This is a genomic window from Streptomyces sp. NPDC007875, from assembly GCF_042868035.1.
GTDB classification, from domain to species: Bacteria; Actinomycetota; Actinomycetes; order Streptomycetales; family Streptomycetaceae; genus Streptomyces; species Streptomyces antimycoticus.
Genome location: NZ_JBIADZ010000007.1, coordinates 57,672 through 173,014, shown reverse-complemented (window position 1 = coordinate 173,014; position 115,343 = coordinate 57,672). Strand labels below are relative to the sequence as shown.

Sequence of the window (115,343 nt, the reverse complement as noted above, 5' to 3'; positions counted from 1 at the left end):
CGAACTGCTTGCCCAGGGGCTGGGGCTCGATGGAGCCGTCCGAGGAGATCTTCGGCAGGTTGGCCTGCGGCTGGGGCAGCAGCGCCTTCTTCTTGTCGATGCCGCCCTTGGCGTCGACCCCGTACAGCGCGTTGTAGATCTTGCGCACCGCCGGGCCCGAGGCCCCGGAGCCGGTACCGCCCTGGGAGATCGTCATGACGATCGAGTAGTCCTTGGTGTACGTCGCGAACCACGAGGTGGTCTGCTTGCCGTAGACCTCCGCGGTACCGGTCTTGGCGTGCATCGGGATCTTGTCCTGCGGCCAGCCCTGGAACCGCCAGGCGGCGGTGCCCCGGGTGGCGACGCCCGCGAGCGCGCTGTCGATCTTGTCGCGGGTCTGGCCCTTCATCGGCAGCTTGCCGTGCGACTCCGGCTTGATCTCCTGGACGTCCTTGCCGTCGGGGCTGACGATCGCCTTGCCGACGGTCGGGTTGTAGAGCGTTCCGCCGTTGCTGATGGCCGAGTAGATGGTGGCCATCTGGATCGGGGTGACAAGGGTGTCGCCCTGGCCGATGGAGTAGTTCACGGAGTCACCGGCGCGCATCTTCATGCCCTCGAGGCAGTTCTCGTAGGCGATCCGCTGGCCGTAGTTCCCGTCCTTCTTACCGGTCTTGCACCAGGCGTCCTTGTTGGCCTTCCAGTAGTCCTTCTTCCACTGGCGGTCCGGGACCCGGCCGGTGACCTCGTTGGGGAGGTCGATGCCGGTCTCCTTGCCGAGGCCGAACTGGTGGGCGGTCCGGTAGAACCAGTCCCCCGGCTTCTTCTTGGGCTTGTTGCCGCCGTCCTTCTTCCACTGCTCGTAGGCCAGGTGGTAGAAGACGGTGTCGCAGGAGACCTCCAGCGCGCGGCCGAGGCTGATCCCGCCGTAGTTCTCGGACTCGAAGTTCTTGAAGACCTGGCTGCCGATGTTGAACGAGCTGGTGCAGGGATACGGCCCGTTGAAGGAGTACCCGGCGTTGATCGCGGCGGTCGTCGGGACGACCTTGAAGATCGAGCCCGGGGCCGCCTGGCCCTGGATCGCCCGGTTGAGCAGCGGGTAGTTGGACTTCTTGCCGGTGAGCTGCTTGTAGTCCTTGCCGGAGATGCCGCCGACCCAGGCGTTGGGGTCGTACGTCGGGTTGGACGCCATGGCCACCACCCGGCCGGTCTTGGCCTCCATGACCACGACCGCACCGGAGTCCGCCTTGTAGTTGGTGCCGGTGTTCCGGTCGTGCTGCTTGCGGGCGTCCCGCATCGCCTGCTCCAGCTCCTTCTCCGCGACCGATTGGACGCGCGAGTCGATGCTGGTGACGACGTTGTCGCCGGGGCGGGCCTGCTGGCTCTCCCGCTGACCGATGACACGGCCGAGGTTGTCGACCTCATAGCGGGTCACCCCGGCCTTGCCGCGCAGCTCGCTGTCGTACTGGCGCTCGAGGCCGTTGCTGCCGACCTGGTCCGAGCGGAGCAGCGGCGACTTGGTGTGCTCGGCCTCCTTCACCTGCTCATCGGTGACCGGGGAGAGATAGCCGAGCACCTGGGCGGCGTTGGAGCCGGCCGGAGCGGCGTAGCGGCGCACGGCGGTGGGCTCGGCGCTGATGCCGGGGAAGTCCTCTTCGCGCTCGCGGATCTGCAGCGCCTGCTTGGCGCTGGCCTCGTCCGTGATCGGGATGGGCTGGTAGGGGGAACCGTTCCAGCAGGGCTGCGGGGTCTTGGCGTCGCACAGCCGGACCTTGTCCATGACGTCCTTGGGCTTCATGCCCAGGACGTCGGCCAGGCGGGTGAGGGCGGCCTTGCCGTCGTCCGGCATCTTCATCAGCTCGGTGCGGCTGGCGGAGACGACCAGACGGGTCTCGTTGTCGGCGAGCGGCACACCGCGGGCGTCCAGTATGGAGCCGCGCACGGCGGGGTGGACGACCTGCTGGACGTGGTTGTTGGCGGCTTCGGCGGTGTACTCGTCGCCGTTGCGGATCTGCAGGTACCACAGGCGCCCGCCGAGGGTCAGCAGCAGCGAGAAGACCAGGATCTGGAGGCCGACGAGCCGGATGGTGACCCGGGGGGTCCGTCCGGTCTCGGGGAGATTACTCATGGCATCCCCTGAGGGCGGTGGTGGGCGACGAAGGGGCGACAGGGGGGAGGGCGACGGGCGACGGGAGGGCGGTGCTCACAGGCGCTTGACCCCCTTGATGCGTGCCGTCCTGTTCTTCCCGGTGCGGGCCAGCAGCCCGCCGCGCTGGCTGCCGATCCGGGCCGCCCGGCCCGGACGCCTGAGCCGGCTCATCCGGCCGACCCGGCCGGTGCTGACGCCGCCCGCCGTGCTGATCCAGCGGGACGGGCTCTCACCGCCGCCGCCCGCGCTGTCGGCCATCGGATCGTTCTCACTCCGTCTGGCCAGCCCCATGATCAGCGGCACCGTGAAGGGTGCCAGCAGCAGGTCGTAGAGGGCCGCGGTGAACAGCAGCTTGCCCAGGCCCACCTGACGGGCCGCGTCATCGCCGACGAGGATGCCGACCCCGGCGTACAGCAGCGTGGCGCCGATGGCCGCCGCCACGACCACCAGCATCGGCCCGGTGGCCGACCTGAGCTGGCCGGACTCCGGCTTGGCGAGGCCCGCCAGATAGCCGATGACGCAGAGCACCAGGGCATAGCGGCCGGCGGCGTGGTCGGCGGGCGGGGCGAGGTCGGCGAGCAGGCCCGCGGCGAAGCCGATGAGCGCACCGCCGGTGTGGCCGTAGACGAGCGCGAGGCCGAGCACGACGAGCAGCAGCAGGTCCGGGACGGCGCCGGGCAGTTGGAGCCGGGCCAGCACACAGATCTGGACGACGAGGGCGAAGACCACCAGGCAGGTCGACAGGACGATCCGGTTGAGGTGCAGCATCGGTCAGCTCCTGTTGGCGGCCGGGCTCGTGGCGGTGGCGGAGGGGTTGGCCGTGACGGTGACCGTGGGCGTCGGCTTGGGCTTCGCGGGCTTGGGCGGCAGCACGGTGTCCCGCGGGTTGCCGCGCGGCGGCTGGACGACGACCCCGACGATGTCCAGCTTGCTGAACCGCACGTACGGGCGCACTTGAAGCGTGCGGGTGAGATCCCCTCCGGTGGGGTCGACGCGCACGACCTTGCCGACCGGGACTCCGGGGACGAAGGGCTTGTCCGCCTGGGAGCCGAAGGTGACCATCCGGTCGCCCTGCTTGATCCGGGCCTTGCCGTTGAGGAGCTGCACATGGAGCGAGCGGTCGCCGCGCCCGGTGGCGAAGCCGAGCTCGCCCGACCCCTCCATACGGGTGCCGACGGTGAAGTCCGGGTCGATGGCGAGCAGCACGGTCGCCGTCGAGGAGCCGACGGTGGTGACCCGGCCGACCAGGCCGTCGCCGTTGATGACGGTCATGTCGCGGCGGATGCCGTCGTTGCTGCCGATGTCGAGGGTGACGGTCCAGGAGAAGCCCTGGGCGGCGCCGATGCCGATGACCTGGGCGCCCTTGATGCCGTATTGGCCGGCGCCCGCGGTCTTGAGCAGCTTGTCGAGCTCGGCGGAGCGGGCGCGGTTGCGGGAGTCGTTGCCGAGCTTTTGCTTGAGTTTGGTGTTCTCTTCCTCCAGACGGCGGACCCGGTCGTGCCGGTCACCGGATTCCCGTACGGCCGCGACGGCGTTGCCGACCGGGTCAACGGCGGACGCGACGCCGTCCTCCACGGGCCCGAAAACAGAAGCGGCGGCCTGACGGGCGCCATCGAGGGGTGAGTCCTCGCCGCCGCGGATATCCACCGTGATCAGCGCGAACGCGATGGCGACCAGCAGCACCAGGAGCAGCCGGCTCTCTCGTGTGTCCCTCACGTGCGGCGACGTGCCTTCCTCGTCGAAGTCGGACCGGTGCCGGTGCCGGTGATGTGGTGACCGGCCGGTCCTGGGGAGCCTTATGCCTGTATATCAGCGTTCCGCCGCACGGGCGGCCAACCACCCGCACGGCCGGTTCGCCGGATTGTCATCTGCGGGGCTGGGCGTCCAGCACCTGCTGGAGCGCCTCGAACTCCTCCACGCACTTGCCGGACCCGAGCGCGACGGAGTCCAGCGGATCCTCGGCGATATGGATCGGCATCCCGGTCTCCTGGCGCAGCCGCTCATCCAGGCCGCGCAGCAGCGCACCGCCGCCGGTGAGCACGATGCCGCGGTCCATGACGTCGCCGGAGAGCTCCGGGGGGCACTTGTCGAGGGTGGTCTTGACGGCGTCGACGATCGAGTTGACCGGCTCCTCCATGGCCTTGCGGACCTCGGCGGCCGAGATCACGACGGTCTTGGGGAGGCCACTGACCAGGTCACGGCCGCGGATCTCGGTGTGTTCTTCCTCGTCGCTCTCGGCCGCGGAACCGATGGTGATCTTGATGTTCTCGGCGGTGCGCTCACCGAGCAGCAGGCTGTATTCCTTCTTGATGTGCTGGATGATCGCGTTGTCCAGCTCATCCCCCGCCACCCGGATGGACTGCGCGGTGACGATGCCGCCCAGCGAGATGACGGCGACCTCGGTCGTGCCGCCGCCGATGTCCACGACCATGTTGCCGGTGGCCTCGTGGACGGGAAGGCCGGAACCGATGGCCGCGGCCATGGGCTCCTCGATGATGTGCACCTGACGGGCGCCCGCCTGGGTGGACGCCTCGATGACGGCACGGCGCTCGACTCCGGTGATACCGGACGGCACACAGACGACCACACGGGGCCGGGCGAGATAGCGGCGCTTATGAATTTTCAGGATGAAGTACCGCAACATCCGCTCGGTGATCTCGAAGTCGGCGATAACGCCGTCCTTGAGCGGACGCACAGCGACGATGTTGCCAGGGGTGCGGCCGATCATCTTCTTCGCCTCGGCGCCCACGGCGAGAATTCCGCCGGTGTTGGTGTTGATGGCGACGACGGATGGCTCGTTGAGGACGATCCCGCGGCCCCTGACGTACACCAGCGTGTTGGCGGTCCCGAGGTCGACAGCCATGTCACGGCCGATGAACGACATGTTGTTCCCCATGAGGATACGTCAGGCCTTCCCTGCTGGAGCGATTGCTTGCTAGAGGTCGGCAGGATGGGTGTGCGCTGCGAGGCGCGGAAGCTTCATCGTAGTCACGCCCGCTCGAACACGCTGCGGGGGTCCTCCGCCATTGTCAGCAGAACACGACCCCGCCTCCTCTAATGGTGACGTCGTGTCGCGGAGATGCGTTCCCCCGATCGGCTCGCATATGCCGAAGGGCGGCCGGGTGATTCGGCCGCCCCCAGGTCAGCAGGGGTGTGGCAAGCTGATGATCAAACTGATGGCCGATCAGTACCGCTCGGATCGGGATCAGGCGAGCCCGGGAAAGAAAATCTTGATTTCCCGTTCGGCGGACTCCTCCGAGTCCGAGGCATGGATCAGATTTTCCCGAACGATGGTGCCGAAATCGCCACGGATGGACCCGGGCGCCGCGGCAATCGGGTCGGTCGGTCCGGCCAGCGCCCGGACGCCCTCGATGACCCGCTCGCCCTCGACGACCAGCGCCACGGCCGGAGCGGAGGCCATGAACTCCATCAGGGGCTCGTAGAAGGGCTTGCCGACATGCTCGGCGTAGTGCTGCTCCAGGACCTCACGGTCCAGCTGACGCAGCTCGAGGGCGCTGATCGTCCAGCCCGCCTTCTTCTCGATCCGCCCCAGAATCTCGCCCACCAGACCGCGTCGGACGGCGTCGGGCTTGAGAAGGACGAGCGTGCGCTGGCTCACGGTGCGGGCTCCTTTGGGAAATGGCGTGCGGGTGGCGCTGTGAGGCAGAGGCTACATGGGTGAACGAGGCCCACGTCACGCAGTGTCAGGTGAGGCGGCCGAGGCCGCGGCGAACCGCGCCTTCGCCTCGTCGACCTTACGGCCGAAGTGAACCGAGGCCCACCACAGCGCGGCGAAGACCACCCCGAGGACGAACATGGTGGTCACCACGAAGCCGCTCAGCACCAGGCCGACCTGCAGGGCCCAGCCGATCTGCACCGCGCCCGGACGGCTCAGCATCCCGCACAGCAGCACACACAGCGCCATGGCGATCCCGCTGACCGTCCAGACCGTGCCCATCGACAGCCCGGACGTCTTCATCGCGACCAGCCCGGCGAAGCCGATCACAAAGAACTCACCGATGAGGGTGGAAGCGCACAGCGTTCGCATATCAGCCCCTTCCCAGAAGCAGCCGGGCCTCGCCGACCGTGATCACCGACCCGGTCACCAGAACACCCGCTCCGGCGTATTCGCCCTCTTCCTCCGCCAGGGTGATGGCTTCTTCCAGGGCATCGTCCAGCCGCGGCTCGACCTGGACCCGGTCGGAGCCGAAGACCTCGACGGCGATCGCGGCCAGCTCGTCCGGGTCCATCGCGCGATGGCTGGAATTGCGGGTCACCACGACCTCGGCGAAGATCGGCTCGAAGGCTTCCAGCAGACCGCGGACATCCTTGTCGGCGCTCGCCCCGACCACGCCGACCAGCCGGCTGAAGTCGAAGGACTCGGTGACCGCCTCGGCCGCCGCACGGGCGCCCGCGGGGTTGTGCGCGGCGTCCAGCACCACGGTGGGGCTGCGGCGCACGACCTCCATCCGGCCCGGCGAGGTCACGGAGGCGAAGGCGGAGCGGATCGTGTCGATGTCGAGCGTGCGGGCGTGCTGGGAGCCGACGCCGAAGAACGCCTCGACGGCGGCCAGCGCCATCGCCGCGTTGTGCGCCTGGTGGGCGCCGTGCAGCGGGAGGAAGACATCGGGGTACTCCCCGCCGAGGCCGCGCAGGGTCAGCAGCTGACCGCCGACCGCCACCTCCCGGGAGAGCACACCGAACTCCATGCCCTCACGGGCGACCGTGGCGTCCACCTCGACGGCGCGCTTGAGCACCACGGAGGCCGCCTCCACCGGCTGCTGCGCGAGCACCACGGTGGCGTCCTGCTTCACTATGCCGGCCTTCTCCGTGGCGATCTGCTCCGGAGTGGTGCCGAGCCGGTCGGTGTGGTCCAGCGAGATCGGCATGATCACCGCGACGCCCGCGTCGACCACATTGGTGGCGTCCCAGGAGCCGCCCATGCCGACCTCGATCACCGCGATGTCCACGGGCGCGTCCGCGAAGGCCGCGTACGCCATCCCGGTGAGCACCTCGAAGAAGGACAGCCGGTGCTCCTGCTGGGCGTCGACCATCTCGATGTACGGCTGGATGTCCTGGTACGTCTCGATGAACCGCTCGGCGGAGATCGGCGCCCCGTCCAGGCTGATCCGCTCGGTGATCGACTGGACATGGGGGCTGGTGTAGCGGCCGGTGCGCAGCTCGAAGGCGCCCAGCAGCGACTCGACCATACGGGCGGTGCTGGTCTTGCCGTTCGTGCCGGTGATGTGGATCGAGGGATAGGCCCGCTGCGGCGAGCCGAGGATGTCCATCAGCGACTCGATGCGCACCAGCGACGGGTCCAGCTTGGTCTCCGGCCAGCGCTTGGCCAGCTCGCCCTCCACCTCGCGCAGGGCGCGGTCCACCTCGGGGTCGGCCGGGCGGGAGGGAATGCCGTCCCCCTGCGGTGGCCCGGACTGCGCACGCAGCGTCCGGCTACCGGCCTCGATCACCGCCAGATCAGGGTCGCGGTCGGTCTCGGCTTCGACGATCTCTTCGAACTCGTCGGACTCGTTCTGGGGGCGCTCCTCGCTCACGCCGACCAGTCTACGAGGCAGGGGTGACAAGCCGGGCCAGCGCCATCCCCGGGGTCACGACCCGGTATCACCGAGGGGGTCACGACCCGGTATCAGCGAGTGCGGCCTTCATCATGGACTTGGCGATCGGCCCCGCCAGGCCGCCGCCGGAGATGTCGGCGCGGGCCGCGTCGCTGTCCTCGACCACCACCGCGACCGCGACCTTGTGGCCGTTGCCGGCGTCCGCGTAGCTGATGAACCACGCGTAGGGATTGGCGCTGTTGTTCTCACCGTGCTGGGCGGTGCCGGTCTTGCCGCCCACCGTCACCCCGGGGATCTTCGCGTTGGTCCCGGTGCCCTGGTCCACGACCGTCCGCATCGCGGACTGCAGCTCGGACGCGGTGTGCTTGGACATCGCCTCGCCGTAGGTCTTGCCCTGGTTACGGTCCAGGGCGGAGGCGCTGCCGTCCGTGGTGCGGTCGACCTCGTACGGGGTCATCAGCTTGCCGTCGTTCGCGATGGCCGAGGAAACCATCGCCATCTGCAGCGGAGTGGCCGTCACATCGAACTGGCCCATACCCGCTCAGGGCCGTCTGCGAGTCGTTCATCCCACTCGGGTAGAGGCTCTTCGCGGCGCGCACCGGGATGTCCAGCTTGGAGTCGTCGAAGCCCAGCTTCTCGGCCTGCGCCGCCACCTTGGACTGGCCCAGGTCCACGGCCATCTTCGCGAAGACCGTGTTGCACGAGTACTCCAGCGCGGTGCGTATCGTCGCGTTCTTACAGGGCGCCGACCTGTTCTCGTTGTGCATATCGGTGATCGTGCCCGGCAGCCGGTACGGATCCGGGCTCTTGGTCGGCTCGTCCACCGACGAGTACAGCCCGTTCTCCAGTGCCGCGGCGGCGACCAGGACCTTGAAGGTCGAGCCCGGCGGGTACGTCTGGCGCAGCGCGCGGTTCAGCATCGGCTGCTTCTCGTCCTTCTGCAGCGCGAGCCACGCCTTCTGGTCCTTGGTGGAGGAGCCCGCGAAGCTGCCGGGGTCGTACGAGGGCGTGCTGGCCAGGCCCAGGACGGCGCCGGTCGTGGGGTCGAGCGCCACGGCCGCGCCGGTCTTGTTGCCCAGGCCCTCATAGGCGGCCTTCTGCACGGCCGGATTGATCGTGGTGATCACATCGCCGGGCTTGGACCGCTCCCGCGTCACCGCCTCGAGCGGGTTCTTCAGCCGGCTGTCGGAGCCGTCGAGGACCTGCCGGTCCAGGGCCTCCAGCTGAGTGCTGCCGTAGGACTGGGAGGCATAGCCGGTGACCGGGGCCCAGAGCTTGCCGTCGGTGTAGGTGCGCTTGTACTTCAGGTCGCCGTCGGTGGAGGCCGAGCCGGTGATCGGCTTGCCGCCGGCCAGGATGTCGCCCAGCGGGCCGGCGTACTGGGAGATGGCCACACGGCTGTTGTGCGAGTTGTCCCGGAGACTGTCGCCTCTCGCCAGCTGCACATAGGTGGCCCAGGCGAGCAGGGTCAGCACGAGCAGAAGCGAGAAAATGGAGGCCCTTCGCAGCGGCTTGTTCATGGAGTGTGGAGCTCCTTCCGGGACGTACTGCCGGAGAACTCCCGGAAGGCAGTGTTTGGTTCCCGGTGGGGCTTTCCTGTGCGGCGTCTGTGAGGCGTTTGTGAGGCTTCTCCGGGCGTCTGTGGCACATCGCACACACCAAGGCGCCCCCGCCGGATTCCGGCGGGGGCGCCTTGTGCGATCAGTGACGACCGGCTCTCGGTCAGCCCTTGGGGAGGGCCGCCAACTGGGCGGTGATCCGGGCGATATCGGCCTCGGCGGTCGCCTGCCGGGTGCGGATCTTCTCCACGACATGGTCGGGGGCCTTGGCCAGGAAGCCCTCGTTGGACAGCTTCGCGGTCGTCTGCGCCTTGTCCTTCTCGGCCGCGGCGAGGTCCTTGGCCAGCCGCTTGCGCTCGGCCTCGACGTCGATCGCACCGGAGAGGTCCAGCGCCACGGTCGCGCCCGCGACCGGCAGCGAGGCGGTGGCCGTGAAGTCCTCACCGGCCGGCTGGAGGCGCAGCAGGGAGCGCATCGCGTCCTCGTGGGCAGCGAGCGAGGTGCCGGACAACTCCAGCCGTGCCGGGACCCGCTGACCGGGCTGGAGGCCCTGGTCGGCGCGGAACCGGCGGACCTCGGTGACCACCTGCTGGAGGTTCTCGATCTCCCGCTCGGCCGCCTCGTCCCGGAAGCCGCTGTCACCGGGCCAGTCCGCGATGACGACGGACTCCTGGCCGGTCAGCGAGGTCCACAGCTTCTCGGTGACGAACGGGACCACCGGGTGCAGCAGTCGCAGCGTGACGTCCAGGACCTCGCCGAGGACGCGCCGCGCGGCATCGGCCTCCGCACCGCCCTTGGCGAAGGTGGTCTTGGACAGCTCGACGTACCAGTCGAAGACCTCGTCCCACGCGAAGTGGTAGAGGACGTCGGAGAGCTTGGCGAACTGGTAGTCCTCGTAGTACGCGTCGACCTCGGCGACGACCTCATTCAGCCGGGACAGGATCCAGCGGTCGGTGGCGGACAGCCGCTCGGGGGCGGGCAGTTCACCCTCGACCGTCGCGCCGTTCATCAGCGCGAAGCGGGTCGCGTTCCAGATCTTGTTGGCGAAGTTGCGGGACGCCTGGACCCAGTCCTCCCCGATCGGGACGTCGACCCCGGGGTTGGCGCCCCGGGCCAGGGTGAAGCGGACCGCATCCGATCCATAAGTGTCCATCCAGTCCAGCGGGTTGACCGCGTTACCAAAGGACTTGGACATCTTCTTGCCGAACTGGTCGCGGACCATGCCGTGCAACGCGATGGTGTGGAACGGCGGGGTGCCGTCCATCGCGTACAGGCCGAACATCATCATCCGGGCGACCCAGAAGAAGAGGATGTCGTAGCCGGTGACCAGGACCGAGTTCGGATAGAACTTCTTCATGCTCTCGGTCTGCTCGGGCCAGCCGAGCGTGGAGAACGGCCACAGGCCGGACGAGAACCAGGTGTCCAGGACATCGCTGTCCTGGTGCCAGCCCTCGCCGCTCGGCGGCTCCTCGTCCGGTCCGACGCAGACGACCTCGCCGTTCGGCCCGTACCAGACCGGGATCCGGTGGCCCCACCACAGCTGGCGCGAGATGCACCAGTCGTGGAGGTTGTCGACCCAGTCGAAGTAGCGCTTCGACATGTCCTCCGGGTGGATCTTCACCCGGCCGTCGCGGACCGCGTCGCCCGCGGCCTTGGCCAGCGGGCCGACCTTGACCCACCACTGCATGGACAGCCGCGGCTCGATGGTCGTCTTACAGCGCGAGCAGTGGCCCACGGAGTGGGTGTACGGGCGCTTCTCGGCGACGATCCGGCCCTCGGCGCGCAGGGCGCCGACGACGGCGCTGCGCGCCTCCAGCCGGTCCAGGCCCTGGAAGGGGCCATGGGCGGTGATGACCGCGTGCTCGTCCATGACGGTCAGGTTCGGCAGGCCGTGCCGCTGCCCGATCTCGAAGTCGTTCGGGTCGTGGGCCGGGGTGACCTTGACCGCGCCGGTGCCGAACTCGGGGTCGACATGCTCGTCGGCGACGATCGGGATCCGGCGGCCGGTGAGCGGCAGTTCGATCTCGGTGCCGACCAGATGGCGGTAGCGCTCGTCGTCGGGGTGGACGGCGACCGCGGTGTCTCCCAGCATCGTCTCGGCGCGGGTCGTCGCCACGACGATGGAGCTGTCGCCCTCGCCGTACCGGATCGAGACGAGCTCGCCGTCATCGTCGTCGTACTCCACCTCGATGTCCGAGATGGCCGTAAGGCAGCGCGGGCACCAGTTGATGATGCGCTCGGCGCGGTAGATCAGCTCGTCCTCGTAGAGCCGCTTGAAGATCGTCTGGACGGCCTTGGAGAGCCCCTCGTCCATGGTGAAGCGCTCGCGGTTCCAGGCGACGCCATCGCCCAGGCGCCGCATCTGGCCGGAGATCTGCCCGCCGGACTCGCGCTTCCACTGCCAGACGCGCTCGACGAACGCCTCGCGGCCCAGGTCGTGGCGGGAGACGCCCTCCTTGGCCAGCTCGCGCTCGACGACGTTCTGCGTGGCGATACCGGCGTGGTCCATACCGGGCTGCCAGAGCGTCTCAAAGCCCTGCATTCGCTTGCGCCGGGTGAGCGCATCGATGATCGTGTGCTCGAAGGCATGGCCGAGGTGGAGCGAGCCGGTCACATTGGGGGGCGGGATGACGATGGTGTAGGGCTCTTTGTCGCTCTTCGCGTCCGCCTCGAAGTAACCGCGCTCTACCCAGCGCTCGTACAGCGGCCCCTCTACATCGGCCGGCGCGTACTGGGTCGGCAGTTCGGGGTGGCTGTTCGGCCCGCTCGTGGGGCGCTGCGAAGAGTTCTCGGTCACCTCCGCAGTCTAAAGGGCCGCGGCCTTCCGTTACGAACCCGTTGTGGCCCCGGGGCCAAGGCGCCCTGGGGCGTCGGGAAGGATGTTTGGAACTGTCATGCGCATAAGGAGAGGCACATGAGCCATCAGCAGCCGCCGCCGCAGCCCGGCCCCTATGGGGGCCAGCCAGGGGCGTACGGCGCCGGCCAGCCGCCGGTGCCCAATCCGTATGCGCAGACACCGGGCTACGGCCAGCCGTCGCAGGGCGGCTACGGTCAGCCGGGCCCCTACGGCGGGCCCGGCGGCTATGGACACCCTCAGCCCGCGAACCCTTACGGGCAGCCGCCCCAGCCTCCCCAGCCGGGCCCCGTGCCCCAGCAGGGCCCGGGCTACTACGGCGGGCCCCAGGCGCCGCCGCCCCAGGGACCGGCGGCCGGTGGCCGCGGTAAGGGCCGCAAGGTGGGTCTCGCGGTCGGCGCGGTGGTGGTCGTGGGGGCGCTGGGGGCGGGGGCCTTCATGCTGTTCGGCGGCGGCAGCGGCGGCCCGTACAAGCTGACCACGCCCAAGACCGTGGCCGCGGACTACGAGCGCCAGGGTTCGGGCACGGACGACAGCGACCTGTCCGCGGCGGGCAGGAAGGACCTCCAGCAGGTGCCGGTCGTCAAGGACCCGCATCTGGTAGCGGCCGACTATCAGACCTCCGGCAAGGAGATGCTGAAGTTCACCGGCGTCTGGGGCGATGTGACCGACCCGGCGCGGGGGGCGGACCTCGCACTGGCGGTCATCGTCAAGACGCTGCAGGACAACGGCACAGCGCAGGCCAAGGGCAGCCCCCAGACGTTCTCCCCGGACGGCTTCGACGGGGATGTCCTGAAGTGCCAGTCCATGAAGTTCACCTCGGATCAGGGATCCATGGAGGCCCCCGCGTGCGTCTGGGGCGACAAGGACACCCTGGGCGTCACAGTCATGGCGGACCCGGCGGCCGCGGTGCTCGGTGGTGGCATGTCCCTTGAGGACGCCGCCGGCCTCACGGCCAAGGTGCGCAAGGACGCGCGCGTCGAGATCGACGGCTAGCCCGCGACCGGCGAACAGCAACACAACAGCGGTTTCACCAACGAGGGATACAGATGAGCTACAACCAGCCGGGCCCCTATGGCCAGCAGCCCCAACAGCCGGGTCCCTACGGACAGGGTGGTGCGGCCGGCCAGCCCGGCTACGGCTACCCGCAGCAGCCGGGTCCCTACGGACAGCCGCCGCAGCCGCCCCAGCCGGGCTACGGCTACCCCGGACAGCCGCAGGGGCAGCCGGGCCCCTACGGACAGCCCCCGAACCCGTACGGCCAGCAGCAGCCGTACGGCCAGCCGGGCATGCCGGGCCCGTACCAGCCGGACCCGGGACAGGGCGGCGGCAAGAAGAAGGGCCTGGCGCTCGCGATCGGCGCGGTGGTCGTGGTGGCCGCGATCGTCGGCGGCGTCCTGGTGTTCCAGGGCGGGGACGACAACGGCGGCGGTGGCGGCGGCAAGGTCGCCGACGACGGCAAGCGGTACAAGCTCACCACCCCCGAGACGGTGGCAGGCGACTACACCAAGGAGTCCTCCGGCTCCGGCGGCGGGCTCACCTCCTCGGACGCGGACGACTTCGAGAAGTTCGGCGTCAGCAACCCCGAACCCGTGAGCGCGGAGTACAAGTCCGGCGAGGGCATGAGCGTGAAGAAGCTCCAGCTCAACGGGGTCTGGGGCGAAGTGAAGGACCCGGAGGCGGTCGTCGACGGCGCCTTCGCGAAGATCGCTCAGGAGGCCGAGAAGGACTCTTCCACCAGCAGCGGGATGAAGGCCGAGCTCGTGGGCAGCCCGGAGACGGTGACGCCCAGCGGCTTCGAGAACGCCGTGATGAAGTGTCAGAACACCAAGTTCACCCCGGGCGAGGGCTCGAGCTCCAGCGGCATACCCAGCAAGGGGTTCACGATCCCGATCTGCATGTGGGGTGACAACAGCACCGTGGGCTATGTGATCGTCTCCGACGCGGCCGCGGCGCTGTCCGGCAACAGCATGTCGCTCGACGAGGCCGGTGACGTCACCGCGAAGGTCCGCAACGACGCGCGCGTGGAGATCAAGTAGCCGAGCGGGCCACCCAGTTCACAGGCCACAGCCGATCCGGAGGGGGACCCCCACAGCCATGAGCCACAACCAGCCACCGCCACCGGGGCCCTACGGCGGCGGACCCAGCCCGTACGGGGGCGCCCAGCCCAATCCGTACAGCGGAGGGCAGCAGCAGCCCGCGGAGCCCAACCCGTACGCGCAGCCGCAGGGATACGGCTATCCGCAAGCGCAGCCCCCGCAGGGCTACGGCTACCCGCAGCAGGCGGGTCCCTACGGCCAGTCACCCTACCCCGCGCCGCCCGCGGCCGGCCGGGGCGGCAACCGCACCAAGATCATCGCGGTGACGGTGGCCGGGCTCGTGGTGGTGGGCGCGATCGTCACCGGCGCCGTGGTGCTGTCCGGCGGCGACGACGGCCCGAAGTCGATGAAGCTGGTCACCCCCAAGACGCTCGACGACGGCACGTACACGCTGGACAAGGGCACGGACGACCTCGACAACGAGGGCACCAGCGTGCAGGGCAGCATGCCCGAGGGCGCCACGTCGGTCCTGGCCCAGTACAAGCGGTCGGACGACGACAACTCGGGGCTCGCCTTCTCCGGGATGTACGGCGAGATCAGGGACCCGGAAGCGGTCCGGGACGAGATGTTCAAGGGCTTCGCGGGCGGCGACGGCTCCCCCACGGTGGAGGAGAAGCGCAAGCGGTTCCAGCCGGAGGGCGCTGACGGCCCCTCGGTGGAGTGCGAGGTGGTCAAGCTCTACGACCGGATCTACGCCCCGGCCTGCGTCTGGGCGGAGGAGACGGACGCGGCGATGGTGCTCGACGTCAACGCGGAGAACACCTCGGCGTCGGACGCCGACATGGAGTCCTTCGCCAAGGTGACCGCGGGCATCTACCAGGACACCCGCAAGCCGGCCTGAACCGCCCGTAAGACGCCCACAGGGCGCGTACGACACGAAGAGGGCCCCGGGATACCGGGGCCCTCTTCGCATGCTCTCTGCGGGGCGGCTACGCGCGCGGGGCGCCTACGCGCTCTTCTCGTGCCGCTCGCCCGGCTCGGTGCCCCGGGTGCGGGGCACCAGCGTGGGATTCACATTGGAGTGCACGACGTCCTCGGTGATGACGACGCGGGCCACGTCCTTGCGGGACGGCACCTCGTACATCGCCGACATCAGCACTTCCTCGATGATGGCGCGCAGGCCCCGGGCCCCGGTGCCGCGCAGGATCGCCTGGTCGGCGATGGCCTCCAGGGCCGGGCGGTCGAAGTCCAGCTCCACACCGTCGAGTTCGAACAGCCGCTGGTACTGCTTCACCAGAGCGTTCCGCGGCTCGACGAGGATCTGCAGCAGCGCCTCGCGGTCGAGGTTGTGGACGGAGGTGATGACCGGGAGACGGCCGATGAATTCCGGGATCATTCCGAACTTCACCAGGTCCTCGGGCATGACCTCCTGGAACTGGTCGCTCGCCTCGATCTCGCGCTTGGAGCGGATCGTGGCGCCGAACCCGATGCCCTTGGCACCCGCCCGCGACTCGATGATCTTCTCCAGACCGGCGAAGGCACCGCCCACGATGAACAGCACATTCGTGGTGTCGATCTGGATGAACTCCTGGTGCGGATGTTTCCGGCCGCCCTGCGGCGGCACCGACGCCGTGGTCCCTTCCAGGATCTTCAGCAGCGCCTGCTGGACGCCCTCGCCGGACACATCGCGGGTGATCGAGGGGTTCTCGCTCTTACGGGCCACCTTGTCGATCTCGTCGATGTAGATGATGCCCGTCTCGGCCTTCTTGACGTCGTAGTCGGCGGCCTGGATCAGCTTGAGGAGGATGTTCTCCACGTCCTCGCCGACATAGCCCGCCTCGGTGAGCGCGGTGGCGTCGGCGATCGCGAAGGGGACGTTGAGCATCCGGGCGAGGGTCTGCGCGAGCAGGGTCTTGCCGGAGCCGGTGGGGCCGAGCAGCAGAATGTTGGACTTGGCCAACTCGATGCCGTCGTCCCGGCTGTGGCCGCCGTTCTCGCCCGCCTGAACCCGCTTGTAGTGGTTGTAGACGGCGACCGAGAGGGCCTTCTTGGCGGCCTCCTGGCCGACCACATAGCCCTCGAGGAATTCATAGATCTCGCGCGGCTTGGGGAGTTCCTCCCAGCGCACTTCGGAGGTCTCGGCGAGCTCCTCCTCGATGATCTCGTTGCAGAGATCGATGCATTCATCGCAGATGTACACACCCGGGCCCGCGATGAGCTTCTTCACCTGCTTCTGGCTCTTCCCGCAGAACGAGCACTTGAGCAGGTCGCCGCCGTCACCGATGCGTGCCACGAGGTGCTTCCCCTTCGCCTTGGATCCGCTTTGCTGCGCGGAACCGGGTGCTTGCGCTGCGCTTTCTGCTTCTTTTCCCGTGGGCCGGGGCCCCCAGCCCTCTACGACGGTACCTTGCCGGGCCCCCGGTTCGGGCCCCCCTTGGACCTACTCGGTCCAAGGGAGGTGTCGCCACCGAAGATTCAGCCGAGACCGACCGACGTCTTGCGGGTGGAAACGATCTGGTCGACAAGACCGTACGCCAGGGACTCCTCGGCCGTGAGGATCTTGTCCCGCTCGATATCGTCGCGGATCTTCTCGATGGGCGTGGTGGAGTGCTTGGCCAGCATCTCCTCGAGCTGCGAGCGCATCCGCAGGATCTCGTTGGCCGCGATCTCCAGGTCGGAGACCTGACCACGCCCGGTCTCACTGTACGGCTGGTGGATCAGGATGCGGGCATTGGGCAGGGCCATCCGCTTGCCCGGCGTACCGGCGGCGAGCAGCACGGCCGCGGCGGACGCCGCCTGGCCCATGCAGACCGTCTGGATGTCGGGCTTGACGAACTGCATCGTGTCGTAAATGGCGGTCAGCGCGGTGAACGAGCCGCCGGGAGAGTTGATGTAGACCGAAATGTCACGGTCCGGGTCCATCGACTCCAGGCACAGCAGCTGCGCCATGACGTCGTTGGCCGAGGCGTCGTCGATCTGGACGCCCAGGAAGATCACGCGCTCCTCGAAGAGCTTCGCGTACGGGTCGTACTCGCGGATGCCCTGGGAGGTGCGCTCGACGAAACGCGGAACGACATAGCGGGATTCGGCCATCGGGCCGGTGTACAGGCCGCTGCCGGGGAAGTTGCTCATCTGGGTCTTCACCATCCTGTGGCGATCTGGGGGCTGGAGGTCGGCTACGGGACGGCGGGACTCAGGCCCCGGTGCCGCCCCCGCCCGGAACGCTGGAGGCGGACGTCATGACGTCGTCGACCAGGCCGTACTCCTTGGCCTCCTGGGCGGAGAACCAGCGGTCGCGGTCGGAGTCACGGACGATCTGCTCAACCGTCTGGCCGGTGTGGAAGGAGGTCAGCTCGGCCATGCGCTTCTTGGTGTGCAGCAGCCGCTCGGCGTGGATCTTGATGTCCGAGGCGGAACCCGCCAGACCCGCGGAGGGCTGGTGGATCAGGATCTCGGCATTGGGCAGCGCGAAACGCTTGCCCGGGGTGCCCGCGCTCAGCAGGAACTGGCCCATCGAGGCGGCGAGGCCCATGGCGATGGTGACCACGTCGTTCTGGATGTACTGCATGGTGTCGTAGATCGCCATGCCGGCCGAGATCGAGCCGCCCGGAGAGTTGATGTAGAGGTAAATGTCCTTGTCCGGATCGGCGGCGAGCAGGAGCAGCTGAGCCGTGATCTTGTTGGCGATGTCGTCGTCGACCGGCTGGCCGAGGAAGATGATCCGCTCGCCGAGCAGCCGGTTGTAGACCTGGTCGCCGAGGCCACCGACGGTCGGCTCGCCGGCGGCGGAAGGCATCGTATTCGTCACGTATCCACCTGCTCGTCTCTGACGGCTGACTGGCCGTCTCAGCGTCTTCTTCTGGGGTGCGGGGGTGTGGCCGCCGGTGCGGCCCCGGCGGGCTTGCGAGACTCCCCTGCCCTCGTATCTACGGACCCTAACGCGCTGGTCGGCGGGCGCCATCCCGCATCAGGAACTGTTCGCTCTGAGCGCATGTTCCGGCACCGGACCGGCATCGCGGAACACGAACGGGCCCGGACGCGCGCAGACGTTCGGGCCCGTTCGTTACGGGCTGTGGAGCGGACCGGGATCAGCTCTCGGCCTTGTCCTGCTTCTCCTGGGACTCCGCGGGCTCCTCGGCGGCCTCGGTCGCGGCCTCGGCGGGCGCCTCGACGGCCTCGGAGGTGGCCTCGACCGTCTCGCCGGTCTCGTCCTCCTCGTCGTCCAGGTCGACGGTCTCGCCCTTGTCGTCGACGACCTTGGCGGCCTCGACCACCACGGCCAGCGCCTTGCCGCGGGCGACCTCGCCGACGAGCATCGGCACCTGGCCGCCCTCGACGACGGCCTGGGCGAACTGGTCCGGGCTCATGCCGGAGGACTGCGCACGGCGCATGAGGTGCTCGGTGAGCTCCTCCTGGCCGACGGACAGCTGCTCCTTGTTGACCAGCTCGTCGAGGACGAACTGGGTCCGGATGCCCTTCTCGGCCTGCTCCTTGAGCTCGGCGTCGAACTCCTCGGCGGTCTTGTCCTGCATCTGCAGGTACGAGTCGAGGTTCAGGCCCATCTGGGCGAGCTGGTGGTGCTCGAGGTTGTGCTTACGGGTGTTGATCTCTTCCTCGAGGAGCTTCTCGGGGATCGGCACCTCGACCAGCTCCAGCAGGGCGTCCAGCACCTTCTCCTGGGCCTGGGTGGCCTGCTCGAACTTCTTCGACCGCTCCAGGCGCTTACGGCTGTCCGCGCGCAGCTCCTCGAGGGTGTCGAACTCGCTGGCCAGCTGGGCGAAGTCGTCGTCGAGCTCCGGCAGCTCACGGGCCTTGACCTCGGAGACCTTGACCGAGACCTCGGCCTCCTTGCCCTGGGCGGAGCCGCCCTTGAGCTCGGAGGTGAAGGTGGCCTCGCCGCCCGCCTCCAGGCCGGTCACGGCCTCGTCGATGCCGTCCAGCAGCTCACCCGAGCCGATGGTGTAGCTGACGCCGGTGGCGACACCGTCCTCCAGGACCTCGCCCTCGACCTTGGCCTCCAGGTCGATCACGACGATGTCGCCCTCGGCGGCGGCGCGCTCCACCGGGCTGGTGGTGGCGAACCGCTCGCGCAGCTGCTCGACGGACTTGTCGAGGTCCTCGTCCGAGACCTCGACGGCGTCGACGGTGACCTCGATACCGGAGTAGTCCGGGATCTCGATCGTCGGGCGGATGTCGACCTCGGCGGTGAAGGTCAGGAGCTCGTTGTCCTTGAGCTCGGTGATGTCGACCTCGGGCTGGCCGAGCGGGTTCAGCTCACCCTCGTTGACCGCGTCGGTGTAGAACTTCGGGAGCGCCTCGTTGACGGCCTCTTCCAGCACGGCGCCACGACCGAACCGCTGGTCGATGATGCGGGCCGGGATCTTGCCCTTACGGAACCCAGGCACCGTGACCTGCTGGTTGATCTTCTTGTACGCCGCGTCGAGGCTGGGCTTGAGCTCCTCGAAGGGCACCTCGACAGTGAGCCGAACCCGGGTCGGGTTCAGGTTCTCCACGGCGCTCTTCACGGTTCGGTCTCCTTGGGGGCTGACGTGTGGTGTTCAGCTGCGGTGCGCTGTCGCGTCGCAGCGGATTCGCGTCCGGTTAAAAAGACACAGACACGCAGCTTGCATAGTAACCGCAAGCATGACGGGCCCCACAACGCGATCTTGACGCCTGTGGATGGTCGGGGTGGCCGGATTCGAACCGACGACCTTCCGCTCCCAAAGCGGACGCGCTACCAAGCTGCGCCACACCCCGTCGGTGCGACACGTAGGGTACATGCCCGCGGACCCCCCGGCTGCCGGTTATTCGACTGGTGGGCAAGGGTGTGCGGGGAACGGTGGAGAACCGCTACGATGCATCTCGTGCCGCGATCCGGGTGATCATGCCTGGGCGGAGGTGTCCGGGCGACCGGTGCATCCGTGTACGCGACGCGTGCGGGCGTAGCTCAATGGTAGAGCCCCAGTCTTCCAAACTGGCTACGCGGGTTCGATTCCCGTCGCCCGCTCCACCGCTTTCGGCCCGGCCCGGGGATCTCCCCGGAGCCGGGCCGTTTGCTTATGCGCACACGAACGCACGCCCGGGCATCCGCGCCCCCGTGACGCGGGGCGCGGATGCCTCAGGGGTTGAGCCGGGGCGGCGTCAGGGGTTGATGTCGGCAATCGCCTCGGCGGCCGAGTCGAGGAACTTCTGGATGTCCGGCGCGACGTCGGACGAGGCGAGCAGGAACCCGAAGAGGATCGCGACGAGGGCAGGGCCCCACTTGACCCGGCCATTCCGGATCATTATCACCAGGATGATGCCCACCAGCAGCACCAATGACAGGGAAATGGCCACAACATCCCACCCTCAGTCGCACACGTCTCACAGGCCCCGGAAGCACGCGACCCCGCACACCCCCGCAGCCACCATCGTGCCATCAACTCCCGCCGCTCAGCAGTGGGATGGAGCGATATACGGACACCTGTGCACACGCCACCCACCCGTCCGATACCCACCCGCTAACCGCTCATTCAAAGGGCCACGGGTGATACTGCCCACAACTCGGCGCGGCGCCCGGCTTGTTTAATTCCGGCCGCCCCGGATGATCTCGGGCGGGAATTCGGAATTCGTCCGGCGATCACTCGACAGGGTGACAAAACATCAATGAATCAGACATTCCGCCAGAGCCTCCTGCGGGGCATATGCCCCAATTAAGTAGGATGAAAGTGGTCAGAACGGGCAGCCTGGGCCGAGATATCGAATGATCGCATCGCTTTGTCGACTCCCCACCGACTTCTCGGGGTCGGCTATCAGTCGCGACGCGAAGACCATGAACGGAAAGCAAACAGACCGGGGTTTTACGCAATACAGGTTTGAGCGCTATCGTGCCTTAGATGTTTCACGCTGCCATGACTCCCCCACGCGCAGTGAGGTCCCGGGTGGTCTCCCCCAGTTCCTGGTGGGAGGGCCTGTGACCAACTCCCTGCGCCCGCACGGTTATCAGCGGACCCCCCTCCCCCAGGAGGCGGCGCCCACTCCCCCTACGCCGCGGGCCGAAGAACCAGGGCAGCAGGCGTCCACCCCGCCCGCCCCCAGCGCCCCCGCCGGACAGAAGCGCAAACAGCGGGACGCGTTCTTCGACAACGCGAAGTACCTCGCGATCGTGCTGGTCGCGATGGCCCACTCCTGGGAGCCGCTGACCGACTCCAGCCGCACCGCGGAAGCGCTGTACATGGTCGTGTACACCTTCCACATGCCGGCCTTCATCCTGATCTCCGGCTACTTCTCGCGCAGCTTCGACATGCGGCCGGACCGGCTCAAGCGGCTGGTCACCGGCGTAGCGGTGCCCTACGTGATCTTCGAGGTCGCGTACACGCTGTTCAAGCGCTGGGCGGACGACGACCCGACGTACGACTTCAGCCTGCTCGACCCCTGGTACCTCACCTGGTTCCTGATCGCGCTGTTCGTATGGCGGCTGTCCACTCCGCTCTGGAAGCTGGTGCGCTGGCCGATCCCGCTCTCGCTCGCGGTCGCCACCCTCGCGGCGGTCTCGCCCGACATCGGCGACGACCTGGACATGCAGCGGCTGCTCCAGTTCCTGCCGTTCTTCGTCCTCGGCCTGTGCATGAAGCCCGAGCACTTCCAGATGATCCGCCGCCGCTCCGTGCGGATCGCGTCCGTGCCGATCTTCGCGTGCGCCCTCGTGTTCGCCTACTGGGCGGCGCCGCGGATGAGCTCGGCGTGGTTCTACCACCGCGACAGCGTCCAGGAGCTGGGCGCGCCGCCGTGGACCGGCCCGGTGATGACGCTCGCCCTCTTCGGCTGCTCGGTCGTGCTGGTGAGCTGCTTCTTCGCCTGGGTGCCGCGGCGGCACATGTGGTTCACGGTGCTGGGCGCCGGGACGCTGTACGGCTACCTGCTGCACGGCTTCCTCGCCAAGGGCTCCCGCTTCTGGGGCTGGTTCGACAACCACGAGTGGCTGCACAAGCCGCTGGGGGAGATCGCGGTCACGGTCATCGCCGCCACTGTGGTCACCGTGCTGTGCACGCCTCCTGTCCAGCGCGCCTTCCGCTTCGCCATGGAGCCGAAGATGGCCTGGGCCTTCCGTAAGGATCCCGCCGAACAGGCCCGCAGCCGCACCACGACGGCGGCCTAGCGCGCCGAAGGACACGACGTGAAGGGCTGGATCGCGGACTCCACGGGCCAGCCCTTTCACGGCTTCGGCGTGCTGCGGCGCAGCGCCGCACGGGCCGGGAGCGCCGTCGCCGCAAGGCCGAGCGCCACGGCGGCGCCCGCGAAGCCCGCGTAGGTGAGCGGCGGCACGTACGGGTCCTCGCCGGTCAGGCCGCGCATCATCGGCACCAGCGTGGCCAAGGCGATCGCCGTGCCCAGGGCGATGCCCGCCGTGGCCACCAGCAGCGCCTCCCAGCGCACCATCCCGAGCACCTGCCGCCGGGTGGTGCCGATCAGCCGCAGGGTGCCCAGTTCGCGGCGGCGGTCCAGCACCGTCATGACCAGGGTGTTGACGGCGGCGACGGCGGCGAAGCCGCCGAGGACGGCCGCCATGACGGTGTTGGCCCAGGCGTTCAGCTTCCGGTCCTCGTCCTGGGCCGCCGCGTAGCCGTCCCGGTCGGTGACCTGCTCGCCGAGCCGGCCCAGCGCCGCCGCGACGGCCTTACGGTCCGCCCCCTCCGCGTCCCGCACCAGCACATCGCTGTCGAACGAGGACGTCACATGGCCGGCCAGCGCCGTACGGGGCAGGGTGAGCTCGGCGATCCCCAGCCCGCGCCCGTAGATCGCGACCACGGTGGGCGAGATCCTCGTACCGTCCGGGAGGTGGAGGGCGAGCCGGTGCCCGACCCGGGCGTGGGCCGCCTTCGCCAGGAGCGCGTCGACGGCCACCCGGCCCGGCCCCAGGGCGTCCAGGCGGCCCTTACGAACGTCCAGGTCCTGTACGGCCGCCAGGTCGCGGCAGCTCCCCGAGACGCCCTGCGTCGACGCGGTCCGCAGCCAGCGGCCGTCGCCCGAGCCCACCGGGACCAGCACCCCCGTGCGCAGCAGCCCCACCGACGCGGCCACGCCCCGTACGGAACCGGCGCGGGCCGCGGTACCGGAGGGGAGCCCGTCCGGGGCGGAGATCACCTGGTCGGCGACGATGCCCGCCCGCCGCTGGCGGTCGCCCGCGCGGTCTTCGCTGGTGTGCATGAACACGAGCGTCGAGGCGAAGGCCATGGCCAGCACGATCGGGGTGATCGCCGAGGCCAGGCGGCGGGCGTTGGCCCGGCTGTTGGCCGAGGCCAGATGGGCCGACGCCGGTCCCGCGCGCAGCGGCAGACCGATCAGCCAGGCGCACAGCCGGGCGATGACCGGGCCGAGCAGGGCCACGGCGAGCATGAACAGCATCACGACCCCGAGCGCGGCGTTGGCCGCGTCGTCGCCGGAGGCGGAGGCGGCGACGCCGGTCATGACGATGCCGCCGACGAGGGCCGCGACACCGAGGACCGTACGGATCACACCGGGCCTCAGCCGTTCGACGGCCGCCTCGCCGAGCGCCCGCCCCGGCGGGATCCGCGCCGGGCGGCGGGCGGCCATCAGGCCGGCCAGGAGCGAGGTGAGAAGCCCCGCGCCGACGGCGGTGACGAGCGGGATCCAGGAGACGGAGAGCTCCACGGGCCCGGGGATGGCGCCCTTCTCCTTGAGCTGTCCGAACCACCAGTGGGCGAGCGCGTACCCGGGCAGCAGGCCGACCGCGCCCGCGAGCGGTGCCACCAGCACCGCCTCGGCCGCGACGGAGCGGCGGATCTGGCGCGGGGTGGCGCCGATCGCCCGCAGCAGGGCCACCTCGCGGCCGCGCTGCCCGACGGAGAGGGAGACGGTGCCCGCCGTGGTGAAGACGGCGACGGCGGTCGCGATCCCGCCGAAGGAGCCGCCGAGCCCCATGAGCGTCTCCCTGGCGTTCGCGAGCGCGGGCTCTTCGATGGCGCCGCGGCCGCCGCCGGTGTGCACGCGCGGGGAGTGCGCCGCGCCCTTCACGGCCCGCTCCAGATGGGCGGCCAGGCGGTCCGGCGTGATGCCGGGGCGGGGGCGGACGAGGACGGCGTCCACCGTGGTGGGATGGCCGCTCAGCGCCTGGGCCCGGCGGTCGGTGAACCACGCCGTAAGGCCGTCGCCGTCGGCGCCGCCCGCCTTATGGGTCACACCGGCGACCCGGAACGTGTGGCGGCCGTCCGGCGCCGTCACCGTGATCCGGCCGCCGACGCCGGTACCCGCCGCACGGGCGGCCCCGGGGCTGAGGACCGCCTCGCCGTCACGGGGCGCCGCGCCCGAGGCGAGTGCCACCCCCGTGAAGGGGGCCGAGCCCCAGCCATGGCCGCTGAGCGCCCCATGGGCGGTGCGGAGAGGGAAGGTCACATCCGGGGCCGCGGCCGCGGCCCCCTGGGTGCGGGCGGCGGTGGCCACCAGGGAGGCGTCGAGCCGGGCGCGGTCGGGGACCTGCTCGGATTCGTCCGAGCGGCCGTCGCCATGGCCGATGACGTAGTGCACCCGCTGGTCGGCGGCGACCACGACCGGGGCGCTCGCATAGCGCTGCGGCGGTACGGAGGCCCGGATCCCGGTCTCCAGCAGGATGCCGCACGCGGACACGATCGCCGCGGCCACGGTCAGGGCAATGAAGGTGCCCGCGAAGGCGGACGGCTTGAAGCGGACGGCCGCGCGGGCCAGCCCGTTGGTGAGCGGCTTCACCGGGTCCCCTCCGCGGCCCAGGCCGTGGCAGGGGCCGGAGTGCGCGCGGTGAGGCGGGTCATCCGCTCGGCGATCTCGTGCGCCGGGGCGCGGAGGAGCCGGTCGACGATCGCGCCGTCGGCGAGGAAGAGCACGCGGTCGGCGTAGCTCGCGGCGACCGGGTCGTGCGTGACCATCACGACGGTCGCGCCCATCGCGTCCACGGCCTGCCGCAGGAGGGTGAGCACCTCGGCGGCGGTGTTGGTGTCCAGGGCGCCGGTCGGCTCGTCGGCGAAGACCACGTCGGGGCGGGCGACCAGGGCGCGGGCGATGGCCACGCGCTGCTGCTGGCCGCCGGAGAGCTCACCGGGCCGCCGCCTGCTCTGTTCCCCCAGCCCGACCTGGGCGAGCACCTCACGGGCCCGGTGGCGGTCGGGGCGGGTGCCCGCGAGCCGCATCGGGAGCAGCACGTTCTGCTCGACGGTCAGGGAGGGGAGGAGATTGAAGGACTGGAAGACGAACCCGAGGCGGGCGCGGCGCAGCGCGGTGAGCTTGTTCTCACTCATTCCGGTGATTTCGGTGCCGCCGAGCCGCACGGACCCGGCGGTGGGCCGGTCGAGCCCGGCGGCGCACTGCAGGAACGTCGACTTGCCGCAGCCCGAGGGGCCCATGACGGCGGTGAAGCTGCCGCGCGGAAGGGCGAGGTCGATGCCGCGCAGGGCGTGGACGGCGGTGCGGCCACGGCCGTATCGGCGCTGGATGCCGTGGAGTTCGATGGCATGGGCGTCGTGGTGCGGCGCCGGTGCCGCCGTCTCTCGCCGCTTGCGCAGCCGCATGGTGGTGACCCTTCCGAGGAGTTCGCCCGATTCCCCTGAACGTACGGATCGCGGCCCCTTGGCAGCCATGACGGCGACCGGCGTATCCGGGGTGGGGTTAACCCCCGCCGGGACCTCGTGGGCAGGCGCCGTCGGGCAGTCGGGCGGGAAAGGTGCGGCTACTGGCGGCAGATCAGCAGCAGGGCCCGGTCGTCGTTGACGTCCTTCGCGACCGTCTCGATCAGATGCCAGGCCGCGCCGTGGAAGCCGGAGCCCACGTAGCGGTCCGCCTCGCCCGTAAGTCGGTCGATGCCTTCGCTGATGTCCCGGTCGGCGGTCTCGACGAGGCCGTCGGTGAAGAGCATCAGGACGTCGCCGGGGCGGAGAGTGCCCTTGGTGGGGTCGAACTGGGCGCCGTCGTAGACGCCCAGCAGCGGGCCGTCGGCGGACTTCTCCTCCCACTTGCCGGTGCCCGCGCTCAGCTGGAGCGCGGGCAGATGTCCGGCGGAGAAGAGCTCGAAGTCGCCGCTGTCGAGGTCGAGGACGAGATGGATGGAGGTCGCGAAGCCCTCGTCCCAGTCCTGGCGCAGGAGATAGCCGTTGGCCGCCGGGAGGAAGCCGTGCGGGGGCAGGGAGCCGAGGAGGCCGCCGAAGGCGCCGGAGAGCAGCAGGGCGCGCGAGGCGGCGTCCATGCCCTTGCCGGAGACGTCGGTGAGGACGACCTCGAGGGTACGGCCGCCGCCGGTGCGGGCGGCGACGACGAAGTCACCGGAGAAGGACTGTCCGCCGGCCGGGCGCAGCGCCATCTCGCGGTGCCAGCCGCGCGGCAGGCCGGGCAGCTTGCTCTGGACGCGGATGCGCTCGCGCAGGTCGAAGAGCATGGTGCCGCCGCGCCGCCAGGGCACCCCGACGCGGCTGCGGAACTGGGCGATCAGCAGGCCGAAGAAGCCGACGGCGGCGACGACCAGGATGGTGCCGGGGGTGACCCGGGAGGAGGCGTCCTCCTCGGTGTACGGGCCGAGCACGGCGGACTCCACGATCAGGGCCGTGGCGGCCGCCGCGTAGAGGGCGAGCAGGCTGGCGGGGCGCAGCAGCAGCCCGCCCGCGACGATGGGCAGGACGAGGGCGGACGGGGAGCACCAGTCGGGCTGGGCGATGGTGCCTCCGGCGATGGCGGGGATGCCGAGGAGCAGCGCCGTCAGGGCGAGTCGGTCGGAGCCCTCGCCGCGGAAATAGTCCACTCCGGCTTTGCGCACGCCTGTGCGAGCCCGGTGCAGAGCTCTGCGCATCCGGGCCAACGGAGTGTCCACGCCGCCAGTCATTGCATCGGGACCCTACCCACCCGTTCGGACGCGCGTCGATTCGTGGCGCGTTGAACCACCCAGCCAGGGGGGCAATAGTAAGCGAAATTCGTTCGCGTGTACGGGAAACGGCTGCTAGGGATGGGAATATGAGGACTGAGCTACGCGTGCTCGACCCATCGATTTGGGATGATTGGTACGGAAAACTGGTACTCGCATTCGGCGGAGTTCCCGAAGCGCCGGAGGAATCCGCGCTCTGGAGGGAGTTGACCGAATGCGAGCGCTCGATCGGGGCGTGGGACGGCGCCGACATCGTCGGCACGGCGGGGCTGTTCAGCTTCCGGCTGTCGGTTCCCGGCGGGGCGATCGTCCCCGCGGCCGGCGTCACGATGGTGAGCGTGCAGGCCACGCACCGGCGGCGCGGGGTGCTGCGGTCCATGATGCGGCGGCAGTTGGACGACATACGTGCGGCGGGCGATGAGCCGCTGGCCGTTCTGACCGCATCGGAACCGGACATCTACGGACGGTTCGGGTACGGCGCCGCCACGCAGAACGCCTACGCCGAGATCGACACCACCCAGGTGCGGCTGACCGTCCCCGAGGGCACCGACGACGTGCGGCTGCGCGTGGTGCCCCCGGAGTCCGCCGTCGAGGCGTGCGAGGCGGTCTACGCCCGGCGGGTGTCCGCCAGGCCGGGCTTGCTGGAGCGGCGCCCCGGCTGGGAGCGGCTGCCGCTGCTGGACCCGCCCGGCGAGCGCGAGGGGGCGTCCCCGCTGCGCTGTGTGCTGGCCGAGTCGGGCGGCGAGGTCAGCGGCTATGCGCGCTTCGCGGTCAAGCCCGACTGGGATCTGGCCGGACCGAAGGGCACGGTCATCCTGCGTGACCTGGAGGCCCTGGACCCGGGGTCCTACGCGGCGCTGTGGCGCCTTCTCTTCGAAATCGACCTGACCTCAGTGATCCGGACGGGCTCCCGCCCGGTCGACGATCCGTGGCAGCACCTGGTCTCGGACATCCGGCGGTGCGCCGTAAGGCTGCGCGACTCGCTGTACGTCCGCCTGGTGGACGTGGGGGCCGCGCTCGAGAGGCGGACGTACGCGACCCCGCTGGACGCCGTCCTGGAGGTCACGGACCCCTTCTGCCCGTGGAACGAAGGGCGCTGGCGGCTGAGCGGCGACGCCAAGGGCGCCTCCTGCGAGCGGACGCGGGACGCTCCCGACCTCCGGCTGGGCGTACGGGAGCTGGGAGCGGCGTATCTCGGTGGGGTTTCGCTGACCGCGCTGGCGGGTGCGGGACGCGTCCAGGAGATCCGTCAGGGCGCCCTTACGGAGGCCGCGACGGCCTTCGCCTCTCCGGTCGCCCCATGGTTGCCCCACGGCTTCTGACGGCTTCGGGGCGGCGGATGCGGCCCTGGAGGTGAGCGGCCCGGCGGCCGTCTCAAGGGCGCTGCTCTACCGCCGCTGCCTCAAATGCCGCCGCCTTACGGCCGCTGGCAGTCAGGACACCAGAAGAGGTTGCGGGCGGCGAGATCGGCGGTGCGGATCTCGCCTCCGCAGACATGGCAGGGCTGTCCGGCGCGCCGGTAGACATAGACCTCACCGCCGTGGTCGTCCACGCGCGGCGGGCGGCCCATCGCCTCGGGGGTGTGCTCGGGGCGGACCGTGTCGATCCGGTTGTTCCGCACCCCCTCGCGCATCAGCGCCACCAGGTCGGCCCAGATCGCGTCCCATTCGGCGCGGGTCAGCGCACGGCCGGGCCGGTAGGGGTCGATGCCGTGCCGGAAGAGCACCTCGGCGCGGTAGACGTTCCCCACGCCGGAGATCACCTTCTGGTCCATGAGCAGCCCGGCCACGCTGACCCGGCTGCGGGAGATCCGGGCCCAGGCCCGCTCGCCGTCGTCCGCCGGGCGCAGCGGATCGGGGCCCAGCCGGTCGTGGATCGCCTGCTTCTCCCCGTCGGTGATCAGCGCACAGGCGGTCGGGCCGCGCAGATCCGCGTAGCCCTCGGGGTTCGCCAGCCGCAGCCGGACGGTGTCGGTGGCGGGCGGTGCGGGGGCCGGGCCGAAGGCGTACGTACCGAAGAGCCCGAGGTGGACGTGGACCCAGCCGGTGGCCGCGAAGTCCAGGAAGAGGTGCTTGCCGTGGGCCTCGGCGTGGCTCAGCGGCTGGCCGTCGATCAGCCCGGCGCCGTCGGCGAACTTCCCTTGTGGGCTGGTGGCCCGGACGGGCCGGCCGCCGAAGGTCTCGAGGTGGTCGGCGGCCAGCCGGTGGATCGTGTGCCCTTCGGGCATCAGTCGCCTTGCGGGTGGTGGGCCGGGATGGGCGGCAGCTCGCCGGTGGTCTCGTAGGCGCTGAGCATCTCGATACGGCGGGTGTGCCGCTCCTCGCCCGAGTACGGGGTGTTCAGGAAGATCTCGACGAACTTGGTCGCCTCCTCCTGCGTGTGCATCCGGGCGCCGACGCTGATCACATTGGCGTTGTTGTGCTCACGGCCGAGGGCCGCGGTCTGCTCGCTCCAGGCCAGTGCCGCGCGCACCCCCTTGACCTTGTTCGCCGCGATCTGCTCACCATTGCCGGATCCGCCGATGACGATGCCGAGGCTCTCCGGGTCGGCGGCGGTCCGCTCCGCGGCGCGCAGGCAGAACGGCGGGTAGTCGTCCTGCGCGTCATAGACGTGCGGGCCGCAGTCGACGGGCTCGTGGCCGGCGGCGTTGAGCCACTCCACGAGGTGGTTCTTGAATTCGAAACCGGCATGATCCGAGCCGAGGTACACGCGCATATTCCGAGTGTGTCATGGCCGTGTGGCCCCCGCCGCCCCGGGTAGGCGTCGCACAAAACTCTGTAGCGCCAAGGAACCTCATGAAAACCTCAAGTAACAATCTGGAATCAAAGGTTCAACTGGCGGACCTCCTGAGATTCACTGGCGTCGCTCGTAACGCGAGAGCAAAGGAATCCAGCACATGAGCGCACAACCTGCGACCACGCCGGAGCAGCAGGCTCCCGGCGATCCGGGCTCGCCCGACGGCCTCAAGGCGGGGCTCAAGAACCGCCATCTGTCGATGATCGCGATCGGCGGGGTGATCGGCGCCGGTCTGTTCGTCGGCTCCAGCGCGGGCATCGCGAAGGCCGGTCCCGGCATTCTTGTCTCGTATGCGCTGGTCGGCCTCATGGTCGTCTTCGTCATGCGGATGCTCGGTGAAATGTCCGCCGCCAATCCCACCTCCGGCTCCTTCTCCGCCTACGCCGACCGGGCGCTCGGCCGCTGGGCCGGTTTCTCCATCGGCTGGCTGTACTGGTTCTTCTGGGTCGTGGTGCTGGCGGTCGAGGCCACCGCCGGCGCCAAGATCCTGGAGGGCTGGTGGCCGGCCGTCCCGCAGTGGGGCTGGGCGCTGATCGTCATGGTGGTGCTCACCGCGACCAACCTGGTCTCGGTCGGCTCCTACGGTGAGTTCGAGTTCTGGTTCGCCGGGATCAAGGTCGTGGCGATCGCCGCGTTCATCGTGGTCGGCGGGCTCGCGGTCTTCGGGGTGCTGCCGCATTCGGACAACGAGGGCGCGGGCCTGGCCCACCTCACCGATCACGGCGGTTTCCTGCCGAACGGGCCGGGCGCCATCCTCACCGGTGTGCTGTTGGTGGTCTTCTCCTTCATGGGCAGCGAGATCGTCACCCTCGCGGCCGGTGAGTCCGAGGACCCGCAGCGGGCGGTCACCAAGGCCACCAACAGCGTGATCTGGCGTATCGCGGTCTTCTACCTGGGCTCGATCTTCGTCGTGGTCACCCTGCTGCCCTGGGACGCCAAGGCGATCGCCGACGACGGCAGCTATGTCGCGGCGCTGGACTCGATCGGCATCCCGCACGCCGGCGACATCATGAACGTGATCGTGCTGACCGCCGTGCTCTCGTGTCTGAACTCCGGCCTCTACACGGCCTCCCGCATGGCCTTCTCGCTCGGCCAGCGCGGCGACGCCCCGGCCGCCTTCGCCCGCACCAACGCGCGCGGCGTGCCGGCGGCCGCGATCCTCGGCTCGGTCGTCTTCGGCTTCGTCGCGGTCTGGTTCAACTACCAGTGGCCGGACACGGTCTTCACCTTCCTGCTGAACTCCTCGGGTGCGGTCGCGCTCTTCGTCTGGCTGGTGATCTGCTTCAGCCAGCTGCGGATGCGCGGGATCATCCTGCGCGAGAACCCCGAGAAGCTGATCGTCCGGATGTGGCTGTTCCCGTATCTGACCTGGGCGACGATCGCGATGATCTCGTTCGTCCTGGTCTATATGCTCACCGACAAGGACGGGCGCGAGCAGGTGATCCTCTCCGCGCTGGTGGCCGCGCTCGTGGTGGCCTTCGCCCTGGTCCGGGACCGCCTCGGCGCCGGCCGCGCCGTCGACCCGGCCGCCTCGTCCGACGCCTCCGCCAAGGAGACGGCGGCCCCGTAGAGGCGCGCTCTGCTGAATTCCCCTGTGCCCCTGGGCGGCGGCGTACCGGCCGCCGCCCAGGGGCACAGCCGTGTCCGGGGGCTGGATTCACGGGCTGGATCCACGGGCTGGATCCACGGGCTGGATCCACGGGTCGGGTCCGGTTTCAGACGACGCGTGGAAGGACCCGCTCCGCGAAGGCCCGGACCGCGTCCAGCACTCCCATGCCCCGGTGCCCGATGCCGGGCACGATGTCGAGGGTGACGTCGATGCCCAGCGCGGTGTAGTGGTCCCGAAGCGCGGTGATGCGCTCCACGCGGGTGCGGCCGACGGCGTCGGCGCCGTCCATCCAGTTGGAGTCACCGGGGTTGTTGATCTCCCAGGTCTCGGTGTCCTCCGCCCCTACCGCCATGTGCACGGGCACCTTACGGATCTCCTCCAGCCGCAGCGGGACCCCCTGGAGCAGAAAGCGCTCGGTGTCGATGTGGAACCGCTCCCCCGCCTCGGCCACCATCGCCAGCAGCTCCTGGTCGTAGCGGATGCCGCGGTACTCGATGAACTTGAAGTTGTGCAGGTCCTCCGGGTCCCCGATGCCCGCCGGGAACAAGGGGGTGAGCACGACGCAGCCGTGCCGCTCGGAGAACTCGGCCATCGCGTCGCGGTACTGGGCCGCGGTGCGCACGGTGCGTGCTGGATCACCATGAGCGGCAGCGGGGTGTCGGTGGTCTCGTGCACCGACGGGATGTGCAGGCCGAACGAGAACCGCTGGTCGTGCCGTGAGGCGAACCAGGTGGTTGGAGCCGGTGCGGTAGAACGCCTTGGTGGTCTTGACGCGGGGGGGGTCACGTACGAGCGTCCGCGCGGGGCCCCGGTGGTGTCGGGGGACAGTTTCCCCACGCATACCTCTTGTCACCGACGGGCCGGGTCCACAGAATCCTTCGCAGATCAGCTACGGCCCATATCGCGAACATAGTTCGATATATCGAATGGGAGTGGTTTCCTCATGCGCCTCGTCCCCCGCCGCCTGCTCCGCTTATTCCGCCCCGACCGGTCACGGCCCCGGTCACGGCCCCGGTCACGGCCCCGGTCACGGCCCAGGCGCCTGGCCGGGGCGCTGCCGGCCGTTCCGCTGTCCGTTCTGCTGACCGCCACAGGGGTGAGCGCCGTGGCGCACGCGGCACCCCCGGTCACCGCGACCCCCGCCGCGCCCGCTCCACAGATCGACGTGCCCGCCGCGCCCATGGGCTGGGCCTCGTGGAACAGCCTGGCCAGCCAGATCGACTACGACACGATCAAGGCCCAGGTGGACGCCCTGGTATCTTCCGGCATGGCCGAGGCCGGGTACGAGTACGTCAACATCGACGAAGGCTGGTGGTGGGGCACCCGCGACAGCAAGGGCAACATCACCGTCGACACCCAGCAGTGGCCCGGCGGGATGAAGGCCGTCGCCGACTACATCCACAGCAAGGGGCTCAAGGCCGGGATCTACACCGACGCCGGGAAGAACGGCTGCGGCTACTTCTATCCCACCCCGCCGGGCACCCCGCCCGCCCCGGGCAGCGGCAGCGAAGGCCACTACGAGCAGGATCTGCGGGCCTTCCAGGAGTGGGGCTTCGACTACGTCAAGGTCGACTGGTGCGGAGGCCAGGACGAGGGTCTCGACCAGGAGGCCACCTACCGGGCCCTCAGCGAGGCGAACAAGGCGGCGACCGCCGTCACCGGCCGCCGCCTCGTGCTGTCGCTGTGCGAATGGGGCTCGGGCCGGCCGTGGAACTGGGCCCCGGGCGTGGGCGATCTGTGGCGTACCAGCACCGACATCATCTACTGGGGGCAAACGCCCTCGGCCACCGCGATGCTGTCCAACTTCGACCAGGGCCTGCACCCCACCGCCCAGCACACCGGCTATTACAACGACCCGGACATGCTCACGGTCGGTATGAAGGGTTCCAACGCCACGCTCGACCGCACCCATATGAGCCTGTGGGCGATCTCCGGCGCCCCACTGCTCGCCGGGAACGACCTCACCACCATGACGCGGGAGACCGCCGGCATCCTCACCAACCCCGAGGTCATCGCCGTCGACCAGGACCCGCGCGGACTGCAGGGCGTGAAGGTCGCCGAGGACGCCGCGGGACTGCAGGTGTACGCCAAGGTGCTGTCCGGCACCGGGAAACGCGCCGTGCTGCTGCTCAACCGCACCTCCGCCGCCAAGCCCATCACCGCCCACTGGAGCGACCTCGGGCTGACCGACGCGCCCGCCTCCGTCCGTGACGTCTGGAAGCGCGCCCCGGTGGGCACCCACAGCGGCGGCTACACCGCCACCGTCCCGGCCGGTGAGACGATGCTGCTGACCGTCTCGGGCACGGAAGCCCCCGGCACCACCTACCAGGGCACCGGCTCCCTCACCGTCACCGCCCAGACGGCAGGGCTGAAACTGGCCGACCTCACCTACGCCAACGGCGGCACCGCCCCGCGCACCGCCACCCTCCGCGTAGCCGGCCAGTACGCCACCACGCTCGCCCTGCCGCCCACCGGCTCCGCCACCACCCGCCGCACCGTCTCCGTCCTGCTCTCGCTGGCCAAGGGCGCCAACACCGTCACCTTGAGCGGCGGCCCGGACACCATCACCGTCCAGGACCTCCCCGGCACCGACGGCGTCCGGATCACCGGCGCCGCCTCCGGGCGCTGCGTCGACCTGGACCAGAACACGATCACCAACGGCACCCAGGCCCAGCTGTGGGACTGCCACGGCGGCCAGAACCAGCTCTTCCGGCTCACCTCGCGCGCCGAACTGACCGTCTACGGCAGCAAATGCCTGGGCGCCGAGAAGGACGGCACCGCCGACGGTACGAAGGTCGTCATCGGGGACTGCACCGGTGCGCCCGGCCAGAAGTGGCAGGCGAACGCCTCCGGCACCCTCGTCCACACGAGCTCCGGCCGCTGCCTGGACGCCTACGACAACGGCACCGGCAACGGCACCCGGCTGGTGCTGTGGAGCTGCCACAACGGCCCGAACCAGCGCTGGACCCTCACCTGAGGACACCACTCCCACCAACGGCAGGGCCCCCGCGCGAGTCGACCGCGCGGGGGCCCCTTTTCCGCCTGCCCGGTGTTCGGTGAGAAGACGATCACGCAAGCAGGTGGTCTGGCGGGCGCTCCGGGTTACGGGGCCAGCAGCAGGTTGTGGGCGCGCTCCTTGGCGGCCGTGTAACGGCGCGCCACATCCTGCCAGTTGACGACCTTCCACATGGCCTCGATGAAATCCACCTTCTGGTTCTTGTACTGCAGATAGAAGGCGTGCTCCCAGGCGTCGAAGACCAGGATCGGCACCGAGCCCTGCCCCACGTTCCCCTGGTGGTCGTAGACCTGCTCGACCACCAGCCGCCCGCTGACCGGCTCGTACGCCAGCACGCCCCAGCCCGAACCCTGGGTGGTGGCGGCGGCCTTGGACAGCTGGGCCTTGAAGCCCGCGAAGGAGCCGAAGTACTCGGCGATGGCGTCGGCCAGCTCCCCGACCCCGTCCCTCTCCAGCGGCTCGCCGCCGCCGTCGCCGGTCATGTTGTGCCAGTAGATGCTGTGCAGGATGTGGCCGGACAGATGGAAGGCCAAGTTCTTCTCGAGCCCGTTGATCGAGCCCCACTGATCCTTGTCCCGCGCCTCCGCGAGCTGCTCCATCGTGTCGTTCGCGCCCTTGACGTACGCGGCGTGGTGCTTGTCGTGGTGCAGCTCGATGATCTCGGGGCTGATGACCGGGGCCAGCGCCGAGTAGTCGTACGGAAGTTCAGGAAGTGTGTAGATGGCCATGCGAAGCCCTTCGGACCGCGTTATTGCAATTGACTTGCAAGTACACGCTAGCAGCAAGAGTGTTTCCCGTCAGCGCACGCGGGCCGGGCGGGCGCCGGGCGCCATGCACGGGCAGTGGCCTGATCTGATCCATGCGCGGGGCGAACGGCGGACCTATGATCAAAGGTCGCTCGAAGGGGGAGGGCATGGATCCGCAGATCGCCGATCTCGCCAGGACGGCGGGCACCACCATGGTCACGTTGATGGCCACCACCGCCTGGGAGTCGACCAGAGACGGCCTCGTCTCGCTCTGGCAGAGGTTCCAGCCCGCCAGAGCCGACGGCATCGGCGAGGAGTACGAGGCGAGCCGCGCCGATCTGCTGCTCGCGCGCGAGACGGGCGATGAGGACTCCGAGGCGGAGCTGGCCGCCGAATGGCAGGGACGGGTGCGCCGACTGCTGGTGGCCCAGCCGGAGGTGGCGGATGAACTGCGCCGCATCCTGGACGAGTTGAACCCCCATCTCCCCGATCAACGACCCGCCGTCGGCGAGATCCACATGACGGCCGAGGCGTCCGGCAGCGGCCGCGTCTACCAGGCCGGCCGCGACCAGCACATCACCGGACGATGAGCGGGCCGGGCCCCATCGACGGCCGCGCGTCCGGCCAGGGCCGGGTCTTCCAGACCGGCGGCGACCAGTACATCCAGGAGCACCACCACCACTACGGAGCCGGAACCGGGTCCCTCCTCGCGCCCCAGCCGGTCGGCCCCCGGCCGCCCCAGGGCGCGACGGTCCCCGACTCCGTACGCGTGCCGCTCGTCGGGCGGACACCGGGCATCCTGCGGGACCGCGCCGACCTTATGGAGCGGCTCCGAGCGGCCGTCACCGGCCCCGGTGGCGACGTTCACGTCCTGCACGGCCTGGGCGGCTGCGGCAAGACGGCGGTGGCGCACGCCCTCTTCACGGAGGCCGTAAGGGACCACGGACGCATCGGGCTCTGGGTGAACGCCTCGGAGCGGATCTCCCTGCGCGCGGGCATGCTCGCCGTGGCGGGCGACCGGGGCGCCACCACCGGGGAGTTGGCCGCGGCGACCAGCGGCCAGCGCGCCGCCGCCGACCTGGTCTGGCACTACCTGGACCACTCCGCCCAGCGCTGGCTGCTGGTCCTGGACAACGCCGACGACCCGACGGTCCTGGAGGAGGGCGGCTGGCTGCGCACCAGCCCGCTCGGCACGGTCCTGGTGACCACGCGGCACGCGACGTCGCCGCTGTGGCGGGGCACCGGGTCGGCACGGCACCCCGTCGGGGTGCTGCCGGAGGCCGACGCGGCACAGGTCCTCTGCGATCTGGCCCCGGACGCGGGTACCGTCGAATCGGCCCAGAAGGTGGCGCGACGGCTGGGCTGTCTGCCGCTGGCCCTGACCCTTGCGGGTTCGCATCTGTCGCATCAACTCCTGGAGTCGTGGTCGATGGACGAGTACGACCGGAAGCTGAGTGAGGACTCGACGGCACTCGTCGACCAGGGCGCGGCGGGCACCGGCTCCAGCCAGTCCCGTCATCTCGTCGGCCGTACCTGGCAGCTGTCCCTGGACGCCCTCGCCGGGCAAAGCCTGCCGGAGGCCACGACCCTGCTACGGCTGCTGTCCTGCTGGGCGGCGGACCCGGTGCCGCTGTCGCTGCTGATGCCGGTGGCGCGGGGTGAGGTGGATTTCGGCCACCTCGACCCGCCGCTCGCGGCGGACCGGGTCGAGCCCGCCCTGCGCGGACTGCTCGACCACTCGCTGATCGGCATGGTCGAGGCGGACGGGCGTCGGTGCGTACAGGCTCACGGGGTGCTGCTGGACAGCGTCGCGGTCGGGGTTCCGGAGGAACAATGCGTTGCGCTGGCCGAGGCGGCGGGGCGGTTGCTGGAGGCGGCGCTGCCGCCGGAGGACGATGAGTCCGGCCAGGCGCGTGCCGAGCTGCGGCTGTTGGTCCCGCATGCCGCGCGTCTGCTGCACCTGATTCCCCAGGAGGAGACCGCCCGGTTGGCCGTACGGACCGCACGACAACTCCACGAGGCTGGAGATGTGACGGGGGCGCTGGCCATGTCCCGCTCCATCGCGGATACGGCGGAACGCTCGCTGGGCGCGGAGCACCCCATCGTCTTGGGCGCACGCGATGTGCTGGGGCGCGCGCTGCACCGTCTTGAGCGTTTCACCGAGGCCGAAGCGGTCCACCGCAGGGTGCTAGAAGGACGCGAACGGGTCCTCGGCCCCGACCACCCCGACACTCTGCGCAGTTGCTTCGCTCTCAACATGCCGTTGGACCTGCTCGACCGGGACGAGGAGGCGGAGCAACTGCTCCGCCGCGCGATCGAGGGCCAGCGACGAGTGCTCGGGGAGGACGCCGCGGAGACGCTGGCCAGCCGGGCGCAGTTGCTGGAGGTGCTCGCTGAACTGCGCAAGGAGGACGAATTCGACGCGGAGGCGAGCGTAGTGGTCGAGGCGTGCGAACGCGCCCTGCCGCCGGACCATCTCACCACCCTGATGGCCCGCCATCTCCACGCCTTCGGCCTGTACAACTTCGAGCGACACCGGGAGGCCGAGCCACTCGCCCGCCGCACCTTGGCCGACCGGACCAGAGTGCAGGGCCCCGAGCATCCGCTGACTCTCTCGGCTATGTTCCTTACCGCTGTCATCGCGTACAACCTGGGCGAGCTGGACGAGGCGATCGGCCATCTTCAGCAGCGTGACGAGCTGCTCGTACGAGCACTCGGCGACGAGCACTCGATTGTCACCAGGGGGCGTAAGCGGCTCGCCGCCTGGCAGGCCGAAGCCCAAGTCCAGCCCTGATCAGCCCTCCTGCCGCGCCGCCGCCGTCCGCTGCCGTACGTATCCGATGATCGCGAGGGCGATCGCCATCACGGCCGTGGCGTACAGCTGGCTACGGGTGTCGCTCTCGCGCAGCATCAGCACCAGCACCCCGACCGTCGCGGCCAGCGCGACCCAGGTCAGGTAGGGGAAGAGCCACATCTTCACCACGAGCTTTTCCGGGGCCTCGCGCTGCAGGCGGCTGCGCATGCGCAGCTGGGCGGCGGCGATGAAGCCCCAGACCACCAGTACCGCGGCGCCGACCATGTTGAGCAGCCACTTGAAGATGGTGTCCGGCCACCAGTAGCTGAGCAGCACCGCGACGAAGCCGAAGAAGGAGGAGGCGAGCACGGTGAGGCGGGGGACGCCACCGGTGACCCGGCCCAGGAAGGCGGGGCCCTCGCCGCGGGTGACCAGGGAGTAGGACATGCGGGAGGCGCCGTAGATGTTGGCGTTCATCGCGGAGAGCAGCGCGATCAGGACGATCACGTTCATGATGTCGCCGGCCGCGGGGATGTCGAGGTGGTTGAGGACGGCCACGTACGGGCCCTCCGCGACCACTGCCTTGTCGTTCCACGGGATCAGCGTGACCACGACCACCATCGAGCCGACGTAGAAGAGGGCGATGCGCCACATCGCGGTGCGCACCGCGCCCGCGACGCTCTTGACCGGGTTCTCGGACTCGGCCGCCGCGATCGTCACCGTTTCCAGTCCGCCGTACGCGAAGACGGAGGCCAGCAGGCCGACGACCAGGCCGTTCACCCCGTTGGGCAGGAAGCCGCCGTCACCGGTGAGATGGGAGCCGCCGGGGGCGTCGGTGCCCGGCAGGACGCCGAGGATCGCGAGTACGCCGAGGACGAGGAAGATCGTGATCGCGGCGATCTTCAGCGCGGCGAACCAGAACTCGAATTCGCCGAAGTTGCTGACCGCCGCGAGGTTCGTCCCGCAGAACATCGCCATGAAGAGGGCGACCCACATCCAGGAGTCGGTGCCCGGGAACCACTGGACCATGATCCCGGCCGCGCCGATCGCCTCGGCGGCGATGCCCACGCACAGCAGGATCCAGAACATCCAGCCGACCGTGAACCCCGCCCAGGGCCCGATCGCCCGCTCGGCGTGCACGGAGAACGACCCGGAGGCCGGGTTGGCCGCCGACATCTCGCCGAGCATCCGCATCACGAGCATCACCAGCAGCCCGGAGAGCGCATAGGCCACCACGATCGACGGACCGGCGGCGGCGATTCCGGCGCCGGAGCCGACGAACAGCCCCGCGCCGATCACACCCCCGAGGGCGATCATCGACAGATGGCGCTGCTTGAGGCCGTGGGAGAGCGGTGGCGTGGCGGTCGCGCCCGCGCCGGTCGCCTCGGCGGTGCCGGATGGCCCGGAGGACGCGGATGTCCGGTTCATTCTTCTTCTCTGTCCCTTACGAGGCGGGCGGGCGGATGCAAAACGTCCCTAGTGTGAAGGGCGCGTCCTATCAGGACAACATCACGGCCAATCTTTTCTGGATATCGGACACCGACGTCACGCTCCGTATCGGGTGTCTCTGCCAGAAGCCGCCAAGCCGATGCGTCCGGCTTTGTGGTCATCCGACGGTGTCCGGGTCCCGGGGGTTGGGTTAGCGTCGCGGTATCCACCCTCTGACCTGGGAGCATCGCTGATGAGCACGGTTTCTGCCGCCGCCACACCCGGTACGGTCCTCGCGGACGCGGTCTTTCCCGCCCGGCGCGTCCTGGCCCGGGACACCGCGCTGGTCATCGGGGGCGCCGTGCTCACCGGTCTCGCCGCACAGATCTCGGTGCCCGTCCCCGGCTCGCCGGTGCCGGTGACCGGCCAGACGTTCGCCGCCCTGCTGGTGGGCACCTCGCTGGGCGCCCGGCGCGGCTTCCTGTCGCTGGCGCTGTACACCCTGGTCGGCATGGCCGGTGTGCCGTGGTTCGCCGAGGGCAGCTCCGGCGCCGCCATGCCGTCGTTCGGCTATGTGCTGGGCATGCTGCTGGCGGCGACCGTGGTGGGCGCGTTGGCCCGGCGCGGCGGCGACCGCGGGGTGCTGCGCACCGCGGGCACCATGGCGGTCGGCTCGGCGGTCACCTACGCCGTGGGCGTCCCCTACCTGGCGCTGGCCACCCACATCTCCCTGGGCGAGGCGGTCGCGGCCGGGCTCACCCCGTTCCTGATCGGGGACGCGCTGAAGGCCGCGCTGGCGATGGGCGCGCTGCCGGCCGCCTGGAAGCTGGTGGGCCGCCGGGGCTGAGCCACCCGTACGCCGGGGCTGAGCCACCCGTACGCCCGGGCACAGCGCCCGGGCGGGGCCACTCAGCCGCCCATGCGTGAGCCCATGCATGGGCGGCCGGGACGTGAAAGGGCCCCCGCGCGGTCGACTCGCGCGGGGGCCCTGCCGTGGCGGCGGTACAGGGGGGTCAGTCGAAGATCGGGCCGACCGTACGGGTGCGCTTGATCTCGTAGAAGCCGGGGATCGAGGCGACCAGCAGCGTGCCGTCCCACAGCTTGGCGGCGTCCTCGCCCTTGGGGGCTGGGGTGACCACCGGGCCGAAGAAGGCGACCTGCTCGCCGTCGGAGCCCGGGACGGCGATGACGGGGGTGCCCACGTCCTGACCGACCAGTTCGATGCCCTCCTTGTGGGAGGCGCGCAGCTCGGTGTCATACGCGTCGGAGTCGGCGTAGTCGGCGAGCTCGGCGGGGAGACCGGCCTCCTCGAGGGCGGCCACGATCGTCTCGCGGTTCTTCTCCAGGCCCTGGTTGTGGAAACGGGTGCCGAGGGCGGTGTAGAGGCGGCCGAGGACCTCGCTGCCGTGCTTCTGCTCGGCGGCGATGCAGACCCGGACCGGGCCCCAGGCGGTCTTCAGCAGCTCGCGGTACTCCTCGGGCAGCTCATCCAGCTTGGGCTCGTTGAGCACGGCGAGGCTCATGACGTGCCAACGCACCTCGACCGGGCGCACCTTCTCCACCTCGAGCATCCAGCGCGAGGTCATCCAGGCCCAGGGACACAGCGGGTCGAACCAGAAATCAGCAGGAGTCTTGGCAGTCTCGGTCACGGTTTCTCCTCGAGCGGGCGCGTCGTAGTCGCAAATGAATAGAGAGCTGACTACCTCACCCAACGCGGGCGGGAGGGGAGCCCATTCCCCGATACCGGCTGTCGGTGCACCGTGACATGATTTCCGCTGTCCGATATCCGAGATGCGAGACATTGCCGAGGGAGTCGCGTCGTGCCCGGTGAGAACCTGACCCGTGACGAGGCCCGTGCGCGGGCCAAGCTGCTGGCCGTCGAGCGTTACGAAGTGGCGCTCGATCTGCGGTCCGCGGTCGGTGAGCACACCGGGTCCGGGCCGCGCACCTTCCGCTCCACGACCACGATCCGCTTCCGCTGCGCCCAGCCGGGCGCGGCGACCTTCGCCGATCTGCTGGCGCCCTCGGTGACCTCGGTGCGGCTCAACGGGCGGGAGCTGGACCCGGCGGCGGTCTTCGACGGCTCCCGGATCGCGCTGGACGGGCTCGCCGCGAAGAACGAGCTGGTGGTGGACGCGCAGTGCGCCTACAGCCGGACCGGCGAGGGCCTGCACCGCTTCGTGGACCCGGAGGACGGCGAGGTCTACCTCTACACCCAGTACGAGCCGGCCGACGCCCGCCGGGTCTTCGCCAACTTCGAACAGCCGGATCTCAAGGGCCCGTTCACCTTCTCGGTGACCGCCCCGGAGGGCTGGACGGTGCTGAGCAACGGGACGGTGGACCGGGTGGAGCAGTCCGGTGCCGGCGATGGCGCCGCGACCAGCCACTTCGTCCCGACCCGGCCCATCTCGACGTACATCACGACCGTGCTCGCCGGTCCGTACCACCACGAGAGCGACCTCTACCGCCGCACACTGCCGGACGGCTCCGAGCTGGAGATCCCGCTGGGCGCGCTGTGCCGCAAGGGGCTGGCCAAGCACTTCGACGCGGACGACATCTTCACCGTCACCAAGCAGGGCCTGGACTTCTTCCACGACCACTTCGACTATCCGTACCCGTTCGGCAAGTACGACCAGGCGTTCGTGCCGGAGTACAACCTCGGCGCGATGGAGAACCCGGGCTGTGTGACCTTCCGGGAGGAGTTCATCTTCCGCGGCAAGGTCACCCAGGCGTCGTACGAGGGCCGGGCCAACGTCATCCTGCACGAGATGGCGCATATGTGGTTCGGCGACCTGGTCACCATGGAGTGGTGGGACGACCTGTGGCTCAAGGAGTCGTTCGCCGACTTCATGGGGGCCTTCGCCCTGGTCGGGGCGACCCGCTTCACCGATGGCTGGATCACCTTCGCCAACCGCCGCAAGGCCTGGGCCTACCGCGCCGACCAGCTGCCGTCCACCCACCCGGTCACGGCCGACATCCGTGACCTGGAGGACGCCAAGCTCAACTTCGACGGGATCACGTACGCCAAGGGCGCGTCCGTCCTCAAGCAGCTGGTGGCCTACGTCGGACAGGACGCCTTCCTGGAGGGCGCGCGGCGCTACTTCAAGCGGCACGCGTACGGCAACACCCGGCTGTCGGATCTGCTGTCGGTGCTCGGCGAGACCTCGGGGCGGGACATGGCCACCTGGTCGCGCGCCTGGCTGGAGACCGCGGGGGTCAACGCGCTCACCCCGCAGGCCACCTATGACGCCGAGGGGCACATCACCGAGCTGGCGGTGGAGCAGCAGGCCGCCGAGAGTCACCCGACGCTGCGGCCGCACCGCGTGGCCGTGGGGCTGTACCGCAAGGAGGCCCCGGCCGGTGAGCGCCCCGGGGCGCTGGTGCGCTACGCCCGCGCCGAGGTGGACGTCGACGGCCCCCGTACGGTCGTCCCCGAGCTGACCGGCGCCTCCCGGCCCGATCTGATCCTGGTCAACGACGACGACCTCACCTACTGCAAGATCCGCTTCGACGAGGGGTCGCTGGACACCCTGCGCCAGCACCTGGGCGAGCTGACCGACCCCCTCGCCCGCGCGCTGAGCTGGTCCGCGCTGTGGAACCTCACCCGTGACGCGCTGCTGCCCGCCCGCGACTATCTGGAGCTGGTGCGGCGGTTCGCCGGGGCCGAGAGCGACATCGGCGTGCTGCAGATGGTCCAGGCGTGGGCGCTGTCCGCCCTGCACCACTACTCGGCGCCGGACGCGCGCGAGGCGGCCGGCGCCCAGCTGGCCGAGGTCGCGCTGAGCGAGCTGCGGCTGGCCGAGCCGGGCAGCGGGCATCAGCTGGCCTGGGCGCGCTTCTTCGCCCAGGTCGCCGTCGCCGACTCCGAGCTGCGGATGCTGAGCGGGCTGCTGGACGGCACGGCCCGGATCGACGGGCTGGATGTGGACCAGGAGCTGCGCTGGACGTTCCTGGCCGCGCTGGCCGCGAGCGGCCAGGCCGACGAGGCGCTGATCACCGCCGAGCTGGCGCGCGACGACACCGCCTCCGGCAAGCGCCACCAAGTGCGGTGTCTGGCCGCCCGGCCCTCCGCCGCGGTCAAGGCCGAGGCATGGGACGCGGTAGTGGAGTCCGACCGCCTCTCCAACGCCCTGGTGGAGGCCACCATCTCCGGTTTCGACCAGCCGGCCCAGCGGGATCTGCTGGCGCCGTACGCACCGCGCTACTTCGAGGTGATCGAGCGGATCTGGCAGGAGCGGTCGATCGAGATCGGGATGGCGATCGTGCGCGGGCTGTTCCCGTCCGCCCAGGGCGACGCCCGCGCCCTGGACGCCGCCGACGTCTGGCTGGACGGCCACCCGGCCGCGGCGCCCGCGCTGCGCCGACTGGTCCTGGAGGCGCGCGACGACCTCGCCCGCGCCCTGCGCGGGCAGGAGTGCGACGAGAGGGCGTCCGTCTGAGGCATACGCCGACCCTCGGATGCCCGCGCGGCGCCCCCGGCGACCGCCGGGGGTCCGGGCGCCGGGACGGGGAGCTCTTTCGGCATTCGAACTGCCGTACTTTAGTGCGGGGTTGTCCGCTTTTGTCGACGACTCTGTAACAGGGGTTAGCGGGTGCGGCGGGCGCGGGAATGGCGGGGGCATGAGCCACAACACGCCGCTGTCCCCCCGCCCTCTCCACCACCTCTCGGACGTCCAGCGCCGGGTGTTGACGACCCGTCAGCTCCGCGAGCACGGTGTGACCGCGTCCGTCGCCGCGGAGCGCAGCCGGGCCGGCGGGCCCTGGCAGCAGATCCTGCCGGGCGTCCATCTGCTCCACCCCGGCCCGGCGACCAGCGAGGAGCGGCTGCTGGCCGCGCTGCTGTACACCGCGAGCCGCGGCCAGGGTGCCGACGGCTCGGCGCCGGGCGGCGGCGAGCCGCACGGCGAGGCCGTGATCACCGGGCTTGCCGCGCTCGCCATGCACCACTTCTCCTCCGCTCCCCCGCTGGCCTCCCTCGACCGGATCGACGTCCTGGTGCCGCGCACCCGGCGGCTGCGCGCCACCGGCTTCGTCCGCTTCGTGCGGGCCGGCACCCTGCCCGCCCCCCAGTACGTCGCGGGAGTGCCCACCGCCCCGGTGGCCCGTGCCCTCGCCGACGCCGTCGCCCGGCTCACCGACGCCGTTCTGGTCCGCAGACTGCTCACCGAGTCCGTGCGCCACGGCCACTGCGAGGCCACGGCCGTCGTCGCGGAGCTGAACTCGGCCCGGCTGCTGTCCCGGCCGCATGTCGTGGACGCCGTGGACGCACTGCTCGCCGAGGGCCGGGCGATCGCCGAAGGGCGGCTGTACGACATGATCCGCGGCCACCACCTGCCCGAGCCCCTGTGGAATGTGGAGCTGCGGCTGCCCGGCGGGCCCGCCCTCGGCGGGGTGGACGCCTACTGGCGTGAGCAGGCGGTGGCGGTGGAGATCGACACCCGGGCGCCGCGCCAGGACGAGGAGGTCTGGCGCGGCGGTTTCGGCCGCAAGCGCGAGCACCTGGAGCGGCTCGGGATCACAGTCGTGCGCGTCACCCCGAAGAAGCTCCGGGAGACCCCGGAGGAACAGGCCGCGGTGGTCCGTACCGCCCTGATCGCGGCGGCCGACCGCGACCCGGCCTCCTATGTGGTGGTCCTGCCGCGCTGACGTCCCGATGCCCCGGCGCGGAGGCGGGGCATCGGACCACCCGGTGCGGGCGGCTCAGGACCAGGGCTCAGGGCTTGCGCAGCAGCAGCTCGGTGTTGCGGTCCGTCGCGTCACCGGCCAGCTTCTGGCTGGCGCCGGGCGCGTTGAAGGACAGCTCGCGGTAGAGCGCCGCGAGCCCGGTCTGGGACAGGTCCGAGAAGTCCGTGCGGTGCGGCGCGGCCGACTCGATGAGCGTGGTGAACAGGGAGATCGTGCCGTCGTGGTTGTCCACGACCTCGAACACCCGGGCCAGCTGGGGGAAGTCCACATGCGAGGCGGTGGTGATCTCCCAGAAGGTGCCGCGCGGGGTGATCTCGTTCTGGTGGCTGTGGCCGTTGATCCAGGCCAGCACCTTGGGGTGGCGCTGGAACAGGGCGACGACCTCGTCCCCGCCGTGGCGGGCCTCGCCCGGCCGGCCCGGGTCGCGGTTCATGTTGTCCAGGCTGCGGCTGTAGTGGTGACTGAAGACGATGACGTAGTCGTCCTTGTGGGCCTTCAGGGTCCGCTCCAGCCAGCGCAGTTGGGCGGTGCCGAGCGACCCGGTGTAGTGGCCGCCCGGGTCGGTGGTGTCCAGGCTGATGCCGATCACGTTCTCGGAGACCCGGAACGAGTAGTAGAGGGTGCCCTGCTCGAGGTTGTCCTTGGTGTAGCCGTGGCCGACCGGGCCGGGGCCGGTGGCGGCCGGGTCGAGGTGCGCGGCCAGGTACTCGGCCTGGGTGAAGGGCGCGCGGCGCTCGTCAGGGGTGACCGTGCGCATGTCCTTGGCGTGCGCGTCCAGCAGCTCCTTCATCTGGACGCCCTTGGGGTCGTCCCCGACCCGCGTGCCCTTGAAGAGCCGCTCGGCGTCATCGGCCGGGATGATCTCCAGCTTGCGCTTCCCGGTGGCGAGGTCCGCGTAGAAGTTGTGGCCGAGGGAGTAGACACCGCCCGCCAGATCGTCGTGGTTGCCGATGGTGGAGTACCACGGCAGCCGCAGCCCGGGGCTGTTGACGGTGCGCAGCGCGGCCTTGAGGAAGCCGTCGATGCGCGGGAAGCCGAGCTTCTTGTCGGCGTCGCGCAGCGCCTCCTCGGGGTGCCAGAACTCCTTGAGCCCGCTGTTCTGGACGCCCTCGTAGTGGCGCGGATCGCCGGTGTTGGGGGTGATCCGGCCACCGTTCATCGCGGCCAGGAACCAGTCCAGCTCGATCTTGGCGTTGTTGTCGGTGTTGTCGCCGGTGGTCATGACGAACGACAGCGGCGCCCCGGTGGCGGGCCCGCCGCGCAGTCCGTTGATCCGCTCGACGAGCGAGGCGACCCCGGCGATGGTCAGCGCCTCGTGCGGCCGCCACGCCCCGGCGCGCCCGCTGCGCAGGAACTCGTAGCGCATCGGGTGCTGGACGTCGGTCAGGTGCAGATCCGTGAGCTGGACGAACGAGGCGAGCGCGGTGCGCCGGTCCTCGCGGCCGCCCTTGGCGCCGGTGATCTCGGTACGGACCTCACGGGCCCAGGCGGGGCCCCCGGCGAGCCGCCGGTAGCCGGTGGCACCCTGCGCGGCGGAGAACGTCTCCAGCGTCGTACCGGCCGTCGAGGGCGCCGCCGGGGCCTGCACCACTCGGCGGCCCGCGGCACGCGCGGTGGCGGGCTGCGTGGCGTCGGCCGAACCGCTGCCGGGCCCGAAGGCGAGCCCCAGACCGGCCGTGGCACCGGTGGCGGCGGTTGCGGTGAGGAAGGTACGCCGGTCGAGGTGAGCGACGGCTGCTGCGGCGGACCGTATGCGGGACATGCGCGATCTCCCCGAGTGGACACGCGGAAACGGGCGGGCAGCGACGCTGCCCTCACCTCGGATCGTTGGCATCGGGAATGGCCTGGCGGTGAACGAGGCGGCAACGCCGGTCGCCGATCTCCACACGTGGATCTTGGCGGTAGCAAACGGTCATCGCGCCCTTGTGAACAGGAATTCTTCTCCTCACCCGGCGTTCATCCGCCCTGGGAACCGCCCCCGCCGTGGGATAAATCACGGGACGGTAACGGACCCGCCTGAGACACTTGCCAGGAGGGTAGGCGCCTCGAACAGGCACAACCAAGGAAAAGGGCTGATATGAGGATCGGAATCGTCGGAGCGACCGGCCAGGTCGGCGGAGTGATGCGCAGGGTGCTCGCCGAGCGTGACTTCCCGGCCGAGCAGCTGCGGCTGTTCGCCTCCGCCCGCTCGGCCGGCCGCACGCTCCCCTGGCGCGGCACCGAGATCACCGTCGAGGACGCCGCCACGGCCGACTACTCCGGTCTGGACATCGTCCTGTTCTCCGCGGGCGGCACCACCTCCAAGGCGCTGGCCGAGAAGGTCGCCGCACAGGGCCCCGTCGTGATCGACAACTCCTCGGCCTGGCGGATGGACCCCCAGGTGCCCCTGGTCGTCGCCGAGGTCAATCCGCACGCCGCGGTGGACCGTCCCAAGGGCATCATCGCCAACCCGAACTGCACCACCATGGCCGCCATGCCCGTGCTGCGCCCGCTGCACGCCGAGGCCGGGCTCACCGCCCTGGTGGCCACCACCTACCAGGCCGTCTCCGGCTCCGGGCTGTCCGGCGTCGCCGAGCTCGACGGCCAGATCCGCAAGACCGCCGACCGCGCGGCCGAGCTCACCCACGACGGCGCGGCCGTGGACTTCCCCGAGCCCGAGGTGTACGCCCGCCCGATCGCGTTCAATGTGCTCCCGCTGGCCGGGAAGATCGTCGACGACGGCCGGTTCGAGACCGACGAGGAGCAGAAGCTCCGCAACGAGAGCCGCAAGATCCTGGAGATCCCGGAGCTGAAGGTGTCCGGCACCTGTGTCCGGGTGCCGGTCTTCAGCGGCCACTCGCTCCAGGTGAACGCCCGCTTCGAGCGTCCGATCAGCGTGGAGCGCGCCTCCGAGCTGCTGGCCGCGGCCCCCGGCGTGGCCCTCTCGGAGATCCCGACCCCGCTCCAGGCCGCGGGCCAGGACCCCAGCTATGTGGGCCGGATCCGGGTGGACGAGACGGTCGAGCACGGTCTCGCGCTGTTCCTCTCCAACGACAACCTGCGCAAGGGCGCCGCGCTGAACGCGGTGCAGATCGCCGAGCTGGTGGCGGCCGACCTGAGCTGACGCCCACGCCTCGTCCGAGGGGGAGCGGCCGGCCGCTCCCCCTCGGTGTTCCTCCCGTTCAGTCGCCCTTTGGCCTACCGACTCCGACCGGCCGACGTGCGAGGATGGCCATCCGCCTGACGCATGGCGTACCGCACATGACGAACGGGAGTTGGCCGACGTGCCTGGCACCAACCTCACAAGGGAGGAAGCGCAGCAGCGGGCGCGCCTCCTCACGGTGGACGCGTACGAGATCGAACTGGACCTGAGCGGCGCCCAGGAGGGCGGTACCTACCGCTCCGTGACCACGGTGCGCTTCGACGCCGCCGAGTCGGGCGCGGAGTCGTTCATCGACCTGGTGGCGCCCACGGTGCACGAAGTGGTGCTCAACGGGGACGCGCTCGACCCGGACGAGGTCTTCAAGGACTCGCGGATCGCGCTGCCGGGGCTGCTGGCCGGGCGCAATGAGCTGCGGGTGGTCGCGGACTGCGCGTACACCAACACCGGTGAGGGACTGCATCGCTTTGTCGACCCGGTCGACCAGCAGGCATACCTCTACACCCAGTTCGAGGTGCCCGACGCCCGCCGGGTGTACGCCAGCTTCGAGCAGCCCGACCTGAAGGGCACGTTCCAGTTCACCGTGACGGCGCCCGAGGGCTGGACGGTGATCTCGAACTCGCCGGCGCCGGAGCCGAAGGACAACGTCTGGCGGTTCGAGCCGACCCCGCGCCTGTCGACGTATGTCACCGCGCTGATCGCGGGCCCGTACCACAGCGTGCACAGCTCGTACGAGAAGGACGGCCGCTCGGTGCCGCTGGGCATCTACTGCCGTCCCTCGCTCGCGGAGTACCTCGACTCGGACGCGATCTTCGAGGTGACGCGGCAGGGCTTCGAGTGGTTCGAGGAGAAGTTCGACTACGCGTACCCGTTCGCCAAGTACGACCAGCTCTTCGTGCCGGAGTTCAACGCGGGCGCGATGGAGAACGCGGGCGCGGTGACCATTCGCGACCAGTACGTCTTCCGCTCCAAGGTCACCGACGCGGCGTACGAGGCGCGTGCCGAGACCATCCTCCACGAGCTGGCCCATATGTGGTTCGGCGATCTCGTCACCATGGAGTGGTGGAACGACCTGTGGCTGAACGAGTCGTTCGCCACCTACACCTCGATCGCCTGCCAGGCCCATGCGCCGGGCAGCAGGTGGCCGCGCTCCTGGACCTCCTTCGCCAACTCCATGAAGACGTGGGCCTACCGGCAGGACCAGCTGCCGTCCACCCACCCGATCATGGCCGAGATCAACGACCTGGACGACGTCCTGGTCAACTTCGACGGGATCACGTACGCCAAGGGCGCTTCGGTGCTCAAGCAGCTGGTCTCGTACGTCGGGATGGACGAGTTCTTCAGCGGCGTCCAGGCGTACTTCAAGCGCCACGCCTACAAGAACACCCGGCTGTCGGATCTGCTCGGCGCGCTGGAGGAGACCAGCGGGCGCGATCTGAAGACCTGGTCGAAGAAGTGGCTGGAGACGGCGGGCATCAATGTGCTGCGGCCGGAGATCGAGACGGACGCGAGCGGCACCGTGACCTCCTTCGCGGTGCGGCAGGAGGCCCCGGCGCTGCCGCCGGGCGCCAAGGGCGAGCCGACCCTGCGGCCGCACCGCATCGCCATCGGGCTCTACAACCTGAACGCCACCGGCAAGCTGATCCGCTCCGAGCGCATCGAGCTGGACGTGGACGGTGAGCTGACCCAGGTGGAGCAGCTGATCGGCGCGAAGCGCTCCGCGGTGATCCTGCTCAACGACGACGACCTCACCTACGCGAAGGTGCGGCTGGACCCGGACTCGCTGGCCGTCGTCACCGAGCACCTCGGCGACTTCGCGGAGTCGCTGCCGCGCGCGCTGTGCTGGGCCTCGGCCTGGGACATGGTCCGCGACGGCGAACTGGCCACCCGCGATTATCTGGCGCTGGTGCTCTCGGGCATCGCCAAGGAGTCCGACATCGGCGTCGTCCAGTCGCTGCACCGCCAGGTGAAGCTGGCCCTGGACCTGTACGCGGCGCCGGCCTGGCGCGAGACGGGCCTGGCCAAGTGGACCGAGGCCACGCTCGACCATCTGCGGGCGGCGGCGCCGGGCAGCGACCACCAGCTGGCCTGGGCACGGGCCTTCACCGCGACCGCCCGTACGGGCGCGCAGCTGGACCTGGTCTCCGGCCTGCTCGAGGGCACCGAGACGATCGAGGGCCTGGCCATCGACACGGAGCTGCGCTGGGCGCTGCTGGAGCGGCTCGCCGCCACGGGGCGGGCGGACGAGGCCGCCATCGCGTCGGAGCTGGAGCGCGACAAGACTTCCGCGGGCGAGCGCCACGCCGCGACGGCGCGGGCCGCGCGGCCGACGCCGCAGGCCAAGGCGGAGGCCTGGGCGTCGGTCGTGGAGAGCGACAAGCTCCCCAACGCGGTGCAGGAGGCGGTGATCGGCGGTTTCGTCCAGACCGATCAGCGGGAGCTGCTGGCGCCGTACACGGAGAAGTACTTCGCGGTGGCGAAGGACACGTGGAACAGCCGCAGTCATGAGATGGCGCAGCAGATCGTGGTGGGGCTCTACCCGGCGCTGCAGGTCTCGCAGGAAACCCTGGACGCCACGGACGCATGGCTCGCGTCGGCCGAGCCCACGGCGGCGCTGAGGCGTCTGATGACGGAGTCCCGGGCGGGCGTCGAACGCGCCCTGCGCGCCCAGGCCGCGGACGCCAACGCGGACTGACCCGGTTGCGGCGCGGTGCGGGGCCCAGCGCCCCGCACTGCGCCGCCCAGTTGTGAGCAACCGTCCCGCGGGGCGAAGCGGTGCGCTGTCTTCCTGGTTGTGGGCAATCGTCCCGCGGGGCGGGACGGGTGGGCACGACCTGGCCACCGGGCTGCGGCCGGCCACGCGCCCCGGCCAACGATCAGCTGGGCCGCACCGGCTTAGCCCCGTCTCTGGTCAACGTTTCGTCGGCGAGTGCGGGCCGGTGGGCGGTTTGTGCCCACCCGTTCCTCCCCCAGCTACCACTGGGGGGTGCCCCCTGATGGAACGAATGCCCACAAACCGGTTACCTAGGGTCGGGCATGGCCAGGCCGGCCATCGGCCCGTATTGGCGCAGGAGGTCCGGGTACGCCTCGGCCGCCACCCGAAGCCACCGCTCCGCCTCCTCCACCCGCCCCAGCCCCCGCAGGGCCTGCGCGAGCCAGTACGGCGCCTCCTCGTGCTTCCCCTCGCACGCCACCCTGAGCAGCGGCTCGGCCTCGCCGTAGGCACCGCGCCGAACCATGCTGCGCCCCGCGAGAAACGCGGGCGGCACCAGACCGCTGCGCGCGGCGCGCACGTACCAGCGCTCGGCGTGCTGCGGGTCGCCGCCCCGCTCCTCCGACGTCCAGCCGAGCCACCACGCGGCCCGCCCATGCCCGAGGTCGGCCGCCCTGCGGAACCAGATCTGGGCGGTGCGCCGGTCCCCGGCCTCGTCGTGGATGCGGCCGATGTCGTACGCGGCCCCCGCGTCGCCCTCCGCCGCCGCGGGCTCGTAGTACGGCACCATCCGCAGCCCCGTGGCGCCGCCCACTTCGTGCAGCATCCGGCCGAGGGCGAGCAGGGCGCGCGGGGTGCCCGCCGTTCGGTACCACTCGGCGGCCTCCGGGAGCCGGTACAGCCGGTCGAGCGCGTCGGCGTACGCGTACCAGGCGTCCGGGCCGCCCTCCTCGGCGCGGGCCCGCAGCCCAGGCAGGCGTTCCTCCCACTCGGCGGGCGGCATCCGCTCGGGGTCGGCACGGATCGCGGCGATGTCCTCCAGCGCCCTGACGATCCGCTCCTCGCCCTCGTCGAACGGGCCCCTGTCCTCCGCATCCACACCCACGGCACCCTCGGCACCGTCGAGCCCCGTGGCCCGCAGCCATCGCTCCGCCTCGTCCAGCCGCCGCTGCCGTACGCACAGCACACCGAGGTTGAAGCAGGCCCATATGTGGCCGCCGTCCGCCTCGTCGGCCGTGCGGTACCACTCCTCGGCGGTGCGCAGTTCGCCGTTCTCCTCCGCCCAGACGCCGAGGACGTACGCCGCACCGTCGTAGCCCCGCTCATGGGCGCGTTCGACCAGGGCGCGGGCCTCGTCCCAGCGGCTGTCGTCGCGGGCGATGAAGAGGGCCTGGTCCACCAGTGCCTTGGCACTGCCGACCGCGGCCGCCCGGGCGTACAGCGCCTCGGCCTCCGCGACCATCCGGGGGTAGCGCGCGAACATCGCCTTGCGCTCGGGATCGAGCAGGTCGCGCAGCGCCTCGTACGCCTCCTCGGGGTCGCCCTCGGCCTCGGCCCGGGCGAGGGCCTCGCGCCAGCCGTCCAGGTCCTTCAGCATGTTCTGGATGGCCCGGCGGGTGTGGGTGGCGATGTCGTCGCCCTGGGCGGACGCCTCGGCCAGCCGCTCCAGCGCGGTGTCCCATTCGCCGCGGGCGGCCAGCAGCACGGCGCCGTTGGTGGTGCACTCGACGCTGCCGAGCGCGGCCCCGTGCTCGTACCACGTCTCGGCACCGGCCGTGTCGCCGGCCTCGTGCAGCAGCCGGGCCAGACCGAACGCGCAGCCGCCGTCGCGATCGGCGGCCGTGCGGTACCACCGCTCGGCCTCGGGGAACTCGCCGCGGTCCTTGTGACAGATCGCGAGCGTGCGCGAGGCGTCCGCGTCCCCGGCGTCGGCGGCCCTGGCCCACCACGGCAGGGCCTCGTCCAAGCGGCCCTGGCCGGTGAGGAGTTCGGCGTAGGCCCGGTACGCGCCCGGCTTCCCGGTGGCCGCGGCGGCCCTCAGCCGGGCCGCCTCGGCCACCAGATCCACCGCCGGACCCGGCTCCTGATCCGCTCCCGGACCCGCCTTCTGATCCGCCGCCATCTGGTCCGCCATGGCGGGCATTTCACCGTGAGCCGCGCCGGACGTCCCTTGCGATGAATGTTCGACCATCACCCGATGGTGCCAGAGTGATCACGAACGTTCGGCACGGGCCCTGCGACGGGCCAGCAGCGCCTCGCGCCGCTCGTCGAACTTGGTGGCCTGATCGTCCAATCCACCCATGTAGAGCCCCAGTTCCTCCTGCGCCTTGAGGCCCTCCGGGCCGAGCCCGCCGATCTCCAGGACCTTCAGGAAGCGCAGAACGGGCTGCAGGACGTCGTCATGGTGGATACGCAGGTTGTATATACCGCCAATGGCCATCTGGGCGGCGGCGCGCTCGAAGCCGGGCATCCCATGACCCGGCATGCGGAAGTTGACCACCACATCGCGGACGGCGCCCATGGTCTGGTCGGGGGCCAGCTCGAACGCCTTACCGAGCAGGTTCCGGTAGAAGATCATGTGCAGGTTCTCGTCGGTGGCGATGCGCGCCAGCATCCGGTCGCAGACCGGGTCGCCGGAGTGATGGCCGGTGTTGCGGTGCGAAATGCGGGTGGCCAGCTCCTGGAAGGCGACATACGCCACGGTGTGCAGCATGCTGTGCTGGTTGTCCGACTCGAAGCCCTCGGACATGTGGGCCATGCGGAACCGCTCCAGCTCCACCGGGTCGACGGCGCGACTGGTCAGCAGGTAGTCACGCATCACGATGCCGTGGCGCCCCTCCTCCGCCGTCCAGCGGTGCACCCAGGTGCCCCAGGCGCCGTCCCGGCCGAAGAGGGTCGCGATCTCGTGGTGGTAGCTGGGGAGGTTGTCCTCGGTGAGGAGGTTGACCACGAGCGCGATCCGGCCGACGCCGCTGACCTTGGACTGGTCGGGCGCCCATGCCTCACCGCCCATGACACCGTCGAAGTTCCGGCCGTCGCTCCACGGGACGTACTCGTGCGGCATCCACTCCTTGGCGACCTTCAGATGCCGGTTGAGCTCGGTCTCGACGACCTCTTCAAGTGCGTACAGGAGCTGGGTGTCGCTCCATACGGCCTGACCGTGGCGGTGGGCAGGGGCGAGTGTCACGGTGAAGCTCCAGGGGACGGGGACGACGGGCTTTACCTACGGACCCGTAGGTTACGACACCGTAGGTTAAAGCGAAAATAAACGGCCCGGGGCTTGCGGATGGCACACGGTGAACTCGGCGTGACACGGTCGCACTTGGGGATTCGGGGTCGCAAGAGCGGCGCGGCGCGGATGGCCTACCCGGTACGGACCGGCGGCCGCAGACGGCCCGCCCCCTACACGGCCGGAAAAGGGTCACGCCACGCGCGGCCGGAGGTGGCCCGCCCCGTACACGACAAGAGCGCCCCGGCCGGATGGCCGGGGCGCTCCGCAGCGGCGTGCGCGCTTCGTCGATCGATCGCCTCAGTCGGTCTGCTTACGGGACTTCCTGTCTCCCGCCATCACCAGACCCGCGATCACCAGGAAGAGAATGATCGGAGCGGCGACATAGAGGCCCAGCGTCTCGGCGACGCTCAGGCCCGGACCCGGGTCGTCACCGTCGTCGCGGGTGAGCGCGAACGCGGGGGACGACATCAGCAGCATCGCCGTCGTCGCGGCGATGACTGCACCGGCGCGCACGGCGTTCTTTTTGACCTTGTTGCTCACGGACTCAAGTTATCCGACGCCCCCCGGCGCCGCGTGCCCGGGGTGGCCTTTACCACCGTGTTGAGATGGCCATGACCGCGTCCTCGGAAGTCGGCTCAGCGGCGGCCCGCCGCGCTGAGGTGGACGGTGGGCGGCAGCAGCCGTGGCGCGGCACGGGAAGCGAGGACCCGCACCCGCAGCCCATCGGCGGTGACGGGCGCGGCCAGCGGAAGGACGCGCCGGGCCCCGACGGTCGTACCGGAGGCGATCTCCCGCCATGTCCCCGCCACCCGGGCCTGCACGGTGAACTCCTCCACCCGCTGTCCCCGGCGGATGTCCTCGCCGAGCCGTACCCGGTCGAAGGTCACCGGATGGCCGGTGGCCGGCCGCGCTCCGGTGCCGTACGTCGTCCTTACGGCTTCGCCGAAGGCCGTAAGGGAGGCGATGTCGGTGTCGTCGATCCGGCCGTTCTTCGCCGGTGGGACGTTGAGCAGCAGCGAGGCGTTGCGGCCCACGCTGCGCTCGTACAGCGACATCAGCTGGGCGGGGGTCCTGGGCCGCTCCGCGGGATCGTGGAACCAGCCGGGGCGGATCGAGACATCGGCCTCGGCCGGATACCACTGCAGATGGCGCACGCCCGGCGCGGTCAACTTCGCGCGCGAGCCGATGTCGGCGTCGGTGGAGTCATTGGGCAGCCCACCGCCCACGACCGTCCAGGGATCGACGGCGGACGGGGTCACCGACCATTCGGTCTCCCGGGCGATGCCGTCCTCGTTGCCCACCCAGCGCACGCCCTGCGCGCCCTGGAAGACCACGGCATCCGGGGAGAGCGCGCGGATCAGCTCGAACCAGTTCCTGACGTTGTAGTTCTGGGTGACGCCCGCACCGCCCCAAGGGTTGGCGCCGTCCAGCCAGAACTCGTCGATGGGGCCGTACTGCGTCAGGATCTCGTAGATCTGGTTGAGGTAGTACGCGTCGTAGTCGTCGGCGGTGAAGCGGAAGGTGGGCAGCGCCCCGGAGGCGACCTTGTCCGCCCGGTCGTCGCCGGGGACGAGGGTGGGGATGGCGCGCTCGGTGGGCTTGCTGCCGTCGCCGTAGCGGCCCTGGCCGGCGGGTGCCCGGTCGCCGTCCTCCAGGGCCATGCGCTCGGGCAGCGACAGTTCCTCGCCGTTCTGCTGCTTCTCGCGGATCTTCTCGACCCACTGGGCGTGCCAGGCGTGCGGCAGCTCGGCCCCGTCGGCGGGCGAGAGATAGACGCCGACCTTGAGTCCCGCCTTACGGGCGGCCTTGACGTACGCGCCCAGCACATCGCCGTCGGGATTCCGACCGCCGGGGCCGTTCGTCCACCAGGGGCTGGCCTCGACGTCGTGGTCCGTGTAGCGGCTCGGGTAGAGCACGAAGCCGTCGTGGTGCTTGGCGGTGAGCATGACCTGCTGCGCGCCGGCGGCCTTGTACGCCCGCATCCACTGGTCCATGTCGAGCTCGGGCGGGTCGAAGAGCTTCTCGTCCTCGGCCCCGGAGCCCCACTGGCGGCCGGTCATGGTGTTCATGCCGAAGTGGGTGAAGGCGGTGATCTCGCGCTTCTGCCAGGCCCGCTGTCCGGGGGTGGGGACGGTGTGGACGGCCTTGTCGATGACGCGGGCGGGGGTGTCGCAGTCCTCGACCGTCTGCTGCGGGGCGGGGGTGACGGGCCCCTGGCATGCGGCCCGCGCGACGGCCTGCGCGGGGGCGGCCTGCGCGGGGGCGGGAGGGACGGCGGCGGCCGCGAGGGCGGCCAGGGCGAGGGCGCGGAGCGCGCGCAGCGCGCGACGTCGTCCCCGTGGTCGGTGGGTGCCGGGCGTTCCGCCCAGGGGTCGGGCCATGGTCCCCTCCAGCTCTCCGGTCGTCATTGATCGGATCTCTATGGCGGTGTTCATGACAGACTGCCAGAGGAGAGGCGTTCTGGGGAGACTGCACAAAGCAGAGATCCAACCTATGGGCGGGCCGGGGCATCAATGTCCGGCGAGGCGGCCATGGGCGGGGTTCGGTCGGCTACGGGGCGGGGTCACGGCAGCTACGGGTGGCGTCGGACGGCTACGGGGCGGGGTCACGAGGGGCGAGCCGGGCCACCTCGGCCATCAGCGCCCGCAGCCGGGGCGAGGCGACCAGCTCCTCCAGGGGCATCGGGCGCCCCTCGGCGTCGGCGATCGGCAGCCGCCAGTTGGGGTACTGATCCCAGGTGCCCGGCAGATTCTGCGGTCTGCGGTCCCCCACCGCGTCCGGCAGCCATACGCCCACCATCCTCGCCGGAGTGCGCAGCAGAAAGCGGTGGACCGCCTTGATCGCCCCCTCCTCGTCGCCCGGCCCCTCCGGCAGCAACCCGAGCCGCCCCAGCAGCGCCAGCCACTCGGCGACCTCGACCGCGTCCGCCGCGCGCTCCTCGGCGAGGGGACGGGTCAGCAGGCCCAGCCGGTGCCGGAGCTCGACATGGTCGCCGGTGAGCCGGGCCGCCGTGCTCGGCAGATCGTGGGTCGTCACGGTGGCCAGGCAGTCCGCGCGCCACTCCCCGGGGGACAGCGGCCGGGCCGCGCCCGCCGCGGCGGCACTGCCGTAGTGGCGCTCGAACCACATCACCGACGTCCCCAGCACCCCGCGCCGCTCCAGCTCCTCCCGCACGCCGGGCTCGACCGTCCCCAGGTCCTCCCCTATGACGACCGTCCCGGCCCGGTGCGCCTCCAGGGCGAGCACGCCGAGCATCGCCTCCGCGTCGTAGCGGACGTAACAGCCCGCGGTCGGCTCACGCCCCTCGGGGACCCACCACAGCCTGAAGAGGCCCATCACATGGTCGATGCGGAGCGCGCCCGCGTGCCGTAAGAGGCCGCGCAGCAGATCGCGGTAGGGGGCGTAGCCGGTGGCGGCGAGGGCGTCCGGGCGCCATGGCGGCAGGCCCCAGTCCTGGCCCCGGGAGTTGAAGGCGTCCGGGGGCGCGCCGATCGACATGCCGGAGGCGAAGACGTCCTGGAGCGCCCAGGCGTCGGCGCCCGAGGGATGGACCCCGACCGCCAGGTCGTGTACGAGGCCGATGCCCATGCCCGCGTCGAGCGCGGCGCGCTGGGCGGCGGCGAGCTGGGTGTCGGTGAGCCAGGCGAGCCAGCAGTGGAAGTCAGTGCGGTCCAGATGTTCGGCCCGCGCCCGGGCGGTGCCCGCCGAGCGCGGATCGGCCAGGCCGCCGGGCCAGGTGCGCCATTCGGGGCCGTGGGTCTCGGCGAGCGCGCACCACAGGGCGTGATCCTCCAGGGCCTGGCCGCGCTCGGCGAGGAAGTCGCAGTAGGCGGCGCGGCGGCCGGGGCTGAGCGGGACCGTCCGCACCAGCTCCAGCGCCTCGCGCTTGAGGGCCCAGACGGCGTCCCGGTCGATGAGGGCGTCCTCGCGCAGGACGGACGTACGGAGGGCGGCGGCGGCCTCCAGCAGCTGATCGGCCCGCTCACGGGCACGGCCGCGCAGCTGGACGTATTCGGGCACGTCCTCGATCCGCAGATGGACCGGGTCGGGGAAGCGGCGCGAGGAGGGGCGGTAGGGCGAGGGGTCGGTGGGCGCGCCCGGGGTGCCGGGCACGGCGGCGTGCAGCGGGTTGATCTGCACGAAGCCAGCGCCGAGGGCCCGCCCCGACCAGGCGGCCAGATCGGCCAGGTCGCCGAGATCGCCCATGCCCCAGGAGCGTGCGGAGAGCAGCGAGTAGAGCTGCACCAGAAAGCCGTGGCTGCGGACCGGGGATAACGGCATCCGGTCGGGGGCCACGATGAGGGGGGCGGTGGCGCGGCGGCCGTCGGGGGCCTCGGCGAGCAGGGTGTGGGCGCCGGGCGGCAGCGCGGCGAGCGCGGCAAGAAGGCCGTCGGTGGTGCCCTCCGTAAGAGCGCTACCGATATGAACACTGTCTGTGCGGGCCTCCGTAAGGAGGCCATCGGCCCCACGGGTCCCCGCGGCCGCCCGCCCCCGCGTGTGCGGTGCGCCGTCTTCGGGGTGCACCCGCAGCGCCGTGCCCTCGGGCAGGCTCAGGCGTGGCGCCTTGCCGGGGCGCACCACCACGCAGGGGGGCAGCAGCTGGTCGCGCTGCCGGCGCTCATGCCGGTCCAGCGCTTCGCGTACCGATTCGGGGGTCGAGGCGTCCACGCCGAGCGCGGCCAGTACGGCGACGACTGTGTCCTCGGGCACCTGGACGGTGCGGCCCGGGGCGGGCTCGTAGGAGGTGGCGACACCGTGCAGCTCGGCGAGCCGCGCTCTGCCCATCAGTACTCCATCGGCTCGCAGCCCGCGCCCACGCCGGTGAGGGCGGCGGTCGGCTCACTTGTCAGGGGACGTTCGGCGGCGAGCGGGGGCTCGCTGGTCAGGGGAACGTTGTCGGCGAGCGGGGGCTCGCTGGTGAGGGGCGCCTCCGTGGCGCTTCCGGACCCGAAGCCGTCCAGGCCGCACAGTCCACAGTCGGGGTCGGAGACTCCGTCGAAGGGATCCGGTTCACTGGACGCCTCGGGTCCGGGTTTGGACAGGGCGGAAAGCAGAAGCTGAGCTGACGCGGCCACACGGACCTCCGTGGGGTTGTCGGCAGTGGGTCATCCCGAGCCCTACCCACTCCGGACGGACGCAGACGTAAACGCCCCCCGTACGTGCTGTAGGTCACATCCCCTCTGGGCGGCGATTTCACGGCAGTAAGGGATCGGGAGCACAGAGTTTACGAACAGGACCGCCCTTCATCCGTCAGACTTGCGCCGGGCGCGCCGCGTCCGGCCCCGGTCCACCCGATGCCTCGCGCACGCGGCAATGCCGACAGTTCGGTCGTCCGCGTTGACACCCTCACCGGCCTGGTGGTGGGCTCACGCCTATCGGCGCCATATCTACGGGGACCGGCGATCTGGATCGAGGAGAGGCCCGTGCACTTCGGGGGGAAGAGGCCCAGGGCGGCGGGGGCGACGGCCATGGCTGCCGCGGTCATCGGCGGGCTGCTCGGCGGCGCCCCCGCGGCCGCCGCCGCACCGGTGGACCACGGCTCCCCGGACGCCTCCACACCGGAGCGCGACAGCAGCGACGGCATACCGCCCGTATGGCCGCGCCCTCAGTCGCTGCGGGCGCACGGGCCGGAGCTGGCTCTGGGGGACGAGGCCACCCTCATAGCCGACGGCGACACCGATCCGTACGCCCTGGACGCGCTGCGCGGCCTGCTGCACGACGCGGGGGTGCGCACCGTCAACGAAGCCACACCCGGTGGCAAGGCCCCGACGCGCGGACTGGTGGTGCAGGTGGGCGGCCGGGGCGCGGCCCGCGCGCTGCGCGCCCTGCGCGCGCCCGAGCGCGGCGACCTCCCGTCCGGCGGCTATCTCCTGGCCACGGGCCCGGTGGAGGGGCGGCCCACGGTCGCGCTGTCCGGCGTGGGCCCCGACGGTCTCTTCCACGCCGTCCAGACCCTGCGCCAGCTGCTGGTGAAGCGGGAGGGCCAGGGCTCCGCCGTCGCCGGGGTGACCGTCCGCGACTGGCCCGGAACGGCCGTAAGGGGCACGACCGAGGGCTTCTACGGCTCCCCGTGGTCACACCGCGACCGGCTGGCCCAGCTCGACTTCATGGGCCGCACCAAGCAGAACCGCTATCTCTACGCGCCCGGCGACGACCCTTACCGGCAGGCCCGCTGGCGCGACCCCTACCCCGCCGAGCGGCGCGAGGAGTTCCGCGAGCTGGCCACGCGCGCCCGGGCCAACCACGTCACCCTCGGCTGGGCGGTCTCCCCCGGCCAGGAGATGTGCTTCTCGTCCTCGAAGGACCTCAAGGCGCTGCTGCGTAAGGTCGACGCCATGTGGGCGCTCGGGGTGCGCTCCTTCCAGCTGCAGTTCCAGGACGTCAGCTACAGCGAGTGGCACTGCGACGCCGACGCCGACTCCTTCGGCTCCGGCCCGGAGGCCGCCGCCAGCGCACAGGCCAAGGTGGCCAACGCCCTCGCCCGCCATCTGGCGGGCCGCTACGCCGGCTCGGCCCCGGTGTCCCTGATGCCGACCGAGTACTTCCAGGACGGCGACACCGAGTTCCGGCGCGCGCTGGCCGGTGCGCTCGACGACGGCGTGGACGTCGCCTGGACTGGGGTGGGGGTGGTGCCCAGGACCATCACCGGCGGTGAGCTGGCCGGTGCCCGGTCGGCGTTCGGCCATCGCCTGGTCACCATGGACAACTACCCGGTCAACGACTGGGCGCAGGACCGGATCTTCCTCGGCCCGTACACCGGCCGCGACCCGGCGGTGGCCACCCAGTCCGCGGCGCTGCTGGCCAACGCCATGGAGCAGCCGACCGCCTCCCGGATCCCGCTGTTCACCGCCGCCGACTTCGCCTGGAACCCGCGCGGCTACCGCCCTCAGGAGTCCTGGCAGGCGGCCATCGACGACCTCGCGGGACCCGACGCCAAGACCCGCGCCGCCCTGCGCGCCCTGGCCGGGAACGACGCCTCCTCGATGCTCGGCGGCGACGAGTCCGCGTATCTGCGCCCGCTCCTCGACGCGTTCTGGACGGCCCTGGCCGGCACGGACGTGGGGCGGCTGGAGCGCTCCGGGGACCGGCTGCGCGACGCCTTCCGGACCATGCGCGACGCCCCCGAGCGGCTGTCCCGCACGCTGGGCGATGATGTGCGGCCCTGGCTCGACCAGCTGGGCCGGTACGGCGACGCGGGCGTCCGGGCCGTGGACATGCTCACCGCCCAGGCACGCGGCGACGGAGCGGCGGCCTGGAAGGACCGGCTCGCGGTGGAGGCGCTGCGCGAGAAGATCGGGGACAGCCGGGTCACGGTCGGCAAGGGCGTCCTCGATCCCTTCCTCGCCAAGGCCCTGACTCGGGCGGACGCCTGGTCGGGCGTGGACCGGACTCCGAAGCAGGGGCTGCGGACCGGCAAGGACGACCACGCGGCTGCCGACGGTAAGGCGGCCACGGAGGTGGCGTCCCCCGGCCGCCCGGTCACGGTGCGCTTCGGCCGCAGCCGTCCGCTCTCCTCCGTCTCCGCGCTCACCACCCGGGTCCAGGACGCCTCACCGGGCACCGTGGAGGCGCATGTCCCCGGTAAGGGCTGGCGCAGCATCGGTGCGCTCTCGGGCAGCGGCTTCACCCAGGTCAGGGCGGCGGACGGGGACAAGGACCTGCTGGCGGACGCGGTCCGGCTCAGCTGGCCGGCCGGCACCACCCCGCCGGCCGTGCACGAGATCACGCCCTGGTTCGGTGACACCCCGGACGCCGAGCTCACGCTGTCCCACAAGACGGCGGACGCGGAGATAGGCGGCGGCGCGGCCGTCGTCGAGGCCCAGTTGGTCTCCCACCGCCCCGGCGATGTGAACGGCGACCTTACGGTGAAGGCGCCGCGCGGCATCACCGTCCGCGCCCCCGGCGGGGTGACGGCCCCGCGCGGCGGCGCGGTGACCGCCCGCTTAGAGATATCGGTGGCCCAGGGCACCAAGGCGGGCAGCTACTCCCTCCCGGTCCGCTTCGGGTCGGAGGAGCGCATGCTGACCGTAAGGGCGCTTCCACGCACCGGCGGCCCGGATCTGGCCCGTGCGGAGGGCACGAAGGCGACCTCGTCCGGCGATGAGACCGCCGACCTCCCCGCGTCCGCCGCGATCGACGGCAAGGCCGACACCCGCTGGTCCTCCCGGCCCGAGGACGGCGCCTGGCTCCAGCTGGAGCTGGCCCGCCCGGCCCGGATCGGTCGCCTTGAGCTGAACTGGCAGGACGCCTACGCCTCCCGCTACCGCGTCCAGGTCTCCGGGGACGGCCGCACCTGGCGCGACGCGGCCACGGTCGCCCATGGGAAGGGCGGGCGGGAGTCGATCGGCATGGACGCCCCGGACACGCGTTTCATTCGCGTCCAGGGCGTCGAGCGCGCCACCCGGTTCGGCTACTCCCTCTGGTCGGTCGCCGCCTACGCGGTCGAGGAGAAGTAGGTCCCTGGGGGGCGGGGGCGGGTGCCTTGGAGCCTCCGGGTGCTTGGGGTCCACCGGCCGGGGGGGCACCACCCAGCGTGGCCGGGGGTGAGCCGCAGGGTGCCGTAGCGCTTCCGGGGGCTTGGTTCTTCCGGCCGGGGGCACCTCCCAGCGGTAGCTGGGGGCGAGCCGAAGGGCGCGTCGCTGTCGAGCGGGAGACGCGCGCAGGGAGCGAGGAACGAGCGACCGAGCACGTCGACCGTCGACAGCGACTGAAGCGCCCCGGAGGCGAGCCGACCCTCCAAAAAAAACAGGACCCGGGTCTCAGGCAGATTTGCCGTCGATCCGGGCCATGGCGTCTTCCGCGCCGTATGCCTGCAGGTATGGCAGCCAGCGCGGGTCCCTATGCCCCGTGCCGATGATCCGCCACGCGAGCCCCGAAGGCGGCGCGGGTTGATGGCGCAGCCGCCAGCCGATCTCGGCGACATGGCGGTCTGCTTTGACGTGATTGCAGCGACGGCACGCGGCGACCACGTTTTCCCAGGTGTGCTGCCCGCCACGGCTGCGCGGGATGACGTGATCGACGCTGGTTGCGACGCCACCGCAGTACGCGCATCGGCCGCCGTCGCGGGCGAACAGCGCGCGGCGGGTGAGCGGAACGGGGCCGCGAAAGGGCACCCTCACAAAGCGCTTCAGCCGGACGACGCTGGGTGCGGGGATCGCGCGGGTCGCGCTGTGCATCAGGGCGCCTGAGTCCTCAAGGCTGATGGCCTTGTCGTTGAGGACGAGTACGAGCGCGCGGCGGAGCGGTACGACGCCGAGGGGCTCGTACGACGCGTTGAGGACCAGGACATGCGGCACGGGGGCCTCCTTGTACGCCGGCGGCGCGTGGCTCGCGCCGGGACGATCTCCCCCAGTTTCCCCTGAACCCTGGCCGGAACGCCACTATCACCGGGTTAACGGTTGAGAGGCATTTCCGCGTACCGCGCGTATACCGCCCGCGCGCGGTAGCGGCGGCGGCCCCTTGACCACCGTCCCGACGGCCTTCCGGCGCCCTCGCGCGCGGGGTGCGCGCGCGGCGGGACACCACTGTGGAGTGGCAAGAATCACGGGACCGTCCGAGCGGTGCCGCCACGCGGTCCCGGCCGGGGCAGAAGGTGGAATTGCGGCCTCCGGCCCCGCTCATACGCGCCCCCTGAGCACGCTCGCGCGCTCTCGAACACAGGAACGGCGCGTCTCGCGCCCGGCTACTGTGTGAGAGGTTCCGCGCGCGGGTGATCCGTGCGGGCATGTCGCATACGAAGGGTTTCTGCTGTGTTCTGGTCCGCTGCTCTGGCCGCAGACTCGACGCCTCGTCCCACGACTCTCGACGATGCGCATAGGAGCGCCACCAACGCCGCGGGCTGGGTGGAGGAGAACTGGTCCACCTGGCTCGGCATCGGGCTGCGCATAGCCCTGATCCTGATCATCGCCTTCGTGCTCCGGTCCGTCATCCGGCGGGCGATCACCAAGCTGATAGAGCGCATGAACCGCACGGCCCAGGCCGTCGACGGCACCGCGCTCGGCGGGCTGCTGGTCAATGTGGAGCGACGGCGACAGCGTTCCGCGGCGATCGGCTCGGTGCTGCGCTCCGTCGCCTCGTTCATGATCATGGGCACCGCGGCGCTGATGATCCTCTCCGCGCTGCAGATCAATCTGGCGCCGCTGCTGGCGAGCGCGGGGGTCGCGGGTGTGGCGATCGGTTTCGGCGCCCGCAATCTGGTCACCGACTTCCTCTCCGGTGTCTTCATGATCCTCGAGGACCAGTACGGGGTCGGCGACACGGTCGACGCCGGGGTGGCCTCGGGCGAGGTGATCGAGGTCGGGCTGCGCGTCACCAAGCTGCGCGGGGACAACGGCGAGATCTGGTACGTGCGCAACGGCGAGGTCAAGCGGATCGGCAACCTCAGCCAGGGCTGGGCGACGGCCGCACTCGACGTCCAGGTCCGGGCCGAGGAAGATCTGGACCACGTCCGCTCCGTGATCACACAGGTCGGCGTGGACATGGCCAAGGACGAGCCGTGGAACGAGCGGCTGTGGGAGCCGATCGAGGTCCTGGGGCTCGACGCGGTCTATCTGGACTCGATGATCGTCCGGGTGTCGGCGCGGACCATGCCCGGCAAGTCGCTCGGTGTCGAGCGGGAGCTGCGCTGGCGGATCAAGAAGGCGCTGAACGAGGCGGGTATTCAGCTCGTCGGCCGGCCTCTGGACCCGGAGCTGCAGACCGAGAGCGTCGATCCGTCGGCCACCACGGCGGCGCCGTCGGCGCTGTCCAATCCGGACTCGCCGCAGTCCACGGCGGCCAGCCCGCTCTCCACCCCCGCCGGTCCGGCCGCCACCCCCTCCGCGACGGTGCCGCCGCCCGCGCAGAAGTGACCACGGCGCACACCCAGAAGTAGGCACCGCCCACGCGAAGCGGAAATAGGCGCGGCGGACATGGCAGAGCTCCCGCCCCGGGGAGGGACGGGAGCCCCATGAGAACCGTAAGGAGCTCAGGCCCGGCTCAGCGGCGGTGGTGTCCGCCGAACGAGGTGAGGTAGCCGGCCGCGGGGGTGCCCACGCCGGTCACATCGTCGTAGCCCACGACCGCGTGCAGCGAGCTGTCCCGGCCGAGGCTGCGCAGCGAGGTCACCAGCCCGTCGGAGTCGTCGTGGCTATTGACGTAGTCGACCCGGACCACGCCCAGCGAGACGCCCGCGCCCAGCGGGTGGTCGGTCACATCGTGGTACGAGGCGGTGCCGTACCGGTCGTACAGCGACGGGTTGGCGAAGCCGATCGGCTGGCCACCGCGCGCCTGCTGGGCGAGCGCCTGGACACCGGCGATCACGGGCGCGGCCAGCGAGGTGCCGCCGATGCGGTACTCGCCGTACTGGAGGGATCCGTCCGGGAAGGTCTGCGTCTGGCCCACCAGGAAGCCGGTGTTGGGGTCGGCCACGGCCGCGACGTCCGGGGTCACCCGCTGCTTGGCCGTGCCGCCGCCTGCCAGGGCGAGCGAGTCCGGCACCACTCCGCGCTGGTAGAAGGGCTGGGCGACGGTCTTGCTGGTGCCGCCTCCGGCGCCCGAGGTGTACCCGCCGGGCAGCGCGTCCCAGTTGCTGCCGTCGGCCGAGAGGGTGGCCTTGGTGGTGCCCCAGCCGGTCTCCCACTGGTACGTGTCGCCCTTGCCGACGGCCAGGGAGGTACCGCCGACCGCCGTCACCCACGCCGAGTTGGCCGGGGTGTCGACCTGCTTGGTGCCGGTGGACGCCACGTTGTCGCCGTTGTCACCGGAGGAGAAGTAGAAGCCGATGCCCTCGACCGCGCCCTGCTGGAAGATCTGGTCGTAGGCGGCGGCCACGTCCGGCGTCTCGTTGGCCTCCACATCGCCCCAGGAGTTGGAGACGATGTCGGCCAGCCGGTTGTCGACGACCTTGGCGAGCGAGTCGAGCAGATCGTCGTCGGTGCAGGAGGCTCCGCCGACGTAGACGATGTCGGCCGCGGGTGCCACCGCGTGTACCGCCTCGACGTCGAGGGTCTCCTCGCCGTACCAGCCGCCCGCGTCGCACTCCTCGGTGTTCCGGTAGTCGGCCGGCAGCACCTGCGTCAACTGGCCCTTACGGTAGGCCGGGTCGCCGTTGCGCTGGGCGTACTTGGCGGCGTCCGCGGCGATCGTCGGCGAGGCGAAGGCGTCGGTGATGGCGACGGTGACGCCCTTACCGGTGTGACGGCTCTTGGCGCCGTAGGCGGCGCGCAGCTGCTCGCCGGTGTACCCCTTGATCGCGTACGGCTGCTTGGCGCCGTACGCCGACGGCAGGCTCCGGTTGGTCCGGGAACCGTAGGAGGTGGAGAACGGCCCGGCGTTCTTGAAGACCGGTCCGGGGGGCGGGAGGGTCTCGTCGCGCTTGGCCCGCTTGGGCGCGTTGTCCAGGCCGACGACGGTCAGCACGGCGCCGTGGAGCGAGGCGGGCACGGTGGCCGCCTTCGACGGCGCCCGGTAGACCTTGCCGCCCTTGGTGTAGTTGTGCAGCTGGGTGCCGAACGCCCGCTCGGCGGCGGCTACTTCGCCGGTGACGGACAGATAGTGCTGGTTGGCGCCGGTGACGTCGAGCCCGGAGCCCTTCAACCAGGCGGTGACGGCGTCCTTCTGTTGCCGTGTCGCTCCGAAACGTGCCTGGGTCTGCCCGGCCGAGAGATACCTGCCGTAGTCCGGCGAGGACGGGTCGGACACGGCCTTCGCGTAGTCGGCCAGCCCCTTGGCGTCCCGTCCGGCGAGGTAGACGCGGGCGGTGACCTTATTGCCGTCATCGGTGGCGCCACGGTCCGAACGCACCGTCGCCCAGGTGGGCTTGGTGCCGTTCAGGGTGTCACGGCCCTGTGGTGCGGAGTCGGCCTGGGCCGTGGGTATGCCCAGTGCCAGCGCACCGGCCACCAACGGCAGCGCCGCCGCCAGCCCCAAGGCCGTGCGCCGTCTGGAACGGGCCGCGCGCTTCCGGGAAGAAGAAGATCTCACCAAACCCCCAGCGATACGAGTAGTCGCATTCCGGCGGGGGCCGACGATCACAGCCACCCCACCGCAGGCCACTCTTACGGTGACTTGTCCATGCCAGGTACATGCGAGATCCATCTCTTCGCCAAGAACCCGCCAAGGAAAGCCCACCCATGACCCATTGACGCCACCCCGGTCCGCCCCCTAGCTTGCTCTTCATCAATAGGAAACTTTCTTAACAGAGTGAGGACGGGGGCAGCACATGGCCGCACCACCCGGCAGCAGCACGCAGGGCGGCACGCCCGGGACTCCCCGCGTCCTCCGCGCCATGAACGACCGCACCGCACTGGAGCTGCTGGCCGCCCACGGGCCGCTCACCCGGACCCGGCTCGGAGAGCTGACCGGGCTGTCCAAGCCCACCGCCTCCCAGCTGCTGACCCGCCTGGAGTCCGTCGGCCTGGTCCGCACGACCGGGAACGTCACCGGACGGCCGGGGCCCAACGCGCAGCTGTACGAGATCGATCCGGCCGCCGCCCATGTGGCCGCGCTCGCGGTCGACCAGGAGGGCATCACCGCCGCCGTCGCCGACATCACCGGCCAGGTGGCCGGTGAGCACCGGGTGACGGCCCCGGCGACCGACGAGAGCGTGACCAACCGGACCGGGGAGCTGGTCGCCGAGGCGGTGGACGGCGCGCTGGCCGCCGCCGGGCTCGGCCGCGACGATCTGCACTCCACCGTGATCGGCACCCCCGGCGCGCTCGACCCGCGCACCGGGAAGCTGCGCTACGCCCCGCATCTGCCCGGCTGGCAGTCCCGCACCCTGCGGGACGAGCTGGCCGAGGTGCTGCACACCCCGATCGTCATCGAGAACGACGTCAACCTCGCCGCCATCGCCGAACAGCACCATGGCACCGCCCAGGACTTCGACGACTTCGCGCTGGTCTGGGCCGATGAGGGCGTCGGCGCGGCCATCGTGCTCGGCGGCACCCTGCTGCGCGGCGCCACCGGCGGGGCCGGCGAGATCGGCTATATGCCGCTGCCGGGCGCCCCGTTGGCCCGGGGCGGACCGGACGCCGCCGCCCGGCCGGACGGGGGCGGGGGGTTCCAGATGCTGGTCGGCTCGCCCGCCGTCGTGGAGCTGGCCCGCGCCCACGGGATCGACGCGCCCACGGCCACCAAGGCGCTCGCCGCCGCGCTGCGCACCCCCGGCGCGGGCGACGAGGTGCTGACCGAGCTGGCCCGCCGGCTGGCCACCGGGCTGGCCTCCGTCGTCGCCGTGGTCGACCCGGAGCTGGTCGTCCTTTCGGGTGAGGTCGCCCAGGCCGGCGGGGAGCGCCTGCGTCAGCTGGTCGAGGCGGAGATGACCGGTCTCGCACTGCCCCGCCCGCAGTTGCGGATCAGTGAGATCGAGGGGGATCCGATTCTCATCGGCGCGCTGCGGACGGCGGTCGCCGATGCCCGTCAGACCGTTTTCGACACCGCCCGATTCGACGCCTGATTCACCGCCCCACTCTCCCCGTACTTCCTCGTTCATCATCCGGCGCCCGCACCGCCGCTTCCCCCTGCCGTCCCCCCGTACCGCAGTAAAGGAAGTCCCCCATGCCACGAAAACTGGCCGCTCTCGCGTCGGTGCTGAGCGCCGGCGCCCTCCTCCTGACGGGCTGCGCCAATCCCAGCACCGGCAGCGCCGAGGACGATCCGTCCAAACCCGTCACGCTGAAGTTCTGGCACGGCTGGTCGGAGAAGAGCGAGGTCAAGGCGATCGATGCCAGCATCGCCCGATTCGAGAAACTCCACCCCAATATCAAGGTGAAGGCGACCGGGAACGTCACCGACGCCACCGTGAACCAGGCGCTGCGGGCCGGCGGAAGCGACGCCCCCGATGTCGTCTCCTCCTTCACCACCAACAATGTGGGACAGTACTGCTCGTCCGGGATGTGGGTGGACCTCAATCCGTTCATGAAGAAGACCGGGCTGGACAAGACCAAGGTCTTCCCGAAAACGCTGCTGGACTACACGAGCTACGAGGGCGACCAGTGCGCCCTCCCGCTGCTCGCCGACGCGTACGGCATGTACTACAACAAGGACGCCTTCGCGGAAGCGGGCATCAAGCGGCCGCCCCGCACCATGTCGGAGCTGCGGCGCGACGCCGTCAAGCTGACCAAGCGCACCAAGAGCGGCGGCTATCAGCGGGTCGGCTTCATGCCCAATTTCCGGCTCTACCAGAACAGCCCGGACCGGCTCTTCGCCCAGTGGGGCCCGTCCTATTTCGGCAAGGACGGCAAGGCGCGGCTGGCGAAGGAGAAGGCGGCCAAGGAGTTCTACGCCACCACCCGGGAGCTGATTCAAAGTCAGGGCGGCTATGGCCCGCTGGAGACGTTCCGCACCTCCTTCGGCGATGAGATGTCGTCCCAGAACGCCTTTCTCACCGGAAAGCTCGCCATGCACATGGACGGCGAATGGCGCGGGCTCTTCATGGAGGGCGCGAAGTTCAAGTGGGACACCGCCCCGCTGCCGGTGCCCGACGACCGGCCCGAAACCTACGGCCGGGGCTATCTCACCGGTACCGTGGTCGGCATCGCGCACAGCAGCACCCACCAGAACGCCGCCTGGGAGTTGGTGAAGTTCCTGACCGCCGACACCGATCAGGTGGTCGCCTTCGCCAACGCCATTCACAATGTGCCGTCCACCAAGGCGGCGCTCACCTCCCCGAAACTGGACTCGGATCCCACCTTCCGGGCCTTCCTCGATATCGCACAGAACCGCTACAGCACGGCCCTGCCGCCCTCGATCAACGGCGGTCAGTACGTCACTTCGCTGCAGGACTTCTCCTACGGCGTCGAGGCGGGCAAGGTGCACGATCTGGACGCGGGGCTACGGAAACTCGATGACGAGATAGACGCCGACAATCTCCAGGCACAGAACTGACGGAGTGCGATATGGCCACCTTGACGAACGCCCCCGCTCTGCGCCGCAAAGCACGGCGAGAGCGGCTGCGCACCCTCGGTTTCCTCTCCCCCTGGCTGGTCGGCTTCACCGTCTTCTTCGGCTATCCGCTGATCGCCACCGTCTACTTCTCCTTCATGCACTACAACCAGATCGAGGCCCCGACCTTCGTGGGGCTGCGCAACTGGCGTTATGTGCTGGAGCAGATGCCGCTGTTCGGACCGGCGCTGTGGAATACGCTCTGGCTGGTCGTGGTCATGGTGGCGCTGCGGGTCGTCTTCGGCCTGGGCATCGGACTGCTGGTCACCAGGATCAAGTCCGGGGTGGGATTCTTCCGCACCGCCTTCTATCTGCCGTATCTCGCCCCTCCGGTGGCGGCCACCGTCGCCTTCGTCTTTCTGCTCAATCCCGGTACCGGCCCGGTGAACGACGTCCTCGGGAATATCGGGATCCACGCGCCGAACTGGTTCAACGACCCGGCCTGGGCCAAGCCGTCCCTCGTGCTGCTCTCCCTGTGGGGCATCGGGGATCTCATGGTCATCTTCATGGCGGCGCTGCTGGATGTGCCCAAGGAGCAGTACGAGGCGGCCGAACTCGACGGCGCCGGGGCGTTCCATAAGTTCCGCTATGTGACCTGGCCGTCGATCACCCCGATCGTGATGTTCGCGGTCGTGACGGGCGTCGTTCAGACCATGCAGTACTACACCCAGGCGCTGGTCGCCGGAAAGCTCGCCTCCGGGGTCAGTGTCGGGCCCGGAACGGTCATCCAGCCCGGTTATCCCGACCACTCCACGCTCACGGTGCCGCAGCTCGTCTACTCGCTCGGCTTCCAGAACTTCAACACCGGAGCCGCCTGCGTGCTCTCGCTCGTGCTGTTCGCGATCGCGATGGCCGTGACGACGCTGCTGATGCGCAAGCGTGCCGGACTGCTGTCGGCCGAGGACTGAGAGGACCGATCCGCCATGACCGCCACCACCGCCCTCTCGGCGCCATCCGCGCCCGCGCGCCCCGCCGCCGGTCGCTCCCCCGCCCCCGCCGCCCGCCGCCGCGCCGTGCTGCACTGGATCGCCGTGCACACGGTCGCCATCGCCGCCGCGCTCTTCTTCATCCTGCCCTTCGTCTTTGTCTTCCTGACCTCGGTGATGAGCGATGACCAGGCGCTGAGCGGCGATCTGTGGCCCACCGAATGGAACTGGTCGAATTACGCCGATGTCTTCAACACTCCGGGCTTTTTGGACTGGTGGCGCAATTCGCTGATGTATGCCGGGCTCGGCACCCTGTTCACGGTCTGTTCCTCCATTCCGGTGGCCTACGCCCTCGCCAAATTCCGCTTCCGCGGCCGCCGCACCGCCATGATCATGGTCATCTCCACGATGATGCTGCCGCCGCAGGTGATCGTGATCCCGATGTATCTGGTCTGGGCCCAGCAACTGCATCTGTCGGGTTCGCTGTGGCCACTGATCATTCCGATGGCGTTCGGCGACGCGTACTCCATCTTTCTGCTGCGCCAGTTCCTGCTGACGATTCCCCGGGAGTACCTGGAATCGGCAAAGGTCGACGGCAGCGGTGAACTAGGCACGCTGCTGCGCATCGTGGTCCCGATGGCCAAGCCGGGGATCGCCGCCGTCGCGCTCTTCCAGTTCTTCTACTGCTGGAACGACTACTTCGGCCCGCAGATCTATGCCGCGCAGAATCCGGGCGCCTGGACGCTCAGCTACGGCCTGGAGAGCTTCAAGAGCGCGCACAGCGTCAACTGGAATCTGACGATGGCCGCGACCCTGCTCGTCATGGCCCCCGTCATCATCGTCTTCTTCTTCGCTCAGAAAGCCTTCGTCGAAGGCGTCACACTGACAGGAGTCAAGGGTTGAAGCTCGCAGTCGTGGGGGGCGGATCCACCTACACCCCCGAACTCATCGACGGGTTCGCCCGGTTGCGGGACGCGCTCCCGCTGGAGGAGCTCGTCCTGGTCGACCCGGCCGCCGACCGGCTGGAGCTGGTCGGCGGGCTGGCGCGCAGGATCTTCGCCAAGCAGGGCCACCCGGGCACCATCTCGTGGACCGACGACCTGGACGCGGGCGTGGACGGCGCGGACGCGGTCCTGCTGCAGCTGCGGGTCGGCGGCCAGGCCGCGCGGAATCAGGACGAGACCTGGCCGCTGGAGTGCGGCTGTGTCGGACAGGAGACCACCGGCGCGGGCGGGCTTGCCAAGGCGCTGCGCACCGTCCCCGTGGTGCTGGACATCGCCGAGCGGGTGCGTCGCCGCAACCCCGACGCCTGGATCGTGGACTTCACCAACCCGGTCGGGATCGTGACCCGGGCGCTGCTCACGTCCGGGCACCGGGCGGTCGGCCTGTGCAATGTCGCCATCGGCTTCCAGCGGAAGTTCGCGAAGCTGCTGGGTGTCACCCCCGGCGAGGTGACGCTGGAGCATGTGGGCCTGAACCACCTCACCTGGGAGCGTGCGGTGCGCATCGGCGGCACCGACGGCGAGGATGTGCTGCCCAAGCTGCTCGCGGAGCACGGCGAGGCGATCGCCGAGGATCTGCGGATGCCGCGCGCGCTGGTAAACCGGCTCGGCGTCGTCCCCTCCTACTATCTGCGCTACTTCTACCAGCACGACGCGGTGGTGAGGGAGCTGCGCAGCAAGCCGTCCCGGGCGGCGGAGGTCGCGGCGATCGAGCGGGAGCTGCTGGGGATGTACGGCGATCCGGCGCTGGACGAGAAGCCCGAGCTGCTCAGCAAGCGCGGCGGGGCGTTCTACTCGGAGGCGGCGGTCGATCTCACCTCGTCCCTGCTGGGCGACACCGGTGAGGTGCGGATCGTCAATACGCTCAACAACGGCACCCTGCCCTTCCTGCCCGACGACGCGGTGATCGAGGTCCCGGCGGCCGTCAACGCACAGGGCGCGAAGCCACTGCCCGTGCGCCCCCTCGAGCCCCTGTTCGCCGGCCTGGTCGCCAATGTCACGGCGTACGAACACCTGGCGCTGGAGGCGGCGTTGAAGGGCGGCCGGGAGCGGGTCTTCCAGGCGCTGCTCTCCCACCCCCTCATCGGCCAGATCGAATACGCCGAGAAGCTGACCGACGACCTCATCGCGCACAACCGGGAGCATCTGGCGTGGGCCTGACCCAGTCCGTATCGACCCCCTCTCCGTCCCCTTCGTCTCCTTCCGCCGCTTCCTCCGCTTCCGCCCCGGAGCGGTCGGTCCTGGCGATCGACGCGGGCAACAGCAAGACCGATGTCGCGCTCGTCGGCCCGGACGGCTCCGTCCTCGGCACGGCCCGCGGCGGCGGCTTCCGGCCGCCCGTCGTGGGCGCCGAGGCCGCGGTCGGATCGCTCGCGCCCCTGGTGGAGGAGGCGGCGCGGCAGGCGGGCGGATCCGGTCCACTGCGCGCGGGGCATATCTCGGCATGCCTGGCCAACGCCGATCTGCCCAGCGAGGAGGAGGAGCTGACGGGCGTACTGGCCGATCGCGGCTGGGGCGCCACCGTCACGGTCGCCAACGACACCTTCGCCCTGCTGCGGGCCGGGGTCGCCGACGACGGCGAGCCGACCGGCGTCTCCGTGGTCTGCGGCGCGGGCATCAACTGCGCCGGGATCGGTCACGGCGGCCGGGTCGCCCGCTTCCCCGCCATCGGCCGGATCTCCGGCGACTGGGGCGGCGGGGGCTATCTGTCGGAGGAGGCGCTGTGGTGGGCGGCGCGCGCGGAGGACGGCCGCGGCGAGCCGACCGAGCTGGCCCGCGCCCTGCCCGCGCAGTTCGGCCTGACCACCATGTACGAGCTGATCGAGGCGCTGCATCTGGGCCGGCTGGACGCGGCCCGGCGGCATGAGCTGACGCCGGTGCTCTTCACGGTGGCCGACGCCGGCGACGAGATCGCCCGCGCGATCGTCGACCGCCAGGCGGAGGAGGTGGTGACCATGGCCACGGTCGCCCTCGGCCGCCTCGATCTGCTGGGCGAGGAGACGCCGGTCGTGCTGGGTGGCGGGGTGCTCGCGGCCCGCCACCCGCTGCTGGACGACCGGATCCGCGAACTGCTGGCGGAGCGCGCCCCGAAGGCCGAGCCGCGGGTGGTCACCGCACCGCCGGTGCTGGGCGCCGCGCTGCTGGGCCTGGACCGCACCGGCGCGCCCGAAGCGGCGTACGCCCGGTTGCGCGCGCACTACGCCCCAGCTGATGACGCGGAAAGTGGAACCGAAAGTCCGTCCGAAGCGTAATGAAAAGGGGAGGGAAGATCGCGATCCGAACAAGATCCAGGCTCGACCGGTGACCTCTCCTGGCGCCGCGGTCCATACTGCTGCGACACCGACCGCGACACCAACTACGGAATCCGGGCCAAGGGGGAGGTCTTGTGTCATACCCGCCGACCACCGGCAGAGCCGCGCCGCCACCCGCGCCCGCGGCCCCGCCGCGGACCGCGTGGCGTGAAGGGCTCGACCGGGCACGGGCGGCGGCGACGACCGAGCCCGGCCGGCTGCGCGTCATCGGGGCGGTGCTGGCCACGCTGGTGGTCGCGTTCGGCGCGGTCACGGCCTGGCAGGTCTCCGACCGGCAGACCGCGGCGGACGCCGTGGCCGAGCGCAGCCAGCCGCTGAGCGCCGACGCGGCGCAGATCTACCGCTCCCTGGCCGACGCGGACACCACGGCGACCAGGGGCTTCCTGGCAGGCGGCCAGGAGCCCGCCCAGGTCCGCAAGCGCTATGTGCAGGACATCGACACCGCCTCCAAGCTGCTGGTGAGCGCCGCCGCCAATACCGGAGGCTCGGTCTCCGCCCGCGAGGAGATACGGAAGATCAACCAGCTGCTGCCGGTCTACACCGGTCTGGTCGACTCCGCGCGCGCCAACAACCGCCAGGGGCTGCCGCTGGGCGGCGCCTATCTGCGCTACGCCAACGACACCATGCGCAGCCGGCTGCTGCCCGCCGCGGGCAGGCTCTACCAGGCGGAGACCGCCCGTCTCGGGGAGGACTACGAGGACGCCGAGGCATGGCCGTGGGTGGCGATCGGCACCGGCCTGGTCGCCCTGGGCGCGCTGGGGTGGGCCCAGCGCCGCCACTACCAGCGGACGAACCGGGTGCTCAACCACGGCATGCTCGCCGCCACGGCCGCCTCCACGGTGGTGATGCTGTGGCTGGTGGTCGGCCATGCGGTCGCCAGCACCGAGCTCAGCGACTCCAACGATCACGGGGCGAAGTCTCTCCAGGTGCTCAACGAGGCGCGGATCGACTCCCTGCGGGCCCGTGCCGACGAGAATCTGACCCTGGTGGCGCGCGGCGCGGTCGTCGTCGACGAGGACGGCGCCAACAAGGGCAAGGACGCCTACGAGGTCAGCTACGGCTCGCGGATGTCCGCGCTCGTCGGAGAGTCATCCGGTGGCCGTCCCTCGGAGGGCAGCCTGCTGGACAAGGCGCGCGCCCTCGCGGACGACGACGCGGGCCGTGAGCCGCTGGAGAAGGCCGCCGACCGGGTCAAGGAGTGGCAGGTGCGGCACAAGGCCGCCCGCACCGCCGATGACGGGGGCGACTACAAGACGGCGCTGACCAAGGTGATCGGCGCCAAGGACAGCACCGGCGAGTCCTTCGACGCGGTGGACAGCAAGCTGGCCGAGGCCCTCGACCACGAGCAGCGGGAGTTCCAGCAGGCCGCCGACGACGGACGCGGCGCGTTCACCGCCATGGCTCTGGGCGCCGGGGTGCTGGCCGTGCTGGGAGCCGGGGGCGCGGTGCTGGGCATAGGCCGCAGACTGTCGGAGTACCGATGAGGACGATGGGGGGCGGAAGCATGCGATCGCTGCGATCGGCCGCCGCGGTGACGGTATGCGCCCTGGGCGTGGCCACGGCCATCGCGGTGCCGGCGATGATGGACGACGGCGGCGACGGCGGCAGCAAGGGCGGTGCGCAGCGCCCGCAGACGATGCGGGCCGGCGCCGAGGCCGAGGCCGCGGCGGACAGCTGCCGCAATCCCGAGGCGAGCCTGCGCCCGTCCAGCGCCAGCGGCCCGGCCATCAAGCGGATCAAGAACCGTGAGGTCAACGGCCATAAGCTGAACAAGCTGATCGCCGGCGTCGACCAGAACAGCTACCGCTGGGGATACCGCGATCCGGCCACCGGCGACCTCACCGGCTTCGACATCGACCTGGTGCGCGCCATAGCCGAGGACATATTCGGCGATCCGGACGCGGTCATCTTCCGCACCATCCCCACCAGTCAGCGCATCAAGGCCCTGCAACAGGGCAAGGTGGACGTCGTGGTGCGCACCATGACCATCAACTGCGACCGGATCAAGGACGTCGCGTTCTCCACCGCGTACTTCCAGGCCGGGCAGCAGGTGCTGGTCGCCGACGACTCGTCCATCACCGGCTACAACACGACCCTGCGCGGCAAGAAGGTCTGCACCGCGCAGGGTTCGACCGCCGAGGCCGAGCTGGACAAGCCGGACACCGGGGCCGAGCATCTGGGCGCGATCAAGGTCAAGCCCGTTCCCAACCAGCTGGATTGCCTGGTCAGGCTGCAACTCGGCCAGGTGGACGCGGTGATCACCGACAATGCGCTGGCGGCCGGCCAGGCGGCCCAGGACCCCTCCGTCAAGCTGGTCGGCTCGCGATTCACCGATGAGCTCTACGGCGTGGCGATGAACAAGGACGACGACGACCTGGTACGCCGGGTCAACAAGGTTCTGGAGAACTACCGCCAGGGCGGTGCCGGCAGCCCCTGGATGCAGGCCTACCAGAAGTGGCTCGCCAAGGACTTCAGCACGGCACAGGAGAATCCGGCACCACCCGCCCCCGAATACAGGGACTAGCGCCGGACCCGGACACATCGGGTACAAGCAAGGATCACGGACCGGCAAGGATTAGCACCCGCCTCACACGCGTAGGGATGACGCTGCAGACGGATCACACAACGGTTACGGACATGGAGAGGTGATCGATGGGGGTCCCGGGACCCTTCCCCAGCTTCGCGGGGGCACCCGACGGCCCGGTCATGGGCCGTGAGGAGGTGGACCGCGCGCTGGCGAAGCTCGCCGCCGAACACGAGGCGATCGAGTCCTCGCTGCTCGCCCTCCAGGACCACGCGGGCAGAAGGCTTCTCGAGGGCGCCGAGCTCACGGGCGTCACCAAGGACCGGTGGTCCACCACCGAGCAGGCCATCTCCCTCCTGTGGAGCTACTTCGACGCGTACTCCGAGGCCCTCACCCGCGCCCGTGAGCTGCGCTCCCGTCACCGCTGGCCGACGCAGGAAGAGCTGACCGAGCTCACCGAGCTGCTGTGCGGCACCGCGATCACCCTGCCCAGCAGCGCCACCCTCGGCGGCTCTCCCCTGCTCAGCGAGGAGTTGAGCCTGGACCGGCTGGTCGACCGGATGAACCGCTGGTACGCGGAGGCTCTTGGCGTCATCGTCAGCGCCGACGCCGTATGGTCCGCGCTGCCCGCCCGGATCGACATGCTCTCCGCCGAGCTGCACCGCACCCGTTCGCTCGCCCACTCGGTCGGAGTGCGCCCCGGTGAGCATCCCTCGGGGGACGACCTGGAGCAGATCACCGCCGAGCTGACCGCGCTGCGCGCCGAAGTGGTCTCCGACCCGCTGGCCTTCTGGAAACCCGCCGGCGGCAGCTCCGCGCCCGGCGGCGGCAGCCCCGACACCCAGCGCTATGACCGCTCCGCCCGCGCCCTGGAGGATGTGCGACGGGAGATCGAGGCGGTCCTGGATGTGCGGCAGGACGCCGAGCGGCGGCTGATGCGGCTGCGGGATGTGCTCTCCCGCGCCGATCGCACCCTGGCCGAGGCGCGCCAGGCGCGCGGTGAGGTGCTCGCGAAGATCGCGGCGTCGGAGGTTCCGGCCGTCAGCGGCCCGCCGACCGCGCTGCACGAGCAGCTGGTCGCCGCCGCCGACTACCGCAGGCGCTCCCAGTGGCACCGGCTCTCGCCGCTGCTGGAGAGCCTGGAGCAGCGCGCCGACGACGAATTGCTGCGGGCCCGCGAGTCGTTGACCGCGGTCACCGCGCCGCTGGCGGTCCGCGCCGAGCTGCGCGGCCGTCTCGACGCGTACAAGGCGAAGGTCGCCCGCCACGGCATGGCGGAGGATTCGATGCTGGTGGAGCGGTATGACGTGGCCCGCCGGATGCTGTGGAGCGCCCCGTGTGATCTGCGGGCGGCCGAGCAGGCCGTGCTGCGCTATCAGCAGGCGGCGGCCGAGGCCCTGGTGCCACGCCAGACGGGCCCGGCCGACGAAGGTATCGAGGGAGGCACGAAATGACTGCGGCGGTCGCCGCCTGCCAGCGGCGTGACTGCGGCGGGTCCTACGAGGACGTGGGCGGAGGTGAGCTGTACTGCGATGTCTGCGGTATGGCCCCGGTCGTCTCACCGCAGGGGTTGGTGGCCTCACCGCCCACCGGGATCACCGGGCAGGGCGGGCCGGTCGGGGGCTCCTCGTCGTCGGGCGGCGGATCCTCGTCGTCGGTCAGGGGCTCCTCCCTGTCGTCCGGCCGAGGCTCCTCCCCGTCCTCCGGCCGGGACTCCTCGTCCAGCGCCTCGAGCCGGTCGCGTTCGGCACGCTCCGCCTCGTCCCGGCGCTCGGTGTCCGGGCGGCTGTCCCGCTCCATGTCCGGGCGGTCCTCGTCGCGTTCGGTCTCGGTGCGCAGCTCCCGCTCCTTCACATCGGCCTCCTCGGGGCGGAACGCACTGGGCGCCGGCCTGGTCAGCATCCCGGATGTGCCGCGCCCCGATCCGCGGACGGCGGTGCTCGCGGACGCCGAGGTCCCCGAGCGGAAGCGGTTCTGCAGCCGCGGGGACTGCGGTGCCCCGGTGGGCCGCGCCCGCGGCGAACGGCCGGGCCGCACGGAGGGGTTCTGCACCAAATGCGGCCATCCGTACTCGTTCGTACCGAAGCTGAACCCCGGTGACATCGTCCACGGCCAGTACGAGGTCGCGGGCTGTCTGGCGCACGGCGGGCTCGGCTGGATCTATCTGGCCATCGACCGCGCGGTGTCGGACCGCTGGGTGGTCCTCAAGGGCCTGCTGGACACGGGCGACGAAGAGGCCCTGGCGGCCGCCGTCTCCGAGCGCCGCTTCCTCGCCGAGATCGAGCACTCCAACATCGTCCGGATCTACAACTTCGTCGAGCATCTCGACCAGCGCACCGGCAGCCTCGACGGCTACATCGTCATGGAGTACGTGGGCGGCAAGTCCCTGAAGGACATCGCCAACGCCCTCCGCACCACCGATGGCCGGCGCAATCCGCTGCCCGTCGAGCAGGCGTGCGCCTACGGCATCGAGGCCCTGGAGGCGCTCGGCCATCTGCACAGCCGCAATCTGCTCTACTGCGACTTCAAGGTCGACAACGCCATTCAGCAGCAGGACCAGCTCAAGCTGATCGACATGGGCGCGGTCCGGCGGATGGACGACCACGACAGCCCCATCTACGGAACGGTCGGCTACCAGGCCCCCGAGATCGCCGAGACCGGCCCGTCGGTCGCCTCCGATCTCTACACGGTGGCGCGCACCCTGGCCGTGCTCACCTTCGACTTCCAGGGCTATACGAACGTCTTCGTGGACAGCCTGCCGGATCCCGAGCACATCGAGGTCTTCCGGCGCTATGAATCCTTCTACCGGCTGCTGGTGCGGGCCACCGACCCGGACCCGGGACGCCGCTTCGCCTCCGCGCGGGAGATGGCCGACCAGCTGACCGGGGTGCTGCGGGAGGTCGTGGCGCTGCAGACCGGGCGGCCCCGGCCGGCCCTGTCCACCCTCTTCGGGCCCGAACCACGCGTCGTGGACACCGAGTTGTTCGCCGACGACGGCCAGGATCCGTCCCTGCTGGGCGCCCGGCCCATCGGCCGGCGCGCCACCGCGCCCGTCCCCGCGCAGCGGCCGCCGGGCCCCCTGGCCCTGCCGCTGCCCGCCATCGCCACCCTGGAAGGGGGAGCCACCGCGCTGGCGCTCCCGGTGCCGCTGGTGGACCCCGACGACCCCAACGCCGGATTCCTGGCCGGCCTGCTGGCCGCCGACCCCGCCGAGGTGAGCGCCGCGCTGCGGACCGCGCCCGTCGACTCGGTCGAGCTGCGGCTGCGCCGGGTGCGCGCCCAGCTGGAGCTGAGCCAGGAGCATGACGCGGGCGTCGCGCTCACCGGCCTGGAGGCCGCCTACAGCGACGACTGGCGGATCGTCTGGTACCGGGGGCTGCACGCGCTGGCCACCGGCGACCGCGAGACGGCCGCGCTCTCCTTCGACGCCGTCTACGACGCGTTCCCCGGTGAGCCCGCCCCGAAGCTGGCGCTCGGCGTCTGCGCCGAGGTCCTGGGCCAGTTGGACAACGCGGCGGAGTACTACCGCCTGGTGTGGGCCACCGACCCGAGCTTTGTGAGCGCCGCCTTCGGCCTCGCCCGGGTCCTGCTGTGCTCCGGGGACCGGGCGGGCGCGGTGCGGGCCCTGGAGTCGGTCCCGGAGTCCTCGATCCACTACACGGCGGCGCGGGTCGCCGCCGTACGGGCCCGGCTGCGCCAGCGCGTCCCGCACGACGCCCTGCTGGGCGATCTGGCGGCCTCGGCCGCCCAGGTCGAGCGGCTGGGCGAGTTCGGGCTGGACGCGGTGCGGCGCGAGCGGCTGCGTACGGAGGTCCTGGGCAGTGCCCTGGATTGGGTACTGTCCGGCAGCAGCGGGGCGCCCCCGGGACACAACCGGCCGCCTCTGCTCGGCAGCAGCCTGGACGAGCGCGGGCTGCGCTTCGGATTGGAGCGCTCGTACCGGGTACTCGCCAGACTCGCGCAGCGAGGCGAGGAGAGGATCGAACTGGTGGAGCGGGCCAACCGTTTCCGCCCCAGGACGTGGGTGTGATCGATGTCGCAGATGCCGCAGCCAGCCCAGCTGTCAGCCTGCCCGACCTGTGATGAGCCGCCGCAGGCGGGGGACAGATACTGCGATCAGTGCGGTGCCGATCTGACGGCGGCTGCCGCGCCGGCGGCGCAGACGCCCGGCGACCGGCCGGTGCCGCCGCAGTTGAACGGCGCGGCGTGGTCCCCCCATCCGGAGCCGGAGCCGGACGACTACGAGCTGGCTGCCCCGGACCCCGGCGGGTACGGGCAGCCGGCCGATCCACGGGCCGCCGGGACGCTCGGCGCGCCCGAGGCGGTGCCACCCACCGAGACCGGCACCCCCGCGGAGATCGACGCGGGGGCCAACGCGAGTACGCACACCAGCGCGGCGACCAGCACGGGCAGCGTGGCGGGCACCGGCACCGGGGTGGACCCCCGGCTGTCCGGCGGCGAGCACCGCGCCCGGTGCGCCGCGTGCCAGGAGGGCACCATCGACCAGGACGGATACTGCGAGCGCTGCGGGCACGCCCAGGCACGCGAACGCGACCATATGGAAAGCGAGTTGGAGGGCATCGCCGCGGCCACCGACCGAGGGCTGCGCCATCACCGCAATGAGGACGCGTTCACGGTGTCCGCCTCCGAGCTGCCCGACGGCTCACCGGTCATGGTCGCCGTGGTGTGCGACGGCGTCTCCTCGGCCACCCGCCCCGACGATGCCTCGGCCGCCGCGGCCCATGCGGCCGGTGAGGCGCTGCGGGCCTCGCTGCCGCGCGGCGCCCACCCCCAGCAGGCCATGAACGAGGCGATCGTCGCCGCCGCCGAGGCGGTCAACTCCCTGGCCCTGGACACCGGCGCGGCCGCTGCGCACCACGAGGGCCAGCGCCATCAGAACGCACCGGCCTGCACCATCGTCAGTGCCGTCGTCACCAGCGACATCCTCACCATCGGTTGGGTCGGCGACAGCCGCGCCTACTGGGTCCCCGACGACCGTACGGCCCCGCCCGCCCGGCTCACCGAGGACGACTCCTGGGCGGCCCAGATGGTGGCCGCGGGGCTGATGTCGGAGGCGGAGGCGTACGCGGACGAGCGCGCCCACGCCATCACCGGCTGGCTCGGGGCGGACGCCTATGAGCTGGAGCCGCACACCGCCTCCTACAAACCGGACCGGCCGGGCGTCGTGGTGGTGTGCACCGACGGGCTGTGGAACTACGCCGAATCGGCGGAGCAGATGGCCCGCGCGGTGCCGCCGGACGCCCGCTCCCGGCCGCTGAACAGCGCCCAGATCCTGGTCGGCCATGCCCTCGACGGCGGGGGCCACGACAACGTAACAGTGGCGGTCGTGCCGTTCCCCGCAGCCCCGGGCCGGGCAGGATCCGCCTGACGGTCGCCAAGGAGCGGATGATATGGCCCATTTCTCGACGCCCGACGCGCCGCGGTTCTCGGTCGAGGTCTATCAGAATGAGTACCTCCCCGAGGGAGGCCGCGAGGTGAACGCGATCATCACCGTCACCTCGTCCGGTGGCGGGGCCGCAGGAGGCCCGCCAATCCCCGCTCCCGCCGCCGCACTCGAGGCGTACGACGGCGTCCCCGAGACGTACGACGGCATCCCACGCGCGTACGACGGCGGGGGCGTCCCGGGCGGTGCCTCCGCCCGCGCGGCCGTGGTGATCATGGTGGACTGCTCCGGCTCGATGGACTATCCGCCGACGAAGATGCGCCACGCGCGGGAGGCGACCGCCGCCGCCATCGACACGGTGCGCGACGGTGTCGCCTTCTCCGTGGTGGCGGGCACCCATAAGGCGGTCGAGGTCTTCCCGGGCAACGGGCGGCTGGCCATCGCCGATCCGCTCAGCCGTGCCCAGGCCAAGGAGGCGCTGCGGAGCCTGAGTCCGGGCGGCGGCACCGCGATCGGCACCTGGCTGCTGCTGGCCGACCTGCTGCTCGGCTCCGCCGATGCCACGATCCGGCACGGCATTCTGCTCACCGACGGCCGGAACGAGCACGAGGAGCCGCAGCGGCTGCGGACGGTGCTCGACGCCTGCGCGGGCCGCTTCACCTGCGACGCCCGCGGCGTGGGCACCGACTGGGAGGTCGAGGAGGTCACCGGAATCGCCTCCGCCCTGCTCGGAACGGCCGATATCGTCGCCGATCCCGCCGGACTCTCCGCGGACTTCACGCGGATGATGGAGGCGGCGATGGGCAAGGAGATCGCCGACGTCAGCCTCCGGCTGTGGACTCCCAAGGGAGCCGAGGTGGCGTATGTGAAACAGGTCGCACCGACGGTCGAGGATCTGACCGCCCGCCGCGTCGAAGCCGGTCCGCGCACGGGCGACTATCCCACCGGGTCCTGGGGCGATGAGTCCCGCGACTACCACCTGTGTGTGAGGGTTCCGGCGGCGGAGGTCGGCCAGGAGATGCTCGCTGCCAGGATTTCCCTGGTCCAGCCGCCGCCCGAGGGAGTCGGCAGTCCGCCGAGCCCGCTGGCGCAGGGGCTGGTACGCGCGGTGTGGACGGCTGACCTGGCCGTCTCCACCGCGATGAATCCGCAGGTGGCGCACTATACGGGCCAAGCCGAACTGGCCCAGGTCATCCAACAGGGCATGAATGCCCGCAAGTCCGGCGATGCCGAACAAGCGACCGCGAAGCTGGGGCGTGCTGTACAGCTGGCGACCGCATCGGGGAACGAGGACACGGCGAAACTGCTTGCGAAGGTGGTGGACGTCCTCGATGTGGCGGCAGGTACTGTGCGACTGAAGGCGAAGGTCGCGGAGGCGGACGAGATGACACTCGAAACGCGCTCCACCAAGACAGTTCGCGTCAAGAAGTAGCACATAACCAGCACTCACGTAGCACTTCTCGGCAGAAACACCGAGAAAGCCACAAGAGGGGGATCCGACATGCCGACCTGTCCCAACGGCCACCACTCGGCGGCCGACGACTGGTGCGAGGTGTGTGGCCACCGGATGTCGGGGACACCCATGCCCTCCGGTGCCGTCTCGCCACCTCCGCCACAGCCCGCGCCGGGCGGCCACGGCGTGCCCGTGCCACCGGGCGGCTACGGGAGTCCGGGGCCGGGCGGCCCACCGCCGCCCGGCGGCGCGGGGGGCTACGGCTATCCGGCGCAGCAGCAGGAGCTGTGCCCGCAGTGCCGCACGCCGCGTGAGGCGCAGGCTCCGTTCTGCGAGGAGTGCCGGTTCAACTTCCAGACGCACACGCCTTCGCCGTACGGTCCGCCGCAGGGCGGTTACGCGCCACCGCAGCAGCCGGGGCCCGGAGTGCCGCATGTCCCGCACCCGGGGCAGGGCGGCCCCGGTCACTCCTCCGGTCCGGGGTTCGGCGGCGACAACGACTGGACGCTTCCGCCGCCGCAGCAGGGGGGCACGCCCCCGCACGGCGCACCGCAGCAGGGTGCCCCGGGTCATGGCCAGGGCGCGCCCCCGGCCGCGCCGCAGTACGGCTACGGCTACCCTCAGGCCCCCGCGCCCCCTGCCCAGCCGTACGGGAACGAGGGGTACGCCCCGCCCCAGCAGCAGGGGCCGGGCCACCAGCCGCCGCAGCAGCAGCACCCCGGCGCCCCGCAGCACTCGACGCCGCCCGGCGGCGCCCAGTTCGGCCAGGGCGGGGCTCCGTCGTCGGCGCCCGGCAACTGGATAGCCGTCGTCGCCCCGGACCGTGAGTACTTCATGGCGATGATGAACCGCAGCGGTCCGGAGGCCGCCGGCCTGAACCTCCCGGCCTACTCCCCCGAGCAGCAACTGCCGCTCAACGGCGGCCAGATCACCATCGGCCGGCGCCGCCACAGCACCGGTGAGGCCCCCCACATCGACCTCGGGCGCCCGCCCGAGGACCCGGGCGTCTCGCATCAGCACGCGCTCCTCGTCCAGCAGCCCGACGGCGTCTGGGCGGTCGTCGACCAGGACTCGACGAACGGGACGACGATCAACGGCGGCGAGGAGCCGATCCAGCCGTTCGTGCCGGTCCCGCTCCGGGACGGCGACCGCGTCCACGTCGGCGCCTGGACGACGATCACGGTGCGCCGGGGCTGAGACCAGGACGGGCGGGGCGGCCTGGAGGTCCGGGGCGGCGCCGCGCAGAGGCCAGAGGGCCAGAAGGCCAGAAGGGCAGAAGGGCTGAAGGCTAGAAGGGCTGAAGCCCGGGCTGAAGGCCGCTGGGAGGGCTCAGCGGCCAGCCGTAGGCGCCCTCCGGGTCGTCCAGCCAGGCCCATTGGCGCTCGCCCCGCACCGTCACCCCGTAGCGCTCCCGCCCCGGCCTGCCCTCGTGCTCCCACAGCGCGAGGGCGTCGACCGGCTCCATATGGCCCGCGGCCACGTTCAGCAGGAAGCGGAAGGAGTCGTCCAGCAGCGGCCGGGACGGCAGACCGTGCGTGGGCACCTGAGGCGGCGGGCCGCTGCCGCGCAGCGGAACGAAGTACGCGGGCATGGCCAGAAAATGCCCCTCCGCATGGCGGGCGTCCGCGACCCTGAGGGCGATCAGCCCGGTCGCGAGCGGCGTCAGGATCAGCGCGCCCGGCCGGCACTGGCCGAGCCATGCGGACGGGATGGACGCCACGGCGCAGGTGGCGATGATCCGGTCGTAGGGAGCGTGCAGCGGACAGCCGCGCGCTCCGTCGCCCGTGACGACCGCGGGGCGGAATCCGGCGGCGGCCAGATGGTTACGGGCGGCCTCGGTGATCTCCGGGTCGAGGTCGAGGGTCGTGACGTGGGTGTCGCCGAGCCGATGGGCCAGCAGCGCGGCGTTGTAGCCGGTACCCGCGCCGATCTCCAGCACCCGGTCCCCGTCCCGCACCTGAAGCGCCTGGAGCATCCGCGCCATGAGCGACGGCTGGCTGCTGGAGGTGATCAGCTCACCGTCGCGCACCCGCGTGGCGAGCGGGGCGTCCGCGTACGCGCCGGCCAGCCAGCGGGCCCGCCGCAGCGGGTGGGGGTCGTCGCGCCACAACCGGGTGTAGCCGACCGTCCCATGCGCCGCACCGGGCCTTCCTGCCCCTGCTGTCTCGCGGCCCGGCGCACCTGCCGCGTCCATGCCTGCCGCGCCTGCCGTAGCCGCCGTGCCCGCCGTAGCCGCCGTGCCCGCAGTGCCTGGCCCACCCGCCATGCCTGGCACACCCGCCGTGCCTGGCTCACCCGCCGCACGTGCCGCCGTGCCCGCCTCCCCCGCCTCGTAGTAGTAGGGCACGAAAAGGTGGCGCGGCACTTCCTCGAAGGCCGCCCGCCAGGCGGGGTCCGTGAGTCCACCGCCCGCCACGATCTCCCGGACCAGCCCGGCCCGTACCGCCGCGGCCTCCTCGGCGCACACATCGGCCTCCCGGCCCATACGCCTCCCACGCGCCACACGCTCCATGGCGTCCGGCGCACTGCGTGTGCCACCGCCCGTGCTGCCCATGCCTCCACTCTCCTGCGCCCGCCCCCCGGCCGCGACCCACGCCCCCTTTTCCAGCCGAGGGTGTCTGAGACCATGGAGGCGTGAAAGAGATTCCGCGAGGCACACTTCAGGAGCAGACCTTCTACGAGCAGGTCGGCGGCGAGCAGACCTTCCGGCGTCTGGTCCACCGCTTCTACCAGGGGGTCGCCGAGGACCCGCTGCTCCGGCCGATGTACCCCGAGGACGACCTGGGACCGGCCGAGGAGCGGCTCGTACTCTTCCTGATGCAGTACTGGGGCGGCCCCCGCACCTACAGCGACAACCGCGGCCACCCGCGGCTGCGCATGCGCCATGCCCCCTTCACCGTGAACCGCGCCGCCCATGACGCCTGGCTGCGCCATATGCGCGACGCGGTCGACGAGCTGGAGCTGGCCCCGGAGCTCGAGGGCCAGCTGTGGCACTACCTCACCTACGCCGCCGCCTCCATGATCAACACGGAGGGCTGACCGGCTGAGAGGGCTGACCCGGCGGGCTCAGGCGGGTGTGACGGACAGGCCGGAGAGACCCGACGTACGCACCGCGATCGAGCCGTACGGAGTGCGCAGCCGCAGCCAGCCGCCCGCGGCGAGCAGCGCCAGTGGCTCGGCCGTGGGGCCGGGCGTAGCCGTGGCCACACCGCCCCCGGCACCGGTGGCGGCCGGCGCCGCCGCCCGGACCGGACGCAGGAAGCCCAGCGACTGGGCGGCATGCACGGCGCGCAGCGGGAGCCCGGTGTCGCCGAGCGTGCGGGACCAGATCTCATGGCCGATGCGGTCGCGCTCGGCGCGCGTACGGCGCTCCTCGGGGAGTTCCGCGTCGCGGGCCCGGAACTCGGCAACGGCGGCGGCGACCGCCGCGCTCACCTCGTCCACGCCCGGTAGGCCGCTCACCCGGCGCCAGCCGCCGCGCGGCGGCAGCACCCCGGCCCACGGCGGACCGGTGACGGCCTGCGGCACGGTGACCGCCAGCCCCCGGTCACGGACCTCGGGCCCGTCGGCGGTCCGCCCGGCCCGCGCCGTGTCCAGCGCGTCCCCGAGCTCGCCCGCCGAGACCGTGGTATCCAGCGCGCCGGGCCCGCTCGCCGCTCCGGACGCTCCGGCCTCCCCGGCCGACGCGGCATCGGTGCCGACGATCGCCTCGAGCCGCGCCGTACGGATCGCGAGGACCTCGAAGGACGGCGGCCGGCCGAAGACGGCGAGCACACCGCCGCCCGCCTGCAGCCGTACCGCCGCCGCCCGGTCGTAGTGGATCAGCCGGGCCAGGAAGGCGGCGAGATCGGCCGCCTCCCCGGCGTCGGCGAAGTGGAGCTCCTGGCCGGCGGCCGTCATACGGCGACGGCCCCCTCCGGCCGCTCGGCGCCACCGGCGCCGCCCGCGGATGCGGCGGGTTTCGCGGGCGCCTTGCCGGCGCCCTTCTTCACCGGGTCCGGCTCCAGGTACTCGGTCAGGAACTTCTCCTCCTCCGGGGAGACCCGGCGCGGACGGCCCTGGTCGAGGTCGTACGGCACGATGCGGGTGGCGGCACGCACATACAGTGCGTCCTCGTCCTTGATCTCGTAGCGCAGGGTGAGATACGCGGCCTTGATCTCCGTCACCCAGGTCTCGACCGTCACCGGGCTGTGCCGGTGGACGAGGGGCTTCAGATAGTCGATCTCATGCCGGGCCACGACCACGCCGCCGGTGAACGCGTCACTCCCGTTCCCCGGCGCCAGCCGCCACATGAAGTCGACCCGGGCCTCCTCCAGGTAGCGGAGGAAGGTCACGTTGTTGACGTGGCCGAACGCGTCCATGTCGGACCAGCGCAGGGGACAGGGGTAGATATGGCGTGCCATCCACTCAGCCCCGGGTGAGCTTCTTGTAGGTGGCGCGGTGCGGACGGGCCGCGTCCGGGCCGAGCCGCTCGACCTTGTTCTTCTCGTACGACTCGAAGTTGCCCTCGAACCAGAACCACTTGGACTCGCCCTCGTACGCCAGGATGTGCGTGGCGACGCGGTCGAGGAACCAGCGGTCGTGGGAGACGACCACGGCGCAGCCGGGGAAGTCGAGCAGCGCGTTCTCCAGCGAGGAGAGGGTCTCGACGTCGAGGTCGTTGGTGGGCTCGTCGAGGAGCAGCAGGTTGCCGCCCTGCTTGAGGGTGAGCGCGAGGTTGAGGCGGTTGCGCTCACCGCCCGAGAGCACCCCGGCCGGCTTCTGCTGGTCCGGGCCCTTGAAGCCGAACGCGGAGACATAGGCGCGGGACGGCATCTCGACCTGGCCGACGTTGATGTAGTCGAGCTCGTCGGAGACGACCGCCCACAGCGTCTTCTTGGGGTCGATGTTGGCGCGGCTCTGGTCGACGTAGGAGATCTTGACGGTCTCGCCGACCTTGATGCGGCCCGCGTCGGCGGTCTCCAGGCCCTGGATCATCTTGAAGAGCGTGGTCTTACCGGCGCCGTTGGGGCCGATGATGCCGACGATGCCGTTGCGCGGGAGGGTGAAGGAGAGGTCGTCGATGAGGACCTTCTCGCCGAACGCCTTGGAGAGGTTCTCCACCTCGACCACGACGCTGCCCAGGCGCGGGCCCGGCGGGATCTGGATTTCCTCGAAGTCCAGCTTCCGGGTCTTCTCGGCCTCGGCGGCCATCTCCTCGTAACGGGTCAGCCGGGCCCTGGACTTGGCCTGGCGGCCCTTGGCGTTGGAGCGGACCCAGTCCAGCTCTTCCTTGAGGCGCTTGGCGCGCTTGGCGTCCTTCTGGCCCTCGACCTTCAGCCGGGCCTGCTTCTTCTCCAGGTAGGTGGAGTAGTTGCCCTCGTAGCCGATGGCGCGGCCGCGGTCGAGCTCCAGGATCCACTCGGCCACGTTGTCCAGGAAGTACCGGTCGTGGGTGATGGCCACGACGGTGCCCGCGTACTTGGCGAGGTGCTGCTCCAGCCAATTGACGGACTCGGCGTCCAGGTGGTTGGTGGGCTCGTCCAGCAGCAGCAGGTCGGGGGCCTCCAGCAGCAGCTTGCAGAGGGCGACCCGGCGCTTCTCACCGCCGGAGAGGGTGGTGACCGGCCAGTCGCCGGGCGGGCAGCCGAGGGCGTCCATGGCCTGCTCGAGCTGGGCGTCCAGGTCCCAGGCGTTGGCGTGGTCCAGGTCCTCCTGGAGCTTGCCCATCTCCTCCAGCAGCTCGTCGCTGTAGTCGGTCGCCATCTGCTCGGCGATCTCGTTGAAGCGGTCCAGCTTGCCCTTGGTCACCGCCACGCCGTCCTGGACGTTCTCCAGCACGGTCTTGGACTCGTCCAGCGGGGGCTCCTGGAGCAGGATGCCGACGCTGTAGCCGGGTGAGAGGAAGGCGTCACCATTGGACGGCTGCTCCAGGCCGGCCATGATCTTCAGCACCGTCGACTTACCGGCGCCGTTGGGGCCCACAACACCGATTTTCGCGCCGGGCAGAAAGCTCAGCGTGACGTCGTCGAGGATCACCTTGTCGCCGTGCGCCTTGCGCGTCTTGCGCATGGTGTAGATGAACTCAGCCAAGAGAAACCGTCCGGCAATCTGGTAGGTATCGAGGTGCGGCTCCGCCGCGGGGTCCGTATCCGTGGCAGCTCCACCGCATGAGGGTAGATACAGCCATCTTGCCGTACGCCAAGCCCGAGGCGGAAACCCGTTTGGTCCGGCGAGCGGCGTGAGTCCGGTATCCGCGCCCCCCGCGACCCCGGCATCGGCCGCCTCCATGACGCGAAGGGCCGGAACCTCCGCGAGGCTCCGGCCCTCCATCACCGCGTTTTCGATGATCACCACACTCGGTGACCTTCGATTCACTCAGCGATCACTGCTGCCCTGGCGTCACCGCCCAGGCGTTTCACTCCCCCGCGGGCGCCTTCTTCTTGCGGACGAAGAAGACCGCGCCGCCACCGACGACGACCAGCGCCACGGCGATGCCCGCGATCATCGGGGTGTTGCTGCTGCTACCGGTCTCGGCCAGGTCGCCACCGGAGGTGTCACCGCCGGTGCTGCCACCGGCCGACGCGGGGCTCGGCTGCGAGGAGGGGGTGTCGCTGCCGCCGCCGCTGCTGGCGGTCTTGCAGTCGAGAACGCCGGAGAAGGTCTTCTCGAAGCCGTTCGGACCGGTGATGCTGAACTTGTAGCTCTGGTCCTCCTTCACCGGGGCGGTGACGGTCTTCGACTGACCCGCCTCGACGGTGTACTTCTGGCCCAGCAGCTCGAAGGTGAACGCCTCGTCGCCCTTGTTGCTGGCGGTGATGTCCACGCCACCCTTGGCGCAGTCCTTCTCGGCGGAGACCGCCGGGACCGCACCCTTCTTCGCCCAGTTCGCGGTGGCGGTGGCGGAGACGGTGCTCTCGCTGGACCCGGCCAGGATCTGGGTCTGGCTCTTGGTGGCGCTGGCGAACGCGCGGCCCACCGGAACCTTGGTGGCGGCCTGGGCGGTCAGCGTGGCGGAGCCGTCCGCCGCGCCCTCCGGGACGTCGAAGTACACCTCGCCGCCGTCGGCGGCGCTGGTGAGGGTCTTGCCGCTCTTGTCGACGAGCTTGACGCCGCTGCCCCCGGACTCGGTGCCCGGGGTCAGGGTGACGCTGTCGGCGTTGGTGTGGACCTTGACCGGGCCGAGGCGCTCACCGGCCTTGCCGGAGACGGCCGGCGGGTCCAGGCTCAGCGACGCCTTGGGCTCCTCGATGTTCTGGGCGCTCTTCTCGAGGTAGTCGGCCAGCTTCTCGGCCTGCGGGTCGACCGCGTCGACCTTCGCATTGTCGGAGAAACGCCAGATGGCGACCTGCGTGCCCGCGGCGGCGGTCTTCTCGGTGAGGGCACCGGTGCCGGCCGTCTTCGCCAGCGCGCCGAGGTCGTTCACCTGCGGGTAGGAGTTCTGCAGAACCCAATTGATCTTGCCCGCGTTGGGGTTGTTCGCCAGCGACGTCTCGGCCCAGGATTTCTCCTCGTACTTGGCCTTGCTCTGCGTCGGGTTGTGCAGATCAATGCAGTACGTCTGGATGGAGCCGCCATTGTCGACCGACATCTCGAAAAGGCCGGCGCCGACCTGCTGGTCCTTGCCGTTCTCGTGGATGACGGCCTTGTCGAACGTCTTGAGACCGCCCAGCGTGGCGGTGGCGCCGCCCCGGCTCGGGGGCGCGTCATCGGCGGCGGCGGTGCCGGCGGTGACCATCGCACCCACCGCGACCAGACCGGACGCCAGCACGGCGGCCGCAAGGCGGGCAGCGCCCCGCCTCCTTACAGAAATCATGATTTCCCTCCGGGCGAGCACCAGTCAGTTGGTGCGCCTCGCCAGCGAACTCAAAACTCAGGAACCCCCGTTGGGCACGCACGGATCCTAGGGAGAAAGAGGCGCATGTTCCCCGCCAATACCTAGACCCAACCGATCCGAATCGGAATCGTTATCAATCTTCAGATCCCATATGAGCTGGGATTATCGACAAGTCTCCCGTGTTCGCGACCACTCACGGGGAGGTTGTCCCGGTCGGTGTGTTTAGAAGCGGTTTAGCCTGTGAAACCCGGCGAAAAGCGGATGTACCCCGCGTGAGGTCGTGTCCGACGGCCATCGCGTCGATCTCCGCGGTGACCCAGCGCCTGGGCTGGTTCGCGCCGCCACCGGAATCCACGCCCGGAGCCGCGGGCGCGGCCGCGCCTCCCCCTTCTCCCTGAAGCGGCCGGTCCCTCTCCCGCTCTCGCTCCCGGTCCCATTCGCGCTCCCGCACCCGCAACGTCCCATGGACAACGAGGGGTTCACCGAGCGATACCGACCCGGCGACATTCGCGGCGAGCGTGCGCCACGTCCAGACCGTATAGAAACTCGTGTACGCGTCCGCCCACGCGTCCCGCCCCCGGTCCCACCGGCGCACCGTCACCGCCAGCCGGAACCGGGCCACCGGGACGCCCGCCGCCGTCTCCCAGAAGTCCGGCCGCGTCGCGGCATTGCCCACCACGGTCACCCAGCTCTCATTCACCGACTGCTCCCCCATCAATTCCCGGTCCGCCGTGCTGTTCGTGGACCATGCTGCCCGGGATCGCGAGACCCCGCCGGGCCCTGTGCACGACCCCGCGGTTGTGGACAACTCGGTCACCCGCCCGGGTGACCACCCGTCACGCGCCGCCCGCCGCGATGACGTACTGGGCCCGTACCTCCCCGTACCGCGCCAGCTCCGCCTCAACCGGCTCCAGCACCCGCCTGGCCCCGCACTCGGCCGCCGCCTCCCGCAGCCGGCCCTCCACCGACCGGCCATGGCGCCTGGCGGGCCCCCGCGCCGCCACCCGGGAGCCCCACGCCAGCGCCGGGCCGACCGCCGCACCACCCACCAGCAGCGCCGGCATCCACCACTCCGGCCCGCCGAACACCCCGGCGGTGGCTCCCAGCAGCCACAGCACCCCCACCACTTGCACCACCAACAAGATCACCTGAGCCGCCGCCACCATCGACCACCACACCGGCCGGATCGGCTGCCGGTCCACCGCCGCGGCCGCCACCGCCTCGTCGACCGCCTCCGCCAGCCCTCTGCCGCCCCACCCCGCCGCCTCCCGCACGGCCTGCGCCCATGGGCCGGGCAGCCCGGCCGTCGCCTGATCCCCGAGCGTCCGTACGGCCTCCTCCACCGCGGGGCGCGCCGTGACCGCCTCCACCGCCACCGGGCGCGCCCGCGCGCCCGGGATCTCCATCCGCTCCGCGGCTCCGGGGGTTCGCGAGGCCCGGGAGCCCCCCGAGGCGCGGGCCTTCCTCCCAAGCACCCGCCCCCACGGCGTTCCGCACCGCCACTCCGCGTCCCTCAGCCAGGCGCGCTCCGCCGCCTGTCCGGCCGCGGCCGCGCCCGCCGCCTCGGCCAGCCGGTCCTCGAACTCCGCCCGCGCCCGCTCGGTGAGCCCGACCGGCCCGTTGTCCGCCACGTACTGCGGCCGCAGCCGCGTCATCGTGCCGTCCACGTCGGCCGACAGCCTGCGCTCGGCCGCCCCGCACTCGGCCGTGAGCCGCCCGAGCGTCTCCCGCAGCTCTCCGACGCCCTCGCCGGTCAGCGCGGACAGCGCGAGCACGGCCGCCCCCGGTTCCCCGTGCTCCCCGAGGGCGAGCCCGTCCTCGTCCAGCAGCCGCCGCAGATCGTCCAGCACCTGGTCCGCGGCCTCGCCCGGGAGCCGGTCCACCTGGTTGAGCACGACGAAGGTCACCTCGGCATAACCGGCGAGCGGCCGCAGATAACGCTCATGCAGGACCGCGTCCGCGTACTTCTCGGGGTCCACCACCCACACCACCGCGTCGACGAGCCCCAGCAGCCGGTCCACCCGCTCCCGGTGCCCCGGGGCGGCCGAGTCATGGTCGGGCAGGTCGATGAGGACGAGACCGCGCAGTGCGGGGTCGTAGGGATAGCCCGGGTTGCGCCGGTCCACCGCCGGGATGCCGAGCCGGTCCAGCAGGCCGTCGGCGTGGTCGGTCCACGCACAGGCGAGGGGCGTGGCGGTGGTCGGACGGCGGATCCCGGCCTCGGAGAGGGGGGCTCCGGCGAGGGCATTGAAAAGTGTCGACTTACCGCTTCCGGTGGCCCCGGCGACGGCGACCACGGTGTGCCCGTAAGGATGCCGTCCCCGCGCGTCCGCCTCGTCGAGCACCCGCGCGGCCCCGGCGAGCGTGCGCCCCTCGAGCCGGGACCGGGACAGCCCGACCAGCTGGCGCAGGGCCTCGAGCCGGGGCCGCAGGGTGCCCGTGGCGAAGCTGCGGACACCCGCCTGGTACACGGCGTAGGGAGGGCCGCCGAAGGACCGCCGGACGGTCTCCTCCTCCGGGAAGTAGCCCGCCGTGGCGTGGGGAACGCCCGCCGCGGCCTCCTCCGGCCTCCCCTCGTACACCGCGCGGGCCGGACGGGCCCCGGTGCGTCCTTGGGTCCAGCGGTGCGCGCGCCGGGCGATCAGGCCGTCATCCCATGTGTGGCGGCCTCCCGCCGCCCGGTCTCCTCCGCCGCTCTCGTTGCCGCCATTGCCCTCCGTGGCCGTCACCGTCGGTCACCTCTCCTTCTGCAGTACGGACAGCGCGGCGATCAGCTCGACCTGGTGCTCCGGGGACATGTCCAGGGCGTCCAGCGGGGCCAGCCTGCCGTCGCGCTCCGCCCGCATGGCGCGTGCGACACAGCTGTCGAGCAGCCGTCCGCCGCGGTCGCCCAGGCGCAGCGCCGCATGCGCGCCCAGGGTCTCGGCGAGCTTCTCGCCCGCCTTACGGGCGCGGCGTCCGCCCAGCAGGGACGCGGCGAGCAGGGCGGCGACCTCCTCGGGCGCACAGCTGCCCCCGTATTCGGCGATCCGGGCCCGGGCCTCCTCCTCGGCCAGCTCCTCGGCACAGCGCCGCCAGTGCCGTACGGCCACACCGATCCGCTCGGCGGCGCCGGGCGTGTCGCACGGAGCGAGCCCGGCCTGGGCGACCGGGTCCTGCCTCCCGGCCTCCGCGACCCGCTCGTCCGCGGTGGCGGCCGCGCCGCGCAGCAGGGTGGCCAGGGAGTCGGTGAGAGCCGTAAGGAGCTCATCGGGGGTGCTGTCATGCGGCAGGCCGTGCCAGTGAGTGAGCGCACCGCCCGCGAGCGCCGCGCCCTGCGCGATCTCGCGCCGTACCCGCTCCACCGCCTCCCCGTACGCGCCCTCGACCCGCTGGACCAGCCGCACCGCGGCCGCGTGCTGCGCCGCCGCGGCCCCGGCCAGCGCGGGCATCCGGGAGCTCAGCGAGGCGAGCGTCCCGGCGGCCGTACGGGCGGCGGCGACGGTACGGGCGTACGGATCCTGTGCGTGCTGGGTGAGCCAGGACCGCAGGGCGGCGACGGCGGTGGCCGGCAGCAGCCCGCTGCCGCCGCCCGCGGACTCGGGGAGCTCGGGGATGGTGAAGCGCGGGACATCGCCGAGCCCGGCCGCCGTAAGGAGCGCGGCGTACTGCCGGGAGACCTCGGCGGCCACCTGGTGGGGCACCCGGTCCAGGACGGTGACGAGGGTGACGTCGTACTCCTTCGCGGTCCGCAGCAGATGCCAGGGGACGGCGTCGCCGTAGCGGGTGGCCGTGGTGACGAGCACCCAGATGTCCGCGGCGCAGATCAATTCCGCGGCCAGATCGCGATTCCGCGCGACCAGCGAGTCGATGTCGGGCGCGTCGAGCAGTGCGAGCCCCCGCGCCAGCCCCGGATCGGTCTCCACCCGCAGCGCCGCCGGCCCCTCCTGCGCCCGCCCCTCCTCGTCGTACGCGCTCTCCGCCCGCTCCCCCTGCGCCGGCACCCACACCCGGGTGAGCCGCGGCAGCACCCGCTGCCCGGCGAACCAGGGGTGGTCGTCGGGGTGGCACACCAGCACCGGCGTACGCGTCGTGGGCCGCAACACACCGGCCTCGGTGACCCGTCGGCCGACCAGCGAATTGACGAGGGTGGACTTGCCCGCCCCTGTCGATCCCCCGATTACCGCCAGCAGGGGCGCTTCGGGGGCGCGCAACCGGGGCACGAGGTAGTCGTCCAGTTGAGCGAGCAGCTCGGCTCGGCTGCGGCGAGCGCGGTCGGCGCCGGGAAGGGGGAGCGGAAACCGAGCGGCGTCGACACGGTCACGCAGTGAGGTCAGCGCGTCGAGTAGCCGGGGCCGTACGTCCAAGATCGCCACGTGGTGAAGAATGCACGCTTTTGATGCCTTTTTGAAGCGTATGGTCACTCGTGCGCGTCAAAGAGACCCAGCCGGATCACCCTAAAAGGGGCATGAGGTGGACGTGGCGACAGGGACGCGGGCATAACGAGTACACAACACCCGCCCCCTGAGGCGTGAAAAACGATGCAAGTTTCGGACCTGCCTGCGATTATCAGACCGCTTCACCGAACCTCCACAACGTGCCACGGAGGTGAAGCAACCGGGGCGAGGCGCAAGGAGCCCTATCCTTGTCCCGGCAAGGTCACGGTCCGTCGAGCCCGGCCACCCGCACCACGGCCGCCCCGGCGGCCCCGCAGGCACCGGGGGCTCAGCAGCTCCGCGACCACCACCGGCCCCCGTAGCTCAGTGGATAGAGCAGGCGCCTTCTAAGCGCTTGGCCGCAGGTTCGAGTCCTGCCGGGGGCGCACTGGACCCTCTTCTCTACGCACGTAGCGAAGAGGGTCTTCTCGCTGTTCGGAGCCGCTTCCGGCGGCCAGGGCACCGCCCCGGGCGTGCCCGGCGATCAGGGGCGGGCGCGGGAGCCGTCCGCCCTACTCCATGCCCCGCTTGCCCGGCGTCCAGAACGGCTTGGTGAGTACCGCGCGGCGGTCCCAGCCCGCCTCCCGGACGAGCACCTGGCGCACCCGCTGCACGGTGCGCGCCTCCCCGGCGACGTAGGCGATCCCACCCGGTTCGGGGGCGAGGCGGCGTATCGCGTCCGGGAGTGAAGCGCTTCCCCTGGTCAGCCAGTTGAGGCGGTCCGAGTGGGGCAGCGGCAGGCGGTCCGCGGTCGTTTCCGTCTCCACGCAGCCGGAGACCCGCGCTCCGGGCGGCAGTGCGGCCAGCATCGCGCCGAAGGGGACCGACGCCGTCTCCTCCCCGACGAAGACGTGGTGGGCGGCCTCGGGCCGGAGCGTGAACGACCCCTCGGGTTTGCCCAGCCGCACCCGCTCGCCGACCTGGACGCTCCTGCCCCAGCGCGCCCCCGGCCCCGCTTCGGCGTGGTCCAGCACGCACAACTCGACGGCGCCGGAGGGGTCGTAGCGCCACACGGAGTACGTACGGCGGGTCAGCCCGGAGCCAACCAGGACGCGCACCTGCTGCCCGGGGCGGACGTCGAGCCCGGCGAGGGTGTCGCCCTCGATGCGCAGCCGGCGCATGCGGGCGGCTATGGGTTCGGCCTCGGTGACGGTGCCGCGGAGCATCAGCAGGTCAAGGACCGGATCCAGCAGCGTGGGCATGGGAGGGCTCCTCGGGGAACTCGGGTGCGTGCGGGGGAAGTTGAGCGGCCACCAGCGGCCGGACGCGATAGTACGCGTTTCCGGTTGGATGCGATAGTGCGTGACTTACCCCGGACCCGGACCCGGCTCCGGCTCCGGCTCCGGCCCCGAGAGGGGGGTCAGACCTCAGAGGTGGTCAGCCCTTGTGGCCCCCGGTGTCGCCGCCCGTTTCGGGGCCGGGCTCGCCGTCGGTGCGCCCCGCCTCGGAGAGGGGCGTCCTGTTGGACGCGGCCACCTCGTGGGGGATGACCTCGGGGTGGTGGAGGTCGAAGGCCGGGGATTCGGAGCGGATCTTCGGCAGGGTGAGGAAGTTGTGCCGGGGCGGCGGGCATGAAGTGGCCCATTCCAGGGAGCGGCCCCATCCCCAGGGGTCGTCGACCTCGACCCGCTTTCCGTACTTCCCGGTTTTCCACACGTTGTAGATGAACGGCAGGGTGGACAGGCCCAGGAGGAAGGAGCCGATGGTGGAGACCGTGTTCAGCGTGGTGAAGCCGTCGGCGGCCAGATAGTCGGCATAGCGGCGCGGCATGCCGATGACGCCCAGCCAGTGGTGCACCAGAAAGGTCGTGTGGAAGCCGACGAACAGGGTCCAGAAGTGGATCTTACCGAGGCGCTCATCGAGCATCGTGCCGGTGAACTTGGGCCACCAGAAATAGAATCCGGCGAACATCGCGAAGACCACCGTGCCGAAGACCACGTAGTGGAAGTGGGCGACGACGAAGTAGCTGTCGTGGACCTCGAAATCCATCGGTGGCGAGGCGAGGATCACCCCGGTCAGCCCACCGAAGAGGAAGGTGACCAGGAAGCCGATGGACCACAGCATCGGTGTCTCGAAGGAGAGGGAGCCACGCCACATGGTTCCGATCCAGTTGAAGAACTTCACCCCGGTCGGCACCGCGATGAGGAACGTCGTAAAGGAGAAGAACGGCAGGAGCACCGCTCCGGTGGCGAACATATGGTGGGCCCACACCATCGCGGAGAGGCCGGTGATGGCGATGGTGGCGCCCACCAGACCGATATATCCGAAGACCACCTTGCGGGAGAACACCGGAATGATTTCAGTGATGATGCCGAAGAACGGCAGGGCGATGATGTAGACCTCGGGGTGGCCGAAGAACCAGAAGAGGTGCTGCCAGAGCACCGGCCCGCCGTTGGCCCCCTCGAAGACGACCGCGCCGAATTTACGGTCCGCCTCCAGCACCAGCAGGGCGGCCGCCAGGATGGGGAAGGCGAGCAGCACCAGGATCGAGGTGAAGAGGATGTTCCAGGTGAAGATGGGCAGGCGGAACATCGTCATTCCCGGGGCGCGCATGCACACGATGGTCGTGACGAAGTTGACGGCGCCCAGGATCGTCCCGAAGCCGGAGAGGGCGAGCCCCATCACCCACATGTCGCCGCCCACGCCCGGTGTGCGCACCTTGCCGCTGAGCGGCGTATAGGCCGTCCAGCCGAAGTCGGCCGCGCCGCTGGGAGTGAGCAGACTGCCGATCACGATCAGCCCGCCGAAGGCGAAGAGCCAGTACGAGAACATGTTCAGCCGAGGGAAGGCGACATCCGGGGCGCCGATCTGCAGCGGCATGATCTCGTTGGCGAATCCGGCGAAGACCGGTGTGGCGAAGAGCAGCAGCATCAGCGTGCCGTGCAGGGTGAAAGCCTGGTTGTACTGCTCCGGACTGACCAGTTGCAGTCCGGGCCGGGCGAGTTCGGCCCGCATGACCATCGCCAGAAGGCCGCCGATGAGAAAGAAACCGAACGCGGTCACCAAGTACAGGTGTCCGATTTTCTTATGGTCCGTGGTGGTGAGCCAGTCGACCATGATACTGCCGAGTTTGGTGGGTTCGGCGGGAGCTTGAAATTCGGGCTTGGTTGTCGTCGCCATGTCCGTGTCCGCTCCTCGGCAGGATGCATGTGTGGGCGACCGGCGGCACCGGCCAACGCATACGTTGTATTGATTCGCCCACCATTACCCGAAGCGGGACGGCGATTCGGACCCGACTCGCCGTAGAGGTCCTCCGTCGATCACCGCGCCCTGAGCGGACCCGGCCGGAATTCGGCCGCCCGGGCGGAAAACCACGTGGACACAGCCATTCGTTTTATATGTGCCGTCCTTACGGCTGTGGCTTTGCCTGTGCCGTCCTTACGGCTGCGGCTTTGCCTGTGCCGTTCTTCCCGCCTCGAGCTGGGACTTCGCCTCGCGCAGGGCGCGGCGTACCTCCTGGCGGGGGTCCTGACCGGCCAGCCTGCCCGGCAGGGCGATGGCGAGCCGCGAGGGCTGATCCTTCGTCCGCGCCGCCAGCTCGGTCCCGCGGTTCCCGGGCGCCGGGCGGATCCGGATCTCCAGCCGGTCCCCGTAGCGCTCCAGCGGCTCCGGCAGCGCTTCGGCCCGTACGTCCGTGGGCGGCCGGTTGACGGTGACCGTCTGCCATCGGTCGCCGTTCTGGGCGTCGGCCAGCCGGGCCATCCGCGACGGCCTGCGCCGCCATCGCCTGATCCCCGCGCTCACGACGATCGCCGCGGCGCTGAGCAGCGCCGATCTCACCCGTCGCACACGTGACATCGGTTCCTCCCGTCCTCCGGGGTGAGGATGAGCAGGCGCCCCGCATCCGGGCACCCTCCTCTGCGGACATACTCCGCTCACCGCACGGCACCCGCCCGTCGTGGGCCCCAGGGTCCACCCCCGGTTACCCGTGGCCGGAAGGCCCAATCAGATGGCTCTCCGCGGGCCGGCGTTGGCGGAAGCGGACCGTTTTCCCCGCCCGATCCGGGTCACCCGGAAGGGTGGCGTCGGGTCCGGCCGGACGGATCTCGAAAAGTGTTCGACCGAACGAGGGACCCACGGAAGCGCGCCTGAGCTGGGCTGTCACGGACGCCGGCGGTCGGGGCCGCACCATCGCTGGCCGGTTTTGCCATCCCAGAAGGTACACATGGGAATCCCTTTACCATCCCATTCGTTCCACGCATGCCCCCCACGGAACAGTGAACGAACCCAGTGACAGTGAAGGAGTGGACGCCGCGATGGTGTTCAAACGAGTGCTCGGCTCGCTCGGGGTCGGCGGACCCGTCGTGGACACGGTCCTGGACCGGGAGCCGGTGCGCCCCGGTGGGGTGGTGCGGGGGCAAGTGCGGCTCCGGGGCGGCGGCCGGGCCAGCGATATCGAGCACCTCGCACTGGAGCTGGTCGCCAGGGTCGGGGCCGGGCACGGCGGCGAGGAGCGCGCGGACGGCGTGGTCTTCTACCGCCTCCGGCTCAGCGGGGGGTTCCGGCTCGACACGAGAGAGCACAGAGAAATTCCGTTCACCCTTCACATACCGTGGGAAACCCCGCTCACCGAGCTCTCCGGGCAGCCGCTCGGCGTCGTCCTGGGCATCCGGATCGAGCTCGCGTCGGCGGGCGCGAAGGACCATGGCGATCCGGAACAGCTGATCGTGCGCCCGCTGCCGGTCCAGGAAGCCGTGCTGGGGGCGCTGGGGCAGCTCGGCTTCGGCCTCGTCGCCGCCGATCTGCGGCTCGGCCGTATCGCCGGCACCGGGCAGAGGTTCCCCTTCCACCAGGAGATCGAGCTCACCCCCGCCCCGCGGTACATCCACGACATGAACGAACTCGCGCTGACCCTTCTCACCGGCCCGGACGGCATGGAGGTCGTCCTGGAGGCCGACAAGCGCGGCGGGTCCTTCTCCGGCGCGTCCTCCTCCGGCAGGTCCTTCCCCGGTTCGTCCTCCCCCGGCAAGCGACTCCCCGGTGGCCCTGCCGCCCTGGGCCGCCACACCGTGAGCCATGAGGGCCTCGAGCATCGCGACTGGACCGCCGAGGTCGACTCCTGGATCCAGGCGCTCATCGAGGCCCGCACCCCCCACACTCCCCGCGCCGGGGCGATCACCTGGGGCATCACGGCCGGTACGGCGGCCGGGGCCGCGGGCGGCGGTATGGTCGCGGCCGGGCTCGGCGACGCGTTAGGGAACTTAGAGGGCTTAGGCGACTTAGACGGCTTGGGGGGCTTGAAAGACTTGAGGGACTCAGGGCACGAGGAAGCGGACCAGGGCTGAGACGCGCGGGAGGGCCGCGGATCTCCCCGCGGCCCTCCCGGTGCACCACCGGCGAACGGTTATGAACGGCGCCCCACCGTATCGGGGTCGTCCACTGTCTCCCGCGGCTCCTCCGCCACGCCATCGCCCCCGTTCTCGACCCCGCCCCCGACCGCCGTCGCCGCAGCGGCCTCGCGGCGCGCCGCCAGCCGGGCCGTGACCTGCCGGGCGACGGGCTCCGTCCAGCGGGCGGTGAGCGGGCCGAGGACGACCAGGATCAGGACGTACGCAGTGGCCAGCGGGCCCAGCGAGGGTTCGATACCGGCCGTGACGGCGAGTCCCGCGATGACGATCGAGAACTCGCCCCGGGCCACCAGCGTGCCGCCGGCCCGCCAGCGGCCCCGTTCGGAGATTCCGGCCCGCCGTGCCGCCCAGTAGCCAGTGGCGATCTTCGTACTGGCGGTGAGGACGGCCAGCGTCATGGCGGGCAGCAGCACCGGGGGGATGCTGGCCGGGTCCGTGTGCAGACCGAAGAAGACGAAGAAGACGGCGGCGAACAGATCCCGCAGCGGGCTGAGCAGATGGTGGGTGCCCTCGGCGACCTCCCCGGACAGGGCGATGCCCACCAGGAACGCGCCGACGGCCGCCGACACCTGGAGCTGCTGGGCGATCCCCGCCACCAGCAGCGTCAGCCCGAGCACCACCAGCAGCAGCTTCTCGGGGTCGTCGCTGGAGACGAAACGGGAGATGTGCCGGCCGTAGCGGAGCGCCAGGAACAGCACCAGACCGGCCACACCGAGGGCGATGGCCAGGGTGACGCTGCCCGCCGCCAGGCCCGCACCGGCCAGCAGGGCGGTGACGATCGGCAGATAGACGGCCATCGCCAGGTCTTCCAGGACCAGGATGCTCAGGATCACCGGGGTCTCGCGGTTGCCGAGCCGGCCCAGATCGCCGAGGACCTTGGCGATGACACCGGAGGAGGAGATCCAGGTGACGCCGGCCAGCACCACGGCGGCCACCGGCCCCCATCCCAGCAGCAGGGCCATGACGGCGCCGGGCAGTGCGTTGAGCACCGCGTCGACGAGCCCGGCCCGGTACTGGGTCTTGAGATTGCTGACCAGATCGCTGGCGGTGTACTCCAGGCCGAGCATCAGCAGCAGCAGGATGACGCCGATCTCGGCGCCGGTCGCGACGAACTCCTCGCTCGTCCCCAGCGGCAGCAGCCCGCCCTCGCCGAAGGCCAGTCCGGCCAGCAGATACAGCGGGATCGGGGAGAACTGAAACCGTCCGGCCAGCCGTCCCAGCAACCCGAGGCCCAGGATGACCGCGCCGAACTCGATCAGGAAGACGGAAGACGAATGCATGGGCCTACACCCGCCCGAGTATCGCCGCGGCCGAATCCACGCCCTCGCGGGTACCGATCACGATCAGCTCGTCGCCACCGGCCAGCCGGAAGTCGGGGGTCGGGGAGGGGATCGCCTCCGCCCTGCGCAGCACGGCCACGATCGAGACGCCGGTCTCGGTCCGCATCCGCGTCTCGCCGAGCACCCGCCCGTTCCAGTACGACGTGGACGACAGCTCGATCCGCTCGGCCACCAGCCCCAGTTCGGTGGTGGACAGCAGATTCGGGCTGTGATGGCTCGGCATCAGGACCCCGACGAGCGCTTCCGCTTCCCCGGCGGTCAGCCTCGTGGACAGGGCGCACTCATCAGGATCCTCTTTCCGGTACGCACTCAGCGTCCGGTCTCCGTCGCGGTGCGCGATGACCGACAGCAGCCTGTTCTCTCGTGTCGTCAGGTCGTAACGGACCCCGATGCCGGGCAATGGCGTACTGCTCATCCGCGGAGCGCCCACGATCATCCCTCTCGTCGCTCGAGTGTCGTGCCACCCTAACGAATGGCAAAGAATTGGTAATGAGGGCCGGTGAGTGAGGGCACGATGGGACGATGCCGACCGCATAAGGGTGGGGTGGCCATCGACAGGCGAGGAGGATGGTGCCCGGAGGAGGATGGTGCCCATGATTGAGTGGAGGCGGCTCAGCGCAGGCATCAGACCGGTTCCCGATCCGGTCGCCACTCCCGTCATCTGGGGTGGGGCCTTCCTCGGTGCGCTGGTGCTGGTGGTGACCCTGAACTTCCTCGGCGGCCACGGCCGCCCGGTGTTCGCCCTGATCGGGCTCTCGCTGCTGGCCGCCCTGCTGGGGCTGTGCGCGCGTTTCGTCGCGGCGCCCGGTACCGCGGCGCTGTGCTGGCTGTTCCTCAACGGCTTCGCCATTCCGCCCGCGGGCCGGCTCTCCTGGGCGGGCGACCGCGACACCGGCTGGATCGCCTGCCTGCTGGCGGCGGCCGTCGCGGGCACCGCGCTCGCACGTATCGTCAACGCCCGCGCGGGATACCGCCGCATCTCCCCGCTCGGCCGCCGGCCGGGGTCGCCTGAGTGAGCGACGGCTGGTCCGACGGCCGGTCCATGGTCGTAGGTCCCACGGCCGTGGGACGGCCCGGCGAAAGGCCGATGCTCCGGGGACGGGCCCGTCCCTAGGGTGTGGGGCGCTGCCCGGCGGTCACGGTGCCGTCGATGTGTTTCTCATGACGTAGGAGACGCCCATGCCCGCCGACGGTCAGAGCCATATCCGTATCGCCCGCCCTTCGCGCGACCTCGCGGCGGCGGAGCGCTTCTGGTGTGGTGGGCTGGGGCTGAGCGTGGTGTACCGGATCGAGGGCGGTGACCGGGCCGGAGAACACGATCTGCTGATGGTGGGCCGGCCGGACGCCTCCTGGCACCTGGAGCTCGTCCACGAGGCGGCCCATCCCGTCGAGCCCCGGCCGACCGAGGAGGATCTCCTGGTGATCTACCTCGACGAACCGGTCCCCGAGGACCTGGTGGCCCGCCTCACCGAGCACGGCGGCACCCGCGTCCTCTCCCCCAACCCGTACTGGAACGAATGGGGCGTCACCATCGAGGACCCCGACGGCTACCGCCTGGTGCTGTGCCGGCGGGGCTGGTCGAATTCCTGACGGTGCCGAGGCCGCTCGCCCAGGTGCCGAGGCCGCTCGCCCAAGTGCCGGGGCCACTTCGCCGGGCATCGGCGCCATTTCGCGACGCGCCGGACCCTCGCGCTAGTGCGGCATCGTCAGGACCGCCACACCGTTGACGCGGTCGGCGGCGAGGTCGTCGAGGGCGGCGTCCGCCCGGTCGAAGGGGTAGGGGGTGACCGTGGCGCTGATGCGGTCCTCGGCGGCCGCGGCGAGGAATTCGCGCCCGTCCTCGCGGGTGTTGGCGGTGACGCTGCGCACGGTGCGTTCGCGGAAGAAGTGGCGGTCGTAGTCGAGGGACGGGATGTCCGAGAGGTAGATCCCGGCGATGCTCAGCGTGCCGCCGGCATCCAGGGCCTCCAGGGCGACCGGGACCAGCTGGCCCACCGGGGCGAAGAGGATGGCGGCGTCGAGGGGCTCGGGTGGGCGGTCGTAGGAGTCGTTCGCGGAGGCGGCGCCGAGCTCCAGGGCGAGGGTCTGGGCGGCGGGTGAGCGGGTCAGGACGTGGACGACGGCGCCCTGGGCGATGGCGACCTGGGCGGTGAGGTGGGCGGAGCCGCCGAAGCCGTAGATGCCGAGCCGGCCGCCCGGCGGGAGGTCGGCGCGGCGCAGGGCGCGGTAGCCGATGATGCCGGCGCACAGCAGCGGGGCGAGCTCCTCGTCGGTGTATCCGGAGGGCAGCTCATAGGCGTAGGCCGCCGGTACGGTGACGTACTCGGCGTAGCCGCCGTCCGCGTCCCAGCCGGTGTACTCCGAGGACGGGCACAGGTTCTCCTGACCCCGGAGGCAGTAACGGCAGCGGCCGCAGGTGCGCCGCAGCCAGGGGACGCCGAGCCGGATTCCGGGGCCGTGGCCGTGCGCCCGCGAGCCCGCCGCGACGACCTCGCCGACGGCCTCGTGGCCGGGGACGACGGGGCTGCGGTGCGGGGGCAGATCGCCGTCGCGGACATGCAGATCGGTGCGGCACACCCCGCAGGCCCGGACCCGGATCAGCAGTTCGTCCTCCGCCGGCCGTGGCACCGGCAGCTCCACCTGCTCGATCCGGCCCGGGGCGGGGACCACCCATGCCCGCATGGTCGCCGGGAGGTCGGCGTTCGCGTCCGTCATCACACCGTCAACGTAACGCCGTGGGGCCCGCCGCGACCGTAAGGCACGCGTTCAGGTCATGCGGCGCCAAAAGGGAAGAGATGCGGCCGGAAACTGCCAACCGAGTGCGGGCGCGGTCAGGCCGAGGTGCCGTCCATCGCGGTGATCAGGCTCTTGGGCCGCATATCGGTCCAGTGCTCGTTGACGTAGTCCAGGCACGCCTGGCGGTCGTCCTCGCCGTGGGCGACCGTCCAGCCCGCGGGGACCTCGGCGAAGGCCGGCCACAGGGAGTGCTGCCCCTCCTCGTTGACGAGCACGAGATAGCGGCCGTCGGGGTTCTCGAAGGGGTTGCTCATCGCTGTTCTCCTCGCTCGCGGTCGGCATCGACAGGCTTGACGGTACCGGCCGCAGCGGGCACCCGCCGAGGGGTTCCCGGGGGCCCTGGGAAAAAGCCTGGGATACGGAAATGGCACCTTCCTGACGGAATTCAGTGTTCCGGTATGTCCCTCGCCTACGGTCCGCGCATGGTCGCGTCCGCCACAACAGAGCCCAGGGGCTCCATGGCCATGGAGCTCACCACCGGCGACCCCGCGCTCACGGCCCGTCTGGAACGCGGGATGGACGCCTCGGAGGAGCAGCTGCGCGCTCTCGCCACCGAGGCCCGGGACCCTTGTGTCGCGGAAGTCGCCGGACATCTCTTCGGCCCCGGCGGAAAGCGGCTGCGCCCGCTTCTGGCGTTGGTCGGCGCGGAGTTCGGCGAGCGCGATCCATCCGCCGCCGTGCAGGCCGCCACCCTGGCCGAGCTGGTGCATGTCGCCTCGCTCTACCACGACGACGTCATGGACCAGGCCCGCACCCGGCGCGGAGTGCCCAGCGTGAACGCCCGCTGGGGCAACACCACCGCCGTACTCGCGGGCAATTGGCTGCTGTCGAAGGCGGCCCAGCTCGCCGCGGAACTGGGCCCGGAAGCCATCCGATTGCAGTCCAAGGTCACCAATCGGCTGATCATGGGCCAGATACGGGAACTCGTCGGCCCCTCGGACGACGACGATCCGCTCTCCCACTACTTCACCGTGGTGGCGGGGAAGTCGGCCTCGCTCATCGCCATGGCGCTGCAGCTGGGGGCGGTCCGGACGGGCGCCCCGGAGCCCGCCGTCCAGGCACTCGCCGAATACGGAGAACATCTGGGAATCGCCTTCCAGATATCCGATGACATCCTCGACATCACCTCCACCTCTGAGGTCTCCGGCAAGGAACAGGGCAAGGATCTCGCGATCGGCGTCGCCAGCCTCCCGGTGCTGCTGGCGCTGGCCGACGAGCGGCCGGAGGCGGGTGAGTTGCGCACTCTGCTGACCGCCGCCACCGCGGGCCCGGAGGGCGCCGGGCTGCCGAGGGCCGTCACGCTGCTGCACCGCTGCGGGGCGCTGGCGGAGGCGCGGACGGTGATGCACGCCCGGCTGCTGCGCGCCCGGACCGCGGTGAACGGGCTGCCGGACGGGCCGGCGACGCGGGTTCTGCACGCGCTGTGCGACTTCGTGGCGCGCCGGGACCACTGACCGGCTCGCGTACGTCCGCGTCGTCCTCCCCGGTCCGCTTCCGTCGTCCTCCCTGTCCGCTTCCGTCGTCCTCCCCAGTCCGCTTCCGTCGTCCTCCCCAGTCGGCCGGTGCCGGCGTCACGACGTAGCCTGATCCCTATGGGCAGCTCACGGTCAGACGTGGTGGATGAGCCCATCGACCCCGATACCGGCCCGGCCCCGCCCGCTCGGCACCACCCCTGGCGGGGGCAGGGCGCCGTGGTGGGCGTGGTGGCGGTGGGCGGCGCACTCGGGGCGATGGCACGCTATGGGGCGTCGCTGCTGTGGCCGACCCCGTCCAGCGCCTTCCCCTGGACGATCCTGCTGGTCAACGCCGTCGGCTGCGCGGTCATCGGCGTCTTCCTGGTGCTGATCACCGAGATGTGGACGGCCCACCGGCTGGTACGGCCCTTCTTCGGCACCGGTGTGCTCGGCGGCTTCACCACCTTCTCGACGTATGCCGTGGACTTCACCCGGCTGGTCCAGGACGGCCGTTTGGCGATCGCCTTCGCCTATCTGGCGGGGACGCTCGTGGTGGCGATGGCGGCCGTATGGGCCGCCGTGGCGACGACCCGGCGCGTCCTCGGCTCGTACGGCGGCGGGCCCGGCGGGAGGGCGGCCCGGTGACCGGCGAGCCCGCGCTGCGGCTGACCGTCTTCATCGGCGAGAACGACACCTGGCATCGCAAGCCGCTGTCCGCCGAGATCGTGCACCGCGCGCATCGTGCGGGGCTCGCGGGTGCGAGCGTGTTCCGCGGCGTCGAGGGGTACGGCTCCTCGTCCCTGATCCACACCTCGCGGCTGCTGTCGCTCGGCGAGGATTTGCCCATGGCCATCGTGATGATCGATACGGAGGAGCGGGTGCGGTCCTTCCTGCCCGAGCTGGAGGAGATCGTGGGTGACGGCCTCGTGGTGGTCGACCCGGTCGAGATCGTGCACCCCGGGGGCCGGGCCCGGTGAACTGGCTGCTGGTGATCGCGGGCGGGATGGTCGGTGCGCCGCTGCGCTATCTGACCGACCGCGCGGTGCAGGCACGGCACGACTCGGTGTTCCCCTGGGGCACGTTCATGGTCAATGTGGTGGGCTGTCTGGTGCTGGGCCTGCTGACCGGCGCGGCGGCGGAGGGGGCGGCGTCCCAGCGGGTGCAACTGCTGCTGGGCACGGGGCTGTGCGGGGCGCTGACGACGTACTCGACGTTCTCGTACGAGACCCTGCGGCTGACCGAGGAGGGCGCCCGGCTCTTCGCCGTCGCGAATGTGGTGCTGAGTGTGGCGGCCGGAGTGGGCGCCGCCTTCGCGGGTGCGGCGCTGGCCCACGCGATCTGGGGCTGACGGCACGACCCTCGCGGCGGCCTTACGGTCGTCCCGCCCCCTGGCACACGCCTCGCGGCGGCCTTACGGTTCGCACCGGCCCCGGCACACCCCACGCAGCAGCCTCACAGTTCGCACCGGCCCCGGCACACCCCACGCAGCAGCCTCACAGTTCGCACCGGCCTTACCGTCCACACCGCTCACCCCGCGCCGCACCCACACAGCTACGACAGCAGTCGCGTGGTGTTCGGCGGCAGGCCGAACTCCCCCGCGGCCGCCGTCCGCAGATGCTCCAGCATCACCCGGCGCAGCTCACGCGCAGCCCGGGGCGGCGCGACGTCCTTACGGTGGGCGACGGCGATGGTGCGCTGCATATCGTGGCCCGCGAACGGAGTGATCCGCAGTCCGGACCGGGCCGCCACCATCCCCGGCAGTACCGCGATGCCGAGCCCGGCCCGTACGAAGCCCAGCACCGCGTCCATCTCGCCGCCCTCGACCGTGAAGGACGGCTCGAACCCGGCCGCCCGGCAGACCGCCGTGGTGAATTCGCGCAGGTCGTAGCCGCGCCGGAACATCACCATCGGCCGGTCCCGCAGATCCTCGACCAGGATCCGCCGGCGCCGGGTGGGGGGTGGGGACGCGGGCGAGGAGGCCACCACCAGCTCCTCCCGCAGCAGCTCGGTGGCGGCGAGGGCGGAGGCCTGGCCGGGCAGCGGGGTGATGATCAGCGCGAGGTCCAGCTCGCCCGCGGAGAGCGTGCGGACCAGGTCCTGGGATCCGCCCTCGTCCACGATCAGCTCGATGCCCGGGAACTCGTCATGGAAGCGGCGCAGCACATCGGGGACGAAGCTGGCGCACAGGCTCGGCGTGGCCCCCAGCCGCACCCGGCCGCGCCGCAGCTGGGCGACCTCCTGGACCTCGCGGTGCGCGGTCTCCGCGTCGGCGAGGATCTGGCGGGCCAGCGGGAGCAGTGCCTCTCCGGCGTCGGTGAGGGCGATATTGCCGCGCGCCCGGTGGAAGAGATCGGCTCCCAGCTCCCGCTCCAGGGCGCGGATCTGCTGGGACAGCGAGGGCTGGGCGACATGCAGGAGCTCCGCGGCGCGGGTGAAGTGCCGGGTCTCCGCGACGGTGGCGAAATAACGCAGCTGATGCAACTGCACACCACGATGATAGGCACCGGCTATGGACGTCTCGCCACAGCGTGCCCAGGACATATGGGCCAGGGCATATAGGCCAGGCCACATAGCCGTCCCCGGGGAACCCAGGAAGCAGGGAAGCAGGGAAGCAGGGAACCAAGCCGGCAAAGCGGCAGGGCGCCACCCGGCGACCGGCCTCGGGGTGAGCAGCCGTCGCCGGGTGACGACGCGCGCCCTACTGGTGGGCGGCCAGCGCCCGCGTGCCCGGGCTACAGGATTCGAGCAGCGGGGTGAGCTCCGCCTCGGGCAGCTTCCGCGCCGCGCCGGGCCGGCCGCCATCGAGGTGGGCGATGGACGCGTCCAGCCAGGTGCGGTGCGGTTCCACCCCGATGAACTCGGCGAGCCGGATCAGTTCCTTCTCCGGCTCTTCGAGCAGGGTCTCGTACGACAGCGCGGTGCGCTGCTCCGCCGGGACCTCGTCCAGCTTCCGCAGACCGTCGACGATCGTCTCGGACCACAGGGTGCCGAACGCGTTGAGCGGGATGGGACGCTCCATCACCAGCGCCGGGTCGTACCGGTCACTCAGCAGCGGTGCCAGGTCGGGCGGGAGCTGGGCCGCGTGCTGCGGCGTCAGGTGCTGCGGGGTCTCCAGGCCGAGGTGCATGGCCATCTCCCACAGCAGCGGGATCATCCGGAAGCTGAAGTGGCGGCTCATGGAGACGGCACAGTCGGGGCCCTCGCGGTAGAGGTGCACAAAGCGCGCCTCGGGGAAGGCACGGTGCATCTCCGGCACGCGGCCGATGGACAGGCCGGTCCGCTCGACGACGGCACCGGGGTTGCCGAACCGTGCGCCGAGGGAGGCGAAAAGGGCCGTCCAGTGATCTGCCGGACGGCGGGTGGGCCAGGAGGTGACCTCGGACTCCAGCTCGTCGAAGAGCGTGTCGGGATCGTCGGTCAGATGGGGCAGCACCATGACGCTGATGGCCGGAACACCGGTGGTCTCCGCGTCGAACCGCCGCTTGGGCAGCCTGTGGTAGAGGAACTCGGGCGGGGTGGCGCCATTTTTGATCATGCTATTGGTGATCACATTGGGCCGGGACAGATATCCCCAGAACTCCGGACCGCTCAGCGGAGCCTCGTCCAGCATCTCCGCATCGGGAATGCTGGCGAACAATTCATTGATGCTGAGCACATCCGGATGAATATTGATGACCTGAGACAGAGCCGTCGAACCGCACCGGCCGGTGCCGACGACAAATGTCAACTTCTGGTTGACCACGCGCACTTCCTCCCGTTTTCTCGGACAACTAGTCGTTTCCCTAGTAGCCGTTCCCATAGTGGCCCATGACACACCGCAGCCCATTCGGCGGCCGCGGCGATGCTAATGGACGCCTGGGGCGACGACGACTACGACCATGGAACAGGGGAAACACGCACAACGAGATGCGAGGGGACGAACTCAAGGTTCGGCAGTTTCCGACACTTTTGCGCAACTTTCACATCCGACAAGGGTGTTACCCCCAGAAACCCCACAGCCACCAGCGGCGAAGCGCGATCTGAGAGTTGGCGACCGGCTTCACAAGTCGGTTACGGGGACGAAACCGTAATCGAACAGTTTCTCCCGTGACGAGACGGTCATCTTTTCCTACCAACAGCACTGCTAGAGTGCGCATCCGCCCCATACCCCTGATCCCGGGCTGGCATGCCCAACCCGGCCGGGAGGGGCGGAAGAAGACGCGACATGACACAGAGCAGCCATGCCGCCGCACAGGGTGTCAACAACGGAAGGGATCTGGGGCACAACAGCGGCGCGGTATTTTCGACTCGGGGGACGATGCATTACCAGGTGCGCCATGCACGGTGATTCGCTTTCAAGACCCCTGCGCATACGTTAAATCGGGGAAGGTGTTTCGTACGTGTTGGTGGAGCGCGATCAGGAGATAGCCCGGCTCAATCGGCTCCTCTTCGAGGGCGCCCGCGAGGGAAGCCGGCTCGCCGTGATCAGCGGCGCCGTGACATCGGGAAAGACCGCACTTCTGCACACCGTGGCGGACACGGCGGGTGGACGCGGCGTCCGGGTGCTGCCCGCGGTCGCCTCCGTCTCGGAGCAGAAGTTCCCCTACGCCGTGCTCGAGCAGCTCTACCAGGGCATGCCGGCCCATCTGCAGCACTCCCGGCCGCGGCCCGGCCTCGAGGCGCTCCGGAATCCGCACGGCCCGGTCGAGGCCGAACTCCCGCTGCTTCAGGACTTCCACCGCACGCTCGACGAGCTGACCGGTGACGCCCCCCTGCTGATCGCCATCGACGACGTCCAGTTCGCCGACCTTCCGTCGCTGCGCTGCCTGGCGTACGGCATCCGCCGCTGCCGCTCGGAGGCGCTGTCCGTCGTGGTCAGCCGCGGGTCGCTGACCGGCCCCGCCGCCACGGCCCTGGACGAGCTGCTGCACGAGCCGAAGGTGTGCCATGTCCGGCTCGCCCCGCTCACCGTCGCGGGCGTCTCCACGCTGCTGACCCAGGAGTTGGGCACCGAGGAGGCCGGGCGCCACGCCGCCGCGTACCACGAGATGACCGGCGGCAACCTGCTGCTGCTGCGCGGCCTCCTGGACGACCGGTTCTCCCGCCTCACCCGCGGCCCCCTCGACCCCGCGCCCGGAACGGACGCCCCGGTGGCCGGGGAGCTGTTCCGGCAGGCGGCGCTGTCCTGCGTGTACCGCGGCGGCCCGGCCCACCGCCGGGTGGCCCACGGGGTCGCGCTGCTGGGTGACGCCACGTCCGTTCCCCTGCTGAGCAGGCTGATCGAGGTCGAGGAGCGGCTGGTCCGGCAGTCCGTCGGGCTGCTCACCGAGGTGGGCATCCTGCACGGCGGGCGCTTCCGCAGCGACGCGGTGCGCACCGTGCTGCTGGACGATCTGGAGCTGCACGAGCTCGGCCCGCTGCATCTGCGAGCCGCCCGGCTGCTGTACGAGGAGGGCGCCGACCCCATCGACGTGGCCCGCCATCTGCTCAGCCACGAGGCGCCCGGACCGGTCGAGGAGTGGATCTCGCAGGCGCTGTGCGACGCGGCCGTGCACGCCATCGCCGCGGACCACAGAGAACTCGCCATGAACTGCCTGCAGATGGCCGACCGGTACAGCACCGACGAGCGCGAGGCGCTGCAGCTCCAGGCGACGATGGTGCAGGCCATGTGGCCGTTCAATCCGCTGTCCCAGATGCGGCGGCTGCAGGCGCTGGCCGGTCCGGCCGGCAGCGGGCTGCTGCCGGCGCCGCAGACCATCCCGGTCGTCATCGGGCTGCTGGGGCTGGGGCGGATGGGCGAGGCGGCCACCGCGCTGGAGCAGGTCAGCCGGGCCGCCGCCGAGCACCCGGGCACCGATCTGGACACCGGGCTGCGCGCCATCCGGCTCGCGCTGTCCTCCACCTACCCCGACCACCCCGAACTGCGGCCCTTCCTGGACCAGGAGGAGTGCGACGGCCCGTGGGAGGTCGGCCCGCTGTCGCCTGACCAGTCCCCGGAGTCGCCCCAGCTGACCGCGTTCCGGGCGCTGCGGACCGTGCTGAGCCGCGGTGTCGACGAGCGCGCCGTGCGGGCCGCGGAGCGGGTGCTGGAGACCGTCCGGCTCTCCGACCGGACGATGCTGACCGTGCACGCCGCACTGCAGACGCTGGTGTACGCGGACCGCCACGCCACCGCCACCAGTTGGTGCGACCGGCTGATCGAGGAGACCGCCGAGCGCGGCGCCAAGGCGCTGCTGGCCTACTTCTGTGTGCTGCGGGCCCAGATCGCGCTGCGCGTCGGACGGCTGCGGGACACGGTCCGGTACGCGGAGCGGGCGCTGGAGGAGCTTCCGGCACGCGGCTGGGGGGTCACCGTCGGCATGCCGCTCGGGATGCTGATCAACGCGCATACCGCGATGGGCAACCACGACGCGGCGGCCGAACTGCTCGCCCGCCCGGTGCCGGAGGAGATGTACCGGAACCGCTTCGGGCTGCACTACCTCTACGCACGGGCCCGGCATCAGCTGGCCACCGGCCGCCAGCACGCGGCCCTCACCGACTTCCGCGCCTGTGGCGAGAAGATGGCCGCCTGGGGCCTGGACTCCCCCGCCACCCTGACCTGGCGGCTCGGCGCCGCCGAGACCTGGCTGACCCTGGGCGGCCAGGAGCGGGCTGCGCGGCTGGCGGAGGAGCAGCTGGAGCTGGCCGGGGAGTCCTCGTCCCGCACCCGGGGCGCCGCGCTGCGGGTGCTGGCCGCCACCCGGCCGCTGAACGAGCGGATCGCGCTGCTGCAGCAGGCGGTGGGGGTGCTCCAGGCGAGCGGCGGCTGGTACGAGATGGCGCGGGCGCTGGCGGATCTCGCGGAGGCGCACAAGCAGCTCGGCGATCTGGACACCAGCCGGCTGATGACCCGTCGGGCCCTGCGGCTCGCGGACAGCTGCGGCGCCGAGGAGCTGTCCCGTTCCCTGCAGCGCACTCCGGCCCGTTCGGCCCTGTCGGAAGCGACCCGTACCGGCGAGGATACGGCCGCCTTTTCCGAACTCTCCGACGCCGAGAGCCGGGTCGCAGCACTAGCAGCTTCCGGCTACACCAACCGGGAAATCGCCGCTAAGCTCTACATCACGATCTCCACGGTGGAACAACACTTGACCCGTGTCTACCGGAAGATCAACATCAGCCAGCGCCGAGAACTGCCCGCGAGCCTGGATTTCGATGTCGCTTACACCGCCTGATATCCCCGCGATGCCGCTCGGCCCCAAGAGGTTGATGCCATGACGTGCGCTACCGCGTCCGCCACGACCATGCTCGTGCCGGATTTCCCCTTTTCCTACGACAGATGGCTCTCCCACCCAGCAGGTCTGGGCGCCCTGCCCGCTGGGATGCACGGGACCGAAGTCGCCGTCATCGGCGGCGGAATGTCCGGACTGACCGTGGCCTATGAGCTTCTGCGACTAGGGCTTTCCCCAGTTCTTTATGAAGCGGAGCAACTGGGCGGCCGGATGCGGTCCACGCCCTTCCCCGGTAATCCGGAATACAAGGCGGAGATGGGCGCCATGCGCTTTCCCGTCTCCGCCCGATCGCTGTTCCATTACATCGATCTGCTGGGCCTGTCCACTCGTCCTTTCCCTAATCCTTTGGCACCGGCCACCGCGAGCACGCTGATCGACCTGAACGGCGGCCAGGACCGGGCGCGCACCGCCGGTGAGCTCCCGGACGTCTACCAGGAGGTCGCCGACGCCTGGGACAAGGCGCTCCAGGAGCGGGCCGACCTGGCCACGCTGCGGGACGCCATCCAGCGGCGGGACGTCAGCACGCTGAAGACCATATGGAACTCGCTGGTCAGGGAGTTCGACGACCAGTCCTTCTACGGCTTCCTCGCCACCTCTTCCGCCTTCCAGTCGTTCCGCCACCGGGAGATCTTCGGCCAGGTGGGCTTCGGCACCGGCGGCTGGGACACCGACTTCCCCAACTCGGTGCTGGAGATCCTGCGGGTCGTGGTCACCGAGGCCGACGACAACCAGGTGGGCATAGTCGGCGGCTCCTCCCAGGTGCCGAACGGGCTGTGGGAGCACCAGCCCGAAACGCTCGCGCACTGGCCGCAGGGGACGTCGCTCGCGTCGCTGCACGGCGGCCGGCCCCGCCCCGCGGTCACCCGGCTGCGGCGGACCGCCGACGGCGTCCGGGTGACGGACGAGAGCGGCGAGGAACGCGAGTTCCCCGCGGTGGTCTACAGCCCGCATGTGTGGACACTGCTGAACCGGGTCGACTGCGATCCGTCGCTGCTGTCCACTCCGCTGTGGACGGCGGTGGAGCGCACCCACTACATGGGCGCCTCAAAGCTGTTCGTCCTGGTCGACCGGCCGTTCTGGCGGGACGCCGACCCGGCGACCGGCCACGACATGATGAGCATGACGCTCACCGACCGGATGCCGCGCGGGGTCTATCTCTTCGACGACGGGCCCGACCGGCCCGGGGTCATGTGCC

The 115,343-nt window shown here is 70.9% G+C and carries 87 protein-coding genes, 3 tRNA genes and 1 pseudogene (2 of these 91 cut by a window edge); 41 read left to right on the top strand and 50 right to left on the bottom strand.

Translation table 11 applies throughout. The features are described 5' to 3' along the window. The 9 genes and pseudogenes from mrdA to ACFYOY_RS16860 all read right to left on the bottom strand — a co-directional run. A protein-coding gene (mrdA, locus tag ACFYOY_RS16900; RefSeq protein WP_388587738.1) for a penicillin-binding protein 2 crosses the window boundary here: on the bottom strand, positions 1 to 2,104 show its 5' portion. It extends 41 nt beyond the left edge of the window; the window shows 2,104 of its 2,145 coding nt (coding positions 1-2,104); the start codon lies at positions 2,102 to 2,104; its stop codon lies off the left edge, out of view. A 75-nt stretch (positions 2,105 to 2,179) separates the two neighbouring features. Then, positions 2,180 to 2,890, bottom strand: coding sequence for a rod shape-determining protein MreD (gene mreD, locus ACFYOY_RS16895; RefSeq protein ID WP_351883068.1), 711 nt, complete (start codon positions 2,888 to 2,890; stop codon positions 2,180 to 2,182). A 6-nt stretch (positions 2,891 to 2,896) separates the two neighbouring features. Then, positions 2,897 to 3,841 (bottom strand): rod shape-determining protein MreC, encoded by a 945-nt coding sequence (gene mreC / locus ACFYOY_RS16890; protein ID WP_093461772.1) that lies wholly within the window; start codon positions 3,839 to 3,841, stop codon positions 2,897 to 2,899. A 148-nt stretch (positions 3,842 to 3,989) separates the two neighbouring features. After that, positions 3,990 to 5,009, bottom strand: coding sequence for a rod shape-determining protein (locus ACFYOY_RS16885; protein ID WP_014060693.1), 1,020 nt, complete (start codon positions 5,007 to 5,009; stop codon positions 3,990 to 3,992). Between the two features lie 321 nt (positions 5,010 to 5,330). Further along, on the bottom strand, positions 5,331 to 5,744 hold the full coding sequence (gene ndk / locus ACFYOY_RS16880; RefSeq protein ID WP_078641414.1) for a nucleoside-diphosphate kinase: 414 nt from the start codon (positions 5,742 to 5,744) through the stop codon (positions 5,331 to 5,333). 75 nt (positions 5,745 to 5,819) lie between these two features. Next, the gene (locus tag ACFYOY_RS16875; RefSeq protein ID WP_351882443.1) at positions 5,820 to 6,173 is read right to left on the bottom strand and encodes a DUF4233 domain-containing protein; all 354 of its coding nucleotides are present in this window, start codon (positions 6,171 to 6,173) and stop codon (positions 5,820 to 5,822) included. A gap of 1 nt (position 6,174) precedes the next feature. Then, a complete protein-coding gene (locus ACFYOY_RS16870; protein WP_351882441.1) occupies positions 6,175 to 7,680 on the bottom strand; it encodes a folylpolyglutamate synthase/dihydrofolate synthase family protein in 1,506 nt (501 codons plus the stop codon). 79 nt (positions 7,681 to 7,759) lie between these two features. Beyond that, positions 7,760 to 9,221 (bottom strand): annotated as a pseudogene (locus ACFYOY_RS16865) (peptidoglycan D,D-transpeptidase FtsI family protein). A gap of 202 nt (positions 9,222 to 9,423) precedes the next feature. Next, complete coding sequence (locus tag ACFYOY_RS16860; RefSeq protein WP_351882437.1) at positions 9,424 to 12,057, bottom strand: valine--tRNA ligase; 2,634 nt, start codon at positions 12,055 to 12,057, stop codon at positions 9,424 to 9,426. 117 nt (positions 12,058 to 12,174) lie between these two features. Here ACFYOY_RS16860 and ACFYOY_RS16855 point away from each other — a divergent pair, with 117 nt between their 5' ends. Genes ACFYOY_RS16855 through ACFYOY_RS16845 form a run of 3 tightly spaced genes read left to right on the top strand, consistent with a single transcriptional unit; the run spans position 12,175 to position 15,054 of the window. Further along, on the top strand, positions 12,175 to 13,110 hold the full coding sequence (locus ACFYOY_RS16855; RefSeq protein ID WP_351882435.1) for a hypothetical protein: 936 nt from the start codon (positions 12,175 to 12,177) through the stop codon (positions 13,108 to 13,110). A gap of 53 nt (positions 13,111 to 13,163) precedes the next feature. Next, positions 13,164 to 14,153: a hypothetical protein gene (locus ACFYOY_RS16850; RefSeq protein ID WP_351882433.1), complete on the top strand. Its 990-nt coding sequence runs from the start codon at positions 13,164 to 13,166 to the stop codon at positions 14,151 to 14,153. A 58-nt stretch (positions 14,154 to 14,211) separates the two neighbouring features. Continuing rightward, positions 14,212 to 15,054, top strand: a complete 843-nt coding sequence (locus ACFYOY_RS16845; RefSeq protein ID WP_351882431.1) for a hypothetical protein — start codon at positions 14,212 to 14,214, stop codon at positions 15,052 to 15,054. A gap of 105 nt (positions 15,055 to 15,159) precedes the next feature. On the opposite strand, the gene clpX is transcribed toward ACFYOY_RS16845, so the two are convergent. The 5 genes from clpX to ACFYOY_RS16820 form a co-directional block, all read right to left on the bottom strand. Further along, positions 15,160 to 16,446: an ATP-dependent Clp protease ATP-binding subunit ClpX gene (gene clpX / locus ACFYOY_RS16840; protein ID WP_059145704.1), complete on the bottom strand. Its 1,287-nt coding sequence runs from the start codon at positions 16,444 to 16,446 to the stop codon at positions 15,160 to 15,162. 182 nt (positions 16,447 to 16,628) lie between these two features. Continuing rightward, positions 16,629 to 17,285: an ATP-dependent Clp protease proteolytic subunit gene (locus ACFYOY_RS16835; RefSeq protein ID WP_037945933.1), complete on the bottom strand. Its 657-nt coding sequence runs from the start codon at positions 17,283 to 17,285 to the stop codon at positions 16,629 to 16,631. Between the two features lie 61 nt (positions 17,286 to 17,346). Then, entirely contained in the window at positions 17,347 to 17,961 is a 615-nt protein-coding gene (locus ACFYOY_RS16830; protein WP_161561328.1) for an ATP-dependent Clp protease proteolytic subunit, read from the bottom strand. 280 nt (positions 17,962 to 18,241) lie between these two features. After that, on the bottom strand, positions 18,242 to 19,678 hold the full coding sequence (tig, locus tag ACFYOY_RS16825) for a trigger factor (protein ID WP_388587731.1): 1,437 nt from the start codon (positions 19,676 to 19,678) through the stop codon (positions 18,242 to 18,244). A gap of 155 nt (positions 19,679 to 19,833) precedes the next feature. Further along, positions 19,834 to 19,910, bottom strand: a tRNA-Pro gene (locus ACFYOY_RS16820). A gap of 179 nt (positions 19,911 to 20,089) precedes the next feature. Between ACFYOY_RS16820 and ACFYOY_RS16815 the strand changes: the two genes are divergently transcribed. Then, positions 20,090 to 20,163 (top strand) — tRNA-Gly (locus tag ACFYOY_RS16815). Between the two features lie 131 nt (positions 20,164 to 20,294). On the opposite strand, the gene ACFYOY_RS16810 is transcribed toward ACFYOY_RS16815, so the two are convergent. Next, positions 20,295 to 20,489 (bottom strand): hypothetical protein, encoded by a 195-nt coding sequence (locus tag ACFYOY_RS16810; protein WP_237514329.1) that lies wholly within the window; start codon positions 20,487 to 20,489, stop codon positions 20,295 to 20,297. Positions 20,490 to 21,105: 616 nt separating this feature from the next. Between ACFYOY_RS16810 and ACFYOY_RS16805 the strand changes: the two genes are divergently transcribed. After that, on the top strand, positions 21,106 to 22,290 hold the full coding sequence (locus ACFYOY_RS16805) for an acyltransferase family protein (protein WP_388587728.1): 1,185 nt from the start codon (positions 21,106 to 21,108) through the stop codon (positions 22,288 to 22,290). Between the two features lie 56 nt (positions 22,291 to 22,346). Here the strand turns inward: ACFYOY_RS16805 and ACFYOY_RS16800 are convergent, their stop codons facing one another. The 3 genes from ACFYOY_RS16800 to ACFYOY_RS16790 all read right to left on the bottom strand — a co-directional run bounded on the left by ACFYOY_RS16800 (position 22,347) and on the right by ACFYOY_RS16790 (position 26,991). Beyond that, complete coding sequence (locus ACFYOY_RS16800; protein ID WP_388587725.1) at positions 22,347 to 24,875, bottom strand: ABC transporter permease; 2,529 nt, start codon at positions 24,873 to 24,875, stop codon at positions 22,347 to 22,349. Further along, positions 24,872 to 25,690, bottom strand: coding sequence for an ABC transporter ATP-binding protein (locus ACFYOY_RS16795; protein WP_351882422.1), 819 nt, complete (start codon positions 25,688 to 25,690; stop codon positions 24,872 to 24,874). The genes ACFYOY_RS16800 and ACFYOY_RS16795 overlap by 4 nt, the downstream gene beginning before the upstream one ends. Before the next feature lie 158 nt (positions 25,691 to 25,848). Continuing rightward, on the bottom strand, positions 25,849 to 26,991 hold the full coding sequence (locus tag ACFYOY_RS16790) for a PP2C family protein-serine/threonine phosphatase (protein WP_351882420.1): 1,143 nt from the start codon (positions 26,989 to 26,991) through the stop codon (positions 25,849 to 25,851). A gap of 128 nt (positions 26,992 to 27,119) precedes the next feature. On the opposite strand from ACFYOY_RS16790, the gene ACFYOY_RS16785 reads away from it, so the two are divergent. Further along, positions 27,120 to 28,352 (top strand): GNAT family N-acetyltransferase, encoded by a 1,233-nt coding sequence (locus ACFYOY_RS16785; protein ID WP_351882418.1) that lies wholly within the window; start codon positions 27,120 to 27,122, stop codon positions 28,350 to 28,352. Positions 28,353 to 28,447: 95 nt separating this feature from the next. Here the strand turns inward: ACFYOY_RS16785 and ACFYOY_RS16780 are convergent, their stop codons facing one another. Both ACFYOY_RS16780 and ACFYOY_RS16775 read right to left on the bottom strand, forming a co-directional pair. Continuing rightward, complete coding sequence (locus ACFYOY_RS16780; protein ID WP_388587722.1) at positions 28,448 to 29,257, bottom strand: Fpg/Nei family DNA glycosylase; 810 nt, start codon at positions 29,255 to 29,257, stop codon at positions 28,448 to 28,450. Further along, on the bottom strand, positions 29,257 to 29,745 hold the full coding sequence (locus ACFYOY_RS16775; RefSeq protein WP_137965764.1) for a ribose-5-phosphate isomerase: 489 nt from the start codon (positions 29,743 to 29,745) through the stop codon (positions 29,257 to 29,259). Before ACFYOY_RS16775 ends, ACFYOY_RS16780 begins: the two co-directional genes overlap by 1 nt. A gap of 181 nt (positions 29,746 to 29,926) precedes the next feature. Here ACFYOY_RS16775 and ACFYOY_RS16770 point away from each other — a divergent pair, with 181 nt between their 5' ends. After that, positions 29,927 to 31,396: an amino acid permease gene (locus ACFYOY_RS16770; RefSeq protein WP_351882414.1), complete on the top strand. Its 1,470-nt coding sequence runs from the start codon at positions 29,927 to 29,929 to the stop codon at positions 31,394 to 31,396. 145 nt (positions 31,397 to 31,541) lie between these two features. On the opposite strand, the gene ACFYOY_RS16765 is transcribed toward ACFYOY_RS16770, so the two are convergent. After that, a complete protein-coding gene (locus ACFYOY_RS16765; protein ID WP_351882412.1) occupies positions 31,542 to 32,057 on the bottom strand; it encodes a hypothetical protein in 516 nt (171 codons plus the stop codon). 447 nt (positions 32,058 to 32,504) lie between these two features. Here ACFYOY_RS16765 and ACFYOY_RS16760 point away from each other — a divergent pair, with 447 nt between their 5' ends. Next, positions 32,505 to 34,412, top strand: coding sequence for a ricin-type beta-trefoil lectin domain protein (locus tag ACFYOY_RS16760; RefSeq protein WP_388587974.1), 1,908 nt, complete (start codon positions 32,505 to 32,507; stop codon positions 34,410 to 34,412). A gap of 125 nt (positions 34,413 to 34,537) precedes the next feature. Here the strand turns inward: ACFYOY_RS16760 and ACFYOY_RS16755 are convergent, their stop codons facing one another. After that, on the bottom strand, positions 34,538 to 35,179 hold the full coding sequence (locus ACFYOY_RS16755; RefSeq protein WP_351882408.1) for a superoxide dismutase: 642 nt from the start codon (positions 35,177 to 35,179) through the stop codon (positions 34,538 to 34,540). 185 nt (positions 35,180 to 35,364) lie between these two features. Here ACFYOY_RS16755 and ACFYOY_RS16750 point away from each other — a divergent pair, with 185 nt between their 5' ends. Both ACFYOY_RS16750 and ACFYOY_RS16745 read left to right on the top strand, forming a co-directional pair. After that, positions 35,365 to 35,787 (top strand): hypothetical protein, encoded by a 423-nt coding sequence (locus ACFYOY_RS16750; protein WP_388587718.1) that lies wholly within the window; start codon positions 35,365 to 35,367, stop codon positions 35,785 to 35,787. Further along, a complete protein-coding gene (locus ACFYOY_RS16745) occupies positions 35,784 to 37,991 on the top strand; it encodes a tetratricopeptide repeat protein (protein ID WP_388587715.1) in 2,208 nt (735 codons plus the stop codon). The genes ACFYOY_RS16750 and ACFYOY_RS16745 overlap by 4 nt, the downstream gene beginning before the upstream one ends. Here ACFYOY_RS16745 and ACFYOY_RS16740 read toward each other — a convergent pair whose 3' ends face one another. Next, entirely contained in the window at positions 37,992 to 39,419 is a 1,428-nt protein-coding gene (locus ACFYOY_RS16740) for an amino acid permease (protein ID WP_351882402.1), read from the bottom strand. A 253-nt stretch (positions 39,420 to 39,672) separates the two neighbouring features. Here ACFYOY_RS16740 and ACFYOY_RS16735 point away from each other — a divergent pair, with 253 nt between their 5' ends. After that, complete coding sequence (locus ACFYOY_RS16735; protein WP_059145689.1) at positions 39,673 to 40,266, top strand: biotin transporter BioY; 594 nt, start codon at positions 39,673 to 39,675, stop codon at positions 40,264 to 40,266. Between the two features lie 166 nt (positions 40,267 to 40,432). Here the strand turns inward: ACFYOY_RS16735 and ACFYOY_RS16730 are convergent, their stop codons facing one another. Further along, positions 40,433 to 41,068 carry a DsbA family protein gene (locus ACFYOY_RS16730; protein ID WP_351882400.1) on the bottom strand — a complete coding sequence of 212 codons (636 nt, stop codon included), beginning with the start codon at positions 41,066 to 41,068 and terminating at the stop codon, positions 40,433 to 40,435. Positions 41,069 to 41,239: 171 nt separating this feature from the next. On the opposite strand from ACFYOY_RS16730, the gene pepN (ACFYOY_RS16725) reads away from it, so the two are divergent. Continuing rightward, positions 41,240 to 43,858, top strand: coding sequence for an aminopeptidase N (gene pepN / locus ACFYOY_RS16725; RefSeq protein WP_351882398.1), 2,619 nt, complete (start codon positions 41,240 to 41,242; stop codon positions 43,856 to 43,858). A 181-nt stretch (positions 43,859 to 44,039) separates the two neighbouring features. Next, positions 44,040 to 45,065, top strand: coding sequence for a hypothetical protein (locus ACFYOY_RS16720; RefSeq protein WP_351882396.1), 1,026 nt, complete (start codon positions 44,040 to 44,042; stop codon positions 45,063 to 45,065). 67 nt (positions 45,066 to 45,132) lie between these two features. Here ACFYOY_RS16720 and ACFYOY_RS16715 read toward each other — a convergent pair whose 3' ends face one another. Continuing rightward, positions 45,133 to 46,866: a TIGR03767 family metallophosphoesterase gene (locus ACFYOY_RS16715; RefSeq protein WP_351882394.1), complete on the bottom strand. Its 1,734-nt coding sequence runs from the start codon at positions 46,864 to 46,866 to the stop codon at positions 45,133 to 45,135. A gap of 315 nt (positions 46,867 to 47,181) precedes the next feature. Between ACFYOY_RS16715 and ACFYOY_RS16710 the strand changes: the two genes are divergently transcribed. Next, positions 47,182 to 48,207 (top strand): aspartate-semialdehyde dehydrogenase, encoded by a 1,026-nt coding sequence (locus ACFYOY_RS16710; RefSeq protein WP_351882392.1) that lies wholly within the window; start codon positions 47,182 to 47,184, stop codon positions 48,205 to 48,207. 160 nt (positions 48,208 to 48,367) lie between these two features. After that, positions 48,368 to 50,938: an aminopeptidase N gene (gene pepN, locus ACFYOY_RS16705; protein WP_351882390.1), complete on the top strand. Its 2,571-nt coding sequence runs from the start codon at positions 48,368 to 48,370 to the stop codon at positions 50,936 to 50,938. A gap of 325 nt (positions 50,939 to 51,263) precedes the next feature. Here pepN (ACFYOY_RS16705) and ACFYOY_RS16700 read toward each other — a convergent pair whose 3' ends face one another. The 6 genes from ACFYOY_RS16700 to ACFYOY_RS16675 form a co-directional block, all read right to left on the bottom strand. Further along, positions 51,264 to 53,090 (bottom strand): tetratricopeptide repeat protein, encoded by a 1,827-nt coding sequence (locus tag ACFYOY_RS16700; protein ID WP_351882388.1) that lies wholly within the window; start codon positions 53,088 to 53,090, stop codon positions 51,264 to 51,266. A gap of 78 nt (positions 53,091 to 53,168) precedes the next feature. After that, positions 53,169 to 54,143 (bottom strand): acyl-ACP desaturase, encoded by a 975-nt coding sequence (locus tag ACFYOY_RS16695; RefSeq protein WP_351882386.1) that lies wholly within the window; start codon positions 54,141 to 54,143, stop codon positions 53,169 to 53,171. A gap of 342 nt (positions 54,144 to 54,485) precedes the next feature. Continuing rightward, positions 54,486 to 54,728 carry a hypothetical protein gene (locus tag ACFYOY_RS16690; RefSeq protein ID WP_014060726.1) on the bottom strand — a complete coding sequence of 81 codons (243 nt, stop codon included), beginning with the start codon at positions 54,726 to 54,728 and terminating at the stop codon, positions 54,486 to 54,488. A gap of 95 nt (positions 54,729 to 54,823) precedes the next feature. After that, the gene (locus ACFYOY_RS16685; RefSeq protein WP_388587707.1) at positions 54,824 to 56,569 is read right to left on the bottom strand and encodes an alpha-L-fucosidase; all 1,746 of its coding nucleotides are present in this window, start codon (positions 56,567 to 56,569) and stop codon (positions 54,824 to 54,826) included. A gap of 211 nt (positions 56,570 to 56,780) precedes the next feature. After that, the gene (gene malQ, locus ACFYOY_RS16680; protein ID WP_351882381.1) at positions 56,781 to 58,973 is read right to left on the bottom strand and encodes a 4-alpha-glucanotransferase; all 2,193 of its coding nucleotides are present in this window, start codon (positions 58,971 to 58,973) and stop codon (positions 56,781 to 56,783) included. Further along, on the bottom strand, positions 58,973 to 59,263 hold the full coding sequence (locus tag ACFYOY_RS16675) for a hypothetical protein (protein ID WP_059145677.1): 291 nt from the start codon (positions 59,261 to 59,263) through the stop codon (positions 58,973 to 58,975). Before ACFYOY_RS16675 ends, malQ begins: the two co-directional genes overlap by 1 nt. 393 nt (positions 59,264 to 59,656) lie before the next feature. Between ACFYOY_RS16675 and ACFYOY_RS16670 the strand changes: the two genes are divergently transcribed. After that, on the top strand, positions 59,657 to 62,644 hold the full coding sequence (locus tag ACFYOY_RS16670) for a beta-N-acetylglucosaminidase domain-containing protein (protein WP_388587703.1): 2,988 nt from the start codon (positions 59,657 to 59,659) through the stop codon (positions 62,642 to 62,644). Between the two features lie 303 nt (positions 62,645 to 62,947). Here the strand turns inward: ACFYOY_RS16670 and ACFYOY_RS16665 are convergent, their stop codons facing one another. Then, complete coding sequence (locus ACFYOY_RS16665) at positions 62,948 to 63,484, bottom strand: HNH endonuclease (protein WP_093461819.1); 537 nt, start codon at positions 63,482 to 63,484, stop codon at positions 62,948 to 62,950. A gap of 453 nt (positions 63,485 to 63,937) precedes the next feature. Between ACFYOY_RS16665 and ACFYOY_RS16660 the strand changes: the two genes are divergently transcribed. Beyond that, positions 63,938 to 65,038 (top strand): mechanosensitive ion channel domain-containing protein, encoded by a 1,101-nt coding sequence (locus tag ACFYOY_RS16660; protein WP_351882376.1) that lies wholly within the window; start codon positions 63,938 to 63,940, stop codon positions 65,036 to 65,038. 127 nt (positions 65,039 to 65,165) lie between these two features. Here the strand turns inward: ACFYOY_RS16660 and ACFYOY_RS16655 are convergent, their stop codons facing one another. Then, positions 65,166 to 67,091 (bottom strand): S53 family peptidase, encoded by a 1,926-nt coding sequence (locus ACFYOY_RS16655; RefSeq protein WP_351883066.1) that lies wholly within the window; start codon positions 67,089 to 67,091, stop codon positions 65,166 to 65,168. Positions 67,092 to 67,389: 298 nt separating this feature from the next. Between ACFYOY_RS16655 and ACFYOY_RS16650 the strand changes: the two genes are divergently transcribed. The 13 genes from ACFYOY_RS16650 to ACFYOY_RS16590 all read left to right on the top strand — a co-directional run bounded on the left by ACFYOY_RS16650 (position 67,390) and on the right by ACFYOY_RS16590 (position 84,929). Further along, on the top strand, positions 67,390 to 68,625 hold the full coding sequence (locus ACFYOY_RS16650; protein WP_351882374.1) for an ROK family transcriptional regulator: 1,236 nt from the start codon (positions 67,390 to 67,392) through the stop codon (positions 68,623 to 68,625). Between the two features lie 101 nt (positions 68,626 to 68,726). Next, positions 68,727 to 70,055 (top strand): extracellular solute-binding protein, encoded by a 1,329-nt coding sequence (locus tag ACFYOY_RS16645; RefSeq protein ID WP_388587699.1) that lies wholly within the window; start codon positions 68,727 to 68,729, stop codon positions 70,053 to 70,055. 11 nt (positions 70,056 to 70,066) lie between these two features. Further along, entirely contained in the window at positions 70,067 to 71,020 is a 954-nt protein-coding gene (locus ACFYOY_RS16640; protein ID WP_351882370.1) for a sugar ABC transporter permease, read from the top strand. Positions 71,021 to 71,035: 15 nt separating this feature from the next. Then, positions 71,036 to 71,941 carry a carbohydrate ABC transporter permease gene (locus ACFYOY_RS16635; RefSeq protein ID WP_388587696.1) on the top strand — a complete coding sequence of 302 codons (906 nt, stop codon included), beginning with the start codon at positions 71,036 to 71,038 and terminating at the stop codon, positions 71,939 to 71,941. 11 nt (positions 71,942 to 71,952) lie between these two features. After that, positions 71,953 to 73,200: a 6-phospho-beta-glucosidase gene (locus tag ACFYOY_RS16630; RefSeq protein ID WP_388587971.1), complete on the top strand. Its 1,248-nt coding sequence runs from the start codon at positions 71,953 to 71,955 to the stop codon at positions 73,198 to 73,200. 80 nt (positions 73,201 to 73,280) lie between these two features. Continuing rightward, complete coding sequence (locus ACFYOY_RS16625) at positions 73,281 to 74,291, top strand: BadF/BadG/BcrA/BcrD ATPase family protein (protein ID WP_351883064.1); 1,011 nt, start codon at positions 73,281 to 73,283, stop codon at positions 74,289 to 74,291. A 134-nt stretch (positions 74,292 to 74,425) separates the two neighbouring features. Then, positions 74,426 to 75,835 (top strand): hypothetical protein, encoded by a 1,410-nt coding sequence (locus ACFYOY_RS16620; RefSeq protein ID WP_351882364.1) that lies wholly within the window; start codon positions 74,426 to 74,428, stop codon positions 75,833 to 75,835. A gap of 20 nt (positions 75,836 to 75,855) precedes the next feature. After that, entirely contained in the window at positions 75,856 to 76,875 is a 1,020-nt protein-coding gene (locus ACFYOY_RS16615; protein WP_388587693.1) for a glutamate ABC transporter substrate-binding protein, read from the top strand. A gap of 128 nt (positions 76,876 to 77,003) precedes the next feature. After that, positions 77,004 to 78,329, top strand: coding sequence for a hypothetical protein (locus tag ACFYOY_RS16610; RefSeq protein WP_351882360.1), 1,326 nt, complete (start codon positions 77,004 to 77,006; stop codon positions 78,327 to 78,329). Further along, complete coding sequence (locus tag ACFYOY_RS16605) at positions 78,326 to 80,905, top strand: tetratricopeptide repeat protein (RefSeq protein WP_351882358.1); 2,580 nt, start codon at positions 78,326 to 78,328, stop codon at positions 80,903 to 80,905. The genes ACFYOY_RS16610 and ACFYOY_RS16605 overlap by 4 nt, the downstream gene beginning before the upstream one ends. A 3-nt stretch (positions 80,906 to 80,908) precedes the next feature. Beyond that, complete coding sequence (locus ACFYOY_RS16600) at positions 80,909 to 82,264, top strand: PP2C family serine/threonine-protein phosphatase (protein WP_351882356.1); 1,356 nt, start codon at positions 80,909 to 80,911, stop codon at positions 82,262 to 82,264. 22 nt (positions 82,265 to 82,286) lie between these two features. Then, positions 82,287 to 83,711, top strand: a complete 1,425-nt coding sequence (locus ACFYOY_RS16595; RefSeq protein ID WP_351882354.1) for a VWA domain-containing protein — start codon at positions 82,287 to 82,289, stop codon at positions 83,709 to 83,711. Positions 83,712 to 83,780: 69 nt separating this feature from the next. Beyond that, a complete protein-coding gene (locus ACFYOY_RS16590) occupies positions 83,781 to 84,929 on the top strand; it encodes an FHA domain-containing protein (protein ID WP_351882352.1) in 1,149 nt (382 codons plus the stop codon). A 91-nt stretch (positions 84,930 to 85,020) separates the two neighbouring features. Here ACFYOY_RS16590 and ACFYOY_RS16585 read toward each other — a convergent pair whose 3' ends face one another. After that, positions 85,021 to 86,217 (bottom strand): methyltransferase domain-containing protein, encoded by a 1,197-nt coding sequence (locus ACFYOY_RS16585; RefSeq protein WP_388587969.1) that lies wholly within the window; start codon positions 86,215 to 86,217, stop codon positions 85,021 to 85,023. A 149-nt stretch (positions 86,218 to 86,366) separates the two neighbouring features. Between ACFYOY_RS16585 and ACFYOY_RS16580 the strand changes: the two genes are divergently transcribed. Next, positions 86,367 to 86,771 (top strand): globin, encoded by a 405-nt coding sequence (locus ACFYOY_RS16580; RefSeq protein WP_211125577.1) that lies wholly within the window; start codon positions 86,367 to 86,369, stop codon positions 86,769 to 86,771. 27 nt (positions 86,772 to 86,798) lie between these two features. On the opposite strand, the gene ACFYOY_RS16575 is transcribed toward ACFYOY_RS16580, so the two are convergent. From ACFYOY_RS16575 to ACFYOY_RS16545, 7 genes are all read right to left on the bottom strand, one after another. Next, positions 86,799 to 87,632 (bottom strand): hypothetical protein, encoded by an 834-nt coding sequence (locus tag ACFYOY_RS16575; RefSeq protein WP_388587687.1) that lies wholly within the window; start codon positions 87,630 to 87,632, stop codon positions 86,799 to 86,801. Then, the gene (locus ACFYOY_RS16570) at positions 87,629 to 88,135 is read right to left on the bottom strand and encodes an acyl-CoA thioesterase (protein ID WP_388587684.1); all 507 of its coding nucleotides are present in this window, start codon (positions 88,133 to 88,135) and stop codon (positions 87,629 to 87,631) included. Before ACFYOY_RS16570 ends, ACFYOY_RS16575 begins: the two co-directional genes overlap by 4 nt. A gap of 4 nt (positions 88,136 to 88,139) precedes the next feature. Further along, the gene (ettA, locus tag ACFYOY_RS16565; RefSeq protein ID WP_237513490.1) at positions 88,140 to 89,804 is read right to left on the bottom strand and encodes an energy-dependent translational throttle protein EttA; all 1,665 of its coding nucleotides are present in this window, start codon (positions 89,802 to 89,804) and stop codon (positions 88,140 to 88,142) included. A gap of 325 nt (positions 89,805 to 90,129) precedes the next feature. Continuing rightward, positions 90,130 to 91,527 carry an LAETG motif-containing sortase-dependent surface protein gene (locus ACFYOY_RS16560; RefSeq protein ID WP_351882344.1) on the bottom strand — a complete coding sequence of 466 codons (1,398 nt, stop codon included), beginning with the start codon at positions 91,525 to 91,527 and terminating at the stop codon, positions 90,130 to 90,132. A 214-nt stretch (positions 91,528 to 91,741) separates the two neighbouring features. Then, positions 91,742 to 92,248: a single-stranded DNA-binding protein gene (locus tag ACFYOY_RS16555; RefSeq protein ID WP_351882342.1), complete on the bottom strand. Its 507-nt coding sequence runs from the start codon at positions 92,246 to 92,248 to the stop codon at positions 91,742 to 91,744. Between the two features lie 136 nt (positions 92,249 to 92,384). Next, positions 92,385 to 94,277, bottom strand: a complete 1,893-nt coding sequence (locus tag ACFYOY_RS16550) for a GTPase (RefSeq protein WP_388587680.1) — start codon at positions 94,275 to 94,277, stop codon at positions 92,385 to 92,387. Between the two features lie 6 nt (positions 94,278 to 94,283). After that, positions 94,284 to 95,894 carry a dynamin family protein gene (locus ACFYOY_RS16545; protein ID WP_388587967.1) on the bottom strand — a complete coding sequence of 537 codons (1,611 nt, stop codon included), beginning with the start codon at positions 95,892 to 95,894 and terminating at the stop codon, positions 94,284 to 94,286. 382 nt (positions 95,895 to 96,276) lie between these two features. Here ACFYOY_RS16545 and ACFYOY_RS16540 point away from each other — a divergent pair. Beyond that, positions 96,277 to 96,349: transfer RNA gene (locus tag ACFYOY_RS16540), tRNA-Arg, on the top strand. Between the two features lie 126 nt (positions 96,350 to 96,475). Here the strand turns inward: ACFYOY_RS16540 and ACFYOY_RS16535 are convergent. The 3 genes from ACFYOY_RS16535 to ACFYOY_RS16525 all read right to left on the bottom strand — a co-directional run bounded on the left by ACFYOY_RS16535 (position 96,476) and on the right by ACFYOY_RS16525 (position 99,761). Beyond that, the gene (locus ACFYOY_RS16535) at positions 96,476 to 97,165 is read right to left on the bottom strand and encodes a siderophore-interacting protein (RefSeq protein ID WP_388587677.1); all 690 of its coding nucleotides are present in this window, start codon (positions 97,163 to 97,165) and stop codon (positions 96,476 to 96,478) included. Positions 97,166 to 97,340: 175 nt separating this feature from the next. Then, positions 97,341 to 99,083, bottom strand: a complete 1,743-nt coding sequence (gene ctaD, locus ACFYOY_RS16530; protein WP_351882336.1) for a cytochrome c oxidase subunit I — start codon at positions 99,081 to 99,083, stop codon at positions 97,341 to 97,343. Between the two features lie 258 nt (positions 99,084 to 99,341). Beyond that, positions 99,342 to 99,761, bottom strand: a complete 420-nt coding sequence (locus ACFYOY_RS16525) for a hypothetical protein (protein ID WP_351882334.1) — start codon at positions 99,759 to 99,761, stop codon at positions 99,342 to 99,344. A 458-nt stretch (positions 99,762 to 100,219) separates the two neighbouring features. On the opposite strand from ACFYOY_RS16525, the gene ACFYOY_RS16520 reads away from it, so the two are divergent. After that, entirely contained in the window at positions 100,220 to 101,248 is a 1,029-nt protein-coding gene (locus ACFYOY_RS16520) for a sporulation protein (protein WP_388587674.1), read from the top strand. Between the two features lie 59 nt (positions 101,249 to 101,307). Here ACFYOY_RS16520 and ACFYOY_RS16515 read toward each other — a convergent pair whose 3' ends face one another. Both ACFYOY_RS16515 and ACFYOY_RS16510 read right to left on the bottom strand, forming a co-directional pair. Further along, positions 101,308 to 102,591, bottom strand: a complete 1,284-nt coding sequence (locus tag ACFYOY_RS16515; RefSeq protein ID WP_351882330.1) for a cation:proton antiporter — start codon at positions 102,589 to 102,591, stop codon at positions 101,308 to 101,310. Between the two features lie 4 nt (positions 102,592 to 102,595). Then, positions 102,596 to 103,066 carry a cation:proton antiporter regulatory subunit gene (locus tag ACFYOY_RS16510; RefSeq protein WP_059145650.1) on the bottom strand — a complete coding sequence of 157 codons (471 nt, stop codon included), beginning with the start codon at positions 103,064 to 103,066 and terminating at the stop codon, positions 102,596 to 102,598. Between the two features lie 178 nt (positions 103,067 to 103,244). Here ACFYOY_RS16510 and ACFYOY_RS16505 point away from each other — a divergent pair, with 178 nt between their 5' ends. Further along, complete coding sequence (locus ACFYOY_RS16505) at positions 103,245 to 103,667, top strand: hypothetical protein (protein WP_388587671.1); 423 nt, start codon at positions 103,245 to 103,247, stop codon at positions 103,665 to 103,667. Between the two features lie 163 nt (positions 103,668 to 103,830). Next, complete coding sequence (locus ACFYOY_RS16500; RefSeq protein WP_351882326.1) at positions 103,831 to 104,241, top strand: VOC family protein; 411 nt, start codon at positions 103,831 to 103,833, stop codon at positions 104,239 to 104,241. Between the two features lie 102 nt (positions 104,242 to 104,343). On the opposite strand, the gene ACFYOY_RS16495 is transcribed toward ACFYOY_RS16500, so the two are convergent. Both ACFYOY_RS16495 and ACFYOY_RS16490 read right to left on the bottom strand, forming a co-directional pair. Next, the gene (locus tag ACFYOY_RS16495) at positions 104,344 to 105,333 is read right to left on the bottom strand and encodes a zinc-dependent alcohol dehydrogenase family protein (protein WP_388587964.1); all 990 of its coding nucleotides are present in this window, start codon (positions 105,331 to 105,333) and stop codon (positions 104,344 to 104,346) included. A 149-nt stretch (positions 105,334 to 105,482) separates the two neighbouring features. Then, complete coding sequence (locus tag ACFYOY_RS16490) at positions 105,483 to 105,701, bottom strand: MbtH family protein (protein WP_014060764.1); 219 nt, start codon at positions 105,699 to 105,701, stop codon at positions 105,483 to 105,485. Positions 105,702 to 105,869: 168 nt separating this feature from the next. On the opposite strand from ACFYOY_RS16490, the gene ACFYOY_RS16485 reads away from it, so the two are divergent. The 4 genes from ACFYOY_RS16485 (at position 105,870) to crcB (ACFYOY_RS16470) (ending at position 108,249) form a co-directional block, all read left to right on the top strand. After that, entirely contained in the window at positions 105,870 to 106,901 is a 1,032-nt protein-coding gene (locus ACFYOY_RS16485) for a polyprenyl synthetase family protein (RefSeq protein WP_351882324.1), read from the top strand. A gap of 138 nt (positions 106,902 to 107,039) precedes the next feature. Further along, entirely contained in the window at positions 107,040 to 107,546 is a 507-nt protein-coding gene (gene crcB, locus ACFYOY_RS16480; RefSeq protein ID WP_351882322.1) for a fluoride efflux transporter CrcB, read from the top strand. Beyond that, positions 107,543 to 107,878 carry a DUF190 domain-containing protein gene (locus tag ACFYOY_RS16475; RefSeq protein ID WP_351882320.1) on the top strand — a complete coding sequence of 112 codons (336 nt, stop codon included), beginning with the start codon at positions 107,543 to 107,545 and terminating at the stop codon, positions 107,876 to 107,878. The genes crcB (ACFYOY_RS16480) and ACFYOY_RS16475 overlap by 4 nt, the downstream gene beginning before the upstream one ends. Next, the gene (gene crcB / locus ACFYOY_RS16470; RefSeq protein WP_351882318.1) at positions 107,875 to 108,249 is read left to right on the top strand and encodes a fluoride efflux transporter CrcB; all 375 of its coding nucleotides are present in this window, start codon (positions 107,875 to 107,877) and stop codon (positions 108,247 to 108,249) included. Before ACFYOY_RS16475 ends, crcB (ACFYOY_RS16470) begins: the two co-directional genes overlap by 4 nt. Before the next feature lie 203 nt (positions 108,250 to 108,452). Here the strand turns inward: crcB (ACFYOY_RS16470) and ACFYOY_RS16465 are convergent, their stop codons facing one another. After that, the gene (locus tag ACFYOY_RS16465) at positions 108,453 to 109,388 is read right to left on the bottom strand and encodes a LysR substrate-binding domain-containing protein (protein WP_351882316.1); all 936 of its coding nucleotides are present in this window, start codon (positions 109,386 to 109,388) and stop codon (positions 108,453 to 108,455) included. Positions 109,389 to 109,599: 211 nt separating this feature from the next. Continuing rightward, positions 109,600 to 110,643, bottom strand: a complete 1,044-nt coding sequence (locus ACFYOY_RS16460; protein ID WP_351882314.1) for a sulfotransferase — start codon at positions 110,641 to 110,643, stop codon at positions 109,600 to 109,602. Between the two features lie 637 nt (positions 110,644 to 111,280). On the opposite strand from ACFYOY_RS16460, the gene ACFYOY_RS16455 reads away from it, so the two are divergent. After that, positions 111,281 to 114,091, top strand: coding sequence for an AAA family ATPase (locus tag ACFYOY_RS16455; protein ID WP_388587664.1), 2,811 nt, complete (start codon positions 111,281 to 111,283; stop codon positions 114,089 to 114,091). Between the two features lie 39 nt (positions 114,092 to 114,130). Further along, a protein-coding gene (locus tag ACFYOY_RS16450; RefSeq protein WP_388587661.1) for a flavin monoamine oxidase family protein crosses the window boundary here: on the top strand, positions 114,131 to 115,343 show its 5' portion. The gene runs 446 nt beyond the window's last position; only the first 1,213 of its 1,659 coding nucleotides appear in the window; the start codon lies at positions 114,131 to 114,133; its stop codon lies off the right edge, out of view.

Excerpts from the sequence above, each read along its gene's own strand:
- ACFYOY_RS16595 (WP_351882354.1), top strand. The coding sequence starts at position 82,287 with ATGGCCCATTTCTCGACGCCCGACGCGCCGCGGTTCTCGGTCGAGGTC.
- ACFYOY_RS16850 (WP_351882433.1), top strand. The coding sequence starts at position 13,164 with ATGAGCTACAACCAGCCGGGCCCCTATGGCCAGCAGCCCCAACAGCCG.
- ACFYOY_RS16650 (WP_351882374.1), top strand. The coding sequence starts at position 67,390 with ATGGCCGCACCACCCGGCAGCAGCACGCAGGGCGGCACGCCCGGGACT.
- ACFYOY_RS16755 (WP_351882408.1), bottom strand. The coding sequence starts at position 35,179 with ATGGCCATCTACACACTTCCTGAACTTCCGTACGACTACTCGGCGCTG.
- ACFYOY_RS16510 (WP_059145650.1), bottom strand. The coding sequence starts at position 103,066 with ATGAGCAGTACGCCATTGCCCGGCATCGGGGTCCGTTACGACCTGACG.
- ACFYOY_RS16750 (WP_388587718.1), top strand. The coding sequence starts at position 35,365 with ATGGATCCGCAGATCGCCGATCTCGCCAGGACGGCGGGCACCACCATG.
- crcB (WP_351882322.1), top strand. The coding sequence starts at position 107,040 with ATGGGCAGCTCACGGTCAGACGTGGTGGATGAGCCCATCGACCCCGAT.
- ACFYOY_RS16875 (WP_351882443.1), bottom strand. The coding sequence starts at position 6,173 with ATGCGAACGCTGTGCGCTTCCACCCTCATCGGTGAGTTCTTTGTGATC.
- ACFYOY_RS16605 (WP_351882358.1), top strand. The coding sequence starts at position 78,326 with ATGACTGCGGCGGTCGCCGCCTGCCAGCGGCGTGACTGCGGCGGGTCC.
- ACFYOY_RS16885 (WP_014060693.1), bottom strand. The coding sequence starts at position 5,009 with ATGTCGTTCATCGGCCGTGACATGGCTGTCGACCTCGGGACCGCCAAC.
- ACFYOY_RS16600 (WP_351882356.1), top strand. The coding sequence starts at position 80,909 with ATGTCGCAGATGCCGCAGCCAGCCCAGCTGTCAGCCTGCCCGACCTGT.
- ACFYOY_RS16500 (WP_351882326.1), top strand. The coding sequence starts at position 103,831 with ATGCCCGCCGACGGTCAGAGCCATATCCGTATCGCCCGCCCTTCGCGC.
- ACFYOY_RS16700 (WP_351882388.1), bottom strand. The coding sequence starts at position 53,090 with ATGGCGGACCAGATGGCGGCGGATCAGAAGGCGGGTCCGGGAGCGGAT.
- ACFYOY_RS16515 (WP_351882330.1), bottom strand. The coding sequence starts at position 102,591 with ATGCATTCGTCTTCCGTCTTCCTGATCGAGTTCGGCGCGGTCATCCTG.
- ACFYOY_RS16640 (WP_351882370.1), top strand. The coding sequence starts at position 70,067 with ATGGCCACCTTGACGAACGCCCCCGCTCTGCGCCGCAAAGCACGGCGA.
- ACFYOY_RS16590 (WP_351882352.1), top strand. The coding sequence starts at position 83,781 with ATGCCGACCTGTCCCAACGGCCACCACTCGGCGGCCGACGACTGGTGC.
- ACFYOY_RS16645 (WP_388587699.1), top strand. The coding sequence starts at position 68,727 with ATGCCACGAAAACTGGCCGCTCTCGCGTCGGTGCTGAGCGCCGGCGCC.
- ctaD (WP_351882336.1), bottom strand. The coding sequence starts at position 99,083 with ATGGCGACGACAACCAAGCCCGAATTTCAAGCTCCCGCCGAACCCACC.
- ACFYOY_RS16740 (WP_351882402.1), bottom strand. The coding sequence starts at position 39,419 with ATGAACCGGACATCCGCGTCCTCCGGGCCATCCGGCACCGCCGAGGCG.
- ACFYOY_RS16845 (WP_351882431.1), top strand. The coding sequence starts at position 14,212 with ATGAGCCACAACCAGCCACCGCCACCGGGGCCCTACGGCGGCGGACCC.
- ACFYOY_RS16615 (WP_388587693.1), top strand. The coding sequence starts at position 75,856 with ATGCGATCGCTGCGATCGGCCGCCGCGGTGACGGTATGCGCCCTGGGC.
- ACFYOY_RS16570 (WP_388587684.1), bottom strand. The coding sequence starts at position 88,135 with ATGGCACGCCATATCTACCCCTGTCCCCTGCGCTGGTCCGACATGGAC.
- ACFYOY_RS16670 (WP_388587703.1), top strand. The coding sequence starts at position 59,657 with ATGGCTGCCGCGGTCATCGGCGGGCTGCTCGGCGGCGCCCCCGCGGCC.
- ACFYOY_RS16790 (WP_351882420.1), bottom strand. The coding sequence starts at position 26,991 with ATGACTGGCGGCGTGGACACTCCGTTGGCCCGGATGCGCAGAGCTCTG.
- ACFYOY_RS16735 (WP_059145689.1), top strand. The coding sequence starts at position 39,673 with ATGAGCACGGTTTCTGCCGCCGCCACACCCGGTACGGTCCTCGCGGAC.
- ACFYOY_RS16775 (WP_137965764.1), bottom strand. The coding sequence starts at position 29,745 with ATGCGCGTGTACCTCGGCTCGGATCATGCCGGTTTCGAATTCAAGAAC.
- ACFYOY_RS16785 (WP_351882418.1), top strand. The coding sequence starts at position 27,120 with ATGAGGACTGAGCTACGCGTGCTCGACCCATCGATTTGGGATGATTGG.
- malQ (WP_351882381.1), bottom strand. The coding sequence starts at position 58,973 with ATGGGCAGAGCGCGGCTCGCCGAGCTGCACGGTGTCGCCACCTCCTAC.
- ACFYOY_RS16575 (WP_388587687.1), bottom strand. The coding sequence starts at position 87,632 with ATGACGGCCGCCGGCCAGGAGCTCCACTTCGCCGACGCCGGGGAGGCG.
- ACFYOY_RS16780 (WP_388587722.1), bottom strand. The coding sequence starts at position 29,257 with ATGCCCGAAGGGCACACGATCCACCGGCTGGCCGCCGACCACCTCGAG.
- ACFYOY_RS16610 (WP_351882360.1), top strand. The coding sequence starts at position 77,004 with ATGGGGGTCCCGGGACCCTTCCCCAGCTTCGCGGGGGCACCCGACGGC.
- ACFYOY_RS16720 (WP_351882396.1), top strand. The coding sequence starts at position 44,040 with ATGAGCCACAACACGCCGCTGTCCCCCCGCCCTCTCCACCACCTCTCG.
- ACFYOY_RS16685 (WP_388587707.1), bottom strand. The coding sequence starts at position 56,569 with ATGGCCCGACCCCTGGGCGGAACGCCCGGCACCCACCGACCACGGGGA.
- ACFYOY_RS16770 (WP_351882414.1), top strand. The coding sequence starts at position 29,927 with ATGAGCGCACAACCTGCGACCACGCCGGAGCAGCAGGCTCCCGGCGAT.
- ACFYOY_RS16535 (WP_388587677.1), bottom strand. The coding sequence starts at position 97,165 with ATGCCCACGCTGCTGGATCCGGTCCTTGACCTGCTGATGCTCCGCGGC.
- ACFYOY_RS16835 (WP_037945933.1), bottom strand. The coding sequence starts at position 17,285 with ATGAGCAACTTCCCCGGCAGCGGCCTGTACACCGGCCCGATGGCCGAA.
- ACFYOY_RS16855 (WP_351882435.1), top strand. The coding sequence starts at position 12,175 with ATGAGCCATCAGCAGCCGCCGCCGCAGCCCGGCCCCTATGGGGGCCAG.
- ACFYOY_RS16585 (WP_388587969.1), bottom strand. The coding sequence starts at position 86,217 with ATGGGCCGGGAGGCCGATGTGTGCGCCGAGGAGGCCGCGGCGGTACGG.
- ACFYOY_RS16745 (WP_388587715.1), top strand. The coding sequence starts at position 35,784 with ATGAGCGGGCCGGGCCCCATCGACGGCCGCGCGTCCGGCCAGGGCCGG.
- ACFYOY_RS16490 (WP_014060764.1), bottom strand. The coding sequence starts at position 105,701 with ATGAGCAACCCCTTCGAGAACCCCGACGGCCGCTATCTCGTGCTCGTC.
- ACFYOY_RS16485 (WP_351882324.1), top strand. The coding sequence starts at position 105,870 with ATGGTCGCGTCCGCCACAACAGAGCCCAGGGGCTCCATGGCCATGGAG.
- ACFYOY_RS16525 (WP_351882334.1), bottom strand. The coding sequence starts at position 99,761 with ATGTCACGTGTGCGACGGGTGAGATCGGCGCTGCTCAGCGCCGCGGCG.
- ACFYOY_RS16635 (WP_388587696.1), top strand. The coding sequence starts at position 71,036 with ATGACCGCCACCACCGCCCTCTCGGCGCCATCCGCGCCCGCGCGCCCC.
- ACFYOY_RS16495 (WP_388587964.1), bottom strand. The coding sequence starts at position 105,333 with ATGCGGGCATGGGTGGTCCCCGCCCCGGGCCGGATCGAGCAGGTGGAG.
- ACFYOY_RS16560 (WP_351882344.1), bottom strand. The coding sequence starts at position 91,527 with ATGATTTCTGTAAGGAGGCGGGGCGCTGCCCGCCTTGCGGCCGCCGTG.
- ACFYOY_RS16795 (WP_351882422.1), bottom strand. The coding sequence starts at position 25,690 with ATGCGGCTGCGCAAGCGGCGAGAGACGGCGGCACCGGCGCCGCACCAC.
- ACFYOY_RS16505 (WP_388587671.1), top strand. The coding sequence starts at position 103,245 with ATGATTGAGTGGAGGCGGCTCAGCGCAGGCATCAGACCGGTTCCCGAT.
- ACFYOY_RS16715 (WP_351882394.1), bottom strand. The coding sequence starts at position 46,866 with ATGTCCCGCATACGGTCCGCCGCAGCAGCCGTCGCTCACCTCGACCGG.
- ACFYOY_RS16520 (WP_388587674.1), top strand. The coding sequence starts at position 100,220 with ATGGTGTTCAAACGAGTGCTCGGCTCGCTCGGGGTCGGCGGACCCGTC.
- ACFYOY_RS16710 (WP_351882392.1), top strand. The coding sequence starts at position 47,182 with ATGAGGATCGGAATCGTCGGAGCGACCGGCCAGGTCGGCGGAGTGATG.